Consider the following 113,474-nt stretch of genomic DNA (forward strand, 5'->3'; position numbering starts at 1 on the left):
TCGATCCGCACCAACAAGGTGAGGTCGACCGGGTTGCTGGCGGTCGAACGGAAGGCGTCTCGTGACGTCATCGGCTATTGCGGGCTGGTCGACAGCGGGCGAGGAGCGGTAGGGGAACCGGAACTGGCATTCGAGCTGCTACGCCGAACCTGGCGTCAGGGATACGCGACCGAGGCCTCGTTGGCGGTTCTGGAATGGGCACGATCGTCTGGCTACGAACATCTGTGGGCCACCGTCTGGGACTGGAACACCGCTTCTCGCAGAGTGCTGGCCAAGGTCGGGTTCACCGAGACCGATCGGAAGGAAGTGGACGCGGTACACGGGACCACCTTGTTCACCACGATACGGCTCTGACACACCCGACGTTTGACCTTGCGGACGGATCCGTGCAGTACCGCCGCTCACACCCCACATCGATCGGTCGGCTGCCCAGCAGTCCCGTTTCCCGCCTTTCCCTGCCAGTGGGCCAGCTCATGGCGGGTGTTCAGGGTGATCGAGGCCCAGCACCCGCACCATGTCCGTCACCAGTTCGCCGAGCGCGGCCGCGGCACCATCCGCATCCCCCGCCCTGCCCCGCCAGTGAGCCACCGTTAAGCGGGTGTTCAGGGTGTTGGGGTGATCGGGGCCTTGGACTCGTGTCCTGTCCCGCAGCAGTTCGCCGAACGCGGCCGCGGCACCCGCCGCATCCCCCGCCTCCCCCCTCCAGTGGGCCAGCTCATGGCGGGACATCAGGGTGTCGGGGTGGTTGGCGCCGAGGCGGCTGCGGGTGGTGGTGGCCAGGTGGGGGTAGTGGTCCATGGCGGCGGTGACCTGGCCGGATTCACCGAGACTGCGGCCGGTACGGTACAGCACCTCATGGACGTCTGGTCGATACAGGGCTTCTTCGGCGAGGCGGGTGAGGGCTTCGGTGTTGGCGCGAAGGGCTTGGGCGAGGGCGGTGTCGCGTTCGATGCGGGGCCAGGCGGCTAAGAGGGCGTCGGCGGCGGTGCGGGCGTACTGGCTTTTTTGATCACGGGTGAGGGTGTCCCGGGTGGTGCGCTGGATGAGCTGGTGGATGCGGACGGTTTGGTGACTGGTCTCCGGCCTGTGGTCGATGAGGCTGAGGCGGTCCAGGGCGCGCAGGGCGCGCACCGCGTCGAGGTGGGAGACGGGGACCGGTTCCGCGGTGCTGCCGGGCCTGGTGCCCAGGCTGGAGTCGGTGCGGTGGGTGCTGAGGTGGGCGCGGGCGGCTTCGCCGGTCAGGGCGTCCTGGGGGATGCCGTTGGCATCGAGGAGGGCTGCGAGGTGGAGCATGGGCCTGGCCAGGCCGGCGGGGCAGAGTGTGTCGGCGCGGGCGATGGACAGGGACCAGGCGGCGGCGAGGGTGGTGGCCTGTTCGTCGGGCAGGGCGTCGGGGACAAGGTCGGCGAGTGCGATGGCTTGTTCGTTCGCCAGCAGGCCGCGGCAGGTGGCAGCGCTGTCGCCCGAGTCGATGAGGTAGGCGGTGGCCTGTGCCAGGGCCAGGGCAAGGTGGCCGAGTTCGGCGGCCAGAGCGGTGAGCTGGTCCGGGGGCTCGCTCCGGCCGTGTGCAGCCAGGGACGTGGTGAGGTAGTCAAGAGCTTCGGCCTCAGAGAACAGACCGACCCTGACCAGGCGGCGGCCTTCCCCGGCCAGGGCGGCGTCCCGGCGGCGGGTGGTGACCAGGGTGCGGCCGTGCGGGCCGGCTGGCGGCCATAGGCCGTGCAGGTCCGCCGGGTCGGCGACGTCGTCCAGGACCATCAGCCACCGGCACGGCCGCTGCCCGGATTGGGGGTCAGCCAGGCCAGAAAGGTGCGGGCGGCCTGTTCGGAGTTGTCGGGGTCGGCACGGCACAGCTCCACGCCGGCCTGCGCGTATGCGGCCACGACGGACGAACGGCTGTCGGCGGTGATCCAGAGCAGGACGTCGAGGCCACCGGTGTCCCAGGCGGTGCGGGCATAGTCGGCGGCGAGCTGTGTCTTGCCCACTCCGCCCATTCCGGTCAGCACCTGCCACAGGACCCCGGTGCCACCCCTATCGATGACGGCGCGCAGCCGGTTCGCCTCAGCGCGCTGTTGGAAGCACTGCGCCCGGGACGGGATGACGCCGACCTGGTGAGGCCAGGTGGCGGGCTCCCGGGGGGCCGGTATGCCGGTGCTGATGAAGCCCGCCGGTGACCGCGCCGGCGGCGATGCTGCCGTCGGTCGCCGTGACGACCATGGCTCCACCCGCCGTGCCGGAAGGGCGAGGGATGCTGGGTGGGCTTGTGCTGGCCGGTCCGCTCAGCCCTGCGGCGGATCCGGCAGCAAAGGGCGGCCGATCTGCACCCCGCCGTTGATGACGCCGCCGGCGACCGAGCCCCCCTCCGCACGGACGTCCACCCTGTTCGCGGCCAGCCCGCCTTGCCCTGCACTCACCCCCGGCTGCGGGGCATGCTGCGCGAGCAGGGAAGCAAGCTCCTTGGCCGCTTGCTCCCGCTGGGCACCGTCCAAGTTCTCCAGCAGAGCCTCGATACGGGTCTGCCAGACACCCTCCTGGCGGTCGCGTACCCGCTCCACCTCGTCCGGGCCGGCGTCCCGCACACTGTCCGCGGTCTGCTCCAAACGCTCCAGCTCGGCCCGCTCCCGCTGCGCATCACCGCGGCCGAACCAGCCCGCGACCGCCTGGCGCAGTCCCGTCCAAGCGTCCGTGCCCGCCGCCTGCACCAGTGCCGTCCCCCCAGACGCCGCCAGCGCGATCAATTCCTGATCAAGCACTCCGAGACCCCCTTCACCCCGTGTGGCCATCGCGAGCGTATCGCCGGGCCAAGCCCCTACACAGCCGGACCGGAGGAATCGGGTGCGAGGATCCATGATCGTTCTCATCGGCATTATTTGTGCGGGAACTACTCACGCCCGGTGAGGCCCGTGAGTTCAGGGAAACCGAAGTCTGTTCAGCGGGAACTCGGGGGTCGGTCCGTGTGCATCAGCTGGGCGAATCCGTGGGTTCGGCGGGAACTGTGGGGTGGGCTGCGAGGCGGCGGGCTTCAGCGGTGACCTCGGCATCGACTTGGAGGTTGTCTCACGTGGCAAGCTTCGCGAGCTTCTTGTAGCAGGTCAGGGCGGCGGCCATGGCCAGGCCTCAGCTCTGCCAGTCGTCGCGGACCATTACGGGATCTTGAGACCACAAGCAGCCCATGGCAGGCTCATGCCGCATGATCGATGAATTCGCGAAAGACAACCTGCACGGGAGACTGCGGCGGGACCGCAACGCGCTGCTCTGGAAACTCGACGGCTTGTCCGAATACGACGCCCGCCGACCGCTGACAGCGACCGGGACCAACCTCCTCGGCCTGGTCAAACACGTGGCCAGCGTCGAGGCCAGGTACTTCGGCGAGGTCTTCGACCGCCCTTCCCCGGAACCGCTGCCCCGGTGGCAGGACTCCGACGGCAGCGATCTGTGGGCGACCGAGGACGAGACCCGCGATCAGATCATCGCGTTCTACCGGCGCACGTGGGAACACTCGGACGCGACGATCAACGAGCTTCCCCTCGACGCCCCCGGCCACGTGCCGTGGTGGCCGGAGCCTTATGCCGACACGAACCTGTTCGCCGTCATGGTCCATGTCCTCGGCGAGTCCATCCGGCATGCCGGGCACGCCGATATCCTGCGCGAGGGCCTCGACGGCCGGACCGGGCTGCGCGCCGAACACGAGAAGCAGATCGACGAGGAAGCCCTTGCAGCCTACTGCGCGAAGATCGAGCAGGCCGCCAGGTCGGCCGCACCAATCAAGGCGTAGCGGTTGTCTCACGTGACTTGATGTTCGTGCGGCATGATGCCGGTCGTGGGTGCTGATCTATCGAAGCGTCTGGTTCCTGATGAACTCTGGGAACTTGCCGCCCCGTTGCTGCCATCGTTCGCTGCTCGTCCGCAAGGTGGTGGGACCGCTCCGTGTGACGAGCGGGCCGTGTTCACGGCAGTGGTGTACGTGCTCACCAGCGGCTGTGCCTGGCGGCATCTGCCGCCGACATTCGGCACGTCGCCCGCCACCGCGCATCGCCGCTTCACGGTATGGACCGAGGCCGGCCTGTGGCGTCGGCTGCACCGGGCGGTGCTGGACGAACTCGGGTGCCGTCGCCGTGTCCGGCGCGAACATGCACGACAGCCTCGCCCTCAAGCCGCTCATCCGCGGCATACCCGCCGTCCGGTCCCGCCGGGGACCACGGCGGCGCCGACCCGTCAAACTCCGCGCGGACAAGACACCCCATGCAGCTATGGGGTCAAGCAGCTGTTGTGAGCGTTGGCAGTGTCGGCGGGGCGAAGGCAACCGCTTCGTCGAACTTCTGGCGGGTGGCTAGGCAGTGATGGAGCTGGCCGATCAGGCGGTTGAACAGGTTGCGGAGGGCCGCATGGTAACGGTCGCCGGCTTCTCGTCGGCGGTTGTAGTGAGAATGGGCCCCGAGTGAAGCGGTGAGTGCGGCGAACGCCCAGTGCCGGCCGGCCGCGGCCAGGCCGCTGTTCTTGATCCGGCGGTGACTGACGCGACGGCTCTTGCCGGATTCCCTCGTCACCGGGGCGCTTCCGGCGTAGGCCTTCAGGTCTCGGGCCGTCTCGAACCGGGTGCGGTCGTCACCGATCTCCGCGAGTATCCGAGCACCGGTGAGCACGGCAACTCCGGGGAAGCTCGTGATGATCTCCGCGTCGGGGTGCTGCAGAAAGAGTTCTTCGGTGTCGTGCGCCAGCTCGTCACATGCCCGGCAGGCCGTCTCGAGCTGGGCCAGCAGGGCGACGGCAAGGCCGCGGCCCGACCCGCATCCACCCCGGGAGTCAGTTATGCCTATCCCCGCTTCCCTCGTCGGAACCGCTGCCCCGGCCCAGCCCTCCGCCTCACCCCGTGTCGCGATCGTCACCGGCGGCTCGCGCGGCATCGGCCGCCAGACCGTCGGCCGGCTGGCCGCCGACGGGTTACGCCGTCGTGGTCGGCTACGCCGGCAACCACGACGAGGCCGAAGCCGCCGTGCAGGAGGCCGTCAACGGCGGCGTCCGGGCGATCGCAGTGCGCGCCGACGTCGCCGACGAACACGCAGTCGCGGCCCTGTTCGACGCGGCCGAAGCAGAGTTCGGCGGCGTCGACGTCGTCGTGCACGCGGCCGGGCGGATGCACCTGGCGCCGATCGCCGAGCTGGACCTGGCCGCGCTGGACGACCTGCACCGCACCAACATTCGCGCCACGTTCGTCGTCGTCCAGCAGGCCGCCCGTCGTGTGCGCCCCGGCGGCGCGATCGTGACGTTCTCCACGTCGGTGGTGGGGCTGGCCTTCCCGGGCTACGGCGCGTACACCGCCAGCAAGGGCGCGGTCGAGGCACTGACGCTGATCCTGGCCCGGGAGCTGCGGGGCCGGGACGTCACCGCCAACACCGTTGCACCCGGCCCCACGGCCACCGACCTGTTCCTGGACGGCAAGGACGAGGAGACCATTGCCCACCTGGCCGCCCAGCCCCCGCTGGAGTGCCTCGGTACCCCGGCCGACATCGCCGAGGTCGTAGCGTTCCTGGCCTCCCCGGCCGGCCATTGGATCAACGGACAGGTCGTCCGCGCCAACGGCGGAATCATCTGAACCGCCCGCAGCCACCCCATCGATCAACGAAAGGCCGCCCTGTCATGAGGAACGACGAAACAGGGAAGGTCATCCTCGTCACCGGGGCGTCCAGCGGCATCGGGGCGCTGTCCGTACGTGCTCTGGCCCTCGCTGGTCACCTCGTGTACGCAGGCATCCGCCAGATCGCGACACGCAACGCGACCGCGGTGGCCGACCTGACGCGCTACGGCACCGACCACCAGGTCGACGTGCACGCCGTCGAACTGGACGTCAGCTGCCAGCACTCCGCCGACGCCGCAGTCGACCAGATCTTCGCCGAGCGCGGTCAGCTGGACGTGGTCGTGCACAACGCCGGGCACATGGTCCTGGACGCCGCCGAGGCGTTCACCGCTGAGCAGTTGGCGGACCTGCACGACGTAAACGTCCTGGGTACCCAGCGCGTCAACCATGCCGCCCTGCCGAAGTTGCGTGAGCAGGGCTCGGGGCTGCCGGTGTGGATCGGCAGCTCCGGCACCCGCGGCGGCTGCCCCCCGTTCCTGGCCTCGTGCTTCGCCGCCAAGGCCGCGATGGACGCCCTGGCTGGCAGCTGCGCCGCCGAGGCGTTCCCGTTCGGCATCGACACCGCGATCGTGGTGCCCGGTGCGTTCACCACCGGCACCAACCACTTCGCCAAAGCAGGCGCCCCGCCGACGTCGACTGTGCGGAAGCATACGACCAGCGTCACCGACCCCTGATGGGCGATCTGGGCAAGCGCCGGGCCGCGCTCATCCCTTCGTACGCCGATGTGACCGAGGTCGCTGAAGCCGTCGCGTGCCTGGTCGCGATGGCCCATGGCACTCGGCCTCTGCACATCCACACAGACCCCAGCCTAGACGGCAGCGAAGTCGTCTCCGCGGTCACCGACCGCCTCCGCGCCGACTTCTTTGGCCGCATCGGACCGGACAGCCTGCTCACCGCAGGCAGCTCCCTGTAACGCCACACCGAGAGAAGGAACAACCAGCCATGCCTTTCGCGAACTTCAAGGTCCCCGAGAAGACCCTCACCCCGAAGCAGAAGGAGGAGATCGTCACGCGCACCACCGAGCTGTACGTCGAGATCTACGGCGAGCGCGCCCGTAACAACACCATGGTGCTGGTCGAAGAGGTCGCCGACGGCGGCTGGGGTATCTCCGGCAACGTGCTGACCCTCGCCATGCTCGGTGAGGCGACACCGACCGGCACCAGCGACGCCTGACCGCACCCACCGGCCGTCATTCGGCCAGGACAGTACCGTGAAACCGAGGGCCGCCGATCGCACCCGGCGGCCCTCGGCCGGGTCCTGCTGTGCTACGCGAACTACTTCCGCGGCTGGTGTTTGAGCCAGGACACCGGGGGCTTCTCCAGGCGAGCGTCCGCCGCGCGGGTTTTCGTTCCGCTGTACCAAGTGCCCGCGGCGTCAGGAAGTGCTGCACGTCCGCGGCGGCCCCCCGATCGACCCGTTCGCCTGCGCGACCTGGTCGAGGAAACTTTGTACGCGCTTGCGGCTGAAGACGGCGAGCTGGACGGCGATGCTGTAGAAGGCCATGGTGCGGATGCGGTCGAGGGTCTCTGTGGAGCCCATGGTCTCCTGCACCTTCGCCTCGTCGCGGGCCAGCGCATGGTCGTGAGGGCACGGCGGATTCGTGCTCAGCCGGTGCGAAGCAGGCCACCGCGTCGGTGGGAGGCTGGGCACCGGTTCCCCGCAGCGGACGGCGAGTCGGGGAAGTGGTACGGCAACGAGACCATCCGCGTCACTGCGGCGGCAAGGTGAGCATCGAACTCCCCGTCCTGTTGGCGTATCCGGCGAACGCCCCGCACGGGCGGTACATGCTCACCGCGCGAGTGGCGTTCGTGCACCCGGGCGAGCAGCGATGTGACCGTAGTTGCGCCCTCGGGTATCCGATCCGGCGACGGACGGCACCGCCTCACTACGACCGCAATGATCGTGGTGGGCGTCGGACCGCCCACGCCCGACCGGATGCCCGAGGGCGTGAGGAAACCTGCCCCCGCATCCCCGGACCACGGGCACGATCCGTATCACCGGGCGTGGAGCGGAAGCAGGCGACCAGGACATCAAAACCGTTCGCGATGCCCGCAGCGATCAGGCATGGGCTCAAGACCCACCCCCGCTCACCGACCGGGACCGGTGTCGTCGCGGCACACCTCGCCCGCATCGGTCGCTGACCGCCCACACCCTGACAAGCCGAGGTCCGCGCCTCCGCGGGCCCCGGTCGAGGTCACTCAGATTCGGCCGTGCAGCAGGTCCTCGAGGAGGTGGACGAAGACGTCGTGCGCCTCGATCTGGGTCCAGTGACCGGACTTGGGGATGATGTGGAGGGTCGCGTTCGGCAGTGTCTTGGCGAGATAGGTGCTCGACTCGACGGGGACGATGATGTCGTCGCGGCCGTGGACGCACAGGGTCTTGTGCGGCAGTGAGGTGAGCTCCTGGACCGTGAAGGCCGGCGGCTGCGTGCCTGGCGCGAACATCGCGGCGTGCGAGCGCTTCACGTCGGCCCGCTCGATGTAGGGCATGCGCTCGGCGACGACGCGGTCGACGACCCCGGAGAGCGTACTCATGTCGAAGACGAAGGACGCCAGGAGCTTCTGGAGCTGCCCGGGTGTCGGGTCGGCGTAGAAGGTGCGCAGGTGCTCCAACCCGGGCGTGATGGGCAGGTTCGGCGCGCCACCGGATCCCATGAGGAGCATCGTGCCCACGCGTTCCGGCCGGCTCAGGGCCATGCGGAGTGCGATCATCCCGCCCATCGAGTTCCCGATGAGGTGCGCCTTCTCCACGCCGAGCTCGTCGAGCAGGTCCCACAGGGTGCCGGCCTGGATGAGGTTGAGCGGGCCCATGCCGGTGGGCGGGTCCTCGAGATGGGTCGAGTCGCCGAAGCCGATCATGTCCGGCGCGAGGCAGTGGTAGCGCTCGCCGAGCTCTTCGATGACGGCCTTCCAGTTGGACGTTCCCGTCGCTCCCGGTCCCGAGCCGTGGAGGAAGAGAAGGGCCTCCCTCGCCCCGGTCCCCGTCCGGTGGAGCCGGTAGATGACGTCTCCGACGGAAACGTCAGTGCTGGTCACGGTGGTCATGGGCGACCCCTTCGTACTCGCTAGGACTGCGGTTCAGTCTGAATCGGGCACTACAATTTAGGTCCGCGCCAGCACAGCCACAAGGCCTGACCGACCGCGAAAATTCATTGATTCTCCGCCCTTGCGTCGGCGTCACGGGTCCTGCATCCTCTGGTGCAACCACTACAGGGACGCCGATGACACGTCCGTCGTGGTCCAGAATCAAGGGAGATTCGATGATCAGGGAACTCGCGTACCTCCGAGTCGCCTCTCCGCGCCACGAGGACTGGGTCGCCTACGCCACCGAGGTCCTCGGCTGCCAGCTCGCTCCCCGGGGAACCGACGGCTCGGTCCGCCTCCGCGTCGACGACGCGGCCCACCGGATCACGATCGCGCCAGGAGAAGAGGACGCCTTCGAGGGCGCCGGGTGGGGCTTCGCCAACGAGACCGAGCTCGCGGCATACGTCGAGCGCCTCAGGGGCGCAGGGCTGACGGTCACCGAGGGCACCCCGGAGGAGTGCGCCGACCGCGCCGTCGCCGGTATGTGGTGGGTGACCGACCCATGGGGGAACCGCCATGAGTTCGTCTGGGGCCAGCATCGCCACCCCGGCACGTTCTGGCCGGGCCGGCGGATCAGCGGCTTCGTGAGCGACGACTTCGGCCTCGGCCACATCGTCCTCATCGCGCCGAGCATGGCCGAGGCCGACGCGTTCTACGGCGACCTGCTCGGCTTCACCCTCTCGGACCGGGTGAACGAGGAGTTCATGAAGGTCCGCTTCTACCACTGCAACGGGCGGCACCACTCCCTCGGGGTGGCCGAGGTGCCCGGCACGGTCGGGTTCAACCACCTCATGCTCGAGGTGCGCGACCTCGACGACGTCGGTACCGGCTACGACCTCGCCCGCGAGAAGGGACATCCCATCGTCAGGGCGCTCGGCCGCCACACGAACGACCTCATGACGAGCTTCTACATGTCGACACCGTCCTCGTTCCAGATCGAGTACGGCTGCGGCGGTCTCGTAGTCGACGACCGCACATGGGTGGCCTCGACGAACGACCGCCCCTCCCTGTGGGGCCACGAACTGACCGACTGGGGGCGGCACAACCCGCCGGGCATCCTGAACAAGTTCGAGGCAGCGGCCCGATGAGGCTCGCCAGCCGCGGGGGGCGCGCGTTCGTCCACCGGGACGAGTCGACCGGCTGGGACCTGGAGTCCGCGAGCGGCCGCCGGTTCCCGGCCGACCCGATGGCGATGTACGCCCACGTCGCCGAGATCCGGGAGTGGCTCGCCACCTGCTCCGCAACCGCGGCCGAGACCATACGCCCGGAGGAGCTCGACCCACCGGTGCCGAAGCCGGGCACGATCGTCGCGATCGGCCTGAACTACGCCGAGCACGCGGCCGAGGCCCGCTTCGACGCTCCGACCGAACTGCCGCCGGTCTTCGCCAAGTTCCCCTCGTCGATCACCGGGGCGTACGGCGAGATAGCCCTGCCCGAAGGCGGCACGACCGACTGGGAGGTCGAGGCCGTCGCGGTCGTCGGAACCCCCATGCACGACGTCGCGCCGGAGGACGTGTTCGACCACCTCGCGGGTCTGACCATCGGGCAGGACATCTCCGACCGGTCCCGTCAGTTCTCCGGGCCCGCACCACAGTTCGGCCTCGCGAAGTCCTACCCCGGTTTCTCGCCGATCGGGCCGTGGGTCGTCACCCTCGACGAGCTCGACGACCCGAACGACCTGCGGCTCGGCTGCTCGGTCGACGGCGAGCTCGTCCAGGAGGGCACGACGGCCAAGCTCCTCTTCTCGATCCCGCGCTCGCTCTCCGAGCTGTCGAAGGTCCTCACCCTCCAGCCGGGCGACCTCGTCTTCACGGGGACGCCGGACGGCGTCGGGATGGGGATGAACCCGCCCCGCTACCTCACCTCGGGCCAGGTCCTCGAGACATGGATCGAGGGCATCGGGCGGATGCGGCACGTCTTCCGCTGAACCCGCGCCGCCTGAGTCCGTCGGACCAGGCCCGCACCGGCAAAGGAGCCGAACCCATGACCCGTCCCCTGTCCACCCGGCGGTTCACCGCCCTCGCCACGGCCTCCGTCACCGCTCTCCTCCTCACCGCCTGCGGCGCGGGCGAGAAGGCCTCGACGGACACGGACACCTCCGGCGGCACCTCCGCCACGGCCGGCAGCGCCGGTACCGGCGAGGCGAAGAAGAACGTCGCCGCCTGGGCCGGCACCCCGCAGTGGCCGGACGTCCAGAAGCTGAGCAAGAAGGTCGACCTCAAGGGCAAGAGGTTCACCTACGTCGCCCTCGGTGACCAGGTGCCGGTCATCCACGGCGTCGGTGTCGGTGTCGAGCAGGCGCTGTCCGCCGCGGGCGCCAAGGTCAACATCTGCGACGGCAAGTTCAACCCGACCTCGATCGCGTCCTGTCTCAAGACCGCGGGCGACGAGAAAGTCGACGGCGTCATCACCTCGTTCATCGACTACCAGATGGCCGGAGCCGCCTTCGACCAACTCGCACACAAGGGCGTCAAGGTCGTCGTCGGCGGCGTCGCCCCGTCAGGCGGCCGGACGAGCGACGCCACCCTCGCGTTCTACGACAACACGCCGCGCGTCTTCGCCCTCCATGAGGCGATGGCACAGAGCGTCCTCGCCCAACTCGGCGGCTCGGCGAAGGTCGTCTGGGCCAAGCTCATGGACTCGACGACGACCCGGACCGCGAGCGCGAAGGGCATCGCGAAGTTCAAGGCCCTCTGTCCTCACTGCCACATCGAGAGCGTCCAGTTCACGACGGTCGACCTCGACAAGCTCGGCTTGGCGATCAGTGCCGCGCTGCTCGCGAACCCGGACACCAACGCGATCGTCGTCCCGGTCGACACGATGGTCCCGTCGGCGCTGCAGGGCATCCAGAGCGCGGGCAAGGCGGGGAAGATCAAGGTCTTCTCCTCCAGCTCAGACCTCGCCGGCCTGCAGCGGGTCAAGGGCGGCCGGCAGGCCTCCGACCTCGGCACCCCGGTCCTCTACGAGGGATGGCGCTTCGCCCACGCGATGATGCAACTCCTCGCCGGTGACGAGGTGTCCAAGGGCGACCAACTCGTGACCCGCGACTTCACCAAGGACAACGTCGGCGGGCTGACCCTGACGCCGCGGGAGTACCTCACCGACGACTGGTTCGGCGGCAGCGGGTACCGCGACAAGTTCCTCACCGCCTGGGGACTGAAGTAACCGATGGGGACACAACTCCGGCTCGAGGCACGCGGACTGTCGAAGACCTACGGCGGCTTGCGCGCTCTCCAGGACGCCGACCTGGAGATCGCACCCGGTGAGATCCACGCCCTCGTGGGCCAGAACGGGTGCGGCAAGTCCACCCTCGTCAAGATCCTCACCGGCTACCACGCACCGGATCCGGGCGGCTCGATCACCGTCGACGGGACCGGGCTGAGTCTGCCCGTACGGTGGAGCGAGGCGGCCGCGGCCGGGATGTCCGTCGTCCACCAGGACCTCGGGCTCCTCGATCACCTCAGCGTCGCCGAGAACATCGGCGTCGGCGGCTACGAGCACTCGACAACGACACGGAAGATCGACTGGCGCGCCCAGAACGCCGTCGCGCGTACGGTACTCGACCGCCTCCGGGTGCCGATCGACCCCACCGCGGCGGTCGCGTCCCTCTCCCCTACCCGCCGGGCGGAGGTCGCCATCGCCCGGGCACTGCGCGACCTGGAGCCAGGGCGCGGCCTCGTCGTCCTGGACGAGGCGACCCGTGCTCTCCCGCGCGAGGAGCTCGACCGGTTCCACGGGCTGCTCCGGCGGGTCGTCGCCGAGGGAACGTCGATCCTCATGGTCAGCCACAACCTGGAGGAGGTGCTCCGGTTCGCCGACCGGGTCACCGTCCTCAGGGACGGCAAGGTCGCGGCGGGGGCACTCGCGACGAAGGGCCTCACCGAACACGACCTGGCCAAGCACATGCTCGGTCGCACCGTCGACTCCGTGGCGCGCGAGGAACGCGACTTCACCGGCGCCCCGGTCGCCGCGACGGTCTCGGGGCTCACCGCCCGGGGTCTCAACGAGTTCGCACTGGAGATCCGGCGCGGGGAGGTCGTCGGCCTGACCGGGCTTCCCGGTACAGGGTTCGAGTCGGTTCCCCGACTGGTGGCCGGCGTCGAGCGGGCGAGGGCGGGCACCCTGACGACCGGCCGGCGGACGGTCGACCTGAGCCGGTCCGACGTGAGCGAGTGCCTCCGGGCCGGCGTCGCGCTCGTCCCCGAGAAACGCGTCGGCGAGGGACTCGCCCTCGAGTTGAGCATCCGTGACAACATCGCCATCCCCAGCGTCCGGCACCGCGGCAGGCCCTGGTTCGTCGGCCGCCGCTGGCAGGACTCCACGGCGGCCGAGGCGATCGCCCGGCTCGGCATCCGCACCCGCTCGTCGCGGACCCTGACCCGCGAGCTCTCCGGGGGCAACCAGCAGAAGGTCCTCCTCGCGAAGTGGCTCTCGATCGCACCGGACGTCATCGTCCTGCACGAGCCGACCCAGGCCGTCGACGTCGGCGCCCGGGCCGACATCCTCCGCTCGATCCGCGAGGCCGCATCCCGTGGTCTCGGTGTCCTCCTCGTGAGCATCGAGGCGACCGACCTCGTCGACGCCTGCGACCGGATTCTCGTCGTCGGCAGGCACGGGCAGGTGCAGACCCTGCACACCCGTGAGCCGGACGACGTGCTCGAGGCCGTCTACGACGAGCCCGCGCCCACCGGGCCGGCAACGGCCGGCCTCACCACCGATGTACGAGACGACCGGTCCGCTGGGACCGGAGGGAGGTGACCCATGTCCGATGTCACGAGACGTTCCGACTCCGTCCTCGCGGCGGGGGCCGGTCAGGAGGCGAACGCCGACCGGTCGGCCGCGACGACGGGCCGCCGTCGGATGCCCTGGCTCGGGACGGTGGCGAGCAGGTACGCCCTCGTCGTCGTCTGGGCGCTCATGGCGCTCGTCTACTACACCCTCATGCCGCACCGGTTCGGCTCCACGGCGACGCTCTCCTCGATCTTCGGCTCCCAACAGGTCCTCGTCTTCCTCGCGATGTCGGCGATGATCACCCTCGTCGTCGGGGAGTTCGATCTCTCGATCGCCTCGGTCATGGGCATCGCCGCGACCCTGATACCGGTCCTCGTGACCAGTCATGGCTGGAACGTCTGGGGCGCGTGCCTCTTCGCACTGCTCGTCTGCCTCCTCGCCGGAGCGGTCAACGCGTTCTTCGTCGTGATCATCGGGGTGCCCAGCTTCGTCGTCACCCTCGGCATGGGCACGCTGCTGATGGGACTCGCCCAGGCCGTCTCCGGGTCGACGATCGTCTCGGTCGCGAGCCCGTCGCTGAGCGGCTTCGCCCTCCACGAGGTACTCGGCATGCCGATCTCCTTCTACTACGGCATCCTCCTGGCGGGCTTCCTCGCGTACGTTCTCGGCTGGACGCCACTCGGTCGCGGCATGGTCTTCGTGGGCGCGAGTCCCGAGGTCGCCCGTCTCGCGGGCATCCCGGTACGCCGGATCAGGATCGGCGCCTACCTCACCGGCGCCCTCGTCGCCGGCCTCGCCGGGGTCATGCTCGTCGCGACCGTCGGCGGCTTCGACTCCTCGTCGTCGGCAACGTACCTGCTGCCGGCTCTCGCCGCGGTCTTCCTGGGCACGGCCGTCGTCCAGCCGGGCATGTTCAACCCGATCGGCACGATGATCGCCATCTACTTCCTCACGACCGGCATCTTCGGCCTCCAGCTCCTCGGCTTCTCCGGCTGGATCCAGAACATCTTCTACGGCTCCGGTCTCGTCGTCGCGGTCACCCTCGCCAAGGTCGTCCGCGACCGGACGACCGAATAGCCCTCCCCATCCACCCCGAAAGGACCACCGACCATGCACCCGGCAACGGCGTACATCCTCGAGCACGCCGACGCGCTGCGCGCCGAGGCCGAACCCAGCGACGAACTCGGACGGATCACCGACCGCACCGCGCAGATCCTCCGGGAGTCGGGCGGGATCCGCCTCCTCCAGGCCAAGGACCTGGGCGGCTTCGAGGCACACCCGAACGACTTCCTCGACTGGGTCCTCGCCGTCGGCGAGCAGCATCCGTCGGCCGGCTGGGTCGCCGGCGTCGTCGGCATCCATCCTTGGGAGATCTCGATCGCCTCCCCGCGGCTCCAGAAGGAGATCTACGGGCAGGACCCGGACGTCTGGGTCGCCTCGCCGTACGCCCCTTTCGGGCGGGCGGTGCCGGTCGAGGGCGGCTACCGGTTCAGCGGGAGCTGGCCCTTCAGCACCGGCACGGACCACTGCGAGTGGGTCATCCTCGGCGGCCTGCTCGCCGACGAGTCGGGCAGGCCGACGACACCGCCGACGATGCGCCACTTCATCCTGCCGCGGTCGCAGTACGAGATCGTCCCCGACTCGTGGAACGTCATGGGCCTGTCCGGCACCGGCTCCAAGGACGTCTGGATGACCGACGCGTTCGTCCCCGACCACCGCGTCCTCGACGGCGTCGAGGTCCGGGACAACACCTACAGCGACCGATGGCGGCCGGGGGCGCCCCTGTACACCATGCGATTCGGGGTCATGTTCCCCTTCGCGATCAGCGCGGGCACCTTCTCCATCGCCCGCGGGGCCGTCGCGGTCGCCGACCGGCACATCCAGGGCCGCGTCTCCTCCCAGGGCAGCGTCTCGAAGACGGACCCCTTCGTCCTCGACGCGCTCGCGAAGGCGCACGCCGACGTCGAGGCCGGGATCGCGCACGTCCGCGCGATCATCGCCGGGTTCTACGACACGGTCGGCTCCGGCGGCGACATCACGGTCAAGGACCGGCTCCGCTTCCGACGCGACCAGGTCCGGGCGACCGACCGCGCCATCGCCTCGGTCAACGAGCTCTACCGGCTCATGGGTTCCTCGTCGATCCAGAAGGCGTCGCCGCTGGAGCGCTACTGGCGGGACCTCCAGGTCGCGGCGACGCACGTGTGCAACAGCCGGGAGCCCTGCTATCTCGCCTGGGGCCTGGAGCACTTCGGCGGCGAGATCCCGCCCACCGCGCAGTACTGAGCAGCACCGACCCGCCAGAGGCGAAGGCCGGCCCGGTCCTCCACGGCGGCGGCGTTCTCCGACCTGAGCAACGAAACCTGATCAGCCGTCACCACACCTGCTACAAGGAGCACTTGAGCAATGGCACTGACGTACGACGACACCAGCCGGTCCGTGAAGACCGCAGACTGGAACATTCATTACAACGAGGCGGGCCCTCAGGACGCCCCCGCCGTCGTCCTCCTGCACGGTTCCGGACCGGGCGCGACGGGCTGGAGCAACTTCAAGACGAACCTCGAGCCGCTCTCCGCACACTTCCGTGTGATCGCGCCCGACATGCCCGGCTGGGGCGAGTCCGACCCGGTGACCAAGGAGCAGCGCGACCACGCGAAGGCCGCCGTCCAGCTCCTCGACACGCTCGGGATCGAGAAGGCCGCGTTCGTCGGCAACTCCATGGGCGGCATCACGACCCTCCGCCTCGCGACCGAGTACCCCGAGCGGGTCAGCCACGTCGTCACCATGGGGCCCGGCTCCGGCCCCCAGCCCAAGCTCCTCACGGCGGGCGGCGGGCTGTCCGAGGGCATGAAGGTCCTCGTCGCCGCCTACCGGGATCCGTCCGCTGAGTCGATGAAGCGGCTGACCGAGGTCATGACCTTCGACAACGCGCGCTTCGCGACCGACGAGCTCGCGGCAGAGCGTGCCGCGGGCGCCGCCGGGCACCCCGAGCACCTCTCGAACTACCTCGACGGCTTCGCCCGCGGCGGCGCGATCGCCCAGTGGTTCTCCCTCGACGCCCTGCAGTCGATGGACATCCCGACCCTGCTCATCCACGGCCGCGACGACCGGGTCGTCCACTTCGAGAACTCCCTGATCCTCCTCGCGCGGATCCGGAACTCGCGGCTGGTCCTGCTCAACCAGTGCGGCCACTGGGCGCAGGTCGAGCACGCCGACGAGTTCAACCGGCTCGTGACCGGGTTCGTCACGCACAACTGACCGTCCCGCAACCCCGCGCGGCGGCGACCCGACGCGCGCCCCAGGAAGGCCGTACGCACATGAGCGATGTCAAGAACAAGGTCGAGGCCGCGATCCCGGTCCTCAAGGAGGAGTCCGTCGCGAGCGACGACCTCGGCAGGCTGACCGACGAACTGGCCGCCACCCTCCGCGAGACCGGCATCATCCGGATGTACCAGCCGGTCGAGTTCGGCGGTGAGGAGTCCCACCCGGTCGAGTTCATGGAGGCCGTGATGGCCGTCGCCGCCGCCTCGCCCTCCGCGGGCTGGGTCAGCGGCGTCGTGGGGGTCCACCCGTGGGAGATCGCGATGATGGACCACCGCCTCCAGGAGGAGATCTGGGGCGAGGACCCGGACACATGGACCGCGTCGCCCTATGCGCCCTTCGGCCGGGCCAAGCCGGTCGACGGCGGCTTCCTCTTCTCCGGCCGCTGGCCCTACTCGACCGGTACCGACCACGCCGCGTGGGTCATCCTCGGCGGGATGGTCTTCGACGAGGCCGGCGCCCCCGGTACGCCGCCTGACATCCGCCACTTCGTCATCCCACGCCAGGACTACACGATCCTCGAGGACACGTGGAACACCCTGGGCCTGAAGGGAACCGGCTCCAAGGACGTCGAGATGCACGACGTCTTCGTCCCCGACTACCGCGTCGTCGAGGGGATGGCGATGCACGACGGGGCCTACGAGGATCGCCGGCCCGGCAAGACGCTCTACAGGCTGAAGTTCCCCGTCGTCTTCTCCGCAGCGATCAACAGCGCGACGATCGGCATCGCCCAGGGCGCGCTCGACGTCTACCGGGACTACATGGTCCAGCGTGTCTCCGCCGACGGCCGCATCGCGAGCAAGGACCCGATCCAGCTGAACACCTACGCCGAGGCCGCCGCCGACGTCGCCGCCTCCAGGGCCCACCTCCTGTGCGACATGCGGGAGCTCTTCGACTTCGTCGAGAAGGGCGGCCGGCTGAGCTGGTCCCAGCGACTCACCGCCCGCCGCAACGGAGTCCGTGCCGTCCGCCGCGCGACCGACGCCGTCGACCGCCTCTACAAGCTCTCCGGCGCCCAGGGCATCCACCTGCGCCTGCCGAACGAGCGGTACTGGCGCGACCTTCAGTCGGGCCTGAGCCACATCTGCAACCTCACCGATGCCGTGAGCCTCGCCTGGGCCACCGACGACCTCGGCGGGGAGCTCCCGCCGCCCCCGCCCTTCGCCTGACCCGGCCACCACGAAACCGCCAGGAGACCCAGCATGATCACCTCTCTCGCCTACCTCGGCGTCGGCTCCCCCAACAAGGACGAGTGGCCCCGGATGGCCACCGGCATGTGGGGCGCCATGGTCGCCGACCCGGGCCCCGACGGAGCCGTCCGCATCAAGATCGACGACGCGCCCTGGCGCATCCAGATACACCCGGCCGACCAGGACGAGACCCGCTACATCGGCTGGGGCGTCGACTGGGAGGAGGACCTCGACGCCGTCGACAAGGCCCTCGCCGACGCCGGCATCACCGCCCGGCACGGCGACGCCGACCTCGCGGCGGCCCGTGACGTGAACCGGATCCTCTTCTTCACCGACCCGTGGGGCTTCCGCCACGAGGTCACCTGGGGCCGCACGGCCCAGCGTTCGACGTTCCGCCCCGGCCGCGCGATCTCCGGGTTCGTCACCGGCCAGCAGGGCCTCGGACACGTCCTCCTGCTCATGCCGGACATCGAGGAGGGCCACCGCTTCTTCACTCGGCTCGGCTTCCGCCTCTCGGACAAGATCATCGTGCCCGGCCGGCTCAATGCCCGCTTCTACCACTGCAACGCACGCCACCACACGCTCGCGCTCGGGCAGTGCCCCCCGGGCGTCGCCGGCCTCAACCACCTGATGATCCAGGTCGGCTCGCTCGACGACGTCGGCACCGGCTACGAGATCGCCCAGCAGATGGGGATCCCGATCACGCTGACCCTCGGCCGGCACACGAACGACCAGCAGTTCAGCTTCTACCACTCGACGCCGAGCTCGTTCCACGTCGAGTACGGCTTCGGCGGCCTCGAGGTCGACGAGGAGACGTGGGTGCCGAAGGTCTACGACCGCACGGCGGTCTGGGGCCACGCGCAGCACCCGGACGGCCAGGGCCGCCCGCCGGGCATCATGCACCCGCTCGCCGAGCGACCCGCCCGGCCGGCCGACACGGAGGACTGATCCAAGCATGACCAGCACCACTGCGCCCTTCCCGGACGCAGGCGCGCTGACCGGGGTCGGCCCCGCGCCGACCCCGGCTGCGCGGCGCGCCCGGCTCCGGTCCCTCCTCACCGACCCCGCGACCGGTCCGCTCGTCCTGCCCGGGGTCACCGACGCGCTCGGGGCCCGCCTCGTCGAGTCGGCCGGCTTCGAGGCCGCCTACGCCACGGGCGCCGGCCTTGCGAACGCCCAGTTCGGCATACCGGACATCGGCCTCCTCTCCCTCGGTGAGGTCGTCGCCCACACCGACCGGATCGCGTCCGCGACGAGTCTGCCGCTCGTCGTCGACGCCGACACGGGCTTCGGCGGGCCGGTCACGGCGATGCGCGCGGTCCGGATGCTCGAACGGGCCGGGGCGGCCGCGATCCAGCTCGAGGACCAGGAGATGCCCAAGCGGTGCGGGCACTTCGACAGCCACACCCTCATCCCCGCCGAGCACATGACGGCCAAGCTCGTCGCCGTCCGGCAGGCGCTCGAGGACCCGGCGACGGTCATCGTCGCGCGGACCGACGCGCGCGGCGTCCTCGGCATCGACGAGGCGATCCGGCGCGCCTCCCGCTACGCCGGCGCAGGGGCCGACGTCCTCTTCGTCGAGGCGCCGCGCACCGTCGAGGAACTCGAGCGGGTCGGTCGCGAACTCGCCGGCATCCCCCTCGTCGTGAACGTCGTCGAGGGCGGCAAGACGCCCCAGCTCACCCTCGACGAGTACGCGGGCCTGGGCTTCCGCGTCGTCCTCCACGCGAACTTCCTCCTGCGCGCGGTCATCCGCGCCGGCACCGACGCCCTCGCCCACCTCCGCGAGACCGGGGAGACCGCCACGTACGCCGACCGCATCGCGACCTGGCAGGAGCGCCAGGATCTCTTCCACCTCCCGGAGTTCAGCGCCGCCCAGGCCCACTTCGACGCGGTCGGGGTCCGGTCGTGAGCCCCGAACCCGGTCTCCCGTCCGAGGGCCTGCCGGTCGAGACAGAGCTGCCCTGCCGGGTCGGCGTCCTCGTCCTCGGCGGGGGCCTCGCGGGTGCGGCCGCCCTGCTCGCGGCCGCACAGGCGGGTGCGTACGCCGTTCTCCTCGAGAAGGCGGACGCCTTCGGCGGCTCGACCGTGCGGTCGGCCGGGCTCTCGGCGTTCGCGGGGACCGACGAGCAGACCGAGCAGGGCATCACCGACTCGGTCGACCTCCTGCGTGAGGACGTCCTCACGACGGGCGGCCGCGTCAACGACCCCGCTCTCGTCGACCTCTACTGCGAGCACCAACTCGACACCTACCGCTGGCTCAAGGGGCTCGGCGTCCGCTACGGCCACATCCACGCGGCCGCCGGGCAGAGCGTGCCGAGGTCGCACCCGACCGACACGACCGCGATGCTCCGGGCGATCTTCACGGCCGCCGGCCGGCTCGGTGCGCGCCTCGTGACCGGCGCCGACGCGCGACGACTCCGCCGGGAGAACGGCCGGGTCGTCGGCGTCGAGATCGAGCGCGGCGGCGAGCGCCACGAGGTTCGGGCCGACGCCGTCGTCCTGGCGACCGGCGGCTTCTCCCGCGACCGGGAGATGCTGACCCGCTTCGCGCCGCTCATGGAGGAGGCACTCCTCGCCGGAGGAGCCGAGAACCACGGCGACGGCCTGCTCATGGCCTGGCAGCTCGGCGCGGGCATGCGTGACCTGCCCTACGTCAAGGGGACGTACGGGATCTACCACGAGCCGCACCCGGGCGAGGACGGCACGGGGATCCTCGCCGTCTACAAGGGCGCGATCGCCGTCAACCGCGCCGGGCACCGCTTCGTCGACGAGTCGATCCCCTACAAGGCGCTCGGTGACGCGAGCCTCGCCCAGCCGACGGCCCGTACCTGGCAGGTCTTCGACGCGACGACGATGGCCCAGACGAACGACGAGGTCCCGATCTACGACTTCGGCGACCGGCTGCGGGCCGGGATGCTCGAAACGGCCGGCACGATCGAGGAGCTGGCCGCCAAGCTGGGGACCGAGCCCGGCGTCCTCGAGGCGACGGTGGCGGAGTACAACGACCGGATCGCGCGTGGCGAGCCGGACCCGTTCGGCCGGGTCCACCTCGTCGGCGGTGTCGGTGAGCGCCGCCCGATCCAGACCCCGCCGTTCTACGCCCAGCTGTCGGGGACGGTCGTCCTCGCGACGTACTGCGGCGTCACGGTCGACCCGGCGATGCGGGTCCTCGACGTCTTCGGCGAGCCGATCCCTCGCCTCTACGCCGCCGGCGAGCTCGTCGGAGGCTTCCACGGGGCCGGATACATGACCGGCACCTCGATCGGGAAGTCCGCGGTCTTCGGCCGGATCGCGGGCACGTCTGCAGCGGCCGAGGAGAGCGAGCTGGAGTGGTGAGCACCCTGTTCGACCTGACGGGCAAGGTCACGCTCGTCATCGGGGCCGCGGCCGGAGGGCTCGGTGCCGCGGCCGCCCGTGGGCTCTTCGGCCACGGGGCGACCGTCGCCCTCGCCGACCTCGAGGCGCAGCAGGACGCTCTCGCCGGGACCGCCCGGGCCTGCGGTGACGCCTCGTGCCACGCCGTCGACGTCACCTCCGAGGCGTCCGTCCACGCACTCGCGGACGCCGTCGTCACCACGCACGGCCGGATCGACGTCGTCGTCAACGCCGCCGGTGTCATGCTCCGCAAGGAGGTCGAGCAGACCACCCTGGAGGAGTTCGAACGCGTCGTCCGGGTCAACCTGACCGGCACCTGGCTCGTGGGCCGCGAGTTCGGTCCCCGGCTCGCAGCGGCCGGCGGCGGCCGGATCGTCAACCTCACCACCGTCTACGCCGAGCGCGTCGGCCCCGTCCCCGAGAGCGCCTACTACGCCAGCAAGGCCGGCGTCGCCAACGTGACGCGCTCCCTGGCCGCCGAGCTCGGACGCTCCGGCGTGAACGTCAACGCGCTCGCCCCGGCCGTCTTCTACCCGACGGCGATGACCGCGCCGCTGGCGCAGACCCCGGACCGGCTCACGTGGTTCGAGCAGCGGACCATGCTCGGCCGGCTCGGCGACCCCGTCACCGACCTCGCCGGGCCGGTCGTCTTCCTCGCCTCCGACGCCTCGGCCTACGTGACCGGCCAGGTCCTCTACGCCGACGGCGGCTGGTCCGCTTGGTGACCGTCGCTCCCCCAGCCACCGCCCGTCCATCCTCACCCGACTCCAGGATCACTCGATGACCCGCACCGCACTGCTCCTGCTCGACTACCAGGTCGCCCTCGCCAAGGAGGGGACCCTGTGCCTCGCTCCCCCGCTCGCCGCAGCCGTCCGTGAGCGCGGCGTCCTCAAGACGGCCCGCCGGGTTCTCGACGCCGCCCGGTCCGCGCGGATACCCGTCTTCCACATCCGGCTCGCCTTCGACGCGACGTACGGCCTGCGCACGAACCGCCTCGCACGCTTCGACGGCTACGGGGCGAATCGCACGATGCTCCGGGACTCGCCGCAAGCGCAGATCGTCGACGAACTCGCACCGGCCGACGGTGAGCCCGTCGTCGACAAGGGTTGTGTCAACCCGTTCATCGGGACGCCGCTCCGCGACGTACTGGCGGCCGAGGGCGTCGGGCACGTCGTCCTCGGCGGGATCGCGACACACCTCGTCGTCGAGTCAGCCGCCCGGCACGCCTCCGACTCCGGTCTTCAGGTCACGGTCGTCGAGGACATGTGCGCGGCCCCGGCGCCCGCTCTGCACGAGCACGCCGTCACCACGACCCTTCCACTCTTCGGCTCGGTCTCCTCGGCCGACGACATCATCGGGAGCTGGGCATGAGCACCATGGAAAAGACGTACGACGTCGTCGTCGCCGGGAGCGGCATCGCCGGCCTCAGCGCCGCGATCAGCGCCCGGGAGTCCGGGGCGCGCGTCGCGCTCCTCGACCGCGCGACCGAGAAGGAGAGCGGCGGCAACACCCGTTACACCGAGGCGTATCTGCGGATGAAGTCGCTCGACGAGGTCGCCGACGGCCTCGCCGAGGCGATCGTCGACGACTTCATGGGCCACCCGGACCCGGGCATCACCGCCGACTCGGGTCTGGAATGGCGGCGCCGCGACCCGCTCCTGCGCGCCCACCCCGTCGTCGACCTCGACTACGTCGCCGCGTTCGCCGACAACGCGGGACCGACGCTGCGTTGGCTCGAGAGTCACGGCATCTCCTTCGCCGAGCTGCCGACGCTCTTCCTCACCGTCTCGACGACCCGCCTCGCGCCGGTCGGCGGCGGGCTCGCGCTGGTGGAGGCGCTCGGCCGCAAGGCCGTCGAGCTCGGTGTCGACCGGTTCCACGAGACGACGGCCCGCGACCTCGTCGTCGCCGATACCGGTGAGGTGACCGGCCTCGTCGCGACCGGCGCCACCGGGGCCAGGGTCGTCTTCTCCGGCCAGGTCGTCCTCGCCTGCGGCGGCTACGAGGGCAACGCCGAGATGATGGCCCGCTACCACGGCGACAGGGGCATGACCTGCCGGCCCGTCGCCCGCGGCGGCAACTACAACAAGGGTGAGGGCATCCAGATGGCGATCGCCGCCGGCGCCGCGACCGCCGGCAACTTCAGCCTCTTCCACGCCGAGCCGGTCGACCCGCGCTCCGGGGACCCGGAGGCGGCGATCATGGCCTTCACCTACGGCGTCCTCGTCAACGTCGAGGGACGTCGGTTCGTCGACGAGGCCCGAGGCCCGGTCGACGCGTGGTACGAGCGGACGACCCGTGACATCCAGGCGCAGCCGAGAGGCATGGCGTGGATGGTCCTCGACGTCTCCGGCCTGGCGATCCCCAACCTCAAGACCGCGATCCGCACCGAGGAGAAGCCGGTCCGGGGCGACTCGATCGCGTCACTCGCGCAGGCGATCGACGTCGACCCGGGCGTCCTCGCCGACACGATCGAGGCGTACAACGCGGCCTGCCCCGACGGCGAGTGGGACCCGACCCGGCCCGACGGACTGGCGACGAGCGGTGTCACGCCGCCGAAGTCGAACTGGGCCCGGCCCATCTCCCAGGGACCTTTCGTCGCCTACCCCGTCATGGCCGCGAACGTCTTCACCTTCGGCGGGCTCAAGGTCGACGCGTCCTCGCGTGTCGTGGACCAGGACGGCCGGATCATCCCGGGGCTCTACGCCGCGGGCGAGATCACGGGCCTGTACTACTCGAACTACACCGGCTCGACCTCGGTCCTGCGCGGTGCTACGTTCGGGAAGATCGCGGGCGCCCACGCCGCCACGAGGACGGTCTGACATGCGGATCTGGCACCAGTCCTTCACGGTTCTCGACGACGTCCCGCACTACCGGGACGCCCTGGCGCGGCACCTCGGGGCGGTCGCCGCGCCGGAGACGGAGGTCGTCCTCCACGGAATGGCGCCCGGCACCTACCCGAGCGACTATCCGGGGACGCACATCCGGTACGCCTACCTGTCCGGGCTGCACAAGGAGCAGTTCGTCCACGCGGCCCTCCGCGCCCAGGACGAGGGCTTCGACGCGTTCCTCATCGCGACGATCCCCGACACCGCGTACGAGGAGTGCCGCAGCCTCGTCGACATCCCCGTCGTGACGCTCGGGCAGACCTCGGTCCTCCTCGCCGCGACCCTCGGCGGCACGGTCGGGATCGTCAACTTCATCGGCGCCCTCGAGCCGCAACTCCGCCGGAACATGCAGATCTACGGCCTGGACCGGATCGTCGGGCCGATCCGCCAGGTCGCCGCGGAGTTCACCGACGTCATGGCCGCGTACGCCTCCCCGGACGGTCTGCTCGCGGCGTTCGCCGAGGCGGCCCGCGAGGCGATCGCGGCCGGCGCGACCGTCATCGTGCCCGGGGAGGGGCCACTCAACGTCTTCCTCGCCGACCACGGTGTGAGCCGTGTCGGCGACGTTCCCGTCCTCGACTCCCTCGGGACCTGCCTCCAGGTCGCCCAGATGCGCGCGCGGCAGTACCGCGGCGCCGGGCTCGTCGCCTCCCGCGCCGGCTTCCACCACGAGCGGCCGCCGCGCGAACTCGTGGACCGGGCACGGAGCTTCTACGGGACGAGCCGCGTCGCGGCGGAGGGGAGCTGACCGTGGCAGAGGATTTCGAGGTCGACGTCGTCTGCGCCGGGGCGGGAGCCTGCGGCCTGCTCGCCGGGCTCCGTGCGTCGGAGAACCCCGCGCTCGTCGTCGCCGTCCTCGAGAAGAGCACACGCGAGGGCTGCAACGCGCAGGTGTCGAGCGGCAGCCTCGCCGCCGGGGGCACCCGCTTCCAGGCCGCCGCGGGGATCGAGGACTCACCCGCCCGGCACGCGGCGGACATTCTCGCCGAGAACGGCGACGAGCGGCACCGCCCTCTCATCGAGGCGCTGACCGCGGTCGCACCCCGCTACGTCCACTGGATCGCCGACGACCTCGGCTACCCGCTGGAGGTCGGGGTCGACATGACCCGGCATGGGATCTCCGTGCCCCGCCTCCACGCGGATCCGCTGCGCCGCGGTGGCGGTCCGCTCGTCAGCCACCTCCGCAGGATCCTTGCCGAACGCCCGAACGTAGCCCTCCTCGACGAGGCACCGGTCACCGGGCTGCGGGTCGAGGGCTCGGGACCGGATGCCCGGGTCGTCGGGGTGACCGCCCGCCAGAGCGGGGCCGACCTGACCGTCTCCGCGCGGACGACGGTCCTCGCCACGGACGGCTTCGCCGGCAACCGGGCCCTCATGCGCGAGTTCTGCGCCGAACTCGGCGACCCGTTCCACGGGGGCGTGAGCACCGCGACCGGGGACGCCGTCGCGTGGCTGCGCGACCTCGGCGCCGAGTTCCGCAACATGGGCGCATGCCTGCGCCATGGCCAGGTCACGCTCCACGGGACCCGGGTCAACCCGAACCTTCCATGGCTCGGCGCCGTCCTCGTCAACACCCGCGGCGAGCGGTTCGTCGACGAGCAGGCGTACGGTTACTCGGGGCTCGCGCCGCACGTGGCCGCCCAGCCGAACGAGCGTGCCCTCATGGTCTGGGACGACGAAGCCGACCTCGTGGCCTCGCACTCGGAGATGATGCGCGACTCGGCGAAGGCCGGGGCCCTCGGCAGCGCTCCGGACGTCGTCACTCTGGCCGAAGAGGCAGGCATGGAACCGCTCCTCCTCGACCGCGCCCTGGAGCCGGTCTCCGGCCGTCGTCGTCTCGTCGCCCCGTTCCACTACGCCTGGCTGACCCACGGCGTCCTCACGACCCAGGGCGGTGCCGCGATCGACACCCACGGCCGGGTACTCCGGAGGGACGGCTCGACCGTCGCCGGTCTGCGCGCGGGCGGCGGGACGGCCGTCGGCCTCGCGGGGCCGGACTCCTCCGGCTACAGCTCGGGCAACGGCCTGCTCGCCGCGATGGGCATGGGCTGGATCGTCGGCAACGACCTCGCCGCCGGCCTCACCTGACGCTCACATGAGGTAGTCGCCGGTCGTCGCCTGCCATGCGGCGTACTGGTCGCCCGCCCGCGTCCCGAGGCTGCGCGAGATCCTGGCCGCGGCCTCCTTGAGGGACACGACCCACCGGCGCACCTGGTGCGCGTCCGCCCCTCGGGGCAGCTGGCCGAGCCGGAGGCACAGCGCGACCGAGCCGTCCGGGCCGAGGACGGGTCCGACGATCGTGCCGAGATCGTAGGTCTCGCCATCGACGATCTCGCACGTCTCGTAGAACGCGGAGGCGCCGGAGATCACGGCCCGAACGGCGCGCTCGCGGGCCGGCGTCAGCTCACCCGCGGCGTACTCCCGCATCGCCTCGGTGAGGTCCGCGTACCGCGGACCGCCCTCGGGCGGGATCCGGGACATCGCGTAGCCGAGCTCGTGGACCGTCTTCAGGCGGTGGCGGTACTTCTCGACGACCTCGGGCTCCTGCGAGGGCGCGCGCCGCAACCACGCCTCGACGGTCGCCTCGGGCGCCCACGCGATGTACGCCTCGCCCAGCGGGGGCATGAGCGGAACCCGCTGCCCGAGCTGCTCCTGCGGCCGGGCGCTGCCACCGAACGCGCTCACCGCCGTGGTGAGTTCGTGGTCGTTGACCGCGACGAGGAGGGCCGCCTCGCACCGGTGCTCGCGGGCGAGCCACTCGACCGCCGTCCGCCCGACGTCGGCGAGCCGGACCGCCTCGATGAGCTCGGCGTCGCCGCGCGCCGCGAGGCCGCGCGGCGAGAAGCCGCCGTAGCCGCCCTGGAAGAAGAGCAGCGGCGTCGCGGGCCGGGTCACCGCCATGTCCTGGACGCGGCACACGACGATGAGGTGGTCGCCTGCGGGGACGACCCGGTCGAGGGTGCAGTGGATGTGCGCGACGGCGCCGTCGAGGGCGGGCACGCCGTACGCCGATGGGAACCACGCGACGTCGTCGAACTTCCCCGGCCGCGGCACGGCCATCGTCCGGCACAGCTCGAGCTGGTCGTGCGCGAGGACATTGACGCAGAAGGTCCCCGCGTCGCGCATGAGGGCGAAGGTCCCCGACGTCGTCTTCGGCATGAAGGAGACGAGCGGCGGGTCGAGCGAGACCGACGTGAAGGTGCCGACCACCATGCCGACCGGCTCCCCCGACTCGGTCGTCCCGGTCACCACGGCCACGCCGGTGGGATAGTGGCCCATGACCTCCCGGTAGTGCGAGGGGTCGACGGTTCTCGGCTCGCCCGCCTGCTGGGAATCGGTCACGGCGTCACCTCACTGCTCAAGGACTCTGTAGTAGGCACTACAGCGAAAAGTAGAGTCTCTGGCGCCGCGGCGCAAGGTATCGCGTGCGCACAACGAGAATCAGCCGATATCCGGATCGCCGAGCAGGTAAGATCTTCCGGAGTCACTGTTACAGTGAAAGAAGCCCGGAGGTTTCGGCCCGGGCCCGGCAGCAGGGGGAGAGCAGAGCAGTGCCACGCAAGACCGACCGCCGTCACCGCCAGGGCGACGAGTCCCGGCGTGCCATCCTCGAGGCGACGCTCGAGATCGCGGCGCGCAACGGCTACGACGGGACGACGGTCGCCGCCGTGACCGAGGCGACGGGGCTGCCCGCGAGCTCGATCTATTGGCACTTCGGGAGCAAGGACGGCCTGCTCGCCGCGACCCTCGACTTCTCCTATCGGGAGTGGCGGGCGCTCGCCCCGACCTGGGCCGGCTCCGTCGAGACCGGCTCGGTCGCCGAGGAGGTCGAGACGAGGTTCCAGCGGGCCGCCGTCTCGCTCACGACCTCGCCGGAGTTCTGGTCCCTCGGGCTCCTGCTCACACTCCAGCAGCGGGTCAAGGAGCCGGCCGCGCGCCGCCTCTACGCCGAGGTCCGTCACGAGACCGAGACCGCGATCATGGAATGGTGGGTCCAGGTTCTGCGGCCCGAGGCGGTGACCGAGGACCCGCGACTGCCGCGGCGCCTCGCGCGGTTCCACATGATGCTCATGGACGGTCTCTTCATGCATGTGCGCTCGACCTCCGGCCGCGACGTCAAGCGCGTCGTCAGCCTCGCCGCCCGGGGCCTAGCGGAGCACCTCGTCCGGACTGGGGCAGCGGCATGAACGCGCGGCAGTCCGCGGCCGAGACCGAGTCGGTGTCCGAGGAAGGCGCCCCGAGCGCCCGGTCGGCCGACCGCATCCTCAGGGCGGCCGCCGAGCTGGCGAAGACCCACGGGGTGGCCGGCGCGACGATCGCGGCCGTCTGCCGGCGCTCGGGCCTGCCGGTCAGCTCGGTCTACTGGCACTTCGAGGACAAGGACGGGCTCTTCTCCGAGGTGATCCGGCACAGCTTCGCCGAGTGGCTCGTGACGGTGCCCCGGTGGGAGGCCGAGGACGGCACGACCCTCGGGCAGGGCGTCCGCAATGTCGTGGGCGCGTCGTACCGGACCCTCGGCATGATTCCCGACTTCATGCGCGTCGGGATGCAGGTCCTCCTCGAGAAGGGCGACACGTACGGCAAGACCCGCCGAGCGTTCCTCGACTGCCGGCTCCAGGTCCGACGCATGATCTCCGCCTGGGTCCGGCGGGTCGAACCGAGCGCGTCGGCGGACCGGGCCGACGACGTCGCAACCCTCGTCGTCGCCTTCGCCGACGGAGCGGCCGTCGGCTCGCAGATCTACCCCGACTGGGACTCCGAGGAGTACGTCGACCTCATGTCCGGCATGCTCACGTGTCTGCCACCGGACGACACGGCCGCGTACTGATCCGACGGGTGGCCGGTCCGTCTCCGGCGGCATCACCGTTCCACTTCGAAGTTCCGAAGAGGACCTGATGCTGTCCGTTGTCCGCCACTGACCTCTGGTCAACCCCCTGATCAGCCGCGGCGGATGCGTGCTCGCCGGGAACAGCGGCGACCGGCACCGATACCGGCGCGGTAGGGCTGACCCCCCACGAAGACGCCGGTCCGCAGCAGTGCACAGGTGCCTGTGCACAGACGACTGTGTAGGCATGCCACAGGAACCCGGCACCCCCGGACCACATGCGCCCGCTCGGCCGGCCCCGGCACTGCCGACCGAGCCGGTCGAACTCTCCGACCTCGCGACCCTCAAGGCGCTCTCGTACCCGCGTCGGCAGCGGATACTGCAACACCTCACCCGGCACGGCCCGGCCACCTCCGCGACGCTCGCCCGGGCCCTGGGGCTGAACACCGGCTCCACCAGCTACCACCTGCGCCAACTCGCGCGACACGGCTTCGTCGAGGAGACGACGAAGAAGCAGGCCACGCACGAGGCGGGCGGTGCCACCGGCCGGGAGCGCTGGTGGCGGGCGATACCGGGTGACCGGCGCTTCCCGCCGCGCAGTCGGCAGAGCCCTGAGATGCGGCTGGTCATGGACGAGCTCAACCACCGCGCCTACACGGCCGACCTGGAACTCTTCGAGCAGGCGCAGCAGGGCGGCGTCGGCGACGATCCCTGGGCGGACGCCTTCCCGTACTCGCGTGCCGGTATCCGGCTGACGTTGCCCGAACTGCGCATGCTCTTCGAGGAGTACATCGCCCTGCTCAACCGCTACAGGCGCCCCGAGACGAGCACCCCGCCCGATGCGCGCACCGTGCTGACCCGCTTTTTCGCCTTCCCCGCACCCGCCGCTGCCGACCTCGCGGGTCACGACGACCGCGACGGCCAAGGCCCCCACGCCACACACACCACGAACCCGCCCACAGCGAAGAGGAACGATCCCTGATGATGCTGCGCTACGCCCTGAAGTCGGTCCGTGCCCGCAAGGCCGCATTCATCGGCGCCTTCCTCGCCCTGATGTGCGCTGCCGCCCTGATCACCGCCTGCGGCACCCTCCTGGAGACCGGCCTGCGCGGCACGATCCGCACCGAGCGCTACGCCGCCACCCCCGTCCTGGTCTCGGCCGACCAGAACGTCCACCAGACCACCGTCAAGCACAAGAAGGGCAAGACCAAGATCAAGCACAAGGCGAAGCCCATCGCCGAACGCGCCTGGCTTCCGCAGAGTCTGGAAGGCACCCTCGCGCGCACTCCTGGTGTCGCCCGGGTCGTTCCCGAACTCACCTTCCTCGCCGAGCCGTTGACACCGGGCGGGACGGGTGACCGTACCGCCTACGGGCACGCCTGGGACTCCGCCGCCCTGACGCCGTACCGGCTGACCGAGGGCAGCGCACCGAAGGCGGCGACCGACCTCGTCATCGACCCCTGGCTCGCGGCGCGGGACCACCTGAAGGTCGGTGACCGGCTCACCGTCCAGTCGACACAGGCCCCGCGCAGCTACCGGATCTCCGGAATCGCCGCCCCCGCCACGGACGTACGCCACCAGACATCGCTGTTCTTCTCCACCGCCGAGGCACGCCGGCTGGCCACGCACCCCGGGCAGGTCACCGCGTTCGGCCTGGTCCCCGACCGGGGAACGGACACCGGGCAGCTGCGCCAGGCCGTCGCGCGGGCGCTGCACGGCACCACCGCTCAGGCCGGCAGCGGGGACGGCCGCGGGCCGGTGGAGTTCCTCGACGCGGCCGCGGCGCGCACCATGCTGGTCAGCATGGGCGGGGCCATGGGCGGCACCTCGCTGCTCGTGGCGGTCCTCGTGGTCGTCGGCACCTTCGCGCTGACCGTCCAGCAGCGGTATCGCGAACTCGCCCTGCTCCGCGCCATCGCCGCCACCTCCGGTCAGATCCGCAAGCTGCTCGGCCGCGAGGCCCTGATCGTGGGCGCGGTCGCCGGTACCGCGGGTGGCCTGGCCGGACTGCCTCTGGGCAGCCGGCTGCACAGCAGGCTCGTCGGCATGGGCGCCATTCCCGCCACGCTCCAGCACACCGTGAGCGTGTTCCCGGTCTTCGCCGCCTTCGCCGCGACCCTGGCCGGTGCGTGGGCCGCCGCGCGGATCGCCTCCCGACGGATCGCCCGGATCCGACCGGCCGAGGCGCTCGCCGAGTCACGCACCGAGACCGCGCGGCCGCCGTGGGGACGTGTCCTCGCCGGGCTCCTGCTGCTGGCCGGCGGCACCGTCCTCGTCGTCGTCCTCGCCTCGCTTCGCACCGAGCCCGCCTCCACGCCCGTCACTTTCCTCGCAGTCGTCGTGCTGGCCGGCGCCGTCGCCCTGCTGGGGCCGCTCCTGGTCAAGGCGGCCACGCTGCTCCTCGGCGGCCCGCTGCGGCTCACCGGACCGGGCGGCCGGCTGGCCAGAGCCAACCTGCGCGGCAACGCTGTCCGCATGGCCTCCGTCGTCACCCCGCTCACCCTCCTCATCGGCATGACCTGCACGGTCCTGTTCGTCCAGCCCACCCTCGGCAACGCCGCCCGCGCCCAGGCACGTGAGGGCGTGCACGCCGACTGGGTCGTCCTCGCGGCCGGACCGGGCGTCCCCGCCGAGGCCGCGCGGAAACTCCGTACCCAGCACGACGTGGCCACCGAAGTGGTGCGCACGACCGTCCGGGTCGGCCTCGACAAGTACGCGGCACAGGGCGTCACCCCAGCGGGGCTCACCCGCACCTGGGACCCGGGCGTCACCGCCGGCTCACTCGACCGGCTCACCGAGCACACCGTGGCCCTCAGCCAACTGGCCGCCGATCAACTCCACCTGAAGCCCGGCAACACCCTGAAGCTCACACTCGGCGACGGCACGCCCGCCACACTGACCGTCGCAGCCGTCTACGCCAAGGGGCTCGGCTTCGGAGACCTCACCCTCGCGCATGACCTGGTCGCACGCCACGTCGACAATCCACTCGCCACCTCCGTCCTCGTCGGCACGCCCCGGACACAGACACAACTCGCGACCGCTCTGCGCGAGTTCCCGGGCGTCCGCGTCGTCTCCCCGCAGGACGCCGACCATCTCCAGGCGGACCGGCAACAGGCGAACGCGGAGGCCAACTACCTCGCCATGGGTCTCGTCCTGGCCTTCACGGCCATCGCAGCCGTCAACACGCTCGCCATGTCGGTCTCCGAACGAGTACGGGAGTTCGCGCTGCTGCGCCTCGCGGGCGCCACCCGCCGGCAGGTGCTGCGCATGCTGCGCACCGAGGCGCTGTCGGTGCTGCTTCTGTCCACCGGACTCGGCAGCGGCATCGCCCTCGCCATCCTGACCGCGTTCAGCATCGGCATGACCGGCCACGCCGCCCCGGCCGTGACTCCGTTGCTCTATGTCGCCGTCGTGGCGGTCGCCGGACTCCTCGCCCTCGTCGCCACCGCCCTGCCAGGACGCGCGGCCCTCGGGGTACGGGCGGTGACGGTAGCCACCGCCACGGAGTAGCCCCGGGAAGCCGACGGGCGGCCATGGAACACGCAGTGCCAGCTCACCTCCGTGACACCACCGAGGCCGCCAGGTGCGATCACCGGCACGCTACGCCGGCTCCGGACGCTCAACGATCCCCACACGCGCAGACTGTCGATGAGCCGCCGCAGCAGGACGGCCCCGGCCGGGTGGCCGGGGCCGTCTGCGGTGCGGACGACGTCAGGGGCGGGGTGTCAGCCGGCAAGCGGGGTGCCGAAGCCGGAGGCGCCGGCCGGCGGGCCGAAGTAGGCGGAGCCGGTGCTGGTGAGGTTGTTGGCGGTGCCGGGGAAGGCCCAGACCAACCCGGTCCCGTTCTCGCCCGAGGCGGTGGCTGCCAGGTCCGCCCGGCCGTCGTGGTTGAAGTCGCTGAGCTGGAGCTGGGATCCGAAGCGGTCGCCGGACTCGGCGTGCCCCGGAACGCCCTTGCTGTCCTGGCTGAAGGTCTGGGTGCGGGCGGTGTTGATGCCCTTGGCCGAACCGTGCAGCAGGGTGATGTTGCCGGCGTCCCGGATGGAGGCGTTGGTGCCCAGGCGCTCGGTCGGGTTGCCGACCAGCAGGTCGGCGTAGGTGTCGCCGTCGACGTCGCCGAAGGCGAGGGAGGCGCCGAAGCTGTCCCACGCGTCGTTGTCGCCCGCGACGCCCGGGGTCGCCTCGTTGATGGCGACCGGCTTGCGGGTGGCGCCGAGGGGGCCACCGGCCTCCCCGTAGAAGATGCTGACGCCCTTCCCGGCGGAGAGGGCCAGGTCGGCGCGGCCGTCGTGGTCGATGTCCCCGGTCGCCAGGGGCACCCGGTTGCCCGCGGCGTATGTGATCGGCAGGGTGCCGGCGTCCACCAGGCCGCGGGACGTGCTGTGGAGGTAGTGCAGCCGGAGGTCGTCCGGGTCGGAGTCGATCTCCGGAGGGACAGTCGCTGCGTAGACGACGTCGCTGCGACCGTCGCCGTCGAAATCGCCCACGGTGAAGTGGTCGATCCAGACGCTGCTGCCCGGCGAGACGGTCGAGACCGCCCCGGTACCCGCGGCCCGGGTGATCGGCCCGAGTACCACCCGCAGTCGCCCGGTGACGGTGAAGGCGAGGTCGGTGCGGCCGTCGTGGTTGAAGTCGCCGGTGTGGACCTCCTGGGCCGCGGGCCCGTACGGGGTTCCGGACTTGAGACCGCCCGTCAGGGTGGTGCCGCCGGTGAGGCCCCCTCTCCCGCCCCACAGCACGACGAGGTCGCCCTGCGGGAACTCGCTGGTTCCGATCTTCTCGCCGGGTACGCCCACGACGAGGTCGCTGTACCCGTCGTGGTCCATGTCCCCGACCGCCAGCGCGGCGCCGAACTTGTCACCGGTCTCGTTGCTGCCGGGCACACCCGGCGAGTTCTGATCGATGGTGACGCGCTTGCCGCCGGGCAGTCCCTTGGCGGATCCGTAGATCACAGTGACCCGCCCGGCGCCGCCGCCGGATCCTATGGCGAGGTCTCGGTAGCCGTCCCCGTTGAAGTCGCCTAGGAGGCCGGAGCCCGCGGCCGATGCCGGCTGGGGAAGCACACCCAGTGCCCCGACCGCCAGGGCGCCGGTGGCCGCGACTGCCAGCACGGACGATATGCGTTTGCGCATGCGGTGTTGTCCTGTTCCCGGGTGTCGGATGTCTGTATGGGTGATGACTCGCGACAGGCGGTACTGGTTGTGGCCCGTTCGGTGCGAATCTGCCCTGGGACAACGGATTCCGCTGCGGCCTGAGCGCTCCCCGGGCGGCCGATACTCCAGTGCCGCAGCCGTGGATCGTGCGGCAGCCCGGCCGCTGCGACCGGGACCGGCCTGCGCAGGGGTTGGAAAACCCTCGGTGATACCGGGTCGCACAGACCTCGTCTCGCAAGATCGACCGTGGTGCCGCCGGGTCAGGAAGGGAAGCCGTAGCGCCCCTGCAGCCGGACGAAATGCGCGGGCGTGAGGATCCGCCCGGAGTCCAGTCCCGTCGCCGTGCGCAGGAAGGAGACCACCTGTTCCCGGCCGCCCGGCCCGATGGGCTGTACCAGGCGGCCGCCGACGCGCAGTTGTTCGGCCAGCGGCGCGGGTACCTCCGGAAACGCGGCGGACACGATGACCGCGTCGTACGGGGCGCGGTCCGGCACTCCGCCGCTGCCGTCCCCGATGCGCGGCTCGACGTTCCCGACCCCCTGCCGGGCGAGGTTGCGCCGTGCCTGCGCTGCGATGTCCGGCCGCATCTCTATGGTCACCACGTCGGCGGCCACCCTGGCCAGTAGCGCGGTCTGGAAGCCGAGACCGGTACCGATCTCCAGGACGTGCTCGTACCCGCTCAGACCGAGGCCCTCGATCATCATGGCTGAAAGCGAGGGTTGCGTGGTCACCTGCGCGTGCCCGATCGGAATAGGTACGTCGCGGTAGGCATCCGATCGGTACCCGGTGGGGACGAATGCCGCCCGGGGCGTCGCTCGTACGGCCTGGAGCAGACGCTCGTCGCTGATGCCGGCCTCTCGGACGGCCCTCACGAGGTCCTCGGGTGCAGGGGCGGCTTCGATCATGTCCGCTGCTCTCCGTGCGATGGCCGGAGGGTGAGTGTGCCGTCGGGCTCACCATCGACGACGTCCCGGCCCTGGACGGCCCTGTTCCCGGACATTCTCCCACGCCCGCAGCGGGCACGAGGTGCATCCCGATGCGCTCACGGGGTGGGCTCAGGGAGCCATGCTGACCGTCCTCACATGTGCTGGTCCGGATTCTCCGACCGCGGCGTTCCCTCCTTCACTCAGGGGGCTCGCTGTGAGCCGACGGTTCCCGGGAGCGCCGGCGAGACCGGTCGATGTCGTGCGCCGTGATGATCCCGCCGAGCCGGCCGTCATCCATGACCAGGATGGGCAGCCCGCCCTCGGCGCCAAGGCGCTCCAGGACGGAGTTCAGCGGCTCGTCCGGTGTGGCGAGTGTGCACCGGGACAGCGGGGTTGCCACGTCCCGTGCACGCAGCCACTCCCGCTGCCCGGGCGGCACGGCGACCAGTCGGCGCAGCCGCACGACGCCGCTGGGGTGGCCGTCGAAGTCCAGCACCGGCAGCACCGCGTGACCGGATTGGCCGGCCACCTCGGACAGGAAGCGGCCTACAGTCACCCAGTCCGGTCCGGTGACGACCGGCGTGGTCATCGCCTGGCCCACCTGCACGCCACGCAGGGCCGTGACCAGCTCGGCCCACCGCCGTTCGGCCGCGGAGGTACCGGACACGAACAGGCCGATGACCATCAGCCACAGTCCACCGGTCATGCCCCTCAAGAAGACCAGCCACCCCACCGCGGCCAGAGCCATGCCCATGACCTGCCCGCTGCGCCCGGCCGCCCGCTGGGCCCGCTCGCGGTCGCCCGTACGCCACCAGACCACGGCCTGAAGCAGCCGCCCTCCGTCCAAGGGTGCGGCGGGCAGCAGGTTGAAGACACCCAGCAGCAGGTTCGTGCCCCCGAGCCAGGCCAGTACGGCAACCGGGACTCGCCATCTCAGCGTCGTCTCCACCCCGGCCGCCGCGCCCAGCGAGATACCGCCGAGCAGCAGGCTGGCGACCGGCCCGCTGACGGCGACGCTGAACGCCGTCCGGGCGGTTGTCGGCCGATCCATCCGGGTCAGCCCACCCAGCGCCCACAGCGTCACATCCCGCACGGAGATCCCGGCCCTGCCGGCCATCAGTGCATGCGCTGCCTCATGCACCACCAGACTCGCCAGCAACAGCAGGGCACCGACGACGCCGGCGACCGCGTACACCGCTGCCGCCAGGCCCGGCGCATAGCCGGGCAGCGTCCAGACGGCCAGGCTGTACGCGAAGAAGAGCAGGACGAGCGGCACGCTCCAGTGAGCCCGAATCGCCAGTCCTCGAATGCTTCCGAGCCGGATCGAACCCTTCATCCCCATCACCGCCGCCAGGTCACACCCCCTTTCTCCATGGTCCGCCACAGACGCCACGAGAGGAAACATTCGACGACGAATTCGGAGAACCCGATCACTCTCCGCTGACCAACTCATGGGCCCTGAATGTCACTCGTTCTTTCCGGCGCCCGCCGGCCGCGGAGGTGATGCCTTACGGAGAAATGCGTGCGCTGCCGGTCGGATCAATGGAAAATCTCCTGAGCGCTATCGGTGAGCAAGCCATCCAGGGGCTGTCTGCGCGGCATCGCTCCGGACGGCAGGCGGACCACGCCCAGCGCAATGCCGCGCAGGCCGCCGCAGTGGCCCGCGCGGAGCGGCGCAAGCGCGAGGCGGTGGCCGTCCGGCTCGGCCGAGCGTGGCCTACCCGGAGCGCCACGGGCCTGCCACAGTCACCAGGCTTGACCCTCGGCGCTCAGGCGAGCCGGCCCGCGCCGGTCAGTAGCGCTGCGGCGATCACCGTTGCCGTCAGACGCGCGACCATCGAGGTCCGATCCCAAACCGCGCTCTTGTGATGGACGGCGCCTCATCCCGCTGCGACGACGGGAGCCGGTGAGTCGGCAGCGGAGGCCGGACGGAAGCGAATGTTCCAGCTACTGCATTCCTCCGGCCGCGATTCTTGTCCGTCATCATCGCCGGCGTCCTGAAGAATGGTTACTTGTACCAAACACGGGAAATCGGTCTCCGGACTCTGGCACGCCCTTGACGCCGAAGCCCCCGAACCAGCCGAACCCGCCGAACGGCTTCTGCCTGCCATGGAGAAAAGCCCCCCACCCGCTCCCAGGAGAAGCAGCAGCGGACCGTTGTCCTGTCGTGGATTCACACTCGCGCTCCCGCCACCGCGCGGAGGGCGTCTCGGCGCCGTGTCCGGTGTCCGTGCGGCCGGCGTGGCGGCGTTCCCGACGTTCGGCTGCGACAGCTACACCTCGGATGTCTGCACGGTGAGGTGAGGCACTGGGCGATCGGCCTGCTCCACCGGGGCCGGACCGGGCCAACGACTCCTACCCGTCCCGGCGTTGGCCCGTCGCAGGCTTCGTCCGGAGCGGACCTCCAAGGGGCGACTCGTGGACGCCCCTCGCGCGGCGGGGAACGCCAGGAGAGTCCGGATTCAGCCGGTTGGCGGAGCGCTTCCCGGTCGCAGTGAGAGCCGGTCCTCTAGGGCTGACTGCATTCGACCACCTGCGGACCCGCATGCCGCCGGGTGCAGCGGCTCCCGTTGGCGCGGTCGACACGAGCGCGTTCGCCTGCTCCCCGGAGGCGGCCATCGGATTGCGGCGGGAGCGGCGTCCGCTTAGCTTCAGGGCGTCGGATTCTCCCGATAAAGCCAACATCCACATGTATGTCGGCTTTCTCATGGCATCGAATGGAGCATTCATGTCGGTGATGACCGGTACCCAACCCATGCAGCAGTTCGGCCAGCAGGCCGGCGGCCAGCAGCAGATCACTCAGGTGGTCCAGCAGGCGATCCAGCAGGCCTGTCAGCAGGCGAGCCAGCAGATCGCGCAGCGCATGCAGCAGACGCTGCAGCAGATCCAGCAGGTCCAGCAGCAGCTGCAGCAGCAGGGCATGGCCCACCAGGCTCACCCGTACCTCGCCGTCGCGCTGCACCACACGCTGCACGAGGGCATCCGGCACTCGGTGGAGCAGTCGGTGCAGCAGGCGCTGCCGATCGCGATCGTGACGCTGCTCCAGCAGAGCCAGCAGGGCCAGGGTCAGCAGGGTCAGCAGGGTCAGCAGCCGTGGGGTGGCGGGTACGGCCCGCAGTCGTTCGGTCAGCAGTTCCCGCAGTACCAGCAGCCGGGCTTCGGCTTCGGTCAGATGGGCGGCCAGCCGTTCGGCATGAGCTGACATACGGCGGCGCGCGATGCGGTGTGTCCAGGAGTTGGGTCCCGGGCGCACCGCATCACCGTGGAAGCGCAAGCCGCCCGTCACCGGATCAGGAGCAGAGAACTCAGGCGTGGTGAAGGTGGATGTAATGGTCAAGGAAAGGCCTGCAAACAACCGCGAGAGCGGGTCCGGGGGCGCGGGAGCCGGCGGACCGGGCGCCGAGGGCAAAGAAGCGGGGCCACGCAGAAAGGACACGCCGTCGCCGATCACGGTGCAGCCGCGCCGGTCGAGGTACATGGTGACACCGCTGCCGCAGTATCTTCTTCCGCCGGGGGTTCCCGGACTCGACATGGATGCCGTGTGTGACCGGCTGGACCGGATGCCCGAGGTCACAGTGGTCCGCCGACTCCGGCCGTCGGCGAAGCTCCAGTCGGCGGGGCTCGATCCCTCCTGCCCGGAGGTCGTGGTCGTCGAGGCCGCCGAGGCCCAGGTACCGGCCATGCGAACGCCGAACGTGCACATCGAACCGGACCTGCCGCTGTCGGGAACCGTACCGGCCGCCTCGCAGGCCTCCGGCATGCCGCCACTGCGTGATCCGGGGCTGGTCATGCCCCTGGAACAACCCGTGAAGCTCGCGCTGCGCGTCTGCGGACCGGATGGCGAACCCCTGGCCGGCGCCGCGGTCTTCCTGATCGGGGCGGCCTGGCCGAGCCAGGGCGTCACCGGGGCCGACGGGACGGCCACCGTCACCCTGGCGACAGAGACCGAACGGTCCATCCAGTCCCTGTACGTCCGGCCCACGGGCGGCTACGCGGATCGCTGGATCCATCGTCCCGACCTGTCGGCGACCCAGGAGAACCTCGTCACTGTCACCCCGTTGTCCCAGGTCTATCCGGAACTGGAGCAGCGGCAGCAGTACGGCTGGGGTCAGCAGGCCATGAGACTGGATCGGCTGCCGCCGACATTCCGCGCCTTCGGCGTGCGGATCGCGGTCATCGGTTCGGGCGTCAGTGCCGAGCACCCCGATCTGAAGCAACGGGTGCGCTCGGGTGCCGACTTCGTGCGCGGCACGGACGACGGCTGGGCGCACGACGCGGTGGGCAGCGGCACCCACGCGGCGGGCGTCATCGCCGGGGCCGACACCGGCAAGGGCGTCATCGGCATCGCGGTCGATGCCGAGATCGAGGCCTGTCAGGTGCTGCAGGACGGCCATTTCAGTGACCTGATCGCCGCCTTGGACCACTGCATCGAGCGAGAGGTCGACATCGCCCACATCGCGGTCGCGACCCCGTACACCTCGGCGCTGGTCGCCCGCAAACTCGCCGACGCCAATGCCATGGGCATCGCCTGCGTCGCCCCGGCGGGCGACATCGGCGGACCCGTCGCCTTCCCCGGCTCGCTGCCCACGGTCTTCACCGTCGGCGCGCTGGGAATCTACGGTTCATACCCGCCCGACACCTCCCAGGCGACCCACGCCGGAACGCCGTTGACCCCGGACGGGCTCTTCGCCGCACCCTTCAGCGGTTACGGCCCTGGTGTGGATGCGGTCGCCCCCGGCGTGGCCGTCCTCTCCTGCGCTCCGGAAGGCGGCTACACGGCCCTTGACGGCACCGGCACGGCCTCCGCCCACGTGGCCGGCCTTGCCGCGCTCGTCCTCGCCCACCACGAGGACTTCCACGGCCAGTTGCTGCCCCGCGGACCCGGCCGCGTGCAGCATCTGTTCGGGATCATCGCCGCCAGTTGCCGCCAACTGGCGGCTCCGGGGACCCTGGAGGCCGCCCGTGTGGGACGCGGCCTGCCCGATGCTCTCGTCGCCCTCGGCCTGGCCCCCGGAGTTCAGCTCCCTCCAGCCATGTTGCCCTACACGGCGTCCATGGCCGGCTAGACACCGATACGCGGCACACTCACGCAGCGGCACCCGCCTCACGATGACGCGGGTGCCGTCGCCGCGTGCCTTTCATCCGGTGAGGGGCACGTCAGCGACGTACGTCCGCACCGTCAGGGGGACGTGTGCAAAGCGGCGAGGCGGTCCGGCGGAACCGCCGGTGAGGATCGGGTACGGCTGGGCGGCGACGCCGAAGACGTCCGGTGAGCGCAGGTGGCCGTCCCCCTGCGGACGCCCCGTGTCGACGCCGCCCGCCTCGACACAGTGCCCGATCCAGGAATCCCACAGGCGCCCGGTGGCCCAAGGGCTGCCGGAGAAGTGGTTGAACCCGCCGTGGTTCTCAGCCGGACCTGTGTGTCGCACGATGAACCGGGCCCCTCTCCTGGGCCGCTGTGGACTCGGGTCCAGGCCGTCCCATCCGTCGCCCTCCTCCTCGCTGGGCGCTGCTCCTGCGCAGGGGCAGGAGTACCAGGACACCACCGACGAGTACCGCACCGAAGAAGACGCTGAACGCGGTGGCGCCCGTGAGGAGTCCCGCCATCAGTCCGTGGCCGGTGACGACCCATCCGAGCCCCGGAGCTCCGACGCCCTGGGCGACGTAGCCGACGAGGTAGCCGCCGGAGACCATGCTCGCGCGGTGATGCGGTGCCGCGTGCCTGCTGAGCACGGTGAGGCCACCGGCGAAGTCGAAGGCGTAGGCCGCACCCGCGCACGCCGATGCGAGAAAGAAGATCACCATGGAGTGCGTGGCACCGGTGACGACGAACAGCCACGCCGCGGCGCTTGATCCCACCGCGCCGAGCGTGACGAGGACCCACACCTCCAATCGCCGGGCCAGAAGTGCGTTGACGGCGATGGAGACGGCGAAGACGGACAGGAGCGAACCTGTGACCAGGGCGTTGGTCGAGCCGGCCAGCTGATGTGCGATCTTCGCGCCGAGCGGCAGGACGATGGCGCCGAGAAGGAACGACGATGCGAAGGCGATCGAGCCTGCGGCGAAGACCACACGATTGCCACGGGGGATGACGATGGTGCGCACGCGCCACGGTTCCGCCGTCTCCTCGGCGGTGTGGTGAGGCATGGCCATGACGAAGCAGGCGACCACTGCGATCGCTGCGGCCAGCACGAGGAAGTTGAGGCGCAGCGGATACGGGCCGTACTCGGTCAGGGCGCCTCCCACCACCATCGCGAGGGCGATCCCGAGGGCGGAGACGGCAGTGCCGATCGCGCCGGCGCGCTTCTCCTGGCCGCGCGGGCCGAACTCGACCATGGCGACGCTCGCCGGGCTGAGCGACAGGCCGACACCCAGGCCCATGAACACCCGCCCGGCCAGAAGCCAGGTCACGTCGGTCGCCAGAACGAAAAGCAGCACACCGATCAGCTCGGCCGCCAGGCCGAGCAGCATCGCGGTACGCCTCCCGATGTGGTCGGAAAGGTCGCCGAAGACGACGAGGACGGGGATCAGGGCGATCGGATAGGCGGCGAAGATCCAGGTCACCGTAGTCGTCGACAGGTGCCAGTCGGCCTGGTAGAGCGGGTAGGTCATCGTGGGACAAGCGCTGGTCCACAGGGCCAGCGCGACCACGGCGCCGGCCGTCCAGAAGTTGGCACGCATACGTGGAGAGGGCACGGGGGCTCCAGGTTCGAGGGAGCGCGTCGATCGACCGCGCAGCTGAGTAGTCACGAGCAACTTAGCACCTGAGTAGCTGCCCGCAACTCATCCGGTAGGCTGGCGGCATGCCCAAGACCCTCGGCAAGGACTCGACCTGCTCTATCGCGCGCAGCCTGGAGGTCGTCGGAGACACCTGGACCCTGCTCATCGTTCGGGAGGCGATGGTCGCGGGGTACACGCGCTTCCAGGAGTTCCGGGACGCCCTCGGGATCGCACCCAACATCCTGACCAAGCGGTTGGCGCTGCTCCTCGATGAGGGACTGATGGTGCGGCGCACATACCAGGAGCCCGGTTGTCGGGCTCGCGAGGAGTACGCACTGACGGAGGCCGGACGAAGTCTCAGTCTCGTCATCGCGGCGCTCGGGGAATGGGGTCGCACGCACCGCCCCCACCCCGGCGGGACCACCCCCGAATTCCTGGTCGAGGAGTCGGAGACGCCCGCCCAGCTGGCCTTCGTCACGTCTGACGGTGCTCATGTCCCGCCCGAGCGGCTCGTGGCTCGACGAACCCCCGACCGCTGACCAGGGCAGGTCTCCGGCTCCGCACCCCACCAGCCAGGCGGTGCAGAGCCCGCCGCCTGCTCGGCTCCGGCGCGCTGTCGTGGCCGAGCGTTCGGGAATCCCGCCTGGTGCGGGGCGGACAGACGGACGGAAGCCCCGGCGGCCTCTGAAGGACCGCCGCGCGACTCGTGCCGTGCCGCGCTTCAGCGTGCGCCCGTTCCGGCCCGATCCACGTCACGCCGGCTGCAGCGCCGGGCTCATCGCGAACCAGCCGGCCTGGAGGGCTATCCGCAGACGCGTCGGCGTCCGCGGGACCGCACGAACAGCGCCACCTCGTCCTTCGCCACTGCCCGCGCGTCCCCAGGTGCGCAAGGCCGTGGTGCCACGTGCCGGCAACCAGTGCCCTCGACCACGGCGGCCCGGTCCAGGGCGCGGTCGCCCCGTGAGCCGGATGTGTCCCCGGCGGTGACGCTCGCCCGGGTGCCCGGGGGGTGACGCCGACACCGACCATGGCGTGCGCCACCCGTTCGCCCCGCCTATGGCGTGCGGCAACGCGGCGCGAGGGGCCTCGGCGGTGCCGTGCAGCCCGAGTCGCGCGTCTGCGGCGAGAGCGGTGTCAGCGACTGCGGCGCAGCTTGCTCGGTCCTCCGGCCGATTCGACGGCCGAATCCGAGGCGATCGACGTGATCACCAGTCCGGCGAAGTTCTCCGCGAGCCGCTTGGCGGACAGTCGGCCGTTGGGCCGGTACCACTGCGTCAGGGAGTTCAACTGGCCCAGGATGGCCATGGCGGTGAACGAGATATCGAGCTTCTCGTCGAACACGCCCTCCCGCTGGCCGTCCTTGAGGATGCCGCGCAGCGCGCTGAGGTAGGCGTCACCGCCCGCAGTGATCTCGTGGCGGCGCTCGGGCGAGAGCCGCTCGAACTCCCGCAACTGGATCGTGAAAGCGGTCAGGTTCTTCACCGCGAACGCGACATGCGCATGGACGAACGCCCGCAACCTCGTCAGCGCGTCGCCCTCGAGTTCCACGGCCGGCTGGATGCTGACCAGCGCCGCGTCGTACACCCGCTTGATGATCGCGAAGAGGAAGTCCTCCTTCGAGCGGACGTAGTGGTACAGGCTCCCCTTGAGCATGCCGACCGCATCGGAGATGTCCTTGGTGCTGGTGGCGTCGTACCCCTTCTCCAGGAAGACCATCGCGGCGGCGTCGATGATCTCCTGAAGCCGCTCCGGATCCGGGCCGCGACGCGGCCGGCCCCTGCGCGGGCGGTCGGCTTGGACGAGACCGCTGCTGTCGGAGGAACTCTCAGATGACGGCACGGGGACTGTTCTCCAACTTTCTCGTTCACTCTCGAAGCCTCGGACGGGAACTCGACAGCAAGAGGGTCCCTCCGCAGATCCGGAGCCCATCGCCGGGTTCCCGAATCGACGTTAAGGCCCTGTCGGCCCAAATCAGGCGCACCGTCGACACCTCTTTCATTCTACCATTCGGTCAGTGGATTGAAATCGAGATGACGGTGACACCGTCCGCACCGACGACAGTGTCGCCACTGTCACCGCCGCGCCCTCGCCAGGGCCACTCCACCACCGGACCCGGGAATCCGGTCGGCATTCGCCGTCGACATTTCCCCACCTTTTATTCTATCGTTCGTTTGGTTGATAAAAGATGGCGTGCGATACCTGCCGAGCACGCGTATCGCTGCCGGCATGCCGAACAAAGACCGTACAGCGACAGCGAGAAGAGGCCCCGAGATGTCAGTCCGTCAGACAAGTCCCAGCCCGGCGCGACAGGTCGACTGGGTCTCACCGGGGGCCTTCCGCGTGGCACCGGATGTGTACCGGATCCCGCTGCCGCTGCCGGAGGACGGGCTCAGAGCGGTCAACACCTATGCGCTGATCCAGGACGACGGCGTCGTCATGGTGGACGCGGGCTGGGCGCTCCAGGTCTCACGGGATCAACTGCGCGCCGGCCTCGGGCAGTTCGGCGCCCAACTCGGTGACATCAAGCGGTTCCTGGTCACCCACGCGCACCGCGACCACTACACCCAAGCCATTGCCCTGCGGCGGGAGTTCGGCACCCGGGTGAGCATAGGCCTCGGCGAGCAGCCCACCATCGAATCTGTGATCCGCAGTCCCGGCACGGGCATTGAGGCACATCTTCCCCAACTGCGCCGGGCCGGTGCCCACTCTCTGGTTGCGGCCCTACCGGGCTGGCTCCAGAGCGCGCCGTCGGTCGCCACGGACGACTCCGTCTACGAGGAACCGGACGACTGGCTGACCGACCGGGTCGAGATCGAGGTCGCGGGCCGTCGGCTCACCGCCCTGGCAACGCCCGGGCACACCGCGGGTCACATGGTCTTCGTCGACCCGTCCCTGGGGGTGCTGTTCGGCGGCGATCATGTGCTCCCGCACATCACCCCCTCGATAGGCTTCGAGCCGGTCCCGGCCGAACTGCCGCTGCGCGACTACCTGGCTTCGCTGGTCATGCTCCTGGACCTGCCGGACATGCGTCTGCTGCCCGCCCATGGGCTGCCCGCGACCTCGACGCACACGAGGGTGCACGAGCTGCTGTCCCACCATGAGCACAGGCTCGAAGAGTGTCGCCAGGCCGTCGCCGCGGCTGCGCGGACCGCCTGCGACGTCGCGCGGGCCCTGCCCTGGACAAGCCGCCGCCGTCGGTTCGCCGATCTCGACATGTTCAACCAGGTGCTGGCGGTCTGCGAGTCCGCCGCACACCTGGACCTGCTGGTGCACCGCTCGGACCTGTGTGCCGGCACCGTCGACGGTGTCACGCACTATCTGCCCCGGCCGTGACGGCTTCGGGCCGCAAGACAGCACACGGCGGCGGTCCTGCCAGGGGCCTCTCCTGGCGCGGGTCTCTCCTATCGCGAGCCTCTCCCGGCGCGGCCCCGTGGGAAGCTCACCTGCCGAACACCGAACGGGCAGGCAGCGCACGGCCGCCGTTGCGCCAGGCAACCGCCCAACGCCCGCCGGACCGCTCGCACTCGACCACCGGTGGTGCCCGAGCGCCCTTCGGGCGCGCCTGTCGACGGTGCCGACCACTCCCGTGCGCAGGGTGTGGTGCCCGTGAGGTCGGACATCGACTTCCCACGATGCCCGGCCGGCCGGGTCAGCCGCCGATGTAGGACATCTCGACTCGCGGGCCGGGCAGCCCGCCTTCGGCGCGGAGTTCGGAGGCACGGTCCGCACGACCGGCCCAGGCGTCGGCGATCGTCCCCTCGATCTCCTCGTCGCGGGCGCCGTCGCGCAGCAGGGTCCGCAGGTCCCGGCCCACCGCGGCGAACAGGCATGTGTAGAGCTCACCCGCGGGTGACAGCCGCGCTCGGGTACAGGTACGGCAGAAGGGCCGTGTGACGGAGGTGATCACTCCCACCTCTCCGGCCCCGTCGAGGTAGCGGTACCGCTCGGCCACCTCGCCGGCGCGTACCGGGGCGACCGGCTCGATCGGCCAGCGCGCGTTCAGCCGCTCGACCACCTCGACAGCCGGCACGACGTGGTCGCGCACCCAGCCGTTGGTCGTCCCGACGTCCATGAACTCGATGAAACGGACTGTCACCCCAGCGGTGCGAGCCCACTGCGCGATCGCCTCGATCTGGTGATCGTTGATTTCGCGCCGGAGCACGGTGTTGACCTTCACCGGCAGGCCCGCGGCCTTGGCCGCCGCTATGCCGTCCAGCACGGCCCGGACGGGCTGGACCGTATCGGCCATCGTGCGGAACGTGGCGTCGTCCAGGGCGTCGAGACTGACCGTGAGCCGTTTCAGGCCCGCCTGCTTCAGCGGCTCGGCGAGACGCGGGAGGAGGATGCCGTTGCTCGTCATGGCAAGGTCCTCGACGCCTTCGACGGCGGCGAGGGCGGAGACGAGGTCGGGCAGTCCCCGGCGGAGCAACGGCTCGCCTCCGGTCAGCCGGATCTTGCGGACTCCGAGGCGGGTGAAGACGCCCACCAGTCGAACGATCTCCTCGAAGCTCAGCAGCTCCCGCCGTTCGAGGAAGGTGTGCGTCGAGTCGAAGACCTCACGCGGCATGCAGTAACGACAACGGAGGTTGCAGCGGTCGACGACGGAGACTCGAAGATCCTCCAAGGGGCGTCCGAGCCGATCAACTGGTCCCGGCGCCGCGTGCTGTGCCACAGCTACGGTCCTCCTTCGTATTCGGCCAAGGCTGGCTTGTCGTGACATGGGTGGGAACGGACACCGCTTCGGGGCCCGTAGGAAGCGGCCTACAGCGGGCGCGGGAGCGTGCCGGCTCGTGCCTCGGTGGACAGGCCGAGACTTCCGCCGGGAAGTGTGAGGACCCCTACGTCCGATCCCTGCCGGCCGGGCGGCAGCACGGCCAAGGCGTCGGCCAGCGCCGCGCCCCACAGGCTGCCCGGGCGGTCCCGTCCGACCGGTTCGAGCGTGCCGCCCCGCCACACCGCGGCGACCAGCACGGTATCGCTAGGGTGTGCGCACGGGCCCGGCACCAGCGGAGCGGTAGGCATCGGCCGGGCGGGTCGGCTGCCCAGCCTCGCGAGCAGCGGTTCCAGGACGGTCAGCGCGGCGACCAGCGCCGCGAACGGATTGCCCGGCAGGCCGACCACATAGCGGCCGTCGCTCAGGCCCGCCAGTAGTTGCGGATGGCCCGGCCGACAGGCGACACCGTCCACGTGGAGGTCCGCGCGTCGTGCGCGCAGTGCAGCCCGCAGGTGGTCGGCGGCGCCGACCGACGTGGACCCCGAGACCACGACCACGTCCGCCTCGGTCTCGGTCAGCATGCGGTCGAAGGCGCGGCGGTCGTCCGCCAGATGATCGACACCGATCAGGTCACCGCCCGCGCAGCCGATGAGGCCGGGAAGCATCGGGCCGATGGCGTCGCGGACCTGCCCGGGTTCCGGTCGGCCGTGTCGCCGCAGCTCGTCACCGGTCACCGCCACACGTACCCGTGGGCGGCGGTGCACGCGCAGTACGTCGGTACCGACGCCGGCGGCCAGGCCGAGCACCGCGGGTGTGACGACCGCGCCCTCGGGCAGCAGTTCGGCGCCCCCGGCGATGTCCTCGCCCCGGTACCGGATGTGGCTGCGGCCGCCGGGCCTGCCGGTGACGATGTCACCGCGGCGTTGCGTGCGTTCGACGGGCAGCACCGCGGCGGCGCCGGTCATGACGGGTGCCCCGGTGGCGATCTCCACGGCCTGTCCGGGTCGCAGCGGGCCGGGTCGGGGCCGGTCCCCGGCCACCAGCCGCCCGACGACGGTCCAGGGACCGTCGCCCGCGACGGCGTAACCGTCCATCGCCGCGGTGTCACAGGACGGCAGCGGTACCGCGGCATACAACGGCTGGGCGAGCAGGTGCCCTTGTGCAGCCGCCAGGTCGACGGTGCTCTCCCCGAGCGGTTCGGCGATCTCCCAGGCCATCCGGCGGGCGTCCGGCCAGGCCATGCCCATCAGGGCAGGTCCCGGATCGCCGGGGCTGCCGCTCGGCGCCGGACGCAGGGCTCGCCCGCCGACGGCACGCTCACGCCCCGGTGGCCGCGGTGGACACGGCCGTCTCGGCCGACAGGCCTGGTGCTCGGGACAGGGCCATCTGTTCGCGAGCACTCACGGGTGGTCGTGACCTCTCGGTCCCGGCGGGTGCGCGGCGGGCGGTGCGAGCCGCCCGACGGCCTCCATGAGTTCCCCCTGCCCCGCGCGGCCGGGGGCGTCTGATCGGCTTCAGGGGCATGCCCCGCGGAGGTCCGGTCAACGAGTTGCCGGCGGATGGCCGACTGGCCGCCCTGCCGGACGGACACCGGCCCGGCGGCAGGACGAACGCGCCCGCCTAGCCGCCCGGGCCGGCACAGCGGTCGGCTCAGGGAGCTCATGCGACGCCCGACCAGACACGCTCGCCACCGTCGGTGTTCTGGCACTTCCAGACCGGGATGCGCTCCTTGATCCGCTCCACCACGGAGCGGTTCAGCTCGTAGCACTCGGCCCGGTGAGCCGTGGCGGTGCACACGACGAGAGCGAGTTCACCCGGATGCAGACGACCCACTCGGTGCGTGGCCGCGACCCTGGCCTCGTCTGTCAGGACGCCTCGTGCGAGGAGCTCGTCGACCACCTCCGTGACCACGGTGCGCAGCACCTGCTCCGCGTCGGGGTGACATGTGTACTCCAGGGACTCCACCACGCCGACGACCTCGGGATCGTGATCGCGGACCTGGCCGACGAAGCTGACGACCGCACCGGTACGTGTCGACTCGACCAGACGGAGGTGCGCTCCCAGGTCGAGCACCTCGTCGGTGACCGCTACGGAGATCGCCACGGCGCGCGGGCTCAGGATCTTCATGGCTCTCGTTCCTCCTCGTGCTCGGACCGGGACCGCGGCTGCTCGTCGGTCCCGTTCCCCTTCCCCCTCGTCCTCAGTGGCTGAGGTAGGCGTCCTGGATCCTGCCCTTCTGGTTCCTCAGTTCACCGGCCCGGCCCCTCAGGGAGATCCGCCCCCGGCGAAGGACCACCGCCTCGTCGACCCGTGACAGTGCTTGGTTGATGTGCTGCTCGACGAGAACGACGGCGATCTTGGATTCGTCCGCGGCGCGTCGCACCTCGTCGAGGAGTCGTTCGACCACCTTGGGCGCCAGCCCGAGCGACAGCTCGTCGATGAGCAGGATCTTCGGATTGCGCGTCAGGGCGCGTACGAGGGTGACCATCTGCTGCTCACCCCCGGACAGCAGGCCGGCCGGCTTCGACATCAGCGGCTTGAGCTCAGGGAAGATGTCGAGGGCCCGAGCCACGTCGCACTGTCCCACTTTGAGGTTCTCGAGCGTGGTGAGCTCCATGAAGACGGAGCGGGTCTCGCTGATGAAGGCGAGGCCCTCACGTGCCCGTGCGTGCAGCGACTTGGGCGCCGGCTTGCCGTACATCTGGACGGACCCGGCGAGTGGCTTGAGCACACCGGCCAGGGTGAGCAGTGTGGTGGTCTTGCCCGCACCGTTGGGCCCGAGTATCGCCGTCATCTGCCCCGGCTCCACGGACAGGGTGAAGTCGTGCACCACCGGGTGGTCGTGGTAGCCGGCACTGACCGCGTCAGCGTTGAGGATGGTCATCTCGACTCCTTGGAGGGGACCGGCTCTGGTTCTTCCTCTGCCGTCTCGGCCGCCTGCCCCAGGTAGGCCTCGACGACCGCGGGGTCGGCCTGGATCTCCTCGGGTGTGCCGTAGCCGATCTGCTCGCCGAAGTTGAGAACGGTGACGTGGTCGCAGGTCTGCATGACGAAGGACATGTCGTGCTCGACGACGAGGATGGCGAACCCCCACTCGTCGGCCAGCCGCCGTACGACGACGCGGAGTTCCTCGACCTCCTGGCCGCTGAGCCCTGCCGCGGGCTCGTCGAGGAGCAGAACCTTCGGGTTCTGCGCCACCGCACGGGCGATGGCCAGCAGTCGGCGCTTGCCGTAGGAGAGCGAGCCGACCAGTTCGTCCCGGTGAGGGGTCAGTTCGAGTTCGTCGAGCGCGGCCGCCGCCTCTGGCGTGAGCACCGGAGTACGCGGGTGGAACAGATCCGTGAGGTAGGTCCGCAGGGAGCCGTCATCACAGGCGGCGAAGATGTTCTCCTGGACCGTACTGGTCTCGAAGAGCTCCAGGGACTGGAACGACCGCGCGATGCCGGCGCGGGCCCGGAGGTGTGCGGGCAGCCTGTCCATCCGTTCGCCGTTGAGGCGGATCTCGCCGGCGGCGGGAGCCGTGAAGCCGGTCACCGCGTCGATGAAGGAGGTCTTGCCCGCGCCGTTCGGCCCGATGAGCCCGAGCACCTCTCCCGGTCGGACGGTGAGGCTCACGTTCGAGACCGCGGTGACGCCGCCGTACCGGACGGTCAGGCCCTTCACCTCGAGGGTCGTCGGAGCGCACGGTTGCGGCTTCACCCGCCGTACGAGGGTGTCCGCGGACTCGGGCTTCGCAGCGGACTTCCGTATGCGCCTGGCGATCGCATGGAGGAGCTTGAGGTTCTCACCGGCGAGGCCGTTGGGGTTCTGCACCGCCAGCAGGACGACTCCCAGGCCGCCCACGAGTCCCAGCCACGCGGGGTCGGGGTTGTGGAAGATGTTCATGAGGATCCAGCTGCCGATGCTGCCGGTGGCGAGTGTCGCTCCGAGGATCGATCCGCTCAGGTAGCCGACGCCGCCGACGATGGCGAAGGCGACGACGAGCAGCGACGACATCGGCTGGTAGTTCTCGAAGATCAGTGCGGAGTCCTTGAAGGCGAGAGTCACACCGCCGAGCGCCGCCACGACCGACGCGAGCGTGAACGCGAAACCCTTGCCGGCGAAGACACTGATGCCGAGGCTCGCGGCGGCCCGTTCGTTGGTGCGGATGGCGAGCAGGCGGCGACCTGCTGTGCCACGCCGGACGTTGGCCACGACCAGGGCGCAGGCGACGAACACGAGGAACACGAAGAGCGCGTACTTCGAGGGGTCCATCAGTGGATCGATGTCGATGCCGAAGAAGGAGCGGTCACCGGTCGGGATGCCGGCGGCGCCTCCCGCGAGGTCACCGTTGGTGAAGACGAGGGCCGTCACCGCGACGCAGACGCCGAGCGAGATGACGGCCAGATCCATGCCCCGGGTGCGCAGCGCGGGAAGACTGATGACAAGCGCCACCGGCACGATGAGCACCACGGAAAGGATCAGTGCCACGGAGAAGGACAGTCCCGCGTCGTTCACGAACTTCCCGGCGAGCAGGGCGGCCAGGCCGCCCACGGCGAACTGCGCCAGGGACAGCTGTCCGGCGTACCCGAGAAGCACCGTCATCGACAGGAGCAGCAACGCCCAGGCCATGGTCACGGTCACGGCGTCGACGAAATCGATCGGGAACACGCGCAGGATGAGGAAGGCCGCGATCACGACGGCGGGAATCACGACCAGCGGCCTGACGCGGCCCGAGCCGACCTCCGGCAGCATGTCGTTGACGTGGCCTCGGCCGGGAAGTCCGCGGCCACGCAGCACGAGCACCGCGATGATGAGAAGGAACGGCAGGCTCTCGGCCACGCCCTGGGCGTGGACGTAGTATCCCGCCAGCGACTGCCCGACGCCGATGAGCACGGAGGCCACAAAGGTGATCGGGAACGACTTGAGCGCGCCGAACAGTGCCGCCGCGAGGACGGGCACGACGAGCATGGGCATCTCCGCCGCGCTCAAGGACGAGAGCGGGGCGATGAGGATGCCGGCGACCGCGGCCACGGCGCTGCTGAGCAGCCAGGTGAGCCGCCCGAACGTGGTCGGGGACCACCCCAGACTCGCCGCGGCCACCGGGTTGTCGGAGGCGGCCCGCAGTGCGAGGCCGACGGTCGTGAACCGGTTCACCGCCCACAGGACGACGGTGAGCACCGCCGCGATGGCGAACATGATGAGCCGGTCGATCCCGATGTACACGCCACCGAGAGTGAGGGTCGACGTCGGGAGGAACGAGTGCACGCTCTGCGGGTTCGCCCCCCAGATCAGCACAGCGGCGTTCTGGATGAGGATCATCAGCCCGAGCGTGGCGATCACACGTGCGATCACGGCCGCCTTGGCGAGCGGGCGCATGATCAGGTCGTAGACGAGTCCGCCCAGCACGGCGGTCGCCACCACGGCCAGCAGGAGGGCCGGGACGAAAGGCACGCCCCGGTTCTGCCTGAGCTCGAAGAACAGGAACCCGCCGATGAGCGCGAACGCCCCCTGCGCGAAGTTGAGGACACCGGATCCGCGGTATGCAAGGACGAGCCCCTGGGCGAGAAGGGTGTACGCCGCGCCCGCTCCCAGGCCGAGCAAGGCGAATTGAATGAACGTGGTCATGTCGCTCCTACCGCTGTGTCAGGGCGCCGGCGCCAATGGCACTCAGCCCAGCTCCTTGACGATGTCGACGGGTGCTATGTCGGTCGGAGCGACCGCACCGGCCTTGATGACGAGGAACCGGTACGAGGCATGCGCGACACGTGGCATCTCGGCCGGCCCGCTGCCCTTCGGCGTCCAGGTGGCCAGACCCATGAGATCGACGTTCTTCGCCTTGGCCATGGCGTCGCTCAGGCTCGCACTGGAGATGCCGCCCTTGATCGCGGGAGCGCCGCCCTGGCCCTCGGCGAGTGCCTTGACGGCATACACCGACAGCCATGCGTTGATGGCGGTGGGCCGCTTGAGACCGGGGTCGGTGGAGCCGGCGGCCTCCATGTCGGCGTTGAAGGCCTTGATGCCCTCGCTGCTGGTGTCGCTGTAGGCCGGGTACGCGCTGACGAGCAGCAGTCCCTCCGCCGGGGCACCTGTCTTCTTGGCCTCGTTCACGCCGAAGGCGGTGGCGTGCTGGGCGTAGTGGACCTTCATGCCGACGGCCTGGGTGGCCTTCATCACCCCCTGGATCTGGCCGACGGTCGCGTTGAACATGACTCCGTCGCCACCCATGGCCTTGATCTGCCGTGCGAAGGGAGCGTAGTCCGAGACGCCGCTGGTGGGGATCTTCACGCTGCCGCCGAACTTGAGCCCGGCCGCCTCGGCGCCCTTCTTGACGAGATCGGCGTTGGCGACGGCGGACGGCACGTCGGCCGCTACGGACACGATGGTCTTCGCCCCTTCACCCTTGAGGCCGAAGGCGGAGGCCACCGAGCTGCCGGCCGAACCACCCTCGAACGGGTACGCGGCGGCGGAGTTCAACTCGATGGCGTTTCCGCGCGGCATCAGGCCGATGGCGGGGATCTTGGCCTTCTCGAAGACCGGGAGCGCCTGGCTCGAGAAGGTGTCGGTGTAGCCGACGACGGCGGCGACCTTCTCGGACACGGCCTGCCGGGCACAGGCGAGGGCCTGGTTGGGGTCCGAGTTGGTGTTGCAGAAGGACAGCTCGATCTTCTTGCCGTTGATACCGCCCTTGGCGTTGATCGACTTCACTGCCGCCTCGGCGCCGGCCTTGACGTCCGGATAGTTCTGCAGCGGTGAGTTGACGGCCGTGATGTTCATCAGCTTGATCGCCCCGTCGGAGCCTGCCGAATCCGCGGCGCCGGCGCTGCTGCAGGCGCCGAGCACCGGTAGCAGCGCAACGAAAGCAAGGGCCGCCTTGTGCGTGCGCGTCATGTGTTCTCCCGCTGGATGAAGGTTGGGAAACTGCCGATCGCGATGGGCGGAACGGGGGGCTCGGATCAGTACTGATCGATGTCCTTGCTCAGTCCGCCTCTGTGTGCGGACGACGATGGCAGCGCGGCCGGTTTTCTGTCAATCGGTCGTTTGGTGGAATTTACATAACGGGTGTGCTGCCGAAACTGACATAGCGTCAACTTCCTTGTTTTTTAGGGAAGTTGGCGCTACGCCAGAGAAGAGAAGGACGAATTCGGGGGGACGTCCGACCGTCCGCGTCGGATCAGCACGCATCCTCCGGCGGGGTGGACACCGCCATGAGGGGCCGCTGAGGATCTCGGCTGGATCGGTGAACAGCGGCGCGCGCGGCAGCCAAAGGGAGCAGCCGGACGTGGCGACCGACCGCGACTCACCGGGGCGCGACCAGCGTCGGTGGCGGCAGGTGCAGGCGCGCGGGCGGCCGTCGGAGGCACGAGGCGAGTCGGTGGGGCCGATGAAGCATCGTCCACCGACGGCCGACAGTTCGCCGCCCGAGCCGGCGCCTGCCCCGTCCGTCACCGCGACACACCCACCGGTGTACGAACCTGACGAGGTCCTACTGCGCCTGAGACGGGAAGGGAAGCGGGTTCATCAGGCCGGTACGCCCGGTGGCGCCTCCGTCGACCGGTAGCACCGCTGCCGTGATGAACGACGCCGCAGGGCTCGCGAGGAAGGCGATCGCCTCGGCCACCTCCTCCTGCTCGCCCCAGCGCTGCATCGGCAGAGCCCTGCGCAACTCGTCGTAGCGCTCGGGCCGGGTCTCCTTGATCGGTCGTGTGAGGTCCGTGTGCACCGGCCCGGGCGCGACCACGTTGACCCTGATCCCGGCCTGTGCGAGGTCGACGGCCGCGGACCGGGCAAGGTTGCTCACAGCCGCCTTCGACACGCAGTAGGCCCAGTGCTCGGGCTCACCTCCGGTACCGGAGACGGAGGACAGCAGGACGATCGATCCCCCGCCGGCCCGCCGCAGGGCGGGCGCGACGGCACGTATCCCGAGGACGCCGGCCCGTACGTTGACCTCCATCGTGCGGTCGTACGTCGCCAGGTCGAGCTCCTCCACACTGCCCCAGGCGGTGACCCCGGCCGAGAGCACGACGGCGTCGAGGTGCCCGTACCGCTCCTCGGCGAGCGCGACCGCCCGGGCGGTCGTCTCGGCGACCGTGACATCTCCGGCGAGCGCCGCCCCTCCCTCGCTCTCGAGCCACTTGAGCCGGGCAGCGTCGATGTCGACACCGACGACCGGGCCGTGGCGTCGGAGCCACAGCCGAGCGAACGCCTCGCCGATGCCCGATCCGGCACCGGTCACAAGCGCGACGCGCCCGCCGTCCGCGGGCCCGTCGCCCGCCGTTGCGGAGGTGCCGGGTGCGGTGTGTTGCATGGTCACTTCTCCCCTCCTCCGGACGTGCCGTGCACCTGCTCCTCGGCAAGCTCACGCAGCCGGAACTTCTGGATCTTCGTCGTGGACATCGGCCACTCGTCGACGAAGAAAACATGACGGGGGACCTTGAAACCGGCCAGCGCCAGGCGGCAGTGCTCGATCAGCTCCTGGGGCGCGACCTGCCGGTTGGGGGCGAGCTCCACGAAGGCGACCGGAACCTCGATCAGGCGTGCGTCGGAGACCCCGACGACCTGGGCGATCTTCACCCCCGGGTGCTGGCCGAGATGCGCCTCGATCTCGGCGGCTGCGACGTTCTCGCCACCGACCTTGAGCATGTCCTTGAGCCGCCCGGTGTACGTCACGCGGCCCTGCGCGTCGAGCGTGCCGAGGTCTCCCGTCCGCAGGAAACCCTGTTCGTCCGTCCGCTCGGCGGTGTAGGCCGGATCGTTGAGGTAGCCCTCGAACATTCCCGGTCCGGCCACCCTGATCTCTCCGGGAACACCGGCCGGGCACTCGAGCCCCGTCTCGGGATCGACGATCCGGATCCGCATACCGGCGAAGGGCCGCCCGGTCGTCCCGATCCGCTCCTCGAAGGACTCCTCGAGATGACTGTAGGTGATGACTCCGCCGGCCTCGGTGAGCCCGTACGACGAGACGACCTTGGCGCCCGGGAAGGCGGCCTCGACGCCGCGCAGGTAGTCCGCCGGGCCCGTCTCGAGGATCCCTCGGATCCGGGTGAGGTCCGACGAGGCGAAGTCCGTATGGTGGACCAGCGCCTGGGTGATCGTGGAGAACGCCGGGTAGGCGAAGGTCGCACGCTCCTCGACGAGCTGCCGCACCGCGACGTCCGGGTCGAAGTGCAGCATGCTGAGCACGGCACCGCCCCGGCTGATGTTCGCGATGGTGGGCAGAAGACCGGACATGTGGAACAGCGGCAGCGGATCCCAGAACCTCTCGTCCTCCGTCAGCGAGAAGCGGTCCGCGACGCACATCGCGGTGCGTGCGAGGGCCTGGTGGCTGAGCGGGCACCCCCGGGGGGCGGACGTCGTGCCCGAGGTGTACATGATGACGGCGATGTCCCGTCCGCCCACCTGCGACCGAAGGGCATGGAGGTCGGTGCCGGCGCGGCAGGCCGCGCCTCGGTCCCAGGCGGCCTGGTCCACGTGTCCGGGCGGACTGGACGTGCCCAGGACGACGAGGTGACGCAGCGCCGGCGGCCGCTCGTCGGCGAAGGACCTCGCCAGCAGGTCGACGAACGGCGTGTGCTCCGCGTTCACGTCCGTCGTCACGATGACCGAGAGACCCGCGTCATGCGCCACATGGCGCAGTTCCTTGGGCTTGTACCTGGCGTTGACCAGGACCGGTACCGCACCGATGACATGGCATCCGAAGAACACCTCGAGGAAGGAAATCCGGTTCGGCATCAGGATTCCGACGCGGTCGCCACGGCCGACGCCCAACGAGAGCAGGGAGCGGGCGGCCCTCTCGGCGCCGTTCCGCAGGCCTGAGAACGTGCTGCGCTCGTCGGGAAAGACGACGGCATCCCGGTCGGGCCAGTCGGCGGCCGCCCGATACAGCAGATCGCCGACGGTGGGCACCTGAAGCTGCGTTGACTGGGCGGTGCGGGTCAGTGTCATGACGCATCCTCGGTTGCGCGAGTCACGGGGAACTGGACCGGCTGACAGGCGAGGGCGAGTCCGCCGGAGCCCGCCGCGATGTCGATCGCGACGCCCCTGTCATCCGTCCACGTCGAGTACAGGAAGGCGCCGCCCCCGGGTCCCGGCACCGGCCGGGACAGCTGGAGCACGCTCCACTGCGCGCTTTCGGGAGGCCTCCGGCCGAACCACAGCACCCGATAGTCGCCGGTGGGCTCGGAGGCGACTGCCCCCGAGGTGACACGGGCGCTCCACACGCCCTCGCGGTCGAGGAACTGCGCCTCGTCGGGGGTCACGACGTCCCGGTAGTACCGCGACGCGTACGCAGCCTGCTCGGCTTGCCGAGTCTCGTACCAGGTCTCCGAACAGACGACGCCCCGGCCGTGGCCCGGCTCGGTCAGCGGCCGGTTCTGGACGTAGGTCCGCAGCCCGGGCGTCGCCGCGAATACCTTGCCATGTTGATGCTGCCAGTGCCTTTGCGCGATATCCCAGGGGAGGTCCGCGCGTTGCGGCACGAGAAATATCCGGTGCTGCATCACACCCAATTTACCTACCAATCGGTTGGTTGCCTCACATTATGGCGGCGGTCAGGGGCAGTCAACGGTTTGGTCAAAGCGCATCGCGTCGAGCGCTCGCGACAGAGCCCGAACGCCGGCCCGGGCGCGCCGCGCGGGGCTGCGGTGCGGGTCGCCCGCTACGGGCGCCTCCACGGACAGCGGGGCTGCGGGCCCCAGAGCATCGATGAGAGCGCGAAGGTCGTTGACGCCATCGCCGGGAAGCAGCCGGGAGGAGACCGCCTCCCGCAGCAGAAGATCCGGATCGAAGAGCCCGGAGGGTGCGGGCGGCACCCCGCACACCTGGAGATAGGGGAACAGCTCGGGGCGCCGCGCCGCGAGGACCGCGACATCCTGCGCCGACCCACCCGACCGATGCAGGTGGAGGGCGTCCACCAGCACCGCGGCGCACGGGTGCCCCACCGCCTCCACGATCCCGAACGCGGACTCCAGGTCCGGTGTCGCGCTGAAGCGCATGAACTCCAGGCAGACCCGTAGTCCCGACCCCTCCGCCAGCTCGCAGACACGGGCGAGCTCCTCGACGCACTCGTCGGCGCTCAAGTCCGTGTTCACTGCCAAGAGGTGGCGGGCACCCAGCGCCGCCGCCACCTCGATCGCCCGAGCGGCCTCACCGGCTGGGGTGGCGCCGGCCAGCCGGAGAACCTCGGCGTCGAGCACCGTCAGACCGGTTTCCTCCAGCGTCCGCTGGGTGCGCGCCAGGGTGGCCGGATCGTGCCGCAGATCAGCAGCGACCGACCCGCGGCTGCCGGTCACGCGAACCGAGACGGAGTCGAATCCGGCATCCGCAGCCACGCCCACCAGCTCGGGAGCGGGGATGTCGAGGAAGTTGAGGACTCCGAGCGCCACCTCGTGTCCGGCGATCACCGGACCGTCCCGGCCGCGCGCCTCAACGGCGCTCCCTGATGACGTTCCTGCCGTCCCAGCCGACGGATGCCTGCCGCACCTTGGAGTAGAGAGACCTCATGTAGTCGGTGGCCTCGTAGCACTCGACGAGGTGCCCCACCTCCGGTCCCGGGTCGAAGAAGAGGAACCTCACCTCCGCGCTCCAGGCGTCCATGACCAGCGGAACCGATTGGGACTCGAGCGAGGCCCGCGCCTCCTCCAGGTCGTCGACGAAGCACGCCACATGGTGGATCCCCCGGCTGCCACGCCGCATCACGTCGGCCAGACCCTGCGGCTCCAGCGCGTGGTGATGCACGAACTCCACCATGATGTCGCCCCACTGACCCAGCGCGCAGCTGTGGTCGAAGACCGCGGGCCGGCCACCCGCCAGTACCCTGATCGTGGGGACGTGCTCCCGGACGAAGAACGGGCCGGCGCCGGTGAGCTCATGCCATCGCACCGCGGCCTTGCGCACATCCGTGGTGGCGTAGGCGACCTGGACCACGGGCCCGAGGCCCTTCACCGGGCCCATCACGCCGACGCCCCGGTGAGCGCGCTGATCTCGTCGTGAGCCAGCCGGAGGCCGCGAACCTGCTCGAGCTCCTTCAGCTGGGCCACCGTACGGGCGCTGGCGACGGGCGCGGCGACGGACGGCTGCTCGCGCAGCCAGGCGAGCGCCACCGCCGCCGGGCTCACCCGGTGGGCAGCGCTCACCTCGTCGAGGACGGCGAGCACCGCACGTCCGCGTTCGTCGAGGTGGCGCAACGCCGACGCCGTACGGGCGGTGCCGCTGTCGTCGGCGGCGTCACGGTACTTACCCGTCAGGAATCCCTGGGCGAGCGAGTAGTACGCCAGGGCCGGCACGTCTCGCGTCAGCAGCAGATCGCGGTAGTCCGCCTCGAACCTGGCACGGCGGACCAGGTTGTAGTGGGCCTGGAAGACCTCGAAGGAAGCCCATCCGTTCGCCGCGGCGACGTTGAGTGCCTCGGCGAGCCGGTCAGGCGCATAGTTCGATGCGGCCAGGTGACCGACCTTGCCCTCACGCACCAGTTCGTCCAGTGCGGACATCGTCTCCTCGAGCGGCGTGTCCGGGTCGTCGAAGTGGGCGAAGTACACGTCGATGTGGTCGGTCCGCAGTCGCCGCAGGGAGCCCTCCACACCGGCCCGGACACTCGCCCGGGACAGCCCAGGCGCGCTCTCCAGCCGACCGACCTTCGTCGCGATCCGCACGCGGTCCCGGTTTCCGCGGGAGGCCAGCCACGAGCCGATGATCCGTTCCGACTCGCCCCCGCCGTGGCCCGGCACCCATGCCGAGTACACATCGGCGGTGTCGATCATCTGGCCGCCGGCGTCGGCGTAGGCGTCCAGAACCGCCATCGACTCGCTCTCGTCGGCTGTCCACCCGAAGACATTGCCGCCGAGCACATAGGGATCGCCGATCCTCAGCCGCGCCCGCGTCGGTGATGTCACTGCTCGGCCCCCCATTCGTACGCGATCTCCTCGGCGAGGAACCATGTGACCTCGCCGGCGAAGGTCTTCTCGTGCTCCGTGGCCGCGGCACCCGCCTCGGAGGCGAACGCCTCCCGGACGGCACGCTTGTCGTCGAACCACACCTCGGCCACGCCGTCGACGGGCCACGTTCGCGTCCGCCCCTCGAACGCGAGGTTCTGGGTGTACCGGCGAACTCCGGGCATCGGCAGCACCAGCTGTGCGTGCTCCTCGCACCACAGGTGCCGGAACTCCTCGAAGCCGATGTCCTCCTTGCGCCGCACCACGGCCACAAGCTTGATCACGGGGCTTCCTCCTTCCAGGCGGGCCTGGCGTCCGTCCAGACGATCCGGCCGGCCACGACGTCCTCGACCGTCGCGCCCTCGGGCATGACCGGCTCCTCCCATTCCAGCTCCGTGGACGCGAGTTGGAGCAGGGTGCCGAACCCCGACGACGGACGCACGTACGTCTCGCGCCAGTACGGGTTGGCCGTGTGGGTGTCGACGGTCTCGAATCCGTGGGACTCCAACGCTCCGACGGCCTCTTCCACATCGGGAACGAAGCCGGTCATGTGGTGGAATCCCGGTCCGTGCTTCTCCAGGTACGCCGCCAGGCGGGAGTCCGGAGTGAGTGGCTGGATCAACTCGATCTTGATCCCCGGCGGGTAACGGAGCTGGACCGTGCGCAGTCCCTGGTTCTCGTCGTCGCCGCCCGCGATGAGCTTCCCTCCGAGGAGGTCGTGGAACAGCGGTACGGCCTCGGCGAGGTCCCGGACGGCGATGGCGACATGGTCGAGCCTGCGTACGAGCGCGTTCTGGGACACGGCTCACACCTCGTCGGACTCGGCGAGGCCCAGTTCCGCGCAGAGTTGTTCGCGGAGCCTGAACTTCTGGATCTTCGTCGCCGCCACCGGCCATTCCTCGACAAACCGCAGATGGTGCGGCACCTTGAAGGTCGCCACCCGGCCCTGGAGCCATTCCCAGATCTCCCGGTCGGTGACGCTGTGACCCGGAGCCAGCTCCAGGAACGCGGCCGGCACCTCGACCAGACGCGGGTCCGGCACGCCGACGACCTGGGCGATGCTGACCGCGGGGTGCGACTGGAGCAGCTCCTCTATCTCGACGGCGGCGACGTTCTCGCCGCCCACCTTCAGCATGTCTTTGAGCCGCCCGTGGTACGAGACCCGGCCGGCCTTGTCGAGCGAGCCGATGTCGCCGGTGTGGAACCACCCGTCGTCGTCCGTCTTGTCGGTCGTCAGTGACGGGTCTCCGTGGTAGCCCTCGAACATCGAGTACCCACGGACGCAGATCTCGCCCCGCTCCCCAAGCGGGAGCGTCCCCCCCGTCGCCCGGTCCACGACGCACAGCTCGATTCCCGGGAACGGCCGGCCGCACGTGTTGGTCCGGTCCTCCAGCGAGTCGGTGATCTCGCTGAAGGACACGCATCCGCCTGTCTCCGTCGAGCCGTAGGCGGTCACGAGCGTCGCGTGCGGCCACAGCTTCTGGAGTTCCCGCAGACGGGCGGGCGGCGCGACGTTGTTGACCAGCCTCAGCTCGCCGAAGTCGACCTCGGCGAAGCGCGGGTGCTGGGCCAGAGCCTGGGTCACCGTCGGGAACGTCGGGAAGGCGTGGGTCACACGTTCCTCGTGCATCAGGGTCAGTGCCGCGTCCGCCTCGAAGTGCTGCATCGAGATGAAGGTGCCGCCGACGTAGAACGAGGCGATCATCGGCAGCACCGAGGACATGTGGAACATCGGCAGCGGGTCCCAGAAGCGGTCCCCCCGGCGTACGTCGAGTCGTTCCCCCACCGCGATGCCGTTGCGGACCACCATCTCGTGGGACAGCAGGCACCCCTTGGGGGCCGAGGTCGTGCCGGAGGTGTACATCATGGCGGCGATCGAGCGCAGCGACACCCGCCGGCGCAGCAGGTGCACATCTGCGCTGTCGACGGTCTCCGCGAGGGCGTCGAAGGCGTCCGCCGTCGTGTGGACGGGCGGCACCTCCCCGGGCAGCTCGCCGAGCATGACGATGCGCCGCAGCTGCGGTACCGATGCGGTGGGGAGGCCCTGCGGGTCGGTGGGATCGAGGTCGGCGAGGGCGGACTCGATCCGTTCCCGCATGCTGAAGGGCTGGCCCGGCTGCTCTCCCGAGAGCAGGACCTTGGCCCCCGAATCGGCGAGCACGTGCGTGAGGTCGCGGCCCTGGTACCGGGCATTGATGAGGACGGCGACCGCCCCGATCATCGCGCTCCCGAAGAGGCAGCGCACGAAGTCCGGAGAGTTGGACATCAGAACGGCGACGTGGTCGCCCGGGCGGACGCCGAGCGCGAGGAGAGAGCGGGCCGTGCGCTCCGCCTGCTCGGCCAGCTCGGGATACGTCCACCGTGTCCCGGGGAAGACGATCGCCTCGCTGTCACCCCACAGTGCTGCACCGCGCAGCGGCACGTCCCCGAGGGGAACGGCCTCCGCCCAGGTCCGCGTGTCGGCGTCGAAGGGTGGTGGTGCGTATCTGCTTGCCATGTCGTGACTCGGCTCTTTCGTCGACGGTTCGGAAGACGGCTGAACGACGTGGTTCCGTGTGTTCACCGGTGGTCGTGGGTGGAGCGCAGCCCGTTCCAGCGGCGACCCGGCATGGCCTGGGCACGGCTGGGCGGAGGGGTTCGCCTAGGCGACGGTCCAGGGGTCCGCGCCGGCCAGCAGCGAGAAGAACGCCGTGTCGTCGCCCTTCTCCGCGCGTGCGGGGTTCCCGCGTACCTGGTCGTCAAAGGTCTGCCGCTCGACGCGGCGGAAGATCCCGACGGGCACCCGCGCCATCGATCCGTCGTCGAGACGTGACAGCGCCCACGACGACTCGGCGGACGCTGACCTCACGTCGTGCACGTACGAACGGCCGTCGATGTCGTATGTCGCCCCATCCCGCAGCCGCACCAGGCGCCGGGCCGACTCCGCGGGGTTCTTGAGCACCTCGAAGGCGCCGTCGTTGAAGATAGGACAGTTCTGGTAGATCTCCACCAGGGCCGTGCCGCGGTGCGCTGCGGCCGCCCGCAGCACCTCGGTCAGCCCGGTGCGATCGGAGTCGATCGCGCGGGCGACGAACGTCGCGTCGGCGCCGAGGGCCAGCGCGACGGGGTTGAAGGGCGCGCCCACCGATCCGTCCGGCGACGACTTCGTCACCTTCCCCGCCTCGCTCGTCGGCGAGAACTGGCCCTTGGTCAGTCCGTAGATCCGGTTGTTGAACAGCAGGATCTTGAGGTTCACGTTGCGGCGCATCGCGTGGATGAGGTGGTTACCGCCGATGGACAGCGCGTCGCCGTCGCCGGTGACGACCCAGACGGACAGGTCGCCACGTGTGGTCGCCAGGCCGGTCGCGATAGCGGGGGCACGCCCGTGGATGGAGTGCATGCCGTACGTGTCGAGGTAGTAGGGGAACCGGGACGAGCAGCCGATGCCGGAGATGAAAACGATGTTCTCGCGACGCAGCCCGAGCCCGGGCAGGAAGCCCTGGACGGTCTTGAGGATGACGTAGTCACCGCAGCCGGGACACCAGCGGACCTCCTGGTCGGAGCTGTACTCCTTGGCGGTGGCCGGCACCTCGGCGACCGGCACCCCTCTCAGGCCCGGGAAAGGCAATGCTTCCACGGTCATCGGCCGACCTCCAGGAGATGGATGAGAAGGGCGTCCTCGATCTCGGACACCTGGAACGGCAGACCCCGGACCTGGTTGTGGCCGACGACGTCGACGAGGTACTTCGCCCGGAGCAGCATCGACAGCTGCCCGAGGTTCATCTCGGGGCAGACGACCCGCCTGTACCGGCGCAGCACCTCGCCGAGGTCGCGCGGGAAGGGGTTGAGCGCCCGCAGGTGCGCGTGTGCGACCGAGTTGCCCTGCTTGCGCAGCCTTGCGCATGCCTCGGCGACGGGCCCGTACGTCGAACCCCAGCCGATGACGAGCAACTCGGCGTCACCGTCGGGGTCGTCGACCCAGGTGTCTCCGATGACCTGCGTGATCCGGTCCACCTTGGCCTGACGGGTACGCACCATGAGGTCGTGGTTGCCCGGCTCGTAGGAGATGTTGCCGTGCCCGTCGCCCTTCTCGATGCCGCCGATCCGGTGCTCGAGACCCGGTGTCCCCGGGACGGCCCAGGGTCTTGCCAGCGTCTCCGGTTCCCGCTTGTACGGCCAGAAGGCGCGAGCGCCGTCATCGGTCTCGTGGTTCGGCTCGGTGGCGAAACCCGGATCGATGCTCGGCAGGTCGCCCGGCTGGGGGATCTGCCACGGTTCGGAGCCGTTGGCCAGGTAGCCGTCGGACAGGAGCATCACCGGTGTCCGGTACCGGATCGCGATCCGCGCGGCCTCGACGGCAGCGGCGAAGCAGTCCGCGGGCGACCGGGGAGCGATGACCGGCAGGGGTGCCTCGCCGTTGCGGCCGAACAGCGCCTGCAGCAGGTCGGACTGCTCCGTCTTGGTCGGCAGTCCGGTGGACGGCCCGCCGCGCTGGACGTCGACGACGACCAGCGGCAGCTCCAGGCTCACCGCAAGACCCAGGGCCTCGCTCTTGAGGCAGACGCCGGGGCCGGAGGTGGACGTCACCCCGAGGGCGCCTCCGTAGGAGGCGCCGATCGCCGCGCAGGCACCCGCGATCTCGTCCTCGGCCTGGAACGTGGTGACGCCGAACCGGGCGTGCTTGCTCAGCTCGTGCAGGATGTCGGACGCGGGTGTGATCGGGTAGGCGCCGAGGAAGAGCTCGAGGCCGGCCGAACGCGCCGCCGCCATCAGGCCGTAGGCCAGCGCCGTGTTGCCCGTGATGTTCCGGTAGAGCCCCGGTCTCATGGGGGCAGGCCGGACGTCGTACGAGACGGCGAATGCCTCCGTGGTCTCCCCGTAGTTCCAGCCGGCCCGGAAGGCGGCGAGGTTCGCCTCGCGGATGGCGGGCTTGTGGGCGAACCGCGACCTGATGAATGCCTCGGTCGACTCCGTCGGGCGACCGTACATCCAGGACAGGAGCCCGAGGCCGAACATGTTCTTCGCCCTGGCCGCGTCCTTGCGCCCCAGGCCGAACTCCTTCACCGCCGCCACCGTCAGCGACGTCATGTCGATCGGGTGCACGGTGTAGTCGGCGAGCGACCCGTCCTCGAGGGGGTTGCTCCGGTAGCCCGCCTTGGTCAGGTTGCGCGCGGTGAACTCCTGGGTGTCCACGATGATCGTGCCGCCCCGGGCGACTTCCCCGGCGTTGACCCGCAGCGCCGCCGGGTTCATCGCCACGAGGACGTCGGGCGCGTCGCCCGGGGTGAGCACCGCGTGCTCCGCCACCTGCACCTGGAAGGACGACACACCGGCGAGTGTCCCCTGCGGGGCACGGATCTCGGCGGGGAAATTCGGCAACGTCGCCAGGTCATTGCCGAAGACGGCGCTCTCCTGCGTGAACCGGTCGCCGGTCAACTGCATGCCGTCGCCGGAGTCACCGGCGAACCGGATCACGATCGAATCGATCTGCTTGGCGGTCTTCGCCTCCACGGGCTCCTCCTCGGGCTCGGTCGGTCGGTGGGACGTTGGAGCCGCTGCTCAGAAGGACCTGGGAAGACCGACCATCTCGGCGATGGAGTTGCGGGCCATCTCGTTGGCGATCGGGCCGATGCGGTAGAGGCGAGCGTCACGCCAGTACCGCTGCATCTGCGTCTCGAGCGAGTAGCCCATGCCGCCGAACATCTGGATTCCGCGGTCCGCCGCCGTGCAGGCTCCCTCGGAGGCCACGACCTTCGCTATGTTCGCTTCAAGGCCGCAGTCCATGCCCTGCGACTGCTTCCAGGCGGCGTTGAAGACGATCAGCTCGGCGGACTTCTGAGCGATCAGCATGTCCGCGATGTAGTGCTGCAGGACCTGGAACTGGCCGAGCGGCTTGCCGAACGCCTCGCGCTCCCTCAGGTAGCGCAGCGCCTCCTCGATGACCCCGTCGAGGATGCCGAGCGCGAGCGCGGACATCATGATCCGCTCGTTGTTCAGCGTCGCGAGGAGCATGTACCAGGCCTTGCCCGGCTCGCCGAGGACGAGGTCGTCGGGCACGAAGACGTCGTCGAGGAAGACCTCGCAGGAGCCGACGTTCTTCATTCCCAGCTTGGGGATCTGCCGGGTTTCGAGGCCCTTGCTGTTCGTCGGCACGAGGAAGAGGGTCGTCCCGTGCGTCTTCTTCTGGACGTTCTTGTCGGACCGGGCGAGCAGGAGCAGGTAGTCCGCCACGTGTGCCTGCGTCGACCAGATCTTCTGGCCGTTGATCACCCAACCGCCGTCGACCTTCCTGGCGTTGGTCTTCATCACTCCGAGGAGGTCGGTGCCACCGGCCGGCTCGGTCACCGCGATGGCGAACTTCTTGGTGCCGGCGGCGATCTCGGGCAGGAAGCGCTCCTTCTGCTCCGGCGTGCCGTAGTAGCCGACGGACTTGGAACCCGCGAAGGCGTTGATGCCCCAGATCCAGGCCTGACCGCCCAGAGAGCGGGAGAGCTCACGGATGAGGAGGACCTGGTCGACCTCGGTGCCGCCGGCACCGCCGTACTCCTCGGCGACGCCGATCGCGTGGAACCCGGCGTCGGCCATCTTCTTGAACAGTTCGTGGGGGTACTGGAACTCCTGCTTCTCCAGCTCGAGCGCAACGTCCTTCGGACACTCCTTCTCCACCCAGGACCGCACCATGCGGCGGAAGTCCTCCTGCTCGGGAGTGAGCGCGAAATCCATGTACCCTCCAAGGACGTTTCAACCAAACGATTGGTTGTGTAATCGAACCTCCATGCCGCGTGGACTGTCAAGAGCCGATCACGTGCGGATGTACGCCTTTTCAGCGACCAAACGTTTGGTGTAAAGTTCTGGCTCGCCGAAGGGAGAGCCATGACACACGTGTACATCGACCACATCTCCATGTGCGTCAACAACCTGGACACGGCCATCGCGGACTGGAAGGACATCCTCGGTGTCCTGACGCCTGGCCACAACGAACAGATCACCTACGGAGAGGGCACGTCCGACGGCACCCACATGGTGTGGGCGACATTCCAGAACCCGGACCCCACGGGCGTCTCGATCCAGCTGTGGGCACCCGGTTCCGAGAACAGCTGGGTGCACAAGGTGCTCGCCAAGCGCGGCGAGTTCGTCCACCACATCGCGTTCCTGTCCTCGAACTTCGGGCACACCGTCGAGCAGTGCCGGGCCGCCGATCTGCCGCTGCTCCTCGACGAGGACAGCCACCCCGACACGATGCCGTGGCTGCAGTGGAACTTCATCCCGGAGGACAAGGCCCACGGTGTCCTCATCGAGCTCGCCACCCGGTACCAGGCGGCCGGCGACCGCTGGCTGCCTCACCCGGGCAACGCCGAGCAGCCCGACCTGCTCAAGGAGATGCAGGACCGGTTCTACCTTCCGACGGGAGCCCAGAAGTGATCATCTCCGTCGACCTGGACGTCTGCCAGAACTACGGCCAGTGCGTGTTCGCGGCGCCGGAGGTCTTCGACCTCGACGACAACGCCGAGCTGGTCTACCAGGCCGAGGCGCCGGACTCCTCACGCGGTGAGATCGAGGCAGCGGTGACCGCCTGCCCGGTCCAGGCCATCCGGATCGTCGGCTAGACGGGAGCCCCGGCATGTCACGGATCGTCATCGTCGGCGGGTCACTCGGTGGGCTGCGGGCCGCCGAAGCCCTCCTGGCCAAGGGCTGGGAGGGCGGGATCGTGGTCATCAGTGCCGAACGGCACCCGCCCTACACTCGGCCTCCGCTGTCGAAGGGGCTGCTCGCCGCGGCACCGGACATCGCCGCGGTGGAACTGCGCCGACGGCCGGAGACCGACGCGGTCGACTGGCGCTTCGGGGTCTCGGCGGTCCACGCCGACCTCGAGGCCCGCCGCCTCACCCTGTCCGACAGGAGCGTCATCGCTTATGACGGCATCGTGGCGGCCACGGGCGTTCGTCCACGACGGCTGCCGGAACGCGTGACGCGCAACGGGTTCACGGTGCGCACCCTGGACGACTGCACGGCACTGAGGCCGTCGCTGAGCCAGGGCACCCGCCTGGCGATCGTGGGGGCCGGCTTCATCGGCTGCGAGATCGCGGCCACGGCATCGGCCCTCGGGTGCGGGGTCGACGTCATCGCGCTCGACAGGGCGCCGATGGTCATGCCACTCGGTGAGGTCGTCGGGGCCGCCGTGCAACGACGCCACGAGGCACGTGGCGTCAAGTTCCACCTCGGCCGCTCCGTCAGGACCGTCGACAGCTCTGCCTCGGGTCACATCCTGTCGCTCGACGACGGTTCCCGGGTCGAGTGCGACGTCTTCGTCGAGGCCATCGGCTCCCAGCCCTGCGTCGAGTGGCTCGAGGGCAACGGCCTCGACCTGACCGACGGCGTCGAGTGCGACAACTCGATGCGGATGGGCGGCCGGTCCGGTGCCGTGGCCGTCGGCGACGTCGCCCGCTTCCCGAACCCGCTCTTCGACGACGTGCCGCGCAGGGTCGAGCACTGGCAGATGGCCACGGAGACCGCGGCTCGCGCGGCGGCCACCCTGCTCGCCGACCTTTCCGGAACACCGGCCGAGACCAAGCCGTTCCGACCGCTTCCCTGGTTCTGGTCGGACCAGTTCGAGACGAAGTTGCAGTCCTTCGGCTCGCCCGCTCTCGGCGAGCGTGCCGAGGTGCTCGAGGGCGACCTCGCGGGCGAAGCCGCGATCGGCTACCACCGCGGCAAGCAACTCGTCGGTGTGGTGCTGCTGGGCATGCCCAAGGCCGCCCCGCGTCTTCGCAGGGAGATCCTCGACTCGCTCAGTCTGGAGCCTGCCTGAGACAGCGGGGCCGTACGGTCACAGCTGGGGAGATCGTCGACGCCACAAGGCGCCGGCGATCTCCCCTTTTACGTGCCGGTGCCGGAACAGGTCGTGCCCGATGGGCTCCACGGACGCCTGCCGGCTACCTCGCGTTGCCTCGTCACGGCAAAACCGCCCGGCCCCCGCACGCGGCAGGCGTGCGGGGGCCGGGCGGTCTGCGTCGTCAGGCGACGGTGCCACCGTCGACAAGCAGGGACGCTCCGCTGATGTACGAGGCGGCGTCAGACGCCAGGAACACCACGGGGGCGGCGATCTCCTCAGGGCGCGCCCACCGTCCCAGAGCCGCCTGCTTGGAGTAGAGGGCCGCCATGGCCGGGTCGTCCGCGTAGTGGTCGTGGGCTCCGGAGTCCACGAGGCCCGGCACGACGAGGTTGCAGCGCACTTTGTGATGGCCCCATTCGCGGGCCATGCTCCTGGTGAGCATCTCCAGGCCCGACTTCGCCACCGCATAGTGGGACAGGCCTGTGAGCGCCTGCTCGCCGACGATCGAACCGATGGTGATGACCGATCCGCCGCCGCGCCTGATCATCCCGGGCAGCGCGGCCTTGGCCAGCACCAGCGGCGCCCTGAGGTTGAGGCTCACGGTCTTGTCCCAGCCGGACAGTTTCATGTGCTTCAGATCCGACACGAATCTCGCGCCGCCGGCGTTGTTGACGACGATGTCGGGATCGCCCAGCGCCGCCGCTACGGAGGCGACGGCCGACTCGACGTGGTCCTCGTCGGTCACGTCGCACTGGGCGACCGAGGCCCGCCGGCCGAGCCCCGTCACGAGGTCAGCCGTCTCCTCCAGGGCGTCCTTGCGCCGGGCCAGCAGGCCCACATCGGCGCCGGCTTCGGCGAGGGACCGGGCGATGACCCGCCCGATGCCCCCGCTTGCGCCGGTGACGACGGCGACCCGGCCCGCGAGGATCCCCGCGCCCGTCATCGGCGTCCCGTCCGCACGACCGGCATGCTCTGCATGCCGCGGCTCATCATCGTCGGGTGCCAGGTCTCCCCACCCGCGAGGGCGAGGTCCGGCATGGTGTCGACGACCGCGAGATAGGCGACCTGGGCCTCGAGACGCGCCAGGAAGTTGCCGAGGCAGTGGTGGACCCCGAAACCGAACCCGACGTGCGGGTTGGGGTGGCGGGTGATGTCCAGGGTGTCGGGGTCGTCGAAGACGTCGGGGTCCCGGTTGGCCGCGCTCTGCACGAGCAGCACGTTGTCGCCGGCGCGCAGTCGCTTGCCACGCAGCTCGACGTCCTCGACGAGCAGGCGGGCCTCCATGCGGGAGGGGCCGTCGAAGCGCAGCATCTCCTCCACAGCGGTCCCGACCAGTGCACGGTCGGCCTTCAAGAGCTCCATCTGCTCGGGATGGAGCAGGAACTGCCGTATGCCGTTCGCGATGAGGTTGGTGCTCGTCTCGTGCCCGCCGAACACGAGCAGTGCGCAGGTGCTGAGGATCTCCTCGTCGCTGAGTGGAGGCTCGACGTCACGGGCGGACACGAGCGAGGAGATGACGTCGTCGCCCGGCTCCTTGCGGGCCTTCGCGATCATGTCACGCAGATAGCCGGTGAGCTCGACCAGCCCCTGCTGGGCCCGCTCACGGCGATCGGCACTTCCCTCCGCGCCGAACACCAGGGTCAGGATGTCGTCGGACCACTTCTTGAACAGGTCGCGTTCCCCGGCGGGGACGCCGATGAGCTCCGCGACGATGATCGCCGGGATCGGGTAGGCGAGATCCTTCACGAAGTCGAAGGACTCACGGTCCGCCAGCGACTGAAGCGTCTCGCGGACGACCTCCTCGACCCTGGGCCGCATCCTGGCCACTGCCTTCGGCGAAAAGGCCGGCTGAACGAGCCGGCGCAGCCGCGTGTGCTCGGGCGGGTCCAGGAAGACCATCCAGTGCGACAGCACGTCGAAGGTCGGCTGCCGGGCGGCGCGCTGCTCGTCGGTGAGACGGTCGGCGTAGACCGGCCGGACCCGGTCCGAGGAGAACGCCGGGTTGCGCAGCGCGGCGAGGACATCCTCGTGCTTGTGGACGAACCAGGTCCGATACCGCTCGTTCCAGCGCACCGGGTCGGCTTCCCGCACCTGCGCGAAATAGGGATACGGGTCCGCGAGACGGTCGTCCCGCAGGACCTCGTCGTCGATCGCCGTCGTCGTCTCAGCCACCGAGCACCACCACAACACATCCGTTTCCGTCGATACCCGCGGTGCCGCCGCCCATGGTCTCCACGGCTGCGACCCGCGCTCCTTCCACCTGCCGGGCGGCGGCGTCACCCCGCAACTGCCACACGGCCTCGGCGATCTGTGCGAGTCCGGTGGCCCCGAGTGGGTGCCCCCTGCTCAGCAGTCCCCCGGAGGGGTTGACCGGCTGTCTGCCGCCCAGGGCGGTGTGCCCGGACAGGACGAGATCGGCGCCGCCGCCGGGGCCGGTCAGCCCGAGCGCCTCGGTGGCCGTGAGCTCGCCGATGGTGAAGGCGTCGTGGACCTCGAAGAGGTCGACGTCCCCGGGGCCGATTCCGGCGTCCTCCCAGGCCGCCGCGGCGACCTCCCCCATCAGCTCGTACCCCCACGGCTGGGTGCTGCGGTGGTCCCACAGCCGCCCCGAGCGCAGCGCGGAGCCGGCGATGCGCACATCGCGGTCATTGCCGCGGGGTACCCCCACGACCGCCGCCGTGGCGGCGTCCGAGATGTCGCAGCACTGGTACAAGGTCAGCGGATCGGCCACCATGCGGGAGGCGAGCACCTCCTCGAGGGTGACCTCCGTGCCGTGCTGGGCGCGGGGGTTGAACGATCCGTGCCGCCGGTTCTTGACCGCCACCTGGGCCAGGGCCTTGGTGTCGAGGCCGTGGAGATACTCGTACCGGCTGGCGACCAGGGCGTACACACCCGGCAGAGCGAGTCCGGCACGCCCTTCGCTGTCGGTGACCTCCGGTGTGATGGGGCCGTCGAAGCTGCTCGTCATGGTCTCGATGCCGAGGCAGAGCACCCGCTCGTACCGGCCCGACAGGACGGCGTGGCGGGCCTCGTGGAAGGCGGTCGACGAGGTGGCGCACGCGTTCTCGAAGGTGAGGATCGGCACGCCCGTGATCCCCGCGTCCTGAAGGGCGCGCTGTGCGGTGCCCGGGGCGCCGAAGACGGTGCCGGCGTACACGGCGTCGACGGAGTCGACGCCGGCATCCCCCAGTGCCTCCAGAATCGCCTCCTGGCCCAGGGAGGTCCCCGAACGGCCGGGCTGGCGCCCGAAGTTCGTGGTGCCGACCCCGTACACGACGGCGCTCATGATGCCTCCTGCTCGCGGCCGGCGGCGATGAGGTCGCCGTCTGCGGTGATCGACGTGATGACGGCCCGGCTCCCGGTCCGGAGCGGCTGTTCGCCCTCGGTGTGGACGAGGACCCGGGGGCCGTCGTCGAGGAGCAGGTAGGCCATCGCGAACGGCGGCTCGTGACCGGGTACCCGGACGCGCAGGCACGTCGACGCGAAGACCTCGCCTCCAGGGGAGAAGGCCGCCTCCTCCATCGGGCCCCTGCAGACCGGGCACCGCAGGACCTGGTGCGTCATCGGGTGGGCGCAGTCGCGGCACCGCCATCCGGCGACCGTGACCGCGCCGTCGGACACCACGGCGCGGGGTCGCGGGTCGGCTGTGGCCGAGGACATGCTCTCCACCTCGTTCTCATGTCGGGGCATCAGCGCGGCGCCATCCGGACGGCCGCGTCGACGCGGATCACCTCACCGTTGAGGTAGGTCGTCTCGATGCAGGTGCGGACCACCGCCGCTATGTCCTCGGCGGCGCCGAGCCGCTTGGGGAAGACGTTGGCGTCGCGCAGGTAGTCGCGGATCTCCTGGCTGGCCTGCTGGACCATCGGCGTGTCGATGGTGCCGGGGCAGATGGTCATGACACGCACGCCGTGGGACGCGAGGTCCCGGGCGAGCGGCAGGGTCATCGCGACCAGCCCGCCCTTGCCGGCGGAGTAGGACGCCTGACCGACCTGCCCCTCGAAGGCCGCGATGGAGCCGATGTTGACGACGAGTCCCCGCTCCCCCTCGTGGCTCGGCTCGTTGCGGGCCATCACACCGGCGACATTGCGCAGGACGTCGAACGCGGCGATGAGATTGACCTCGATGCCCCTGCGGTAGAGGTCGAGCGGGAAGAGGCTGCCGTCCCTGGCGACGACGCGACTCGCCGGGCTGATACCGGCGCTGTTGACGAGAACGTCGATCCGCCCGAAGTGCTCGACGACGTCGGAGACCGCCGTCTCCACCTGCTCCGGGACGGTGATGTCGAGGGGGAAGAACGCGACCGACGGCCCGAGTTCCCGGGCGAGTTCCGCACCGTTGCTGCCGGGCAGGTCGAAGATGGCGGCCGAACCGCCGTTGTTGACGAGCATCCGTACGACGCCCTCGCCGATCCCCGACGCACCGCCGGTGACGACGGCGACCGTGTGGGTCAGTTCCATGGTCACACCCGTTCGATGACGGTGGCGTTCGCGAGTCCGCCGCCTTCGCACATGGTCTGGAGGCCGTACCGGCCGCCGGACCGGACGAGTTCGTGGACGAGCGTCGTCATCAGCCTGGCGCCGCTCGCACCGAGGGGATGCCCCAGAGCCATGGCGCCACCGTTGACGTTCACCCGGGTGAGGTCCGCTCCGATCTCCTTTGCCCAGGCGAGCACGACGGCCGCGAAGGCCTCGTTGCACTCGAACAGGTCGATCCGGTCCGGTGTCAGCCCACTGCGCTCGAGCGCCCTGCCGGTCGCGGGGATCGGGCCCGTCAGGATGAGCACCGGATCGGCACCGACGACCGTCGTCGTGTGCACGCGTGCCAGCGGTGTCAGTCCGTACCTCTCCACGGCGCGTTCGGATGCGAGGAGCACGGCAGCCGCGCCGTCGGCTATCTGGCTCGCGAGGGCGGCGTTGTGAAGGCCTCCGGGCCGGATCGGTGCGAGGCCGGCCATCTTCTCCTTCGTCGAGTCACGCCGGACACCTTCGTCCCGGCCGACCCCGCCGACCTCGATGATCTCGCGGTCGAAGCGGCCCTCGTCCTGGGCGCGGGCGGCGTTGCCGTGGCTGCGCAGGGCGAGGTCGAACATCTCCTCGTGGCCGATCCCCCACTTCTCGGCGATGAGGTCGCCGCCACGGAACTGGTGGATCTCCTGGTCCCCGAACCGGTCCGCCCAGCCCTGGCCCCCGAAGGGGTACCCGAAACCGAGTCCCGGGTCACCCGAGCTGTTGAGCGGGACGGTGCTCATCGCCTCCACGCCGCAGGCGATCACGAGGTCCTGCTCGCCTGCCTTGATGCCGTACGAGGCGAACGTCACCGCCTGCTGCGACGAGCCGCACTGCCGGTCGATCGTCACCGCGGGCACGTGCTCCGGGAGGCCCGCCGAGAGCCATGCGTTGCGGCCGATGTTCCACGCCTGGGCGCCCATTTGCGCGACGCAACCGGTGATGACGTCGTCGACCGCGCCGGGGTCGATCCCGCTGCGGTCGACGAGCGCCTGCAGCACGGAGCCGAGCAGGTCGGCCGGGTGCAGGGAACTGAGGCCGCCGCCCCTGCGCCCGGTGGGGGTGCGGACGGCGTCGACGATGTACGCCTCGGTCATATGGGGTCTCCCAGTGTCGTACGGATGTGTGCGTGGGGCGCGCGGCCTCAGGGCCGCTCGGTCATGTGCGTGACGTCGACGGTGGCCGTACCGCTCAGCGCCGTGTCCCGTCCCTCGACGAGGAGCTCGACCTCGCAGTCGGCGAGGACGCGGCCGTCCTTCTCGCGGACGTCGGTGACGGTGCCTCGGGCGATGACGTGGTCGTCGCCGAGCACGTTGCTGCGGAAGCGCACCGTGACCTTGCGCAGGTGCTCGTGGCCACCGGTCCAGGCGGCCAGCATGTTCATCAGGTAGGCGAGGTTGCTCGGGCCCTGGTTGACGGGCCGGGTCCCCATGCCGAGCTTGCGCACCGACTCGAGGTCGAAGTGGATCGGGTTCGAGTCGGCCAGCAGTGCGGCCATCGTCTTCATCTTCTCTCGGGACACGTCCGAGATCTCCCAGGAGGGAATCGCGTCGCCGGGACGGACCGTCATGCCGCCGACCTCCTGGGGAAGACGATGGAGTTGCGTGTGCGTGCCGCCGTCGCGCCGTCGGCGCCACGCAGTTCGACCTCGAAGCCGATGACGTCGAAGACGCCGGTGCGCCTGCCCTCCTTGCGCACGGCCGAGGTGAACCGGCCGGAGACCGTCACCCTCTCGCCGACCTCGAGCGGGCGCAGGAGCTCCGTCTCGTGCTCGCCGAACATCGGGCCGTCCGCCGCGGTGGCGCCGCAGATCTCGAAGACTTCGTCCCAGGTGACTCCCTTGCCCCGCGCCGTCGCCATGTAGGCGAAGAGCGGGTGCGCCCAGTGGCCGTCGACCACTCCGCCGACGACGTCGTTGAGGAGCCAGTCCACGTACGGCTCGATGACGTACTCCCCGCCGGGGAGGGGCCGGCCCACGATGGTGCCGAGTTCTTCTTCGGTCACGTCACTCCTTTCAACCAATCGATCGTTAGATGAAATTTAGCCCACGGCAGTCACCGTGCCAAGGGTGAAGAGGCCTGCGGCCCGGCACCGTCGAGGGGTGCCGGGCCACGGTGCGGGATCAGGCCTGTGCGGCCAGGTCCGCCCGAGGGGCCGCCCGGATGCGGTGCCGTAGCCCCTCGACGCCCTCGCCCTCAAGGCCCCGATCGGAGATGACGGCGCTCACGACGGTGCGCGCGAAGACGTCGGCCAGCTGCTCGGGCGTGTAGGGGCCGTCCTCCCGGTACCACCGGGTGAGCGCGTTCATCTGCCCGAGGACGATCGTGGTCATGAGGTCGACGTCCATGCCGGCGTCGAAGACACCCTGCTGCTGTCCCTGGACGAGGACGTCCCGCATGACCTGGTTGTAGGCGGCTCCGTCGGCCTGGATCTTCTCGCGCCGCTCCTGGCCGAGCTCCCGCATCTCCCGAAGGCGGATCGAGTAGGCCGTGAGGTGACTGGTGGCGAAGCGAACGTGCGTGCCGACGAAGGCGGTCAGCCTGTCGACCGGGCCGGCCTCCATCCGGGCCACCGCCTGGATCTCCTGCAACGCGACCTGGGTCGCACCGTCGATGATCGCGTAGAGGAAGTCCTCCTTGGACTTCACGTAGTGGTACAGGCTCCCCTTGAGCACGCCGACGGCCTCGGCGATGTCCTGGATGCTCGTCGCGCTGTAGCCCTTCCGATGGATGATCTGCGCAGCGGCGTCGACGATCTCGTGGAAGCGCTCAGGGTCCGGACCGCGACGCGGACGTCCTCGCTTGGGTGCGGTCATGTGTGTCGCCCCTTCCGAGGAGAGTCGGACGGCTCGAGGCGCCCTCGATCGGCCGTCCACGGGAGGATGTCCCGGTTGCCCCGCACCCAGAGTCCCTGCGTGCGTCGTTCCGCGATCCGCCAGCCATCGGCGCCGCGGACGATCCGATCGTCGTAGCGCGCGCCCACGGTGAGGCTGCGGCCTCCCGGAAGACCGCGCTTGACGAGGGTCGCCTGCACGTGGCTGCGCACACGGACGTCGCCGGCCCGGCCGGTGACGAGCACCGACCCGACCAGGTGCTGGGTGGCGTCGAGACCGGCATGGATGGACTCCATCCGGCTGCCGAGCGCGTCGGCGCCCCTGCATGTGAACGCCTCGTAGTCCGCGACGACGTCATCGGTGAAGACCTCGCCGAAGTCGGTCCAGCGGCGGTCGTCGATGAGCCAGGCGTATGCAGCGAGCAGCCGCGACGCGGCCGCCGCCGGGCTCTCAGTCACCTTCGACGGCCGCCGGGTACGCGGCGCCCTCGAACCACGCCTCGAGCTCGGCACGCCGGGTCGCGTCGATGATCTCGACGATCGCCCCGCTGGCCATGCGGTGATAGGCGAAGCGCACCGCCCTGCCCGAGCCGTCGTCGTAGGTGAGCACCCGGGGGCAGCCCACCGCCTCGAGCTCCTCCGAGGTCTTCTGGAAGTCCTCGGCCCACACGCCGATGTGGTGCGCGGAACTGGGGCCGCCCCCGGGTTGGACGGGCTGCTCCCAGATGGTGCCGGCGACCGGCTCGAGCAGTTCGATGCGAGGCTCTCCGCCCTGGGAGTAGGCGAAGCGCATCTGCGCGAGGACCGGCCCGTCGGGGGTGAGCACGGGCATCTCCCGCTCCTCGGTCCTGGTCCAGGACACCCCGAAGACGGCGGTGAACTCCTTCATCGCGTCCTCGATCGAGGGCACGACGAATCCGGTGTGGTAGATGTTTGCTGTCGAGAGCATGACACTCCAAGCAGCTCGGGGCCCACGGCGGGATCCGGTGGGCCGGGCCGCGGTCTCGGGTCGCACGGCACTTCACCATACAACCGACCGTCTGTTTGGTAATTTACCATCATGCTGGATCACGCAACCCACTCGCCGCCCGAGCGGCCCGCACCCGCCCAGGCCGGCGAGGCCCGATACCTTCCGGACCCGCTGCGCCACGAGGCCGCCGACACCCCGGAGTGGTTCCGGCGCACCACGCTGGACGAACCCACGGTCGGGGAGGTCAAGCACGAAGGAGCCCGCATCCGCTACCTGCGCTGGCCCGGCGGGCCGGGACCGGCCACGCTCCTCGTCCATGGCGGAAGCGCGCACGCGCACTGGTGGAGCCCGCTCGCGCCCCTGCTGCGATCCCGGGGGCCGGTCGTTGCGATGGACCTGTCCGGCCACGGCCTGAGCGACTGGCGGCCGGACGGCTACACCGTCACCCAATGGGCCGGGGAGGTCCGCGCCGTCGCAGGGGCCACGTCCACGGCGCCACCCGTTGTCATCGCCCACTCCATGGGCGGCATCGTCTCGGCCCACCTCGCCGTCACGGCAGGCGACACCATCGGCCGGCTCGTCGTGGTCGACTCTCCGGTGTGGGACAGCGCCCCGGCCCCGGAGGGCGAGATCGCCGCCCGGGCCGACGCGCCGACGCGCTTCCACGCCGACCCGGAGGTCCCCATCGCACGCTTCCGCCTGATCCCACGCCAGGAGTGCTCAAACAGCTGGTACCTGCGGCACATCGCCTGGCACGGTCTCACGGCGACCACCCATGGGTACCGCTGGCGCTTCGACCCCCGGATCTTCGCGGGCAACGGCGGGGGCACCGGCGCCGGGAACCGGATCGCCCGCTTCGAGGGCTCACTGAGCGACAGCGCCTGCCCGTACGCCGTCGTCATGGGCGAGAACTCCTACCTGACCCCGCAAGCCGTCGAGGTCTTCGGGGCGGCCTCACGGTCGCCCGCCGCCGTCTCCCGCCACGGCAGGACGCCACTGGCCCTCGTGCCGTCAGCCGGGCACCACGTCCTGCTGGACCAGCCGCTAGCCCTGGTCGCGGCCGTCCGCGGAGTCCTCGCCGCCTGGCGCTGAACAGTCGAGACCTGCCGGACCGAGGGTGGACGCGGCATCACGCCGTCGAATATATTCAACCAACTGTTTGCTTGAAATATGAGGGGTGCCGCCGCATGACCTACGTCATCGCCCAACCGTGTGTCGACATCAAGGATCGAGCCTGCGTCGACGAGTGCCCCGTCGACTGCATCTACGAGGGCTCGCGGATGCTCTACATCCATCCGGACGAGTGCGTCGACTGCGGTGCCTGCGAGCCTGTGTGCCCCGTCGAGGCGATCTTCTTCGAGGACGACGTGCCCGAGGACCTCGGCCACTACGCCTCGATCAACGTCGAGTTCTTCGCCGAGCTGGGCAGTCCGGGCGGCGCGGCTCCCCTCGGTCCCATCGACGGGGACCATCCCGCCGTGGCCGCTCTGCCCGCGCCGGCGACCGCCGCCGACTGAACCCGCACACTGCTCCGGCGCGGTGCCCCCGGCTCACCGCGCCGGACCCCGAGGCGGCCACTCCGGAAACCGGCACGGCTTCGTCGCGGCCTGACCACCCGCACGCCCGAGCACCCGACCCCGACGGCACACCTCACCACCCGTGACCCTGGCACCGAGGAGGACCATGCACTCCGCAGCCCGCACCACCGAGCCGTTCGCCATAGGCCTCAGCAAGGTCGAGCCCCCTGAACTATCCGACGGAGATGTCAGACTGCGCGTCGAGTGCGTCGGCGTCTGCGGCACCGACCTGCATGTCTTCGACGGCTCCTATCCCGTCGACTACCCCGTGGTCCAAGGGCACGAGATCAGTGCCCGGGTGGTCGAGATCTCCCCCTCGGCGGCCGCCCGCCTGACCGTGGGCGACCGGGTCGCGGTGGAGCCGGTCACGTCCTGCGGGCAGTGCCGGGCCTGCCGCCACGGACGCCGCAACACCTGCCAGAACATGATCGCCATCGGGATCCACCGTCCGGGAGGATTCCAGGAGGAGCTGGTCCTGCCGGCCGTCAACTGCCACTCCGCCGGGTCGCTGTCCCCCACGGCCACCGCCCTGGCCGAAACGCTGTCGGTCAGCCTTCGCTCGGTCGCCCGGCCCTCCGTCACCGAAGGGGAGCGGGTCGTGGTCCTGGGCGCCGGACCGATCGGCCTGGGCGCGGTACTCGCGGCCACCGATCGCGGGGCACGCGTCCTCGTCGTCGACCAGCACCGGGCACGCCTGGACCTCGCCGCGGAACTCGGCGCCGAGGAGACCGTCCCCGGACTCGCCCAGCTCCCGGAGCGCGTGCTGCGCTGGACCGACGGCGACGGGGCCGACGTCGTCATCGAGGCCACCGGAGCACCGACCGTCGCACGGTCGGCCTTCGAGGTGGTCGCCGTCGGCGGCCGGATCTCCATCGTCGGCGTCTCGGAGCAGGAACTGCGCGTGAACATGCGCCTGTTCACCAGCAAGGAGCTCGACGTCTACGGCAGCCGCGCGACGCTCGACTTCCCCGGCGCCATCGCTCTGAGCCGGCGCTACGAGTCGAAGGTCATGAGGCTCGTCAGCCACCGGTTCGCGCTGTCCGACACCCAGCAGGCGCTCAGGTACGCCCTCGACGAGCCCCAGTCGGTGGTCAAGACGGTCATCGACGTGACCTGACCGGCCTCGGCCCCCGCCCACTGAGCACCGCGGCCGGCCGCGGTGCTCAGTGCGTGACCGGCCCGGCGGCGATCACCAGGTACCGGAAAGCAGCAGTGGGCGGGCGGACACGGCCCCAGCCGTGTCCGCCCGCCCACTCGCATGTCACAAACCGTACCCGCCGTCCACGTCGATCCACTGACCCGTGACGTAGCGCGCGTCGTCGGAGGCCAGGAACGCCACGGCCGCCGCGATGTCCCTCGCCTTCCCGTAGCTGCGCAGCGGTATCCGGGTCAGTGCGTGCTCGAGGTCGCCGGGCCGGATGTCGCCGCTGTCGACGAGAACCTGCGTCATCCCCTCGTCGAGGATGCCCACACCGACCGCGTTGGCCCGCACGCCGAAGCGTCCCTCCTCCGCTGCCACCGCACGGACGAGAGCCTCGTTCGCCGCCTTGGGGCCCGAGGACAGGACATCCCTCAGGACGAACCGGCGGTTGGCCACCGTGCTCACCACGACGACCGAGCCACGGCTCTCCCGCAGCGCGGGGAGCACGGCCGAGACGACGCGGAAGGTGCCGCCGGAGTCGACCGCGAGTTGCTCGGCGTACCGCGCGGGATCGAGTCGGCTCACGTGGACCTGATGGTTCGTCGGTGACGCGGCCAGGACCACGGTGTGCAGGCCGCCGTGCCTCTCCACCGCGTCCTCGACGGCGGACCGCACCTGCTCGGCGTCCCGCAGGTCCATCCTGGCCGCCCGAGCGACGCGGCCGGGGCCGCCGAGGCGGCCGGCCAGGGCGTGGGCCCGCTCGGCGCTGCCGCTGTAGGTCAGGGTGATGTCGGCGCCCATCTCCGCCAGCCGCTCGGCGACCGCGCCGCCGATGGCGCCGCTGCCCCCGACGACCAGAGCCCCGCCGGCACGCCCGCCGAACGCCTTCGCGGCCGCCCCGCTCACGGCGTCACCGGCATGACCGGGACGGGCGCCTGGGCGGCCCGGATCCGGCACCGAGCGCCGCGCAGCGGCTGGTCCCCCGCGAAGTTCGAGAGCTTCGGGTCGCTGGGGGTGATGGCGTTGGCGTTGGAGACCCAGACACCCGACAGGTGCGGCTCGTTCTGTGCCTGGCTCGGCTCCCACCAGTACCCGTCGGGGTTGATGGTGTCCTTGCGCATCGTCGCGTCGAAGCGGGCACGCTGGCGGATCACGCCCTCCGGCCGTTCGATGACCATCCACTCGCCGTCGGTGATGCCCCACCGCTCGGCCGTCTCCGGGTGGATGTCGCAGAGCGGCTCGGGGTGGAGCCGGTTGAGCCGCGCGCTCTGCCGCAGGTTCGACGCGGTCAGCTCGCGGACCCGGCTGCCGGGAATCATCTGGAGCGGGTACTCGTCCTCCGGCGCGTCCGGCTTCGAGTAGGGCGGCCCGGTGTAGACGGGCGAGGGATCGATGTCGAACCGCTCGAACATGCTGGGCACCAGCTCGACCTTGCCCGACGGCGTGGCGAAGCCGTGCTCCTCGTACTTGCGCCACTTCGGCCGGGTGAAATGGTGGTTGACCTCGCCCTCGGCCCACTCCCGGTACGTCCTGCCCGACGGAGCGAGGAATCGGTCGAACATCCCCTCGACCGTCTCCGGCCAGTTGTCGGGGTCCAGGAGCCTACGGCCGAGGCCCGCCCAGAGGTCGTAGTCGTTGCGCCGCTCACCGATCGTCGTCGAGGACTGCTGCCCCACGACGAAGAAGTTGCCGATGCCCCAGTGGGCGCTGAGGTCCGCGCGCTCCATGAAGTCGGCGGCGGGCAGGACGTAGTCGGCGAGCTGCGCCGTCGGCGTCATCCACATGTCCATCGAGACGAGCAGCTCGAGCTCGGGACTCGTGAAAGCCTTGTAGGCCGCCTGACCGGCCCCCATCGACAGCAACGGCTCACCGCACTGGACGATGATCGCGCGGATCGGATACGGGTCCTGCTCGACGACCGCGCGGTAGATGGCCGGCTGGCTCGCGAAGAGGACGTACGCCGTGCCGGTGTGGCCGTCGGGGTAGATCCGCCGAGTGGCCTCCCGGAACGCCTTGTAGCCGGTGATCGAGGTGATCCGGGTCTCGTGGGCGTTGACGCTCTCACGCGTCCGCAGCGGGTGGTCGACCAGCTTCTCGAAGTTCATGTTCTCGAGCCAGGCGAAATGCGTCTTGTCGTAGGGGTTGCCCAGCGGCTCACCACCGGGGATGTCGAGGTTGCCCGAGATGGCGCGCAGGATGGCCCGGCCGAGGACGGCGGAGCGGGATGCGCCCTCACCGAGCTGTGTCGGGGCGACACCGAACATGAGGCGGGCCGGACCGCTCGTGGCATAGATGTGCGCGGCCTCGACGATGTCGGCGGCGGGCACGCCGGTGATCTCCTCGGTACGCTCCGGCGTCCACTTCGCGGCCTCGGCCCGCACCTCGTCGAAGCCGAGGCACCACCGATCGACGAACTCCTTGTCGTAGATGTCGTCCCGGATCATGACGTGGATCAGCCCGAGGGCGAGCGCGCCGTCCGTCCGCGGACGCAGCTGGAGGTGGAGGTCCGCCCGCGCTGCGGTCTTGGTGCGCCGCGGGTCGACGACGATCAGCTTGGCACCCTGCGCCTGGCACGCGCGGAGCCGCTCGAAGGACGGCGGAGAGGACTCGGCCGGGTTGGAGCCCCAGATGACGAGGCATTTGGTGACGCCCGGGTGCGGCGACTGGTACACGGTGTCCCAGCCGTAGACCGACACCTCGGCGATGTACTCGCCGACGCCGCAGTTGCGGCCCTGGCTGACGAAGTTCGGGGTGCCGAAGTCGCACGCGAAGCGCCAGCTCGCCCAGTCACCGGGGGTCTTGTGCGTACCTCCGAGGGTGGCGAGGGCCTCGGGCCCCTCGCGGTCGCGGATGTCGGCGAGCTTCTCGGCGATCTCGTCGAGGGCCTGCTCCCACGAGATGCGCTCCCACTTGCCCTCGCCCCGTTCACCGACCCGCTTCATCGGGTGGTTGAGCCGGTCCGGGTGGTTGTGCACCTCGATCGCGGTGGTGCCCTTGATGCACAGCTTCCCCTTGGCGACGGGGTTGTGCAGGTCACCGTCGAACGCGATCGGGTGGCCGTCCTTGTCGATCTGGATGAGCATGCCGCAGTGCTGCGGGCACAGCGTGCAGAAGGTACGTTTGACGTCGCCGCCAAAGGTCAGCTTGGCCACAGTTCCGCTCCCTAATATTCAACCGAACACGTGCTGGCGGGGGCCCTGCCCTGCGACGGGGACCGGGCAGGACACCGACGGGGCTCAGCGCTCAGAACGCCAGCGACCCCGAGTCGACGGGCAGCGCGACCCCGTTGATGCGCGCAGCCGCGTCCGACGCGAGGAACATGACAACCGAGGCGATCTCCTCGGGCAGCGCCGGGGCCGGCTTGCGCCTGTCGCGCGAGAGCGCCTCGAGCGCGGACGGGAAGGCGTCGGTGACGTCCTGCATGCCCGTCCGGATGGATCCGGGGCACACGGCGTTGCTCCGGATACCGCGGTCCCCCAGGGTCGCGGCGATGTTCTTCGTCAGCCCGACGAGACCGTGCTTGGAGACGGTGTACGCCGCCCCGGCGCGGCCTCCGCGTACCCCGGCGACCGAGGCGACGTTGACGATGACGCCGCGCCCGCGCTCCAGCATGCCCGGCAGCACGGTGTTGCAGAAGAGGAAGGGCCCGGTCAGATTGACGTCGAGCAGTCTGTGCCACTCCTCCACGGCCACCTCGTGCGCCATGCCGAGGCGATCGATGACAGCGGCGTTGTTGACCAGGACGTCCACCGCGCCGGCCTCGCCCACGACGCGCCTGACGTCCTCGGCCTTCGACACGTCGGCCGGCACGCACACGACGTCGGTGTCCGTCCTCAGGCGGTCCAGCGCCGCGGTGTCACGGTCGACGGCCACGACACGCGCTCCCTGCTCGCCGAAGCCGCGCACCAGGACCTGGCCGACTCCTCCACCGGCGCCGGTGACGACCACCGTCCGGCCCGCGAACGGCTCCGTCTCCGTGGCACCCTCAGTCATGAGACACCCCATCGATGCGCTGCGGAACCTGATCGAAAGTCGTGTGGACGGCATCGGCAGGCGTCCGGGCGGTGCGGCGCACACAGGGGACGGCACCGCGGAACACCGCGCCGCCCCGCAGCACGGTGTCGAGGTCGACTCCGTCGACACCCTGGCTCCAGTCGCGCGTGGTGTCGACGAACTGGACCAGGGCGCCCTGGGTGGCCGACGGTCTGACGAACGTCTCTCGCCAGACCGGGTTGGACAGGTCCGTGCCGGTCAGCGGATAGCCCGCGTCCGGAAGGACGTCGGCAGTCGTACCGAGGTCGTCCACCACGAAGGTCACATGGTGCATTCCCTCGCCGCGCCGATCGAGCGTGTGGGACAGGAGCGAGTCGGCACGCAGCGGCTGCATGAGCTCGATCTTGAAACCACCGAGGTGCAGGTGCAGCAGCCGGATGCCGGTCTCGTCGTTGTCCCCGCCGGTGACGAACCGACCGCCGAGAGTCTCACCGAACATCGCCCAGGCACGGTCGAGGTCCCGGACGGCCAGAGCGACATGATCGAGCCGACGGACCCCGACCGCGTCCCCAACTGCTTCCGGAACCGCGTCCGGAACTGCCTCAGACAACACCTTCGGCACCGCTGCCTCCCGGAGTGCACCGAACATTACCAACCAACCGTTTGATAGTATCCTAGGGGCCGGCCGAGAGGAGAGACAAGGCGGCGGGCGGCGACGCGACAGCAACCGCAAGGGGGCCGGGCCGGGCAGTCACGTCGGATGCAGCACGTTCTTCGCCGCTACGGCTGACGTGTGGTGCAGACGCGTGGGACCGTCGCCGGCGACGCGTTGGAGCACCTGCTGGAGCAGATCCCGGCCCGGCGAGCGTTTCGGCGCGGTCGTCGATCCCCGAGGACGGCACCAGCCGGAATCCAGTCCCCTCCAGCCCGGCACGACCGTCGACGCCCTCCGCCACCCCTGGGTGCCTGAGACGCCCCCGGCCGAAGGTTCACCGCGACACCGTGCATCGCCGCGTCCAGAGAAGAACCACCTCACCGAAAGGGCCCCAGCCATGGAGACCCCGACCCGTCGGCCTCGCGTCCTCGTCACCGGCGGTACCGGCGCGATCGGTTCCGAGACCTGCCGGCTCCTCGCCGGGAGCGGACACGACATCGCCTTCACCTACCGCTCGAACGCGAAATCGGCTCAACTGCTGGCGGCACAGCTGCGCGACGAGACCGGCCGGCCGGTGGAGTCCCGCGCGGTCGACCTGTCCGACACCGACGCCGCCATGCGATGCGTGGAGGAACTGACGACGGCGCTCGGCGGCCTCGACGCCGTCGTCCACGCCTCCGGACCGCTGATCCCCCAGCGCTACCTGACGGACATCGACGCCGACCTGTTCCGCAGGCACGTCGACGACGAGTACGTCGCCTTCTTCAACCTGGCCAAGGCGGCCCTGCCCCACCTGCGGGCCTCCCGGGGGTCGCTGGTCGCGGTGACCACCGTGGCGGTCCGCCAGTACCCGGTGCGCGACTGCCTGTCGGCGAGCCCCAAGGCGGCCGTCGAGGCCCTGGTCAAGGCCATCGCCGCCGAGGAGGGACGCTACGGCGTCCGGGCGAACTGCGTCGGGCCCGGAATCCTCGAGGAGGGCATCGGCGGAGCGATCATCGACAACGGCGACTTCAGCGAGCAGGCGCAGGAGTTCGCACTCAAGCGTGTGCCGCTCCGTCGATTCGGCAGGGCACGGGACGTGGCGGAGGCGGTCGCCTTTCTCGCATCCTCGCGCGCCCGGTACATCACGGGCCAATGCCTCGACGTGGACGGCGGTTTCAGCGTCTGACGCCGGGGCCGGCCGACGTTCCGCGGGTGTCGAGTTCACGGGGCAACACCCCCTGTTGACATCCGGTGCCGGATGGTCCTAGAAATCATTGCACCAAACGGTTGGTCGGAACTATGTCCCGAGCCGGCGTGCAGCGTCCGAAGAAACCCCGGCGGATGGCGCCTGCCGCATGTCGCCGTGCCCCGCTCGCCGGAACGATCAGCGACGTACCTGGCATCGCGCGCCCAGACACTCAACTGCTGGAAGGAACACGGTGATGACCGAGTTGCCAAGGGCCGATGTCCTGCCCGGTCTGCTCGAGGAGCGGCTGGCGGCCGATTCCGGGGCGGAAGGTCTCGTCTTTCCCGAGGCCAGGCTGACTTGGCGGGAACTTGCGGACCGGGCGGACCGCCTCGCCCGCGCGCTGGTCTCACTTGGTGTCGAGGACGGCGACAAGGTCGCCGTCATGCTGCCCAACAGTGCGCTCTACGCGGTCGCGATCCTCGGCACCGCCCTGGCCGGTGCCACCAGCGTCCCGATCAACCTGCGGTTCAAGGAGACGGAGCTCGGCCATGTCGTCGCGGACTGCGACGCCAGGGTGCTGCTCACCGCGGGAAGTCCGACGGACGGCCCCGATGCGTCGGCGGCCCACGGACTTCTCCCGTCCGTCTTCCCCGACCTCGCGGAGCAGGAGCCGAGGGCGTTGCAGCTGCACGCGGCGCCGTGTCTCACCGCCGTGCTGTGGCTGGACGGCGAGCCCCTGCCCGGAACGGTGCCGCCCGACGAGGTCGCCGCGGCCGCGGAAGGTGTCGACGGTCCGGAACTGACCGAGCGGCGCGGCCGGATGCGCGCCGACGCGCCGGCGATGATCATGTATACGTCCGGGACCACGGCGAGTCCGAAGGGTGCGGTGCTCACGCACCGCGCGGTAGTGGCGCAGGCTCGCTGCGTCGGCGCACACTGCTACGGGCTGACGCGGGACGACAGGTTCTGGACGCCGCTCCCGATGTTCCACACGGGTGGCCTCATGTCGTTGCTCGCCTGTCTGGCGGCCGGCGCCACGTACATCCATGCCAGAACCTTCGAGGCCGGCCGTGCTCTTCACCAGCTGTCGGCAGAGCGCGTCACCGTCGCCATGCCGGTCTTCGAACCGCTCTGGCTTCCGGTCCTCGACCACCCCGACTTCGCGTCCACCGACCTCTCGGCGCTGCGGATCGTACAGACCGCCGGTGTGCCGGAGAAGCAGCGCATCATGCAGGAGCGGCTGCCGACCGCGGTCAACATGCAGTCCAGCGGGATGACGGAGACGGCGTCGTACTTCGCCTTCAACCGGCCGACCGATCCGCCGGAGGTACGGCTCACGACCGGCGGCTACCCGATGCCCACGGTCGAGGTGCGCGTGGTCGACCGTGCCACGGGAGAAGACGCTCCCGCGGGCACGCACGGTGAGACGCTGCTGCGGGGGGTGGGCTGCTTCGTGGGCTACCACAACGCCCCCGAGCTGACGGAGGCGGTGATCGACCGGGACGGGTGGTTCCACACCGGCGACGTGGGAGTGCTCGACGAGGCGGGTCGCTACACCTTCGTCGGGCGAATCAAGGACATGCTCAAGGTGGGGGGCGAGAACGTCGCGGCCGCCGAGGTCGAGGACTACCTCAGCAGGCATCCGGCCGTCCGGCTGGTCCAGGTGGTCGCGGCCCCGGACCGCCGCTACGGCGAAGTCCCCGCGGCCTTCGTCGAGCTCAACGACGGCGCAGTGGTGACCGAGAAGGAACTGATCGAGTACTGCGTCGGCAGGATCGCGACCTTCAAGGTCCCGCGGTATGTGAGATTCGTGACGGAGTGGCCGATGTCGGGTACGAAGATCCGCAAGTTCCGTCTCCGTGAGGAACTGGCGAAGGAGCTGTCCGAGAAGGGGATCACAGAGGCTCCCCGTCTCTCGTCCCGTGCGGGTGTCGCGTGATGGCCGAGGTCTTCGCGGATGACTCGCGGCCGGAAGACGTGCTGTTTCGGCCTCTGAAGCTCGGCGGTGTCGTCCTGCGGAACAGAGTGATGCTCTCCGCGATGACGACCGGTTTCGGATACGAGGACGGTCTTCCGGACGACCGGCTGGCCGACCACTTCTCGGTGATCGCAGCGGATGTGGGCCTCGCCACGGTCGCGTTCGGCGCCGTCAGCCCGGAGGGGCGCGTCGAACGCAAGATCCCCTGGATGTGGGCGTCCGGGGTGGTCGAACGACTTTCGTGCGTCACGGAGGTCATCCATCGGCACGGTGCCCTGGCGAGTCTGCAACTCGGCCACGGCGGCCGCCAGGTGTCCCCCAAGGTCACGCGAACCGCACCGGTCGGGCCGTCGGCGATCGCGCCACCCGTCCATGTGTCCGACACACCCCGGGAACTGTCGACCGCCGAGGCGGAGAAGATCGTCGAAGCCTTCGTGGATGCTGCCGTACGGGCTGCGGACGCGGGCTTCGACGTCGTCGAACTGCACGGCGGACACGGCTATCTGATCCAGCAGTTCCTGTCCGCGCAGAGCAATCAGCGCACCGATCGCTTCGGCGGAGCCGGCCTGCGCGAACGCGCCACGTTCGGCCGTGAACTGATCACACGTGTGAAGGAGCGAGTACCGGGACTCTCCCTTCTGGTCCGCATCAACGGTGACGATCTGGTTCCCGGAGGGATGCGGCCGGACGACGCGGCCGCGGTCGGGCAGATCTTCGCCGAGGCCGGGGCCGACGGGCTGATCGTCTCGGGAGGCGTGTACGGGTCCGTCCCGTGGACCATTCCTGTCCTCGACGACCCCGAGCCGGCGTTCCTCCACGCAGCGGAGGTCGTCAAGCGAGCCGTGGCCGTGCCGGTCGTCGCCGTCGGCGGGTTCCGTGATCCGGTGACCGCCCGGGCCGCGATCTCCGCCGGCTCCTGCGACGCGGTAGGCGTGGGGCGCCAGTTGCTCGCCGACCCCAGGTGGGTCGCGAAGGCACGCGCCCGGCGGGATGCGGCCATTCGGCCGTGCGTGGGAACACTGCAGGGCTGCGCAGGACCGCTCCAGACGGGCGGTGAGATCTCCTGCACGGTCAATCCGGACATCGGGCGTCCGCCGGTACTGGGCACGGCGGCTGCCACGCACAGGCGGAAAGTGGCCGTCGTGGGTGGTGGACCAGCGGGGATGGAGGCCGCGCGGGTCGCAGCCGAGGCCGGCGACCACGTGACACTGTGGGAAGCGCGTGCTCGGCTCGGCGGCGCCGCCGCGCTCGCGGGCATGACGCCTCCCATGGCCCACTTCGGCGAGCTGGCCGCATGGTACGAACGCGAACTCGCACGCCTCCGGGTCGACGTCGTGCTCGGACACGAGGTCCGCCCCGACGCGCCCGAACTCGCCGATGCGGACCTGGTGTTGTGCGCGGTCGGCGCCGAGACCCTGATCCCACCGCTGGACGGCTACGAGAAACTGCCGGCCTGGGTCGTCGACGACCTGCTGGCAGGGCTGCCCTCGACGCACGGCTCGTCGCTGCGGCCCAGCCGTCCTGTGGTGCTGGGATCGGGTTCGGAGGCGCTGAGTGTGGCGCTCTGGCTGAGCGATCGTGGCTCCTCGGTGACTCTTCTCGCCGACACACGCGTCGGCGACGACACGAGTGGCGTCGCCCGCCGCGCTCTCAGGGCCAGGCTGGACCGGGCCGGCGTAGCTGTCCGTCCGGGTCGTCCAGTGGCCCTGACATCCGACGGGGTCCACGCCGATGACGGTGACGTCGTCTCCGCCGACGCGGTCGTACTCGCCGGGCGACGCGGACGGGTCCGCTGGGGTGGAACGGGCGTGAAGACGATCGGCGACGCGCGCGATCCCCGCGGGCTCGGACAGGCCATCGAGGAGGCTCGCACGGCGGTGAGATCCCACACGCAGAGGAGGGTGTAGCCCTTCTTCAGGAAGGGGTTGAGCCGAGCGCGATGGCCTGCCCCGGCCGCGTGACCCGGCATGGAGGCCCCGGCTCGCTCCTCACTGTGCTTCTGCTCACACCACGATCAGCCACCGCAATTTACTAGGACGTCCTACTATCTCTTCGTCAGCGCCCTGTTGACCTGTCCGGGAAGGCCCCCCATGAGCGATCTGCACCGTCCTGTGCACCCTGTCCGCCTTGTCACCGCATCGGCCCTGTTCGACGGGCACGACGCGTCGATCAACATCATGCGGCGGATCTTCCAGTCCCAGGGCGCCGAGGTCATTCACCTCGGACACAACCGATCGGTGCAGGAGGTCGTGGACGCCGCACTCGAGGAGGACGTCCAGGGCGTGGCGGTGTCGTCCTACCAGGGCGGGCACGTCGAGTACTTCGAGTACCTGGTCCAGTCGCTGCGCGAGCAGGGAGCCGAGCACATCCGCGTGGTGGGCGGTGGCGGCGGCGTCATCGTGCCCGAGGAGATCACCCGGCTGCGCCGGAGCGGCGTGACCATCTTCTCCCCCGAGGACGGGCAGCGGATGGGCCTGGCCGGCATGGTCAACTCGGTGGTGGAGCAGTGCGACTTCGACCTCTGGGAACGCAGGCCGGCCGACGCCGACGCGATTCTTTCCGGCGACCGAGTCGCCATCGCCCGCGCCATCACCGGCGCAGAACTCGGCAAACTGCCGCCGGACCTGCTGGGACGACTGCGTGCAACCGCTGCGGCACAGGTCACCCCGGTGCTCGGCATCACCGGCACCGGCGGCTCCGGAAAGTCGTCGCTGACCGACGAGTTGGTCCGCCGGTTCCGGGTCGACCAGCAGGACAAGTTGCGGATCGCGGTGATCGCGGTCGATCCGACCCGCCGCCGTGGCGGGGGCGCGCTGCTCGGTGACCGGATACGGATGAACACCCTCGACGGGCACCGCGTCTTCTTCCGGAGCCTCGCCACCCGCGGCAGCCACGAGCTGCCCGAGCACCTCTCCGATGTGATCGACGTGGTCAAGGCCGCCGGGTTCGACCTGGTGATCGTGGAGACGCCAGGCATCGGCCAGGGCGATGCGGCGATCGTGCCCTTCGTGGACGTCGCCATGTACGTGATGACACCGGAGTTCGGCGCCGCCTCGCAGTTGGAGAAGATCGACATGCTCGACTTCGCCGACGTCGTGGCGATCAACAAGTTCGAGCGCCGCGGCGCCAAGGACGCGCTGCGCGACGTGGGCCGCCAACTGGTGCGCAACCGCGAGGCATTCGGCATGCGGCCCGAGGACATGCCGGTGTTCGGCACATCCGCTGCGACGTTCAACGACGACGGTGTCACCGCGCTCTACCAACACCTCAAGACCGTCCTGGCCGAGAAGGGGCGGCCGCTGTCCGGGGGCGCGCTGCCCGCGGTCGACGTGCGGCACTCATCCGGCATCCGGCAGGTGGTGCCTGCCGGCCGTGTGCGCTACCTCGCCGAGATCACCGAGACCGTCCGCAGGTACCACACCGAGAGCGAGCGGCTCGCCGAGGCGGCCCGGCGGGTGCAGCGCCTGGAACTGGTCAGGGACGAGCTCGTCCAGGCCGGCTCCGAGGCGGCAGACGTGGAGTCGTTGCTCAAGCTCGCCCGCGAACAGCTCCCGAGCCCCGTCGCGGAGCAGATCAGGAACTGGCCCTCCGTCGTGGAGTCCTACTCCGGCGACGAGCAGGTCGTGACGGTCCGGGATCGGGAGATCCGCACCAGACTGACCCGTCAGTCCCTGTCGGGCAACGAGATTCCCCGCGTGGCGTTGCCGAGGTTCACCGACCACGGGGAACTGGTGCGGTTCTGGCGCAGCGAGAACCTGCCCGGCCGCTTCCCCTTCACCGCCGGGGTGTTCCCGTTCAAGCGCGACGACGAGGACCCGGCGCGAATGTTCGCCGGCGAGGGCGATCCGCTCCGCACCAACCGACGGTTCAAGCTGCTCTCCGAGGGCCAGCCGGCCAACCGGCTCTCCACGGCGTTCGACTCGGTCACCCTCTACGGTCGTGACCCCGACCAGCGTCCCGACATCTACGGCAAGGTGGGCACCTCCGGCGTCTCGGTCGCGACCCTGGCGGACATGAAGGTGCTCTACGACGGCTTCGACCTGGTGGCACCGACGACCTCGGTGTCGATGACGATCAACGGTCCGGCACCCACCGTGCTCGCGTTCTTCCTCAACACCGTCATCGACCAGCAGACAGACGCCTTCCGCGCTGCCCAGGGCCGCGACCCCTCGCCCGAGGAGGCGGCCGAGCTGCGCGCGCACGCGCTGGCGAACGTGCGCGGCACCGTGCAGGCCGACATCCTCAAGGAGGACCAGGGCCAGAACACCTGCCTGTTCTCCACCGAGTTCTCGCTGCGGATGATGGCCGACATCCAGGAGTGGTTCATCGCCAACAAGGTCCGCAACTTCTACTCGGTGTCCATCTCCGGCTACCACATCGCCGAGGCCGGCGCCAACCCGATCAGCCAGCTCGCGTTCACCCTCGCCAACGGCTTCACCTATGTCGAGGCCTACCTGGCGCGCGGCATGCACATCGACGACTTCGCCCCCAACCTGTCGTTCTTCTTCTCCAACGGCATGGACCCCGAGTACTCGGTCCTCGGCCGGGTCGCCCGACGGATCTGGGCCGTCGCGATGAAGGAGAAGTACGGCGCAGGCGAACGCTCCCAGAAGCTCAAGTACCACGTCCAGACCTCGGGCCGCTCCCTGCACGCCCAGGAGATGGACTTCAACGACATCCGCACCACCCTGCAGGCGCTGATCGCCATCTACGACAACGCCAACTCGCTGCACACCAACGCCTACGACGAGGCCGTCACCACCCCGTCCGAGGAGTCGGTGCGCCGCGCGATGGCCATCCAGCTCATCATCAACCGCGAGTGGGGGCTGGCGATGAACGAGAACCCGCTGCAGGGCTCGTTCATCATCGACCAGCTCACCGACCTGGTCGAGGAAGCGGTGCTCACCGAGTTCGACCGGATCAACGAACGCGGTGGTGTACTGGGCGCGATGGAGACCGGCTACCAGCGCGGCCGCATCCAGGACGAGTCCATGCTGTACGAGCAGCGCAAGCATGAGGGCAGCCTGCCGATCATCGGCGTGAACACCTTCCGCAACCCGCATGCCGACACCGACCAGAGCCAGGGGACCCTCGAACTGGCCCGCGCCACCGAGGAGGAGAAGCTCTCCCAGTTGCAGCGGGTGCAGAGCTTCCAGGCCGAGCATCGGGAGGAGGCCGGGGCCTACCTGGAGCGTCTGAAGCAGGCAGCGATCTCCGGCGAGAACGTCTTCGCCGTGCTGATGGACGCCGCCCGCGTGTGCACTCTGCAACAGATCACGGAGGCGTTCTTCGAGGTCGGCGGCCAGTACCGGCGCAACGTCTGAGTCACCGGCCGAGGCCGCGGATACGGCCGCCACCACCCTCCCGACCACGAAAGGTCCCGCATGGAACCCGTCTCCCGTCTCGGCATCGTCGGCTGCGGCCTCATGGGCTCCGGTATCGCCGAGGTCGCCGCACTGCACGGCCTCGAGGTGATCGTCGCCGAGTCGACCCCGGACCGGGCCGCCGCCGGCCGCGACCGCATCACCGCCTCCCTGGAGCGCGGCCTGCGGCACGACAAGCTCACCGCGGCCGAGCGGGACCGGGCCCTGGCCCGCCTCTCCTTCACCGACGACCTGAACGAGCTGGCCGACCGGCAGATCGTCATCGAGGCCGTCGCCGAGAGCCGCGAGGTCAAATTGGAGGTCTTCCGCCAACTGGACAAGGTCGTGGTCTCCCCGGACGCCATCCTCGCCACGAACACCTCCTCCATCCCCGTCGTCGACCTCGCCGTGGCCACCGGCCGGGCCTCCCACGTCGTGGGACTGCACTTCTTCAACCCTGTTCCGGTCCAGAAGCTCGTCGAGGTGATCCCCGCCCTCACCACCAGTGCCGACACCCTGGCCCGGGTCCGCGACTTCGCCACCCGGCAACTGGGCAAGGCAGTCGTCCAGGCCCCCGACCGGTCCGGCTTCGTGGTCAACGCCCTGCTGGTGCCCTACCTTCTCGCCGCCATCCGCATGCTCGAGTCGGGAAGGGCGCGCGCGGAGGACATCGACCGCGGCATGGAACTCGGCTGCGCCCACCCCATGGGACCGCTGCGACTGCTCGACCTCATCGGCCTGGACACCGCCCGATCCATCGCCGAGTCGATGTACGAGGAGTTCAAGGAGCCGCTCTACGCGGCTCCGCCACTGCTCCAGCGCATGGTCGCCGCAGGCCGCCTGGGCCGCAAGAGCGGTCACGGCTTCTACTCCTACCGCAACTGACTCCCCGAGCCGGCCCACGCGGCATGTGAAAGCTCCGCCCCCTGACGTGTCAGGGGGCGGGGTTCGCACGGCGCGCTACTGAATCCTGCGTTCCGCCCCGACCCAGGCCCGGTCGCGCAGGACGAACTTCTGGATCTTGCCGGTGGAGGTCTTGGGCAGCTCCCCGAACACCACGTGCTTGGGCGCCTTGAAGCGGGCCAGCCTGGCCCGGACGAACTCGATGATCTCGGCCTCGGTGACCTCGGCGCCGTCCAGCAGGCTCACGTACGCCGCAGGCACCTCCCCCCAGCGCTCGTCGGGTACCGCGATGACGGCGACCTCGGTGACGGCCGGATGTTCGGCGATGACCTGCTCGACCTCGACCGACGCGACGTTCTCCCCGCCGGAGATGATCACGTCCTTGCTGCGATCGCGCAGCTCGACGTACCCGTCCGGATGCACGACACCGAGGTCGCCGGTGCGGAACCAGCCGTCCGGTGCGGCCTTCTTCGTGGCCTCCTCGTCCTTGTAGTAGCCGAGCATGACGTTGTTGCCGCGCAACGAGATCTCACCCACCGACGTCCCGTCGGCGGGAACGTCCAAACCGTCCCCGTCGATCACGCGCACCGTGCACGAGATCATGTTGCCGACACCCTGGCGCGCCTTGAGACGGGCCCTGACCCGGTCTTCGAGGGCGTTCCACTCCGGGCGCCAGTCGCAGATCATGGCCGGTCCGAACGTCTCGGTCAGCCCGTACAGGTGCGTGACCTCGAACCCGAGTTCCCCCATCCGGCGCAGGATCGCCGGCGCCGGCGGCGCGCCGCCCGTCGCGACCTTCACCGTCTGCGCCAGCGGGGACGCGTCCGGCGCGTGGGCGAGCATCGACAGCACCGTCGGAGCACCCTCCAGGTGCGTCACTCCCTCCGTGCGCAACAGCCGCCACACCTCTGTCGGATCGACCTTCGGCAGGCATACGTGCGTGCCCGCCGCCGCGGTCACCGCCCACGGGAAGCACCAGCCGTTGCAGTGGAACATCGGCAGGGTCCACAGGTGCACCGCGGAAGGCGACAGCCCGGTGTGGCCCACCATCGCCAGTGACTGCAGATACGCGCCGCGATGGTGGTACATCACGCCCTTGGGGCGTCCGGTCGTCCCGGACGTGTAGTTGATGGACAGCAACGACCGTTCGTCCTGCGGGCGGATCGCGGTGGGTGTCGCGTCGGCCAGCAGTCGCTCGTACTGCTCCCCCGCACGGATCCGGTGCGGGGGCCTGGACAGTTCGGCGACCGCCGCGTCGACCAGGTCGTCGAAGAGCGGATCGTGCACCAGCACCGACGCCTCGCAGTGCCGCAGGATGTAGGCGACCTCGCCGGCCGACAGCCGGGTGTTGACGGCCACCAGCGGCACACCCGCCCATGGCACGCCGAAGCTCGCCTCCAGCAGCACGTGCGTGTTCGGCGCCAGCACCGCGACCGGCCGGCCCTGCGCCAGTGGTGCCAGTACACCGGCCAGCCGGCGGCAGCGGTCGTGGAACTCCGTGTACGACCAGCGCCGGTCGCCGTCCACGACGGCGGTCCGCTCTCCGTGCGCCGCCGCGGCCCGGTCCAGGTAGGAGACAGGGGTGAGCGGGTCGTACGACAGGGTCGAAGCAGGCGGCCACTGTGGTTCGGTCATCGGTTCCGGCCCTCCGATCGGGCGCGGGTCGCGCCCCAGCGGTTGAAGTGCACGACGTCTTCGACGGGCTTGCGCCTGGGTTGCGCCCACCGTCCCCTGGCGGGGCGGCCCATCGGGATCAGGGCCATGGTCAGCGCGTCGGGCGGCAAGCCGAGCAGGTCACGCAGCTCGTCCTCGTGCCCACCGTAGAGCGTGGTGAGCGAAGTGCCGAGACCGTAGGCGCGTGCGGCGAGGCAGAGTTGCTGCACCGCACCGTAGATGGACGCGCCGACTCGGGGGTCTGTTGCGTCCGCCGCATGGCGCAGCACCGGGAAGACCCACACCGGGGCCTCCTCGATGTGGTGCGCGAGATGCTCCGCGCCGAGGAAACCCCGTGGGCTGAGCCCGTCCTGACCGGCCGGCAAGGCCAGGATCCGCTCGCGGTGCCGGCCGTAGGCGGCCTGCCAGTTGTCGCGGTACCAGGCCGCGACGCGGTTCTTGATGTCCTGATCGGTCACCACGACCCAGCCCCACTGCTGGGCGTTGCCACCGGACGGGCCCCGGATGGCCGCGTCCAGGACCGCCCAGAGCACGTCCTCGGGGATCGGATCGGGGGCGAGGTAGCGGCGGGCCGGCGTGGAGTGCAGCGCCTCCAGTACGGTGAGGGCCTGCCCGGTCGGTGGCAGCATCAAGGTCCTCCATGGGTGATCACGGCAGGGCACGCAGCCCCTCGCCCGCGGCATCGCAGGCTGCCCGCAGCCGTCTCGCGCAGTGGTCGATCTCGGCGCCGGACATGCGGGGCGTGAATCCGAACAGGATCAGCGCGTAGCGGGCGCGGCCGCCCGGGTCGAACACCGGCGCGCTCATCGCGCGGACCTCGTACACGGTGTCCGGGCCGAGTTCGGGCTGCCCGTACTCGATGGTCGGTTCGGGCTCGAACAGGTCGTGGAAGACGCTGCGCCGCCACCGGACGTCTGCGATGGTGGACAACCGCTTGATCCTGGCGTCGAACTCGCGTTGGCTCGGGCCGCCGAGCCGGACCCAGAAGCCGCGGTCGCGCACCCGGTCGAGGGCGGCGCGCCAGGCTTCGGCCTGCCCGGGGCTGAGCGGTGTCGGTGCCTGGGCCAGCCAGCGCCGCACATCCGACTCGTCGGCCCAGGGCAGCCAGCTCATGCCCAGCGGAGGCGCGAGTGGGGAGCGCATCCCGACGCGGACGGCGGGCCGGCCCCCGGGCGGGGTCCCCGCGCTGGCCACGTGCACGATCTCGTCGCCGACGATCGCTCCGGCCACGCACTCGACGGACATCTCCCGTGCGATGCGTTCCATCGCCGGCCGTCCGGGGTCCACGTTGCGCAGCACGTCGAAGAGGTCGGCGTCGGCGGCTGCCCGGGAAGACGGCTCGAACCGGCCGTAGCCGCCCTCGAAGAAGACCAGGGGCATGGTGGGGTTGCCGAGGCTCATCTCCCTGACGCGCCCGATCACGATGTCGTGGTCGCCTGCGGTGTGCACGGCGTCCAGATCGCACTCGATCCAGCCGACGACGCCGTCCAGGACCGGCAGTCCGGTCGGAGTGGGTCGCCACCCCAGTCCGGCGAACTTGTTCGGCGCCTTCGACGCGAAGGCACGGCAGACGTGCTCCTGGTCGGCGCCGAGAATGTTGACGCAGAACCGTCCCGCCGCGCGGATCTTCGGCCAGGATGTCGACGAGTGGTCCGGCAGGAACCCCACCAGCGGCGGATCGAGCGACACCGAGGTGAACGACCCGACCGCCATGCCGACCGGGGTGCCGTCCGGGTGGACGGCGCTGATCACGCAGACACCGGTCGGGTAGGTGCCGAGAACCTGGCGGAACCACCGGGGGTCGACGGCTGTGGTGCTCTCCGTGGTGGTCATCGGCGCCTCTCAGGCCGGCTGGTCGGTCAGCTGCAGAGCCGCCACCCGCTCCTGGCTCACCTTCGGCGTCCACCGGTCCTCGTGCTCCGCCCAGATGTCGCGCAGCTTCGGGGCGACGCGCGTGCCGAAGAGGTAGTTGTTCTTCGCCGCCACCTCCTCGGGCAGGTTGCCGACGTGCATGCAGGTGATGAGCTGGCCGATGCGCAGGTCGGTGACGAGTTCGCGCACCCGCTGTTCGACCCGCTCCGGCGTGCCGGCGATGATGTATCCGAGCCGGTCGTAGTCCCAGAAGCTCAGCTCGCCCTTGTTCGCCTTCTCGCGTTCCTCGGCGGAGATGGTCCTCTCCCGGCTCAGCATGGCGCGCAGGGACTCCGGGGTGGTGTAGCCGGGTGGGTTGCCGAACTCCGGCGCGACAGGGTTCTGCCGGTAGAAGTAGCGGACGGCGTCGTAGTACTGCTCCTCGGCCTCCCTGTCGGTGTCGGCGCAGCAGATGACCTGGGTGAAGGCCATCCGGTTGGGGTTCATGTTGCCGCCGGTGGACTCTGTGTAGTCCCAGAAGCCGTTGACGATCGGGGTCGCGCTCTGCTTGCCCGAGAAGGACAGGTAGCCGTAGCAGTAGTCGAGTTCGTTGACGACCGACCAGGTCTCGACGCTGCCGCTGCCGGGGATCCATATGGGCAGCTCGCTCTGGACGGGCCGCGGCCACGGGTTGACGTAACGCAGCTGGTTGTACTTGCCGTTGAAGGCGAAGGGTTCCTTGGCCTTCCAGGCACGGTGTACGAGCTCGCGCGCCTCGTGGAAGCGCTCGCGCAGCTCGATCGGCGGGACGCCGTAGGAGAACGCGCTGTCCATCGGCGTGCCGAAGACGATGCCGGCGATGACCCGGCCGCCGGAGAGGCAGTCGAGCATGGCGATCTCCTCCGCGACCCGGATCGGCGGGTTGTACAGCGCGAGGGAGTTGCCGCACAGCGCGATCGCGGAGTTCTCCGTGGTGGCGGCGAGCACGGCGGCGAGCAGGTTGGGGGACGGCGTCATCGCCAGCGAGGTCTGGTGGTGCTCGTTCAGCAGCAGCGAGTCCCAGCCCAGCTTGTCGGCCTGCTGCATCAGGCGCAGGTACATGTGGTACTCCTCGCCGACCTGACGCGGGTCGGCGTAGGACGCGGGTGGGGTGACCCAGGCGCTGCGCACCGTGTCGCCGTAGTCCTCCGGCAGTTGGGTGTGGAACTGCTGCGCGAACCAGTGGAATTTCATCTCTGTCCCTTCGATGCGTTGGGTGCCGCCGTGTCCACCGGTTGATCCGAGCGACACAAACGAGCATTAGTTTGCTATCTAGGCATGCGGGTCCGGCTCACAGGTACTCGAGGTGCGCCCGGATAGCCCCCCGCTCTTCGTCGTACCAGCCGCGCCCCAGCGCGTAGGCGATCATCCTGGACAGCGAGGCCTCCCAGCCCGGGTCCACGGCGCGGCCCGCCAGCGTCCGCAGCAGCTCGGCGGGGATCCAAACGTGCTCGGCGCCACCCGTGACGCCGGCCCGGCGAAGCCGCCGCAGCGCCTCGTCGCGATCGCCCTGGACCACGACCTTCAGGGCGGTGAAGTCCTCGGGCGCGACCAGTTCGGGCGCGACCCGCACCGCTGACTGACGCAGTTCCATTCAGCTGACCTCACTCAGCATCGAGACCGACTTCGTGCTGGTGAGGTTGGGTACGTCGGCTGCCAGTGCGGCGCCCTGCGGGGAGGCCATCGCGGTCTGCATGGCCTGCGCGTCGGGGAAGTACAACTCGGCGATCAGGTGGTACGGGGCGGGCGCGCCGTCCGCGTCCGGCAGTGTGAGCGCCACCTCGAAACGGTCCAGTCCGGGCAGCGCCCTCACCAGCGGGGTGTGCGTCTGGAGGTAGTGCTTGTCGAACGCGTCGGTGTCGGCGGGCTGTTCGTAGAGCACGGTCAGCTTGATCACGGAGATCTCCTCTAAGGACGGTGCGGACCCGATCCGCCAGAGGCGGGATGCGGCCGCTCGACCGAACTATTGCGCTGACGAACTACTAGTCGTTAGTTTTCACCGTACACGAAAGCCCCGAAGAGAAGAACGGCCCGAAGCGAGGTTCCGCGATGGGAAAGTTGTCCGGCAAGGTCGCATTGGTCACCGGAGCCGCGGCAGGCATCGGTGCCGCCACCGCCGAGGTGCTCGTCGGTCACGGCGCCCAGGTGGTGCTCGGCGACATCCGCGGCGATCTGGTGGAGGAGACGGCCAAGCGCCTCGGCGACGCCGCCTCCGCCGTCACGTACGACGCGGCCGACACGGCATCCGTCGAGCATCTCGTCGACGAGGTGATCGCCCGGCACGGCCGACTGGACGTTCTGCACAACAACGCGGCGATCACGGCACAGGCGTGGACCCGCGACACCACCGTGCTCGACACCGAACTGGACTGGTTCGACCTGACGTTGCGCGTGAACCTGCGCAGCGGCTACGTCGCGGCGAAGCGGGCGCTGCCGCACATGATCGCCGGCGGTGGCGGCGCGATCGTCAACATGGCGTCGATCGCGGCGTTCAGCGGCGGTCCGACTCTCGTCGCCTACGGCATCTCGAAGGCCGGGGTCGCCACCATGACCAAGTACCTGGCCGCGCAGTACGGCCGGCACAACGTCCGGACCAACTGCATCGCGCCCGGTGCCGTGCTCACCGAGCAGGTGCTGGAGAACGTGCCCGGCGTCACCGAGGCCGCGGTGGCCCAACTGCCCTACACGCGCGCCGGCCAGGGCACCGACATCGGCAACGTGGTGGCCTTCCTCGCCAGCGAGGACGCCGCGTACATCAACGGCCAGGTCATCACCGTCGACGGCGGCGGCACCGCCGGGACGCCGCCGCCCGCGGACACCGCGATCCAGGCCGGCAGCGGTCCGGTCCCGGCCTGACCTTCGACAACCACCCACCACATCGGATTCGGGAAGGGAGCGGCCATGCGGCTGCAGAACAAGGTTGCGCTGATCACCGGCGCCGGCTCGGGCATCGGCCGGGCGACCGCCGAGGCGTTCGCCCGCGAAGGCGCCAAGGTGGTCATCGTCGACATCAACGCCGACGGCGGCAAGGAAGTGGCCGACGCCATCGAACGCACCGGCGGAACGGTCGAGTTCCAGCACGCCGACGCATCGAACCCCGAGGAGCTCGAACGGGTCGTCACCTTCACCACCGACACGTTCGGCCGCCTGGACATCCTCCACAACAACCACGTGTGGTTCGAGTCCGGCCGTATCGGCGACCTCAGCCTGGACGGCTTCCGCAAGTCACTGGACATCAGCCTCACCGCGTACTGGTACGCGATCAAACTCGCCCTCAAGCCCATGCTCGCCCAGGGCAAGGGCGCCATCGTCAACACCGCCTCGGTGTCCGGCGTCGCCGCCGACTACGGCATCGGCGCCTACAACGTGCTCAAGGCGGGCGTGGTGAACCTGTCCCGGGTCACCGGCATCGAGTACGCCCGCAAGGGCATCCGCTGCAACGCGGTGTGCCCCGGCCCCATCGCCACGCCGCCCATCGGTCAGCTGCACGAGCAGGCTCCCGGCATCTGGGAGGACATCCGCGACGCGATCCCGATGGGCCGCTACGGCAAGCCCGAGGAGATCGCCGCGGCCGTGCTGTTCCTCGCCTCCGACGAGGCCGGGTTCATCACCGGCTCCCACCTGGTGGCCGACGGCGGGCTCTGGGCGCACTCCGGCATGCCCCCCATCGGCGGGCTCGGCCCGGAATTCTGACCCGCACCGCCACCTCACACCTGAACCGGAGCCCTCATGAAGTTCCATTGGTTCGCCGAAGCCACCTACAACGACCTGCCCGAGCGGCTGCCGCAGAAGAACCCCTCGTCGGCCGTCGACCTGCCCATGGACCTGGTGGACTCGCGCAAGGTCGGCGAGCACTACAAGATGTTCATCCGGTTGATGCAGCAGGCCGACACGCTCGGCTGGGACGGCCTGGCCGTCAACGAACACCACCAGACGACGTTCGCGATGACTCCGTCACCGAACCTGCTGGCCGCAAGTCTGGCGGGCACCACAGAGAACGCCGCGATCCTGATCATCGGTGACTCGCTGGCGCTGTACAACCCGCCCAATCGGGTGGCCGAGGAGATGGCCTACCTCGACTGCCTGTCCGACGGCCGGGTGATCGCCGGATTCGTCTTCGGCACGCCGATGGACACCGCCTTCGCCTACGGCATCTCCCCCGCCGAGCTGCGCGACCGCTTCCACGAGGCACGCGACCTGATCACCCGCGCCTGGACCGCGGACGAGCCGTTCGCGTTCAACGGCAAGTACAACAAGCTGCGTTACGTCAACGTCCTGCCGCGGCCCGTCCAGGGGCGGCCACCGATCTGGGTGCCCGGCTCGGGCAGTCTGGAGACCTGGGACCTGGTGCTCGACGAGGACTACTGCTACGGCTACCTGTCCTTCTTCGGGCTCGACAACGCGCGCCCCATCGTCCAGGGCTTCTGGGACCGCGTGCAGGAGCGCGGCTTCGAGATCAATCCGTTCCGCATGGCATTCACCCAGCTCATCTGCGTCGCCGACAGCGACAAGGAGGCGGAGCGCGACTACGCCGAGGCCGTCAACTACTTCTTCACCCGGCAGAAGGCACCGCTGCACTACGCCACGCCGCCGGGCTACATGACCATCGCGTCGCAGCGCGAAGGCCTGCGCCGCCAGCGGGGCATCGGTGCCGACGTACGGCAGCGAGCCGCCAACGGCGAACTGAGCTTCTGGGAGGCCGACGAGCTCGGCTTCATCGTCGCCGGCACGCCGGAACGGGTCCGGCAGCGCCTCGAGACACTCGCCACCGAACTGCACGTCGGCCAGCTCATCACCTGCATGCACATGGGCAACCTGCCCGAGGAGACCGCAGCCAAGAACAACGAGCTGTTCGGCCGCCAGGTCGCCCCTCATCTGCGCGATCTGTTCACGGACTTCGAGGACCGCTGGACACCCGCGGTCAGTCAGCAGCGCGTCGCGGCCGGCGCACCCAAGATCACCGTTCCCGCGAACTGAGGAGGACGCATGCGCACGCTCGACATCGCCAACGTCGGAACCTTCGACGTCAATCTCTGGACGGCCGGCAGCGGCAGTCCCGTGCTGTTCCTGCACGGTTACGAGCGCCATCCCGGCGGCGCGCCCTTCCTGCAGCGGCTCGCGGCGTCGCACACCGTCTACGCGCCGGAGCAGCCCGGCTACGGCAACTCGACCGGCTTCGAGCACGTGCAGGACATCTTCGACCTCGCCCTGTTCTACCGGGAACTGGTGCGCTCCCTGGGGGTCGAGCGCATCGACGTCATCGGTCACTCGACCGGGGGCATGGTCGCCGCCGAACTCGCCGCTCTCAGCCCCGAGATCATCGGCAAGCTGGTGCTCGTCGACGCGTTCGGGCTGTGGCTGGACGACCAGCCGGCGCAGGACCCGTTCGGCGCCGCCGACGAGGTCAAGGCGGCGAAATGGCACGACCCGGCAGCCATCCCGAACCCCGAGCCGACCATCTTCGTCCCCGACCCCGAAGATCCGCACGGCGAGATCTTCTTCCAGGCCCAGAATCTCGCCACCGCGACGAAGTTCATGTGGCCGATCGCCGACCGGGGCCTGCGCCGCCGGCTGCCCTACGTGCGGGCGCGGTCCCTCGTCGTGAACGGCGCGTCCGACGGGCTGGTGCCGACGGCCTACGCCAAGGAGTTCGTCCGGCTCATCCCGCAGTGCGAGCTCGCGGTCATCGCGGACGCCGGGCACTACCCCTTCATCGAGCAGGAAGACGAATTCATCGCCACCGTCGAGAAGTTCCTGAGCGCGTGAGCTCAGCGGAGAAGGAGGATCGCATGGGTCGGGTAGCGGGCAGGATCGCCATCGTCACCGGCAGCGCGGCGGGCATCGGCCGCGCGACCGCGCAGGCGCTGGCCAAGGAAGGGGCACAGGTCGTCATCGCGGACCTGAATCTCGACGGCGCGAAGCAGACCGCCGAGAAGATCGGCGAGGCCGCCACGCCGTTCCAGTTCGACGCGACGAAGCAGGAATCCATCGCCGAGCTTGTCGACTTCACGATGAGGCGCCACGGCCGCATCGACATCCTGCACAACAACGCCGCGCTCGTCGGTCCGGACGCGTGGTTCACCGACGGATCGGTGCTGAGCACGAGCGTGGAGATGTGGGACCGCGCGTTCGCCACGAACGTCCGCAGCATCTTCCTGGCCTGCAAGTTCGCCCTGCCGCACATGGTGGCCGGCGGCGGTGGATCCATCATCAACATGGCCTCGGTCGGCGGACTGAGCGGCAGCAAGGCACTGACCGCGTACGGCACGACCAAGGCCGCCGTCGTGGGCCTGACCCGCTACGTCGCGGCCCAGCACGGCAAGGACGGAGTGCGCTGCAACGCCATCGCGCCCGGCGTCATCCGCACCCAGCAGCTGCTGGACGCGGTGCCGGACCTGCCGCAGCAGACACTGCCGTCCATCGCGACGCCGCGGGTCGGTGAGCCCGAGGACATCGCGAACCTCGTCGTCTACCTGGCGTCGCAGGAGTCGGCCTTCATGACGGGTGAGACGCTGCGCATCGACGGCGGCGGCATGACCACCAGCGGCGGCGGCTGACGGGATCGGGGGGTCCCTCGGGGGGTGGCCGTCACCGCGAGGCGGCCGGGCCGGCTGTACCGGTCCGGCCGCGTCGCCCTTCGTTCAGCCGGACTCGGCGGACACCAGCCGCAGCGCCATGTCTCCGTAGTAGTAGGCGAGTTGGGACTCGGAGAGCCGACCGCCCTCGTGGTACCAGAGCGAGATGCCGATGCCCATCTCCAGCATTGCGTAGCTGGCCAGCTGTGGCGACGGCGTCTGGAACCGGCCCTCGTCCACGCCTCGGTTGATGACGTCCTGCCACGAGCGGGCGTAGTCGCGGCGCAGCTTGCGGACCCGGTCCTGGGCGGGCTGCTCCAGGTTCCAGATCTCGGCGTTGCCGATGCGCACCTCACGTGGATGGCGCGCGTGGTAGCGGACGTGCGCCTCCATGGCCCGGCGCAGCTGCTCGGCCACGTCGTTGGTGGTGGCAATCGCCGCGCGGTGGTCGGCGAACAGGTCCTCCATCGTTCGCAGCATGATGTCCTGGAGCAGCTCTTGCTTGGACTCCAGATGGTTGTACAGGCTGGGCGCCCGCATACCCAGCTGCGAGGCGATGTCGCGCATGCTGGTCCCGAGGTATCCACGCTCGGCGAACAGTGTCAGCGCGGCGTCCATGATGTCGCCGGCACGCCCGGCTGGCGCCGGCCGGGGCAACTTGCGAGCGTTAGCAGCAGATTGTGACGACACATACTTATGGTAGTACACCAGGCAGTCCCATGGCGAACGACCGTTCAGCCGGGAGCCGGCCGCATGGGTAGTAGCATGCCGTCCATGGCTCGCCCGTCCACCACGAACTCCGCCGCGGGATCCCGTGGCCCGGGAAGGCCGCGTGACCGCGCGATCGACGACCTCATCCTGGAGGAAGCCCGGCGCGAGGTGGCCGAGAACGGCATCGCCCGCTTCAACTTCCACGCGGTGGCCCGGCGGGCCGGGGTCGCCCGGAACACCATGTACCTGCGCTGGGCCCGGCGTGAGGACCTGATCAAGGCCGCGCTGCTGGCCGGCCACAATCCCGCCGCACCGGAGCTGACCGGAGTACTCACCGAGGACCTGGCCACCCTCGCCGACATCTTCGCCGCGTCCTTCGCGGCCGACGGAGCGCTCAGTGCGTACTACCAGTTGTCGGTGACCAGCCTGACCGACCCGGAGATGTGGGACTGGGCACGCCAGAACATCATCGAGCCCGCCCATGCCATCCCCGAGAGGGTCATCCGCGAGGCCCAGGAGCGCGGCGAGGCCCGGCCCGACGTCGACGCCGGAGTGGTCGCCCGGATGATGGTCGGCGGCATCTTCGCCGAGGCCATCCTGCGGGTGCCGCACGGCCACGTGAGCGAGGACTTCCGCCGCATGCTGGTCGCCAACGTCCTGTCCCTCGTGGGGCTCGAGAGGTCCTGAGCGGGACGGCCGAGGTGCCTTGGGGCGGGCGATCCGGCCCGTCCACGGGCCGGATCGCCCGCCGACTCAGGCCCGCCAGAGCTGTTCGCCGGGGCGGGTGACCACGATCTCCGGGACCACGGCGCAGGCCGAGAGCCGGGTGACGGACAGCGCCAGTTCGGCCACGTCCTCGACCCGGATCATCCGCGCGGGATCGATCCGCTCCCGCACATGTGCGGACATGTCGGTGTCGACGTATCCCGGACAGATCGCGGTCGCGCAGACGCCCTGCGCCGACGCTTCGGTGTTCACGGACCGGCACAGGGAGATGAGCGCCGCCTTGGCGGCGCCGTAGGCGGCGAGGTCCGGTTCGGCGGCGACGCCCGTGATGGAGGACAGGGCGATGACCTTCGCGCCGCGCTCGGGGTGCATCGCGGCGGTCTCGCGCAGCAGCGGCAGGCTGTGCTGAAGCAGTACGAAGGGCGCCCGCACATTGACGGCGAACTGCATGTCGTAGCGCTTCGCCGTGGTCTGTTCGAGCGAGCCGGCGCTGCCCACGCCCGCTGCCATCACGAGCACGTCGAGCCTGCCGTGGTGCTGCGCGTGCTCCGCGGCGAGGCGTCGTACGTCGTCCTCGACGGTCATGTCGGCGGGTACCGGGTGGACGCGCCCGCCCCCCTCGGCGAGCGCGCCCGCGGACTTCTCCAGGCGTGCGGCGTCCCTGGCGGACACCGTCAGGTCGTATCCGGCCGCCGCGAGCCGGAGGGCGACGCCCAGGCCGATGCCGCGCGAGGCGCCGGTGACGAGCGCGGCCGGACGGCCGGCGTGGGTGGGGGTCACAGCAGGGCTTCCTTTCCCTTCAGCGCGCGCAGTCCGGCGGCCGCCAGCAGCGGAACCGCCTGCCCGACGGTCTCGAAGCCGTCACCGAGGGTGAGGCCCTGGCGATGCCGGGCGTGAATGCCCTCGGCGATGACGGCGATCTTGAAGTAGCCCAGACCGAGGTAGAAGCCCAGCCGGGTGAGGTCGCGTCCGGTGACGCGGGCGTAGTGCTCGGCGAGGTCCCGGACGTGCGGCAGCCGGTGGCTGGTGGAGGCCGCCGAGCCGCCGAGCACGGGATCGAAGGCCGGATCCCGGTAGACCAGGTGCAGGGCGAGGTCGGCGAGCGGATCGCCGACGGTGGCCATCTCCCAGTCCACCAGCGCGCGCACCTCGGACGGCTCGGCGGGGTCCAGGATGGCGTTGTCGATGCGGTAGTCACCGTGCACGATCGAGGCGCCGCTCTCGGCCGGCACCCCGGCGGCCAGCCGGGCGTGCAGCGTCTCGACGTCGGCCACCGGTCTGGTGCTGACCCGCTCCCACTGGTCACACCACCTCCTCACCTGCCGGAACAGGTAGCCCGCCGGGCGCCCGAAGTCGCCCAGACCGACGGCCCGGTGGGGTACGGCGTGGAGCCTGGCGAGCACGTCGATCAGCGCGTGACCGCAGCGCAGCGTCTCGGCCGGCGACAGGCGCTCGAGTTCGGCCTGGGTACGGACGACCTGGCCGGGTACGTGCTCCACGACCGAGAAAGGCGTGCCGATCACCGACGCGTCCTCGCACAGCGCCACCGTCCTGGCCACGGGGACACCGCTGCCCCACAGAGCCGCCGCGACGCGGAACTCGCGGCCGATGTCGTGGGCGGAGGGGGTGAGGCCACCGAGCGGCGGCCTGCGGACCACCCAGGTGGACCTGCCGTCGGTCACGCGGTAGGTGAGGTTGGACCGACCGCCGTGCAGCAGCTCGGCGTGCAGCGGCCCGGCGGTGCCGTTCACCGCGCCCTCGAAGAACCTGTGCAGGGCGGCGATGTCCAGCCCCTCCGGACTTCCTCCGTACGCACTCATGCGCCGGACCGGCGGGAGCCGTCGAGGTGGCGGCTGACGACACGTCTGGCGATCGCCCAGCGGTGGGTCTCGGACGGCCCGTCGTAGATGCGGAAGGCGCGGACCTCGCGCAGGAAGCGGGACAGCAGCGCATCGCCGGAGACGCCCAGCGCCCCGCACATCTGCACCGAGCGATCCACGACCCGCCAGACCGCTTCGGCGGTGAACGTCTTGGCCATGGCGGTGGCCTGGGCGGCCGAGCGGCCCTGGTCGAGTTCCTGGCATGCCTGCCGTATCAGTCCGCGGGAGGCGGCGATGTCGATCTCGTTGTCGGCGATCATCTGCTGGGCCATGCCCAATTCGGCCAGGCGAGAGCCGAACAGCCGGCGGTCGGCGGTCCGGGCCACGGCGATGTCCTGGGCGCGGCGGGCGATGCCCAGCCAGCGCATGCAGTGGGTCATGCGGGCCGGGCCGAGGCGCACCTGGGCGTACGCGAAACCCTTGTCGACCTCGCCGAGCACCGCCTCGTCGGGGACGACGCATCCGTCGAACACGACTTCGCAGTGCCCGCCGAACAGGCTCTCGTCGAGCGTCTCGATGTGGCGGATCACCTTCATCCGGGGATCGGAGGCGTCGACCAGGAACATCGTCGCCCCGCCGCGGTCGCCCGGTTCGCCGGAGGTACGGGCCATGCAGATGGCGTACGCCGCTCCGTCGGCGCCGGTGATGAACCACTTCCGGCCGTCGATCCGCCAGCCACCCGGTACGCGCCTCGCCAGCGTCGACAGGGCCGCCGGGTCCGAGCCCGCGCCCGGTGCCGGCTCGGTCATCGCGAAGCAGGAGCGGACCGTGCCGGCCGCCAGCGGGCGCAGGTACCGCTCCTTCTGCTCCTGCGTCGCGACGTGCTCCAGCAGGTGCATGTTGCCCTCGTCCGGGGCGGCGCAGTTCAGCGCCAGCGGGCCGAACAGCGAGTAGCCGGCCTCCTCGAAGACCACGGCGCGAGCCCGCATGTCCAGCCCGTGGCCGCCGAACTCCGAGGAGACGTGCGGAGCGAACACCCCGGCGTCCTTGGCGTCCTGCTGCAGCCGGGCACGTGCCGCGTCGCCCGCCCTCGCGGTGACGCCGGCGTATTCCTCCTCGACCGGAATGACGGCGTCGCGCACGAACGCCGCCGTGCGCTCGGCGAGGTCGGCGACCTCGGGATCAGGGGCCAGTTCGATGGACACAGGACCTCCTCGCTCGGGCAGGTCAATCACTAACTAATGGTCATTAGCCTCACTTCAGGGTAGCAGATGTACAGTACAAGCGGAGGTTGGTTGACACGTCACGCAAGGGCGTCAGCCAGCGTAGGGTCGAGGTCGCTAACGACTGCTAGTAGCGGCGGTGCAGGTGGGTGGTGAACCCCTCTGCGCTGGGCCCGTCCTCGTGCGTCGACGAACGACGGGCACACGTGTGAGCGCATACGCGTCAGGAGCCACGCATGCGCTCGCACGTACGACCGGGGCCGCCGTCAGCCGGTGAACTGTCCGCCGGCCGGGTGAAGGATCTCGCCGGTGAAGAACGACCCGGACTCGCCGGCCAGGAACAGACAGGCCTCGGCTATCTCGGAGGGCCTGCCCAGCCGGTTCATCGGGGTGATGCTCATCGCGGACGCGTACGCCTCGGCGTGGTCCTCGATGCCCTCGATCATCGGCGTTTCGGTGTAGCCGGGCCCCACCGCGTTGACCCGGACGCCGCGCTGAGCCAGTTCGAGGCCCATCACCTTCGTCAGCATCCAGACGCCGGCCTTCGACGTGCAGTACGGCGCCGCACCGGCCAGCGGGATCCTGGCGGCGGAGGAGGCGATATTGATGATCGAACCGCCCGTCCCCTGCGCGAGCATCTGCCGGGCCAGCGCCCGGTCGGTCATCATCACGCCGATGAGATTCACTTCGAGCACACGGCGGAAGTCGTCCGTCGGCAGACCGACCACGAAGCCGGCGTCGGTCTCGGTCTGACGTGTCTGGACGTTGCTCGGCCCGGCGGCGGTGGCGACACCGGCCGCCGCCACGCCGACGTCGACGTGCCCGAACTCCTCGACGGCACGTCGGACAAGGGCGTCGCAGTCCGCCTCGCTGGTCGTGTCGGTCCGGACGCACACGGCCCGTCGCCCCGTCTGCTCGACCAGCTTGGCACTGGCCGTGCCGTCGGCGAGGTCGCCGATGACGATGTCGGCTCCCTCCTCGGCGAAGCGCACGGCACACGCCCGCCCGATTCCGCTCGCACCGCCGGTGATGACGGCCACCTTGCCTTCCAGAGAGCCCATGTCAGTCCTCTTCTGCGTCGAGTGGGGGATCTGTTGATGCGTCGAGCGAGAGAGCGGTCAGCTGACCGACGTGGTCACCGCCCCCTTGTTCGGGCCACTGCCGGCGGACGCCGCGGGATCCACGTCGTCCTCGCCGCCATCGCCCTTGCCCATGTTCTGGCGGCCGAGGCCGGACCAGACGGAGATGCCGACGGCCACGATGAGTGCGACGCCGTTGAACATGCTCGACACCCATGGCTTCGCGCCGAGGAAGGTCAGGCCACTGACCGTCGCGGCCAGGAAGTAGACGGCGACGAGCGTTCCCGGCACGTTGAACCGGCCCGGATTGATCGTCGTGGCGCCGAGCAGTGCCGCCGCGAGCGCCGGCAGCAGATAGCCGGGTCCGACGGACGGGTTGCCCGAACCGGACACCGCGAGCAGGAGCACCCCGCCGATGCCCGCGAGGGCGCCGCCGAGTACGAAGCTCTGCAGCGTCAGGCGGTTGACCGGGAGGCCCACGATCTCGGCCGCGCGCGGATTGGCGCCGACGCCCTGCAGGGAGCGTCCCCATGGCGTGTGCTGGAGCAGGTACCAGGAGATGAGCGCCACCACCGCGAGGAAGTACAGCGGGCAGGGGATCCCGAGCCATTCGCCGGTGCCGAGGTCGGTCAACGCCGGCGACACACCGTCGATGATGGAATTTCCGCCGGTGTACCAGGTGACCAACGCGGCGATGATGCTCGTCATGCCGAGCGTGGTCACGATCGAGGAGACCTTGATCTTGGTGACGGCCAGGCCGTTCACCGCGCCCACCAGCATGCCGGTCAGAATGGCGGCGATCACGGCGACCCACAGCGGCAGGTCCATCTTCGACATCACGCCGGCGCAGATCAGCGAACTCAGGCCCATGGCGGGGCCGAGCGAGAGATCGAACTGCCCGCCCACCAACGGGAAGATACTCGCCAAGGCGATGATGCCGGTCAGGGTCTCATTGCTCAGCACCGACTTGATATTGGCGATCGAGGCGAACTGCGGGGTCGCCGGGTCCAGCGTGAAGAATGCGATGACGACGACCAGCAGAAGCGCGAGTCCGTACTTTTCCAGCAGTCGGAGGCTGTCCCCGAACCTCTTCATACCGTGACCTCCCTCGGTCCGATCGACGCTTCGAGAATCTCGTGTGCGTTCATGGGCTGCCGCATCTCGGTGACGATCCTGCCGTGGGACAGCACGAGCACCCGCCCGCAGATCTGCGCCAGTTCCTCGAACTCCGAACTGACCACGACGACGGCGCAGCCCTGATCGGCCGCCAGCGCGATGAGCTTGTAGATCTCGTCGCGGGCTCCCACGTCGACGCCCTGGGTGGGTTCGTCCAGCAGGAGCAGCCGGGGCCGTTGCCGAAGCCACCGGGCGAGGATCACCTTCTGCTGATTCCCGCCCGACAGGCTCTCGATATAGGCCGTGGGGCCCGATGTCCGGATGTTGAACCGCTGGATGTCCCGCAGCGCCTCGGCGCGTTCCACGCGGTCACGCAACCACAGCCTTCTGAAATACCGGTGCTCGTGTCCCTGGACGAGGTTCTCCAGGACGGTGCCGGCGGGGAAGACCGCCTCGGCGGCACGGTCCTCGGGAACGAACGCCATTCCTTTGCGGCACGCCTTGCTGGGACTGAGCGCATGAGTCGGTTCCCCGAGATAGGTCACCGTGCCGGCCCGCCTGGGCAGCAGGCCGTAGATCAGCTGAAGCAACTCCGTACGGCCGGAACCGAGCAGGCCCGCGATACCGAGGACCTCACCGGCCGCCACATCGAAACTGACGTCCGCCAGCGGTCCGCCGCTCAGGTCGCGCACCTCGACCACATGATCGCCGGACGACGCCGTCGGCGAGGCGACGCTGGCCGCCTGGTCCAGTTTGCGGCCCAGGATCAGCTCGACGAGCATGCCCTCGGTCAGCCCCGCGCCGTCGATCGTGTTGACATAGCGTCCGTCACGGAACGCGGTGACCCGGTCGGCTACCTCGCGCACCTCGTCGAGACGGTGTGTCACGATGAGGATGGCGTGTCCCTGCTGGGCCAGCCTGCGGATCCAGCCGAGCAGCACCTGCACTTCGGGCGCCGGCAGCGCGGCCGTAGGCTCGTCCAGGACGAGGACGCCGCCGTGCTCGGACTCCTGGTCCTGGAGCGCCCGCGCGATGGCGAGCATGGCCCGTTGCGGGACCGACAGCGCGGCCGCGGGCGTGCGCGGATCGTGCTCGATGCCGAACCGGCGCAGCACCTCGCGGGCCCGCTGATGCGCGGCCCGCCATTTGATGCGCCGTGAGCTGCCCTCGAAACGCCGGCCGAGCGAGAGGTTCTCGGTGAGCGACAACGCGGGGAAGATGCCCGGGTCCTGGTGCACGAAGCGGAGCCCGGCGTCACGGGCGCGGTCCGGGCTCTGGTCGGCCAGGTCGTACTCGGTGCCGTTGACCGTCAGCGTGCCCGCATCGGCCTGGTGCACGCCCGCCAGGCACTTGATGAGCGTCGACTTGCCGCAGCCGTTGCCGCCGATCAGGGCGTGCACCTCGCCGGCCCGCAGTTCGAGCCGCACCGAACGCAGGGCCTGGGTCGCGCCGAAGTTCTTGGAGGCCCCGGCCACCGAGAGCGCGATCGGAGCGTCGTCGGTGAGTGCCGTCGCACTCATGAGACGCCCCAGGACTTGCGGTAGACGGACCGGAAGTCGTCGCTGCCCTGCCAGATGCTCTTGCCCTGCGGCATCTGGTCGGGATTGGTGTTGTCGATGATCTGCCAGCCGATCCCCTCGTCCCGCCTGGGCCGGCCGGCCAGGACGCTGTTGATCGAGTCCATCGCGGCGTACCCGATCCACTCCTGCGGCCAGGCGGTCGTGGCGTTGAGTCCCCGGTCAGCCTTGATCAGATTGAACTCGTCGGGCAGTCCGAGACCGGCGATCACCTTGACCTGCTTGGCCTTCGCGCCGAGCGACAGAATCGCCTGGTTGTAGCCGGAGGTCACCGTCGACCCGAACATCGACGAGTTGATCTCGGGATGCTGCAGGGAGGCATTCTTGATCAGCGCCGCCAGCGCGGCCGGCGTGCCCGATGTGGTCGCGTCCCAGGAGACGTTCACCGTCTTGCACGTCTTGCACTGCGCCATCCGTTCCTCGAAGCCCTTCTGATAGCTGATCAGGACGGCGATCTGCTCGTTGTGCAGCACCAGCGGCCGGGCCCGGCCCTTGGTGGCCGAGATGATCCACGCCGCGGTGTCGGACCCCCACTGCTGCCAGGCGTCCAGCAGGCTCTTCCAGCGCTTGCCGAAGCTGAGATCGGCGCTGAACAGGCGGGGGGATCCGGGGTTGGTGTCCGCGCAGTCGAAGGCGTACACCTCGCTGACCGCGATACCCCGGGACTTGGCCTGCTGGAGCTGGTTCTTCACGTACGTGCAGTCGATGGCAACGAGCACGATTCCGTCCGCGCCGTTGGCTATCGCATCGCTGACACCCTTGGTGTAGTTGCCGGGATCGCCCTTGGCGTCGTAGAGGGTCGTCTTCCAGCCGAGTGCCTTGCCGGCCTCTTGTGCGGCCAGCGCGGGGATGCTCACCGAGGGCCCGGCCGCGGTGGATTGGATGATCCAGACCTTCTTGCCCTTCACAGCGGGATTGGGCGCGGACGGCGGTTGCGTCATCCGCCCCTTCCGCGCGATCGCCAGCTGAGCGTCGGCCGCCTTCACGGCGGCGGTGGCATCGGAGTCCGATCCGCCGCCGCCCGTGTCCGCCGCGGCCGAGCAACCGGCCAGGACTCCGAGGGCCATCACACCGGCTACGGGACCGAGGAGCACCCGTTTGCCTCTTCTCACAAGGTTACCCATCTCGATCTCCTCTGGTCAGGCGAACGAACGGAAGTTAGTGTGGCTATTGGCCGGGATACGCGTCAACAGTCGCGCACCAATGTCTCCCCCTAGTTCCCCGTAGTCAGGGCAAAAGCGCAGGCACAGAGCGACCCGAAGTGGGATCCGCCCGTACGACCAACCATTAGTTTCACGCCTTGGATGGGCATGGACCGATCAAGGAGTAGGCATGGCAGAGTTCGATTCGGCAGGCGTCAAGCTGCACTATGAGATCACCGGGAGCGGGCCCGAGCTGCTGCTCATCTCGGGGCTCGGCGCGAACCGCAACGCCTGGGCCGCGGTGCTGCCCGAGCTGTGTGAGCGCTACACCTGCATCACCTTCGACAACCGGGGCACCGGCCAGAGCGACGTACCCGAAGGGCCCTACACCATCGAGCAGATGTCGGACGACACGGCGGCACTGATCGCGCATCTCGGCGTCGGTCCAGTTCCGGCCGTGGGCTGGTCCATGGGCGGGGTGATCCTCCAGTCACTGCTGATCGACCACCCGGATGCGGTCAGCAAGGCCGTACTCCTCAGCACGCTGCCGGCCTACACCGACGTCCAGC

107 protein-coding genes and 3 pseudogenes (1 of these 110 running past the window's edge) are annotated in these 113,474 nt (G+C 70.0%); 50 read left to right on the forward strand and 60 right to left on the reverse strand.

The features are described 5' to 3' along the window. Positions 1-354: GNAT family N-acetyltransferase (locus BZY54_RS31610; protein WP_143668161.1), on the forward strand; the 354-nt coding region annotated here is incomplete at its 5' end. A gap of 117 nt (positions 355-471) precedes the next feature. Here the strand turns inward: BZY54_RS31610 and BZY54_RS31615 are convergent. The 3 genes from BZY54_RS31615 to BZY54_RS31620 all read right to left on the reverse strand — a co-directional run bounded on the left by BZY54_RS31615 (position 472) and on the right by BZY54_RS31620 (position 2,753). Beyond that, entirely contained in the window at positions 472-1,758 is a 1,287-nt protein-coding gene (locus BZY54_RS31615) for a tetratricopeptide repeat protein (RefSeq protein WP_086728743.1), read from the reverse strand. Continuing rightward, the gene (locus tag BZY54_RS51105) at positions 1,758-1,985 is read right to left on the reverse strand and encodes a hypothetical protein (protein ID WP_158103944.1); all 228 of its coding nucleotides are present in this window, start codon (positions 1,983-1,985) and stop codon (positions 1,758-1,760) included. The genes BZY54_RS31615 and BZY54_RS51105 overlap by 1 nt, the downstream gene beginning before the upstream one ends. 294 nt (positions 1,986-2,279) lie before the next feature. Continuing rightward, on the reverse strand, positions 2,280-2,753 hold the full coding sequence (locus BZY54_RS31620; protein WP_086728744.1) for a hypothetical protein: 474 nt from the start codon (positions 2,751-2,753) through the stop codon (positions 2,280-2,282). Positions 2,754-3,190: 437 nt separating this feature from the next. Between BZY54_RS31620 and BZY54_RS31625 the strand changes: the two genes are divergently transcribed. Both BZY54_RS31625 and BZY54_RS55640 read left to right on the forward strand, forming a co-directional pair. Next, entirely contained in the window at positions 3,191-3,775 is a 585-nt protein-coding gene (locus BZY54_RS31625; protein ID WP_086728745.1) for a DinB family protein, read from the forward strand. Between the two features lie 36 nt (positions 3,776-3,811). Continuing rightward, on the forward strand, positions 3,812-4,273 hold the full coding sequence (locus BZY54_RS55640; RefSeq protein ID WP_425276337.1) for a transposase: 462 nt from the start codon (positions 3,812-3,814) through the stop codon (positions 4,271-4,273). Here BZY54_RS55640 and BZY54_RS51110 read toward each other — a convergent pair. Beyond that, positions 4,257-4,766: pseudogene (locus tag BZY54_RS51110) on the reverse strand (transposase); the annotation flags it as partial. The gene BZY54_RS55640 and the pseudogene BZY54_RS51110 sit on opposite strands and share 17 nt — an antisense overlap. Before the next feature lie 43 nt (positions 4,767-4,809). Between BZY54_RS51110 and BZY54_RS31640 the strand changes: the two are divergent. The 4 genes and pseudogenes from BZY54_RS31640 to BZY54_RS31650 all read left to right on the forward strand — a co-directional run bounded on the left by BZY54_RS31640 (position 4,810) and on the right by BZY54_RS31650 (position 6,808). Then, positions 4,810-5,593: pseudogene (locus BZY54_RS31640) on the forward strand (SDR family oxidoreductase). 44 nt (positions 5,594-5,637) lie between these two features. Next, positions 5,638-6,309, forward strand: a complete 672-nt coding sequence (locus BZY54_RS31645) for an SDR family NAD(P)-dependent oxidoreductase (RefSeq protein WP_244217444.1) — start codon at positions 5,638-5,640, stop codon at positions 6,307-6,309. Beyond that, positions 6,309-6,548, forward strand: a complete 240-nt coding sequence (locus BZY54_RS53790; RefSeq protein ID WP_167414106.1) for a hypothetical protein — start codon at positions 6,309-6,311, stop codon at positions 6,546-6,548. Before BZY54_RS31645 ends, BZY54_RS53790 begins: the two co-directional genes overlap by 1 nt. A gap of 29 nt (positions 6,549-6,577) precedes the next feature. Beyond that, entirely contained in the window at positions 6,578-6,808 is a 231-nt protein-coding gene (locus BZY54_RS31650; RefSeq protein ID WP_086728747.1) for a tautomerase family protein, read from the forward strand. Positions 6,809-7,009: 201 nt separating this feature from the next. On the opposite strand, the gene BZY54_RS51115 is transcribed toward BZY54_RS31650, so the two are convergent. Then, the gene (locus BZY54_RS51115) at positions 7,010-7,174 is read right to left on the reverse strand and encodes a hypothetical protein (protein ID WP_158103946.1); all 165 of its coding nucleotides are present in this window, start codon (positions 7,172-7,174) and stop codon (positions 7,010-7,012) included. A gap of 305 nt (positions 7,175-7,479) precedes the next feature. On the opposite strand from BZY54_RS51115, the pseudogene BZY54_RS55645 reads away from it, so the two are divergent. Beyond that, positions 7,480-7,922 (forward strand): annotated as a pseudogene (locus BZY54_RS55645) (hypothetical protein); the annotation flags it as partial. Here the strand turns inward: BZY54_RS55645 and BZY54_RS31660 are convergent. After that, positions 7,834-8,679, reverse strand: coding sequence for an alpha/beta fold hydrolase (locus tag BZY54_RS31660; protein ID WP_086728748.1), 846 nt, complete (start codon positions 8,677-8,679; stop codon positions 7,834-7,836). The pseudogene BZY54_RS55645 and the gene BZY54_RS31660 sit on opposite strands and share 89 nt — an antisense overlap. Before the next feature lie 215 nt (positions 8,680-8,894). Between BZY54_RS31660 and BZY54_RS31665 the strand changes: the two genes are divergently transcribed. From BZY54_RS31665 to BZY54_RS31740, 16 genes are all read left to right on the forward strand, one after another. Further along, positions 8,895-9,806 carry a VOC family protein gene (locus tag BZY54_RS31665; RefSeq protein WP_086728749.1) on the forward strand — a complete coding sequence of 304 codons (912 nt, stop codon included), beginning with the start codon at positions 8,895-8,897 and terminating at the stop codon, positions 9,804-9,806. Next, positions 9,803-10,645 carry a fumarylacetoacetate hydrolase family protein gene (locus BZY54_RS31670; RefSeq protein WP_086728750.1) on the forward strand — a complete coding sequence of 281 codons (843 nt, stop codon included), beginning with the start codon at positions 9,803-9,805 and terminating at the stop codon, positions 10,643-10,645. The genes BZY54_RS31665 and BZY54_RS31670 overlap by 4 nt, the downstream gene beginning before the upstream one ends. A gap of 56 nt (positions 10,646-10,701) precedes the next feature. Further along, positions 10,702-11,883, forward strand: a complete 1,182-nt coding sequence (locus tag BZY54_RS31675) for a sugar ABC transporter substrate-binding protein (protein WP_086728751.1) — start codon at positions 10,702-10,704, stop codon at positions 11,881-11,883. 3 nt (positions 11,884-11,886) lie between these two features. Then, complete coding sequence (locus BZY54_RS31680) at positions 11,887-13,476, forward strand: sugar ABC transporter ATP-binding protein (protein WP_086728752.1); 1,590 nt, start codon at positions 11,887-11,889, stop codon at positions 13,474-13,476. 3 nt (positions 13,477-13,479) lie between these two features. Beyond that, on the forward strand, positions 13,480-14,526 hold the full coding sequence (locus BZY54_RS31685) for an ABC transporter permease (protein WP_086728753.1): 1,047 nt from the start codon (positions 13,480-13,482) through the stop codon (positions 14,524-14,526). A 33-nt stretch (positions 14,527-14,559) separates the two neighbouring features. Then, positions 14,560-15,732: an acyl-CoA dehydrogenase family protein gene (locus BZY54_RS31690; protein ID WP_086728754.1), complete on the forward strand. Its 1,173-nt coding sequence runs from the start codon at positions 14,560-14,562 to the stop codon at positions 15,730-15,732. Positions 15,733-15,852: 120 nt separating this feature from the next. Next, on the forward strand, positions 15,853-16,704 hold the full coding sequence (locus BZY54_RS31695; RefSeq protein WP_086728755.1) for an alpha/beta fold hydrolase: 852 nt from the start codon (positions 15,853-15,855) through the stop codon (positions 16,702-16,704). 59 nt (positions 16,705-16,763) lie between these two features. After that, on the forward strand, positions 16,764-17,936 hold the full coding sequence (locus BZY54_RS31700; RefSeq protein WP_086728756.1) for an acyl-CoA dehydrogenase family protein: 1,173 nt from the start codon (positions 16,764-16,766) through the stop codon (positions 17,934-17,936). 33 nt (positions 17,937-17,969) lie between these two features. Continuing rightward, positions 17,970-18,905, forward strand: coding sequence for a VOC family protein (locus tag BZY54_RS31705; RefSeq protein WP_086728757.1), 936 nt, complete (start codon positions 17,970-17,972; stop codon positions 18,903-18,905). Positions 18,906-18,912: 7 nt separating this feature from the next. Continuing rightward, a complete protein-coding gene (locus tag BZY54_RS31710; protein ID WP_086728758.1) occupies positions 18,913-19,869 on the forward strand; it encodes an isocitrate lyase/PEP mutase family protein in 957 nt (318 codons plus the stop codon). Beyond that, the gene (locus tag BZY54_RS31715; protein WP_086728759.1) at positions 19,866-21,296 is read left to right on the forward strand and encodes an FAD-dependent oxidoreductase; all 1,431 of its coding nucleotides are present in this window, start codon (positions 19,866-19,868) and stop codon (positions 21,294-21,296) included. The genes BZY54_RS31710 and BZY54_RS31715 overlap by 4 nt, the downstream gene beginning before the upstream one ends. After that, entirely contained in the window at positions 21,290-22,060 is a 771-nt protein-coding gene (locus tag BZY54_RS31720) for an SDR family NAD(P)-dependent oxidoreductase (RefSeq protein WP_086728760.1), read from the forward strand. Before BZY54_RS31715 ends, BZY54_RS31720 begins: the two co-directional genes overlap by 7 nt. Before the next feature lie 55 nt (positions 22,061-22,115). Further along, on the forward strand, positions 22,116-22,706 hold the full coding sequence (locus tag BZY54_RS31725) for a cysteine hydrolase family protein (RefSeq protein WP_086728761.1): 591 nt from the start codon (positions 22,116-22,118) through the stop codon (positions 22,704-22,706). After that, entirely contained in the window at positions 22,703-24,157 is a 1,455-nt protein-coding gene (locus BZY54_RS31730) for an FAD-dependent oxidoreductase (RefSeq protein ID WP_086728762.1), read from the forward strand. Before BZY54_RS31725 ends, BZY54_RS31730 begins: the two co-directional genes overlap by 4 nt. A gap of 1 nt (position 24,158) precedes the next feature. Further along, a complete protein-coding gene (locus BZY54_RS31735; protein WP_086728763.1) occupies positions 24,159-24,971 on the forward strand; it encodes an aspartate/glutamate racemase family protein in 813 nt (270 codons plus the stop codon). A 2-nt stretch (positions 24,972-24,973) separates the two neighbouring features. Then, on the forward strand, positions 24,974-26,311 hold the full coding sequence (locus BZY54_RS31740; protein WP_086728764.1) for an FAD-dependent oxidoreductase: 1,338 nt from the start codon (positions 24,974-24,976) through the stop codon (positions 26,309-26,311). Between the two features lie 3 nt (positions 26,312-26,314). Here the strand turns inward: BZY54_RS31740 and BZY54_RS31745 are convergent, their stop codons facing one another. Further along, on the reverse strand, positions 26,315-27,565 hold the full coding sequence (locus tag BZY54_RS31745; protein WP_086728765.1) for a flavin reductase family protein: 1,251 nt from the start codon (positions 27,563-27,565) through the stop codon (positions 26,315-26,317). A gap of 209 nt (positions 27,566-27,774) precedes the next feature. Here BZY54_RS31745 and BZY54_RS31750 point away from each other — a divergent pair, with 209 nt between their 5' ends. From BZY54_RS31750 to BZY54_RS31765, 4 genes are all read left to right on the forward strand, one after another. Continuing rightward, positions 27,775-28,410 (forward strand): TetR/AcrR family transcriptional regulator, encoded by a 636-nt coding sequence (locus BZY54_RS31750; RefSeq protein ID WP_086728766.1) that lies wholly within the window; start codon positions 27,775-27,777, stop codon positions 28,408-28,410. Beyond that, positions 28,407-29,051 carry a TetR/AcrR family transcriptional regulator gene (locus BZY54_RS31755; RefSeq protein WP_086728767.1) on the forward strand — a complete coding sequence of 215 codons (645 nt, stop codon included), beginning with the start codon at positions 28,407-28,409 and terminating at the stop codon, positions 29,049-29,051. Before BZY54_RS31750 ends, BZY54_RS31755 begins: the two co-directional genes overlap by 4 nt. A 244-nt stretch (positions 29,052-29,295) precedes the next feature. Continuing rightward, positions 29,296-30,030: a winged helix-turn-helix domain-containing protein gene (locus BZY54_RS31760; RefSeq protein WP_086728768.1), complete on the forward strand. Its 735-nt coding sequence runs from the start codon at positions 29,296-29,298 to the stop codon at positions 30,028-30,030. Next, positions 30,030-32,558, forward strand: coding sequence for an ABC transporter permease (locus BZY54_RS31765; protein ID WP_086728769.1), 2,529 nt, complete (start codon positions 30,030-30,032; stop codon positions 32,556-32,558). Before BZY54_RS31760 ends, BZY54_RS31765 begins: the two co-directional genes overlap by 1 nt. Before the next feature lie 215 nt (positions 32,559-32,773). On the opposite strand, the gene BZY54_RS31770 is transcribed toward BZY54_RS31765, so the two are convergent. From BZY54_RS31770 to BZY54_RS31780, 3 genes are all read right to left on the reverse strand, one after another. After that, entirely contained in the window at positions 32,774-34,180 is a 1,407-nt protein-coding gene (locus tag BZY54_RS31770; protein ID WP_086728770.1) for an FG-GAP-like repeat-containing protein, read from the reverse strand. Between the two features lie 281 nt (positions 34,181-34,461). Further along, the gene (locus tag BZY54_RS31775; protein ID WP_086728771.1) at positions 34,462-35,106 is read right to left on the reverse strand and encodes a protein-L-isoaspartate(D-aspartate) O-methyltransferase; all 645 of its coding nucleotides are present in this window, start codon (positions 35,104-35,106) and stop codon (positions 34,462-34,464) included. 217 nt (positions 35,107-35,323) lie between these two features. After that, entirely contained in the window at positions 35,324-36,463 is a 1,140-nt protein-coding gene (locus BZY54_RS31780) for a site-2 protease family protein (RefSeq protein ID WP_086728772.1), read from the reverse strand. Positions 36,464-37,855: 1,392 nt separating this feature from the next. On the opposite strand from BZY54_RS31780, the gene BZY54_RS31790 reads away from it, so the two are divergent. Both BZY54_RS31790 and BZY54_RS31795 read left to right on the forward strand, forming a co-directional pair. Then, positions 37,856-38,329, forward strand: a complete 474-nt coding sequence (locus tag BZY54_RS31790) for a hypothetical protein (protein WP_086728774.1) — start codon at positions 37,856-37,858, stop codon at positions 38,327-38,329. Positions 38,330-38,657: 328 nt separating this feature from the next. After that, on the forward strand, positions 38,658-40,193 hold the full coding sequence (locus BZY54_RS31795) for a S8 family serine peptidase (RefSeq protein ID WP_244217445.1): 1,536 nt from the start codon (positions 38,658-38,660) through the stop codon (positions 40,191-40,193). Positions 40,194-40,265: 72 nt separating this feature from the next. Here the strand turns inward: BZY54_RS31795 and BZY54_RS31800 are convergent, their stop codons facing one another. Then, positions 40,266-40,556 (reverse strand): YceI family protein, encoded by a 291-nt coding sequence (locus BZY54_RS31800; protein WP_086728776.1) that lies wholly within the window; start codon positions 40,554-40,556, stop codon positions 40,266-40,268. After that, the gene (locus BZY54_RS31805; RefSeq protein WP_143668162.1) at positions 40,534-41,823 is read right to left on the reverse strand and encodes an MFS transporter; all 1,290 of its coding nucleotides are present in this window, start codon (positions 41,821-41,823) and stop codon (positions 40,534-40,536) included. Before BZY54_RS31805 ends, BZY54_RS31800 begins: the two co-directional genes overlap by 23 nt. 107 nt (positions 41,824-41,930) lie before the next feature. Here BZY54_RS31805 and BZY54_RS31810 point away from each other — a divergent pair, with 107 nt between their 5' ends. Beyond that, a complete protein-coding gene (locus tag BZY54_RS31810) occupies positions 41,931-42,386 on the forward strand; it encodes a winged helix-turn-helix transcriptional regulator (protein ID WP_086728778.1) in 456 nt (151 codons plus the stop codon). Between the two features lie 595 nt (positions 42,387-42,981). Here the strand turns inward: BZY54_RS31810 and BZY54_RS31815 are convergent. Continuing rightward, complete coding sequence (locus BZY54_RS31815; RefSeq protein ID WP_158103947.1) at positions 42,982-43,686, reverse strand: TetR/AcrR family transcriptional regulator; 705 nt, start codon at positions 43,684-43,686, stop codon at positions 42,982-42,984. A gap of 501 nt (positions 43,687-44,187) precedes the next feature. Here BZY54_RS31815 and BZY54_RS31820 point away from each other — a divergent pair. Beyond that, complete coding sequence (locus BZY54_RS31820; RefSeq protein ID WP_244217446.1) at positions 44,188-45,180, forward strand: MBL fold metallo-hydrolase; 993 nt, start codon at positions 44,188-44,190, stop codon at positions 45,178-45,180. Between the two features lie 316 nt (positions 45,181-45,496). Here the strand turns inward: BZY54_RS31820 and moaA are convergent, their stop codons facing one another. The 18 genes from moaA to BZY54_RS31910 form a co-directional block, all read right to left on the reverse strand. Further along, positions 45,497-46,567 (reverse strand): GTP 3',8-cyclase MoaA, encoded by a 1,071-nt coding sequence (gene moaA, locus BZY54_RS31825; RefSeq protein ID WP_086728781.1) that lies wholly within the window; start codon positions 46,565-46,567, stop codon positions 45,497-45,499. 41 nt (positions 46,568-46,608) lie between these two features. Further along, entirely contained in the window at positions 46,609-47,802 is a 1,194-nt protein-coding gene (locus BZY54_RS31830) for a molybdopterin-binding protein (RefSeq protein WP_208640836.1), read from the reverse strand. Between the two features lie 418 nt (positions 47,803-48,220). After that, complete coding sequence (locus tag BZY54_RS31835) at positions 48,221-48,688, reverse strand: molybdenum cofactor biosynthesis protein MoaE (protein WP_086728783.1); 468 nt, start codon at positions 48,686-48,688, stop codon at positions 48,221-48,223. Between the two features lie 73 nt (positions 48,689-48,761). Then, a complete protein-coding gene (locus BZY54_RS31840) occupies positions 48,762-49,445 on the reverse strand; it encodes an ABC transporter ATP-binding protein (protein ID WP_086728784.1) in 684 nt (227 codons plus the stop codon). Continuing rightward, a complete protein-coding gene (locus tag BZY54_RS31845) occupies positions 49,442-52,168 on the reverse strand; it encodes a branched-chain amino acid ABC transporter permease/ATP-binding protein (protein WP_086728785.1) in 2,727 nt (908 codons plus the stop codon). Before BZY54_RS31845 ends, BZY54_RS31840 begins: the two co-directional genes overlap by 4 nt. A gap of 42 nt (positions 52,169-52,210) precedes the next feature. Continuing rightward, positions 52,211-53,431 carry an ABC transporter substrate-binding protein gene (locus BZY54_RS31850; protein WP_086728786.1) on the reverse strand — a complete coding sequence of 407 codons (1,221 nt, stop codon included), beginning with the start codon at positions 53,429-53,431 and terminating at the stop codon, positions 52,211-52,213. A gap of 595 nt (positions 53,432-54,026) precedes the next feature. Next, entirely contained in the window at positions 54,027-54,848 is an 822-nt protein-coding gene (locus BZY54_RS31855; RefSeq protein ID WP_086728845.1) for an SDR family NAD(P)-dependent oxidoreductase, read from the reverse strand. 2 nt (positions 54,849-54,850) lie between these two features. After that, positions 54,851-56,485 carry a class I adenylate-forming enzyme family protein gene (locus BZY54_RS31860; RefSeq protein ID WP_086728787.1) on the reverse strand — a complete coding sequence of 545 codons (1,635 nt, stop codon included), beginning with the start codon at positions 56,483-56,485 and terminating at the stop codon, positions 54,851-54,853. Next, entirely contained in the window at positions 56,482-57,039 is a 558-nt protein-coding gene (locus tag BZY54_RS31865; protein ID WP_143668163.1) for an EthD domain-containing protein, read from the reverse strand. Before BZY54_RS31865 ends, BZY54_RS31860 begins: the two co-directional genes overlap by 4 nt. A gap of 51 nt (positions 57,040-57,090) precedes the next feature. Next, positions 57,091-57,942 carry a sugar phosphate isomerase/epimerase family protein gene (locus BZY54_RS31870; RefSeq protein ID WP_086728789.1) on the reverse strand — a complete coding sequence of 284 codons (852 nt, stop codon included), beginning with the start codon at positions 57,940-57,942 and terminating at the stop codon, positions 57,091-57,093. A 22-nt stretch (positions 57,943-57,964) separates the two neighbouring features. Beyond that, on the reverse strand, positions 57,965-58,492 hold the full coding sequence (locus BZY54_RS31875; protein WP_086728790.1) for a VOC family protein: 528 nt from the start codon (positions 58,490-58,492) through the stop codon (positions 57,965-57,967). Continuing rightward, entirely contained in the window at positions 58,492-59,430 is a 939-nt protein-coding gene (locus BZY54_RS31880; RefSeq protein ID WP_244217447.1) for an aldo/keto reductase, read from the reverse strand. The genes BZY54_RS31875 and BZY54_RS31880 overlap by 1 nt, the downstream gene beginning before the upstream one ends. After that, entirely contained in the window at positions 59,427-59,753 is a 327-nt protein-coding gene (locus BZY54_RS31885; protein ID WP_158103949.1) for an EthD family reductase, read from the reverse strand. The genes BZY54_RS31880 and BZY54_RS31885 overlap by 4 nt, the downstream gene beginning before the upstream one ends. Further along, positions 59,750-60,271, reverse strand: a complete 522-nt coding sequence (locus BZY54_RS31890) for a VOC family protein (RefSeq protein ID WP_086728793.1) — start codon at positions 60,269-60,271, stop codon at positions 59,750-59,752. Before BZY54_RS31890 ends, BZY54_RS31885 begins: the two co-directional genes overlap by 4 nt. A gap of 3 nt (positions 60,272-60,274) precedes the next feature. Beyond that, positions 60,275-61,966, reverse strand: a complete 1,692-nt coding sequence (locus BZY54_RS31895) for a class I adenylate-forming enzyme family protein (RefSeq protein WP_086728794.1) — start codon at positions 61,964-61,966, stop codon at positions 60,275-60,277. A 144-nt stretch (positions 61,967-62,110) separates the two neighbouring features. Next, positions 62,111-63,091, reverse strand: coding sequence for a 2-oxoacid:ferredoxin oxidoreductase subunit beta (locus BZY54_RS31900; protein WP_086728795.1), 981 nt, complete (start codon positions 63,089-63,091; stop codon positions 62,111-62,113). After that, positions 63,088-64,959, reverse strand: a complete 1,872-nt coding sequence (locus BZY54_RS31905) for a 2-oxoacid:acceptor oxidoreductase subunit alpha (RefSeq protein ID WP_244217448.1) — start codon at positions 64,957-64,959, stop codon at positions 63,088-63,090. Before BZY54_RS31905 ends, BZY54_RS31900 begins: the two co-directional genes overlap by 4 nt. 48 nt (positions 64,960-65,007) lie before the next feature. Then, on the reverse strand, positions 65,008-66,171 hold the full coding sequence (locus BZY54_RS31910; RefSeq protein ID WP_086728796.1) for an acyl-CoA dehydrogenase family protein: 1,164 nt from the start codon (positions 66,169-66,171) through the stop codon (positions 65,008-65,010). Between the two features lie 150 nt (positions 66,172-66,321). On the opposite strand from BZY54_RS31910, the gene BZY54_RS31915 reads away from it, so the two are divergent. The 3 genes from BZY54_RS31915 to BZY54_RS31925 are packed head-to-tail and all read left to right on the forward strand — an operon-like array spanning position 66,322 to position 68,257. Next, a complete protein-coding gene (locus BZY54_RS31915) occupies positions 66,322-66,870 on the forward strand; it encodes a VOC family protein (RefSeq protein ID WP_086728797.1) in 549 nt (182 codons plus the stop codon). Further along, positions 66,867-67,055, forward strand: coding sequence for a ferredoxin (locus BZY54_RS31920; protein WP_086728798.1), 189 nt, complete (start codon positions 66,867-66,869; stop codon positions 67,053-67,055). The genes BZY54_RS31915 and BZY54_RS31920 overlap by 4 nt, the downstream gene beginning before the upstream one ends. 14 nt (positions 67,056-67,069) lie before the next feature. After that, on the forward strand, positions 67,070-68,257 hold the full coding sequence (locus BZY54_RS31925) for an NAD(P)/FAD-dependent oxidoreductase (RefSeq protein ID WP_086728799.1): 1,188 nt from the start codon (positions 67,070-67,072) through the stop codon (positions 68,255-68,257). A 205-nt stretch (positions 68,258-68,462) separates the two neighbouring features. On the opposite strand, the gene BZY54_RS31930 is transcribed toward BZY54_RS31925, so the two are convergent. The 11 genes from BZY54_RS31930 to BZY54_RS31980 form a co-directional block, all read right to left on the reverse strand. Beyond that, the gene (locus BZY54_RS31930) at positions 68,463-69,224 is read right to left on the reverse strand and encodes an SDR family NAD(P)-dependent oxidoreductase (protein WP_086728800.1); all 762 of its coding nucleotides are present in this window, start codon (positions 69,222-69,224) and stop codon (positions 68,463-68,465) included. Next, entirely contained in the window at positions 69,221-70,453 is a 1,233-nt protein-coding gene (locus BZY54_RS31935; protein WP_208640838.1) for a cytochrome P450, read from the reverse strand. Before BZY54_RS31935 ends, BZY54_RS31930 begins: the two co-directional genes overlap by 4 nt. Next, a complete protein-coding gene (locus BZY54_RS31940; RefSeq protein ID WP_086728801.1) occupies positions 70,446-71,567 on the reverse strand; it encodes a thiolase family protein in 1,122 nt (373 codons plus the stop codon). Before BZY54_RS31940 ends, BZY54_RS31935 begins: the two co-directional genes overlap by 8 nt. Next, positions 71,564-71,941, reverse strand: a complete 378-nt coding sequence (locus BZY54_RS31945; protein ID WP_143668164.1) for a PhlB family protein — start codon at positions 71,939-71,941, stop codon at positions 71,564-71,566. The genes BZY54_RS31940 and BZY54_RS31945 overlap by 4 nt, the downstream gene beginning before the upstream one ends. 29 nt (positions 71,942-71,970) lie before the next feature. After that, entirely contained in the window at positions 71,971-72,741 is a 771-nt protein-coding gene (locus tag BZY54_RS31950; protein WP_086728803.1) for an SDR family NAD(P)-dependent oxidoreductase, read from the reverse strand. 2 nt (positions 72,742-72,743) lie between these two features. Then, on the reverse strand, positions 72,744-73,886 hold the full coding sequence (locus BZY54_RS31955) for an acetyl-CoA C-acyltransferase (RefSeq protein WP_086728804.1): 1,143 nt from the start codon (positions 73,884-73,886) through the stop codon (positions 72,744-72,746). Between the two features lie 47 nt (positions 73,887-73,933). Then, a complete protein-coding gene (locus tag BZY54_RS31960) occupies positions 73,934-74,359 on the reverse strand; it encodes a MaoC family dehydratase (RefSeq protein WP_086728805.1) in 426 nt (141 codons plus the stop codon). Continuing rightward, positions 74,356-74,793 carry a hypothetical protein gene (locus tag BZY54_RS31965; protein WP_208640839.1) on the reverse strand — a complete coding sequence of 146 codons (438 nt, stop codon included), beginning with the start codon at positions 74,791-74,793 and terminating at the stop codon, positions 74,356-74,358. The genes BZY54_RS31960 and BZY54_RS31965 overlap by 4 nt, the downstream gene beginning before the upstream one ends. A gap of 118 nt (positions 74,794-74,911) precedes the next feature. Then, the gene (locus BZY54_RS31970; RefSeq protein ID WP_086728807.1) at positions 74,912-75,604 is read right to left on the reverse strand and encodes a TetR/AcrR family transcriptional regulator; all 693 of its coding nucleotides are present in this window, start codon (positions 75,602-75,604) and stop codon (positions 74,912-74,914) included. Then, positions 75,601-76,080, reverse strand: coding sequence for a nuclear transport factor 2 family protein (locus BZY54_RS31975; protein WP_158103950.1), 480 nt, complete (start codon positions 76,078-76,080; stop codon positions 75,601-75,603). Before BZY54_RS31975 ends, BZY54_RS31970 begins: the two co-directional genes overlap by 4 nt. Then, on the reverse strand, positions 76,073-76,570 hold the full coding sequence (locus tag BZY54_RS31980; RefSeq protein ID WP_086728809.1) for a VOC family protein: 498 nt from the start codon (positions 76,568-76,570) through the stop codon (positions 76,073-76,075). The genes BZY54_RS31975 and BZY54_RS31980 overlap by 8 nt, the downstream gene beginning before the upstream one ends. A gap of 111 nt (positions 76,571-76,681) precedes the next feature. On the opposite strand from BZY54_RS31980, the gene BZY54_RS31985 reads away from it, so the two are divergent. From BZY54_RS31985 to BZY54_RS31995, 3 genes are all read left to right on the forward strand, one after another. Continuing rightward, positions 76,682-77,683, forward strand: a complete 1,002-nt coding sequence (locus BZY54_RS31985; RefSeq protein WP_086728810.1) for an alpha/beta fold hydrolase — start codon at positions 76,682-76,684, stop codon at positions 77,681-77,683. A 95-nt stretch (positions 77,684-77,778) separates the two neighbouring features. After that, positions 77,779-78,108 (forward strand): ferredoxin, encoded by a 330-nt coding sequence (gene fdxA / locus BZY54_RS31990; protein ID WP_086728811.1) that lies wholly within the window; start codon positions 77,779-77,781, stop codon positions 78,106-78,108. A gap of 166 nt (positions 78,109-78,274) precedes the next feature. After that, positions 78,275-79,285, forward strand: a complete 1,011-nt coding sequence (locus BZY54_RS31995; RefSeq protein WP_086728812.1) for a zinc-binding dehydrogenase — start codon at positions 78,275-78,277, stop codon at positions 79,283-79,285. 144 nt (positions 79,286-79,429) lie between these two features. Here BZY54_RS31995 and BZY54_RS32000 read toward each other — a convergent pair whose 3' ends face one another. The 4 genes from BZY54_RS32000 to BZY54_RS32015 form a co-directional block, all read right to left on the reverse strand. After that, on the reverse strand, positions 79,430-80,215 hold the full coding sequence (locus BZY54_RS32000; RefSeq protein WP_086728848.1) for an SDR family NAD(P)-dependent oxidoreductase: 786 nt from the start codon (positions 80,213-80,215) through the stop codon (positions 79,430-79,432). Beyond that, positions 80,212-82,461 (reverse strand): molybdopterin-containing oxidoreductase family protein, encoded by a 2,250-nt coding sequence (locus tag BZY54_RS32005; RefSeq protein ID WP_086728813.1) that lies wholly within the window; start codon positions 82,459-82,461, stop codon positions 80,212-80,214. The genes BZY54_RS32000 and BZY54_RS32005 overlap by 4 nt, the downstream gene beginning before the upstream one ends. A 91-nt stretch (positions 82,462-82,552) precedes the next feature. Then, entirely contained in the window at positions 82,553-83,302 is a 750-nt protein-coding gene (locus BZY54_RS32010) for an SDR family NAD(P)-dependent oxidoreductase (protein ID WP_086728814.1), read from the reverse strand. Next, a complete protein-coding gene (locus BZY54_RS32015; protein WP_086728815.1) occupies positions 83,295-83,951 on the reverse strand; it encodes a VOC family protein in 657 nt (218 codons plus the stop codon). Before BZY54_RS32015 ends, BZY54_RS32010 begins: the two co-directional genes overlap by 8 nt. Before the next feature lie 403 nt (positions 83,952-84,354). Here BZY54_RS32015 and BZY54_RS32020 point away from each other — a divergent pair, with 403 nt between their 5' ends. The 5 genes from BZY54_RS32020 to BZY54_RS32040 all read left to right on the forward strand — a co-directional run bounded on the left by BZY54_RS32020 (position 84,355) and on the right by BZY54_RS32040 (position 93,354). Then, positions 84,355-85,125, forward strand: a complete 771-nt coding sequence (locus BZY54_RS32020; RefSeq protein ID WP_086728816.1) for an SDR family NAD(P)-dependent oxidoreductase — start codon at positions 84,355-84,357, stop codon at positions 85,123-85,125. Positions 85,126-85,381: 256 nt separating this feature from the next. Beyond that, positions 85,382-87,067, forward strand: coding sequence for an AMP-binding protein (locus BZY54_RS32025; RefSeq protein ID WP_158103952.1), 1,686 nt, complete (start codon positions 85,382-85,384; stop codon positions 87,065-87,067). Then, a complete protein-coding gene (locus BZY54_RS32030) occupies positions 87,067-89,013 on the forward strand; it encodes an oxidoreductase (RefSeq protein WP_086728818.1) in 1,947 nt (648 codons plus the stop codon). The genes BZY54_RS32025 and BZY54_RS32030 overlap by 1 nt, the downstream gene beginning before the upstream one ends. Positions 89,014-89,196: 183 nt before the next feature. Next, positions 89,197-92,430 (forward strand): fused isobutyryl-CoA mutase/GTPase IcmF, encoded by a 3,234-nt coding sequence (gene icmF / locus BZY54_RS32035; protein ID WP_086728819.1) that lies wholly within the window; start codon positions 89,197-89,199, stop codon positions 92,428-92,430. Positions 92,431-92,490: 60 nt separating this feature from the next. Next, positions 92,491-93,354, forward strand: coding sequence for a 3-hydroxybutyryl-CoA dehydrogenase (locus BZY54_RS32040; RefSeq protein WP_086728820.1), 864 nt, complete (start codon positions 92,491-92,493; stop codon positions 93,352-93,354). 75 nt (positions 93,355-93,429) lie between these two features. On the opposite strand, the gene BZY54_RS32045 is transcribed toward BZY54_RS32040, so the two are convergent. The 6 genes from BZY54_RS32045 to BZY54_RS32070 form a co-directional block, all read right to left on the reverse strand. Further along, the gene (locus BZY54_RS32045) at positions 93,430-95,007 is read right to left on the reverse strand and encodes an acyl--CoA ligase family protein (protein WP_086728821.1); all 1,578 of its coding nucleotides are present in this window, start codon (positions 95,005-95,007) and stop codon (positions 93,430-93,432) included. Continuing rightward, positions 95,004-95,675: a nitroreductase family protein gene (locus tag BZY54_RS32050; protein WP_086728822.1), complete on the reverse strand. Its 672-nt coding sequence runs from the start codon at positions 95,673-95,675 to the stop codon at positions 95,004-95,006. Before BZY54_RS32050 ends, BZY54_RS32045 begins: the two co-directional genes overlap by 4 nt. A gap of 19 nt (positions 95,676-95,694) precedes the next feature. Then, the gene (locus BZY54_RS32055) at positions 95,695-96,879 is read right to left on the reverse strand and encodes a flavin reductase (protein WP_086728823.1); all 1,185 of its coding nucleotides are present in this window, start codon (positions 96,877-96,879) and stop codon (positions 95,695-95,697) included. 9 nt (positions 96,880-96,888) lie between these two features. Next, complete coding sequence (locus BZY54_RS32060) at positions 96,889-98,130, reverse strand: LLM class flavin-dependent oxidoreductase (RefSeq protein WP_086728824.1); 1,242 nt, start codon at positions 98,128-98,130, stop codon at positions 96,889-96,891. A gap of 97 nt (positions 98,131-98,227) precedes the next feature. After that, positions 98,228-98,530 (reverse strand): hypothetical protein, encoded by a 303-nt coding sequence (locus BZY54_RS32065; protein ID WP_086728825.1) that lies wholly within the window; start codon positions 98,528-98,530, stop codon positions 98,228-98,230. After that, positions 98,531-98,833 (reverse strand): EthD family reductase, encoded by a 303-nt coding sequence (locus BZY54_RS32070; RefSeq protein WP_086728826.1) that lies wholly within the window; start codon positions 98,831-98,833, stop codon positions 98,531-98,533. A gap of 152 nt (positions 98,834-98,985) precedes the next feature. Here BZY54_RS32070 and BZY54_RS32075 point away from each other — a divergent pair, with 152 nt between their 5' ends. Genes BZY54_RS32075 through BZY54_RS32095 form a run of 5 tightly spaced genes read left to right on the forward strand, consistent with a single transcriptional unit; the run spans position 98,986 to position 103,493 of the window. Next, positions 98,986-99,792, forward strand: a complete 807-nt coding sequence (locus tag BZY54_RS32075; protein WP_086728827.1) for an SDR family NAD(P)-dependent oxidoreductase — start codon at positions 98,986-98,988, stop codon at positions 99,790-99,792. Positions 99,793-99,837: 45 nt separating this feature from the next. After that, positions 99,838-100,629, forward strand: a complete 792-nt coding sequence (locus BZY54_RS32080) for an SDR family NAD(P)-dependent oxidoreductase (RefSeq protein ID WP_086728828.1) — start codon at positions 99,838-99,840, stop codon at positions 100,627-100,629. 36 nt (positions 100,630-100,665) lie between these two features. Beyond that, positions 100,666-101,913 carry an LLM class flavin-dependent oxidoreductase gene (locus BZY54_RS32085; protein WP_086728829.1) on the forward strand — a complete coding sequence of 416 codons (1,248 nt, stop codon included), beginning with the start codon at positions 100,666-100,668 and terminating at the stop codon, positions 101,911-101,913. A 9-nt stretch (positions 101,914-101,922) separates the two neighbouring features. Continuing rightward, the gene (locus BZY54_RS32090; protein ID WP_086728830.1) at positions 101,923-102,702 is read left to right on the forward strand and encodes an alpha/beta fold hydrolase; all 780 of its coding nucleotides are present in this window, start codon (positions 101,923-101,925) and stop codon (positions 102,700-102,702) included. A gap of 23 nt (positions 102,703-102,725) precedes the next feature. Beyond that, positions 102,726-103,493: an SDR family NAD(P)-dependent oxidoreductase gene (locus BZY54_RS32095; RefSeq protein WP_086728831.1), complete on the forward strand. Its 768-nt coding sequence runs from the start codon at positions 102,726-102,728 to the stop codon at positions 103,491-103,493. A gap of 84 nt (positions 103,494-103,577) precedes the next feature. On the opposite strand, the gene BZY54_RS32100 is transcribed toward BZY54_RS32095, so the two are convergent. Further along, positions 103,578-104,129, reverse strand: a complete 552-nt coding sequence (locus tag BZY54_RS32100) for a TetR/AcrR family transcriptional regulator (protein WP_086728832.1) — start codon at positions 104,127-104,129, stop codon at positions 103,578-103,580. A 156-nt stretch (positions 104,130-104,285) separates the two neighbouring features. Between BZY54_RS32100 and BZY54_RS32105 the strand changes: the two genes are divergently transcribed. After that, positions 104,286-104,909 carry a TetR/AcrR family transcriptional regulator gene (locus BZY54_RS32105; protein ID WP_158103953.1) on the forward strand — a complete coding sequence of 208 codons (624 nt, stop codon included), beginning with the start codon at positions 104,286-104,288 and terminating at the stop codon, positions 104,907-104,909. 66 nt (positions 104,910-104,975) lie between these two features. Here the strand turns inward: BZY54_RS32105 and BZY54_RS32110 are convergent, their stop codons facing one another. The 7 genes from BZY54_RS32110 to BZY54_RS32140 form a co-directional block, all read right to left on the reverse strand. Then, a complete protein-coding gene (locus BZY54_RS32110; protein WP_086728834.1) occupies positions 104,976-105,728 on the reverse strand; it encodes an SDR family NAD(P)-dependent oxidoreductase in 753 nt (250 codons plus the stop codon). After that, positions 105,725-106,768: a phosphotransferase family protein gene (locus tag BZY54_RS32115; protein WP_086728835.1), complete on the reverse strand. Its 1,044-nt coding sequence runs from the start codon at positions 106,766-106,768 to the stop codon at positions 105,725-105,727. Before BZY54_RS32115 ends, BZY54_RS32110 begins: the two co-directional genes overlap by 4 nt. Further along, entirely contained in the window at positions 106,765-107,973 is a 1,209-nt protein-coding gene (locus tag BZY54_RS32120; protein WP_425276336.1) for an acyl-CoA dehydrogenase family protein, read from the reverse strand. The genes BZY54_RS32115 and BZY54_RS32120 overlap by 4 nt, the downstream gene beginning before the upstream one ends. 284 nt (positions 107,974-108,257) lie before the next feature. Continuing rightward, the gene (locus BZY54_RS32125) at positions 108,258-109,052 is read right to left on the reverse strand and encodes an SDR family NAD(P)-dependent oxidoreductase (RefSeq protein WP_086728836.1); all 795 of its coding nucleotides are present in this window, start codon (positions 109,050-109,052) and stop codon (positions 108,258-108,260) included. A 57-nt stretch (positions 109,053-109,109) separates the two neighbouring features. After that, on the reverse strand, positions 109,110-110,165 hold the full coding sequence (locus BZY54_RS32130) for an ABC transporter permease (RefSeq protein WP_086728837.1): 1,056 nt from the start codon (positions 110,163-110,165) through the stop codon (positions 109,110-109,112). Next, positions 110,162-111,706: a sugar ABC transporter ATP-binding protein gene (locus BZY54_RS32135; protein ID WP_086728838.1), complete on the reverse strand. Its 1,545-nt coding sequence runs from the start codon at positions 111,704-111,706 to the stop codon at positions 110,162-110,164. The genes BZY54_RS32130 and BZY54_RS32135 overlap by 4 nt, the downstream gene beginning before the upstream one ends. Beyond that, a complete protein-coding gene (locus BZY54_RS32140; RefSeq protein WP_086728839.1) occupies positions 111,703-112,887 on the reverse strand; it encodes a substrate-binding domain-containing protein in 1,185 nt (394 codons plus the stop codon). The genes BZY54_RS32135 and BZY54_RS32140 overlap by 4 nt, the downstream gene beginning before the upstream one ends. Before the next feature lie 208 nt (positions 112,888-113,095). Here BZY54_RS32140 and BZY54_RS32145 point away from each other — a divergent pair, with 208 nt between their 5' ends. Then, positions 113,096-113,474: the beginning of an alpha/beta fold hydrolase gene (locus BZY54_RS32145; RefSeq protein WP_086728840.1), read on the forward strand. 416 nt of this gene lie beyond the right edge of the window; only the first 379 of its 795 coding nucleotides appear in the window; it begins with the start codon at positions 113,096-113,098; the stop codon falls past the right edge of the window.

Source organism: Streptomyces carpinensis (assembly GCF_002154505.1).
GTDB classification, from domain to species: domain Bacteria; phylum Actinomycetota; class Actinomycetes; order Streptomycetales; family Streptomycetaceae; genus Streptomyces; species Streptomyces carpinensis.

Coding starts and splice junctions, on each gene's coding strand:
- BZY54_RS32030 (WP_086728818.1), top strand. CDS start 87,067: ATGGCCGAGGTCTTCGCGGATGACTCGCGGCCGGAAGACGTGCTGTTT.
- BZY54_RS31760 (WP_086728768.1), top strand. CDS start 29,296: ATGCCACAGGAACCCGGCACCCCCGGACCACATGCGCCCGCTCGGCCG.
- BZY54_RS31980 (WP_086728809.1), bottom strand. CDS start 76,570: ATGCTCTCGACAGCAAACATCTACCACACCGGATTCGTCGTGCCCTCG.
- BZY54_RS31685 (WP_086728753.1), top strand. CDS start 13,480: ATGTCCGATGTCACGAGACGTTCCGACTCCGTCCTCGCGGCGGGGGCC.
- BZY54_RS31840 (WP_086728784.1), bottom strand. CDS start 49,445: ATGACCATCCTCAACGCTGACGCGGTCAGTGCCGGCTACCACGACCAC.
- BZY54_RS31995 (WP_086728812.1), top strand. CDS start 78,275: ATGCACTCCGCAGCCCGCACCACCGAGCCGTTCGCCATAGGCCTCAGC.
- BZY54_RS31865 (WP_143668163.1), bottom strand. CDS start 57,039: ATGCAGCACCGGATATTTCTCGTGCCGCAACGCGCGGACCTCCCCTGG.
- BZY54_RS31830 (WP_208640836.1), bottom strand. CDS start 47,802: ATGGCCTGGCCGGACGCCCGCCGGATGGCCTGGGAGATCGCCGAACCG.
- BZY54_RS31770 (WP_086728770.1), bottom strand. CDS start 34,180: ATGCGCAAACGCATATCGTCCGTGCTGGCAGTCGCGGCCACCGGCGCC.
- BZY54_RS31810 (WP_086728778.1), top strand. CDS start 41,931: ATGCCCAAGACCCTCGGCAAGGACTCGACCTGCTCTATCGCGCGCAGC.
- BZY54_RS31860 (WP_086728787.1), bottom strand. CDS start 56,485: ATGACACTGACCCGCACCGCCCAGTCAACGCAGCTTCAGGTGCCCACC.
- BZY54_RS31625 (WP_086728745.1), top strand. CDS start 3,191: ATGATCGATGAATTCGCGAAAGACAACCTGCACGGGAGACTGCGGCGG.
- BZY54_RS31895 (WP_086728794.1), bottom strand. CDS start 61,966: ATGGCAAGCAGATACGCACCACCACCCTTCGACGCCGACACGCGGACC.
- BZY54_RS31850 (WP_086728786.1), bottom strand. CDS start 53,431: ATGACGCGCACGCACAAGGCGGCCCTTGCTTTCGTTGCGCTGCTACCG.
- BZY54_RS31695 (WP_086728755.1), top strand. CDS start 15,853: ATGGCACTGACGTACGACGACACCAGCCGGTCCGTGAAGACCGCAGAC.
- BZY54_RS32115 (WP_086728835.1), bottom strand. CDS start 106,768: ATGAGTGCGTACGGAGGAAGTCCGGAGGGGCTGGACATCGCCGCCCTG.
- BZY54_RS31960 (WP_086728805.1), bottom strand. CDS start 74,359: ATGACGGTCCGTCCCGGCGACGCGATTCCCTCCTGGGAGATCTCGGAC.
- BZY54_RS32080 (WP_086728828.1), top strand. CDS start 99,838: ATGCGGCTGCAGAACAAGGTTGCGCTGATCACCGGCGCCGGCTCGGGC.
- BZY54_RS31845 (WP_086728785.1), bottom strand. CDS start 52,168: ATGACCACGTTCATTCAATTCGCCTTGCTCGGCCTGGGAGCGGGCGCG.
- BZY54_RS31700 (WP_086728756.1), top strand. CDS start 16,764: ATGAGCGATGTCAAGAACAAGGTCGAGGCCGCGATCCCGGTCCTCAAG.
- BZY54_RS32140 (WP_086728839.1), bottom strand. CDS start 112,887: ATGGGTAACCTTGTGAGAAGAGGCAAACGGGTGCTCCTCGGTCCCGTA.
- BZY54_RS31970 (WP_086728807.1), bottom strand. CDS start 75,604: ATGACCGCACCCAAGCGAGGACGTCCGCGTCGCGGTCCGGACCCTGAG.
- BZY54_RS31910 (WP_086728796.1), bottom strand. CDS start 66,171: ATGGATTTCGCGCTCACTCCCGAGCAGGAGGACTTCCGCCGCATGGTG.
- BZY54_RS31735 (WP_086728763.1), top strand. CDS start 24,159: ATGCGGATCTGGCACCAGTCCTTCACGGTTCTCGACGACGTCCCGCAC.
- BZY54_RS32055 (WP_086728823.1), bottom strand. CDS start 96,879: ATGACCACCACGGAGAGCACCACAGCCGTCGACCCCCGGTGGTTCCGC.
- BZY54_RS31945 (WP_143668164.1), bottom strand. CDS start 71,941: ATGTCCTCGGCCACAGCCGACCCGCGACCCCGCGCCGTGGTGTCCGAC.
- BZY54_RS31755 (WP_086728767.1), top strand. CDS start 28,407: ATGAACGCGCGGCAGTCCGCGGCCGAGACCGAGTCGGTGTCCGAGGAA.
- BZY54_RS31955 (WP_086728804.1), bottom strand. CDS start 73,886: ATGACCGAGGCGTACATCGTCGACGCCGTCCGCACCCCCACCGGGCGC.
- BZY54_RS32125 (WP_086728836.1), bottom strand. CDS start 109,052: ATGGGCTCTCTGGAAGGCAAGGTGGCCGTCATCACCGGCGGTGCGAGC.
- BZY54_RS32100 (WP_086728832.1), bottom strand. CDS start 104,129: ATGGACGCCGCGCTGACACTGTTCGCCGAGCGTGGATACCTCGGGACC.
- BZY54_RS31925 (WP_086728799.1), top strand. CDS start 67,070: ATGTCACGGATCGTCATCGTCGGCGGGTCACTCGGTGGGCTGCGGGCC.
- BZY54_RS32085 (WP_086728829.1), top strand. CDS start 100,666: ATGAAGTTCCATTGGTTCGCCGAAGCCACCTACAACGACCTGCCCGAG.
- BZY54_RS31725 (WP_086728761.1), top strand. CDS start 22,116: ATGACCCGCACCGCACTGCTCCTGCTCGACTACCAGGTCGCCCTCGCC.
- BZY54_RS53790 (WP_167414106.1), top strand. CDS start 6,309: ATGGGCGATCTGGGCAAGCGCCGGGCCGCGCTCATCCCTTCGTACGCC.
- BZY54_RS31950 (WP_086728803.1), bottom strand. CDS start 72,741: ATGGAACTGACCCACACGGTCGCCGTCGTCACCGGCGGTGCGTCGGGG.
- BZY54_RS31705 (WP_086728757.1), top strand. CDS start 17,970: ATGATCACCTCTCTCGCCTACCTCGGCGTCGGCTCCCCCAACAAGGAC.
- BZY54_RS55640 (WP_425276337.1), top strand. CDS start 3,812: ATGCCGGTCGTGGGTGCTGATCTATCGAAGCGTCTGGTTCCTGATGAA.
- BZY54_RS31915 (WP_086728797.1), top strand. CDS start 66,322: ATGACACACGTGTACATCGACCACATCTCCATGTGCGTCAACAACCTG.
- BZY54_RS32015 (WP_086728815.1), bottom strand. CDS start 83,951: ATGTTCGGTGCACTCCGGGAGGCAGCGGTGCCGAAGGTGTTGTCTGAG.
- BZY54_RS32045 (WP_086728821.1), bottom strand. CDS start 95,007: ATGACCGAACCACAGTGGCCGCCTGCTTCGACCCTGTCGTACGACCCG.
- BZY54_RS32050 (WP_086728822.1), bottom strand. CDS start 95,675: ATGCTGCCACCGACCGGGCAGGCCCTCACCGTACTGGAGGCGCTGCAC.
- BZY54_RS31765 (WP_086728769.1), top strand. CDS start 30,030: ATGATGCTGCGCTACGCCCTGAAGTCGGTCCGTGCCCGCAAGGCCGCA.
- BZY54_RS31790 (WP_086728774.1), top strand. CDS start 37,856: ATGTCGGTGATGACCGGTACCCAACCCATGCAGCAGTTCGGCCAGCAG.
- BZY54_RS31775 (WP_086728771.1), bottom strand. CDS start 35,106: ATGATCGAAGCCGCCCCTGCACCCGAGGACCTCGTGAGGGCCGTCCGA.
- BZY54_RS31710 (WP_086728758.1), top strand. CDS start 18,913: ATGACCAGCACCACTGCGCCCTTCCCGGACGCAGGCGCGCTGACCGGG.
- BZY54_RS32075 (WP_086728827.1), top strand. CDS start 98,986: ATGGGAAAGTTGTCCGGCAAGGTCGCATTGGTCACCGGAGCCGCGGCA.
- moaA (WP_086728781.1), bottom strand. CDS start 46,567: ATGTCACGACAAGCCAGCCTTGGCCGAATACGAAGGAGGACCGTAGCT.
- BZY54_RS32130 (WP_086728837.1), bottom strand. CDS start 110,165: ATGAAGAGGTTCGGGGACAGCCTCCGACTGCTGGAAAAGTACGGACTC.
- icmF (WP_086728819.1), top strand. CDS start 89,197: ATGAGCGATCTGCACCGTCCTGTGCACCCTGTCCGCCTTGTCACCGCA.
- BZY54_RS31875 (WP_086728790.1), bottom strand. CDS start 58,492: ATGGGCCCGGTGAAGGGCCTCGGGCCCGTGGTCCAGGTCGCCTACGCC.
- BZY54_RS31930 (WP_086728800.1), bottom strand. CDS start 69,224: ATGACGGGCGCGGGGATCCTCGCGGGCCGGGTCGCCGTCGTCACCGGC.
- BZY54_RS31660 (WP_086728748.1), bottom strand. CDS start 8,679: ATGACCACCGTGACCAGCACTGACGTTTCCGTCGGAGACGTCATCTAC.
- BZY54_RS31670 (WP_086728750.1), top strand. CDS start 9,803: ATGAGGCTCGCCAGCCGCGGGGGGCGCGCGTTCGTCCACCGGGACGAG.
- BZY54_RS31690 (WP_086728754.1), top strand. CDS start 14,560: ATGCACCCGGCAACGGCGTACATCCTCGAGCACGCCGACGCGCTGCGC.
- BZY54_RS32010 (WP_086728814.1), bottom strand. CDS start 83,302: ATGACTGAGGGTGCCACGGAGACGGAGCCGTTCGCGGGCCGGACGGTG.
- BZY54_RS31940 (WP_086728801.1), bottom strand. CDS start 71,567: ATGAGCGCCGTCGTGTACGGGGTCGGCACCACGAACTTCGGGCGCCAG.
- BZY54_RS32090 (WP_086728830.1), top strand. CDS start 101,923: ATGCGCACGCTCGACATCGCCAACGTCGGAACCTTCGACGTCAATCTC.
- BZY54_RS31795 (WP_244217445.1), top strand. CDS start 38,658: ATGGATGCCGTGTGTGACCGGCTGGACCGGATGCCCGAGGTCACAGTG.
- BZY54_RS32135 (WP_086728838.1), bottom strand. CDS start 111,706: ATGAGTGCGACGGCACTCACCGACGACGCTCCGATCGCGCTCTCGGTG.
- BZY54_RS31900 (WP_086728795.1), bottom strand. CDS start 63,091: ATGACCGTGGAAGCATTGCCTTTCCCGGGCCTGAGAGGGGTGCCGGTC.
- BZY54_RS31985 (WP_086728810.1), top strand. CDS start 76,682: ATGCTGGATCACGCAACCCACTCGCCGCCCGAGCGGCCCGCACCCGCC.
- BZY54_RS31615 (WP_086728743.1), bottom strand. CDS start 1,758: ATGGTCCTGGACGACGTCGCCGACCCGGCGGACCTGCACGGCCTATGG.
- BZY54_RS31650 (WP_086728747.1), top strand. CDS start 6,578: ATGCCTTTCGCGAACTTCAAGGTCCCCGAGAAGACCCTCACCCCGAAG.
- BZY54_RS32025 (WP_158103952.1), top strand. CDS start 85,382: ATGACCGAGTTGCCAAGGGCCGATGTCCTGCCCGGTCTGCTCGAGGAG.
- BZY54_RS31730 (WP_086728762.1), top strand. CDS start 22,703: ATGAGCACCATGGAAAAGACGTACGACGTCGTCGTCGCCGGGAGCGGC.
- BZY54_RS31780 (WP_086728772.1), bottom strand. CDS start 36,463: ATGAAGGGTTCGATCCGGCTCGGAAGCATTCGAGGACTGGCGATTCGG.
- BZY54_RS32065 (WP_086728825.1), bottom strand. CDS start 98,530: ATGGAACTGCGTCAGTCAGCGGTGCGGGTCGCGCCCGAACTGGTCGCG.
- BZY54_RS31855 (WP_086728845.1), bottom strand. CDS start 54,848: ATGCAACACACCGCACCCGGCACCTCCGCAACGGCGGGCGACGGGCCC.
- BZY54_RS32040 (WP_086728820.1), top strand. CDS start 92,491: ATGGAACCCGTCTCCCGTCTCGGCATCGTCGGCTGCGGCCTCATGGGC.
- BZY54_RS31835 (WP_086728783.1), bottom strand. CDS start 48,688: ATGAAGATCCTGAGCCCGCGCGCCGTGGCGATCTCCGTAGCGGTCACC.
- BZY54_RS32095 (WP_086728831.1), top strand. CDS start 102,726: ATGGGTCGGGTAGCGGGCAGGATCGCCATCGTCACCGGCAGCGCGGCG.
- BZY54_RS31645 (WP_244217444.1), top strand. CDS start 5,638: ATGAGGAACGACGAAACAGGGAAGGTCATCCTCGTCACCGGGGCGTCC.
- BZY54_RS31680 (WP_086728752.1), top strand. CDS start 11,887: ATGGGGACACAACTCCGGCTCGAGGCACGCGGACTGTCGAAGACCTAC.
- BZY54_RS31665 (WP_086728749.1), top strand. CDS start 8,895: ATGATCAGGGAACTCGCGTACCTCCGAGTCGCCTCTCCGCGCCACGAG.
- BZY54_RS32020 (WP_086728816.1), top strand. CDS start 84,355: ATGGAGACCCCGACCCGTCGGCCTCGCGTCCTCGTCACCGGCGGTACC.
- BZY54_RS51115 (WP_158103946.1), bottom strand. CDS start 7,174: ATGGGCTCCACAGAGACCCTCGACCGCATCCGCACCATGGCCTTCTAC.
- BZY54_RS32060 (WP_086728824.1), bottom strand. CDS start 98,130: ATGAAATTCCACTGGTTCGCGCAGCAGTTCCACACCCAACTGCCGGAG.
- BZY54_RS31675 (WP_086728751.1), top strand. CDS start 10,702: ATGACCCGTCCCCTGTCCACCCGGCGGTTCACCGCCCTCGCCACGGCC.
- BZY54_RS32105 (WP_158103953.1), top strand. CDS start 104,286: ATGGCTCGCCCGTCCACCACGAACTCCGCCGCGGGATCCCGTGGCCCG.
- fdxA (WP_086728811.1), top strand. CDS start 77,779: ATGACCTACGTCATCGCCCAACCGTGTGTCGACATCAAGGATCGAGCC.